Origin of the sequence: Aquimarina litoralis (assembly GCF_019295435.1) — a bacterium.
GTDB classification, from domain to species: domain Bacteria; phylum Bacteroidota; class Bacteroidia; order Flavobacteriales; family Flavobacteriaceae; genus Aquimarina; species Aquimarina litoralis_A.
The window spans coordinates 1-100,078 of the sequence record NZ_WEKL01000017.1; the positions used below are offsets into that span (position 1 = coordinate 1).

75 protein-coding genes, 1 tRNA gene and 1 pseudogene are annotated in these 100,078 nt (G+C 33.8%); 36 read left to right on the forward strand and 41 right to left on the reverse strand.

Annotation, left to right across the window (positions count from 1 at the left end; genetic code table 11):
• From GBO31_RS10790 to GBO31_RS10850, 13 genes and pseudogenes are all read left to right on the forward strand, one after another.
• Positions 1-1,186 (forward strand): annotated as a pseudogene (locus tag GBO31_RS10790) (hypothetical protein); the annotation flags it as partial.
• A 39-nt stretch (positions 1,187-1,225) separates the two neighbouring features.
• A complete protein-coding gene (locus GBO31_RS10795; RefSeq protein ID WP_219008353.1) occupies positions 1,226-3,337 on the forward strand; it encodes a peptidylprolyl isomerase in 2,112 nt (703 codons plus the stop codon).
• A gap of 35 nt (positions 3,338-3,372) precedes the next feature.
• The gene (locus GBO31_RS10800; RefSeq protein WP_219008354.1) at positions 3,373-3,744 is read left to right on the forward strand and encodes a BlaI/MecI/CopY family transcriptional regulator; all 372 of its coding nucleotides are present in this window, start codon (positions 3,373-3,375) and stop codon (positions 3,742-3,744) included.
• A complete protein-coding gene (locus GBO31_RS10805; RefSeq protein WP_219008355.1) occupies positions 3,731-4,915 on the forward strand; it encodes a tetratricopeptide repeat protein in 1,185 nt (394 codons plus the stop codon). The genes GBO31_RS10800 and GBO31_RS10805 overlap by 14 nt, the downstream gene beginning before the upstream one ends.
• A 126-nt stretch (positions 4,916-5,041) precedes the next feature.
• Positions 5,042-5,518 (forward strand): hypothetical protein, encoded by a 477-nt coding sequence (locus tag GBO31_RS10810; RefSeq protein ID WP_219008356.1) that lies wholly within the window; start codon positions 5,042-5,044, stop codon positions 5,516-5,518.
• Between the two features lie 36 nt (positions 5,519-5,554).
• Complete coding sequence (ruvC, locus tag GBO31_RS10815) at positions 5,555-6,112, forward strand: crossover junction endodeoxyribonuclease RuvC (RefSeq protein ID WP_219008357.1); 558 nt, start codon at positions 5,555-5,557, stop codon at positions 6,110-6,112.
• A gap of 231 nt (positions 6,113-6,343) precedes the next feature.
• Positions 6,344-7,480, forward strand: a complete 1,137-nt coding sequence (gene hemW, locus GBO31_RS10820) for a radical SAM family heme chaperone HemW (RefSeq protein WP_219008358.1) — start codon at positions 6,344-6,346, stop codon at positions 7,478-7,480.
• 26 nt (positions 7,481-7,506) lie between these two features.
• A complete protein-coding gene (locus GBO31_RS10825; RefSeq protein WP_219008359.1) occupies positions 7,507-8,256 on the forward strand; it encodes a cyclase family protein in 750 nt (249 codons plus the stop codon).
• On the forward strand, positions 8,253-8,609 hold the full coding sequence (locus tag GBO31_RS10830) for a DUF4260 domain-containing protein (protein WP_219008360.1): 357 nt from the start codon (positions 8,253-8,255) through the stop codon (positions 8,607-8,609). Before GBO31_RS10825 ends, GBO31_RS10830 begins: the two co-directional genes overlap by 4 nt.
• Before the next feature lies 1 nt (position 8,610).
• Entirely contained in the window at positions 8,611-9,225 is a 615-nt protein-coding gene (locus tag GBO31_RS10835; RefSeq protein WP_219008361.1) for a DUF4230 domain-containing protein, read from the forward strand.
• Between the two features lie 6 nt (positions 9,226-9,231).
• Positions 9,232-9,633, forward strand: coding sequence for a GNAT family N-acetyltransferase (locus GBO31_RS10840; protein WP_219008362.1), 402 nt, complete (start codon positions 9,232-9,234; stop codon positions 9,631-9,633).
• Entirely contained in the window at positions 9,624-9,980 is a 357-nt protein-coding gene (locus tag GBO31_RS10845; protein WP_219008363.1) for an MmcQ/YjbR family DNA-binding protein, read from the forward strand. The genes GBO31_RS10840 and GBO31_RS10845 overlap by 10 nt, the downstream gene beginning before the upstream one ends.
• A 53-nt stretch (positions 9,981-10,033) precedes the next feature.
• Positions 10,034-11,812, forward strand: coding sequence for a MutS-related protein (locus GBO31_RS10850; protein WP_343211308.1), 1,779 nt, complete (start codon positions 10,034-10,036; stop codon positions 11,810-11,812).
• On the opposite strand, the gene GBO31_RS10855 is transcribed toward GBO31_RS10850, so the two are convergent.
• Positions 11,789-12,649: an AraC family transcriptional regulator gene (locus tag GBO31_RS10855; protein ID WP_219008364.1), complete on the reverse strand. Its 861-nt coding sequence runs from the start codon at positions 12,647-12,649 to the stop codon at positions 11,789-11,791. The genes GBO31_RS10850 and GBO31_RS10855 overlap by 24 nt on opposite strands.
• Positions 12,650-12,787: 138 nt before the next feature.
• Here GBO31_RS10855 and GBO31_RS10860 point away from each other — a divergent pair, with 138 nt between their 5' ends.
• The 6 genes from GBO31_RS10860 to GBO31_RS10885 are packed head-to-tail and all read left to right on the forward strand — an operon-like array spanning position 12,788 to position 19,265.
• Entirely contained in the window at positions 12,788-13,711 is a 924-nt protein-coding gene (locus GBO31_RS10860; RefSeq protein WP_219008365.1) for a dihydrodipicolinate synthase family protein, read from the forward strand.
• 60 nt (positions 13,712-13,771) lie between these two features.
• Positions 13,772-15,355 (forward strand): aldehyde dehydrogenase (NADP(+)), encoded by a 1,584-nt coding sequence (locus GBO31_RS10865; protein ID WP_219008366.1) that lies wholly within the window; start codon positions 13,772-13,774, stop codon positions 15,353-15,355.
• A gap of 2 nt (positions 15,356-15,357) precedes the next feature.
• A complete protein-coding gene (locus GBO31_RS10870) occupies positions 15,358-16,368 on the forward strand; it encodes a 4-hydroxyproline epimerase (RefSeq protein WP_219008367.1) in 1,011 nt (336 codons plus the stop codon).
• Positions 16,369-16,380: 12 nt separating this feature from the next.
• Positions 16,381-17,625 carry an NAD(P)/FAD-dependent oxidoreductase gene (locus GBO31_RS10875; RefSeq protein ID WP_219008368.1) on the forward strand — a complete coding sequence of 415 codons (1,245 nt, stop codon included), beginning with the start codon at positions 16,381-16,383 and terminating at the stop codon, positions 17,623-17,625.
• Positions 17,626-17,661: 36 nt separating this feature from the next.
• Positions 17,662-18,828: an extracellular catalytic domain type 1 short-chain-length polyhydroxyalkanoate depolymerase gene (locus tag GBO31_RS10880; protein ID WP_219008369.1), complete on the forward strand. Its 1,167-nt coding sequence runs from the start codon at positions 17,662-17,664 to the stop codon at positions 18,826-18,828.
• A gap of 38 nt (positions 18,829-18,866) precedes the next feature.
• On the forward strand, positions 18,867-19,265 hold the full coding sequence (locus GBO31_RS10885; protein ID WP_219008370.1) for a hypothetical protein: 399 nt from the start codon (positions 18,867-18,869) through the stop codon (positions 19,263-19,265).
• A 76-nt stretch (positions 19,266-19,341) separates the two neighbouring features.
• On the opposite strand, the gene GBO31_RS10890 is transcribed toward GBO31_RS10885, so the two are convergent.
• The 5 genes from GBO31_RS10890 to GBO31_RS10910 all read right to left on the reverse strand — a co-directional run bounded on the left by GBO31_RS10890 (position 19,342) and on the right by GBO31_RS10910 (position 25,365).
• Complete coding sequence (locus GBO31_RS10890) at positions 19,342-20,442, reverse strand: DUF4407 domain-containing protein (protein ID WP_219008371.1); 1,101 nt, start codon at positions 20,440-20,442, stop codon at positions 19,342-19,344.
• A 126-nt stretch (positions 20,443-20,568) separates the two neighbouring features.
• Complete coding sequence (locus GBO31_RS10895; RefSeq protein ID WP_219008372.1) at positions 20,569-22,812, reverse strand: M56 family metallopeptidase; 2,244 nt, start codon at positions 22,810-22,812, stop codon at positions 20,569-20,571.
• Positions 22,809-23,180, reverse strand: coding sequence for a BlaI/MecI/CopY family transcriptional regulator (locus tag GBO31_RS10900; protein WP_219008373.1), 372 nt, complete (start codon positions 23,178-23,180; stop codon positions 22,809-22,811). The genes GBO31_RS10895 and GBO31_RS10900 overlap by 4 nt, the downstream gene beginning before the upstream one ends.
• A 134-nt stretch (positions 23,181-23,314) precedes the next feature.
• Positions 23,315-23,926 (reverse strand): hypothetical protein, encoded by a 612-nt coding sequence (locus tag GBO31_RS10905; RefSeq protein WP_219008374.1) that lies wholly within the window; start codon positions 23,924-23,926, stop codon positions 23,315-23,317.
• Positions 23,927-23,976: 50 nt separating this feature from the next.
• Positions 23,977-25,365, reverse strand: a complete 1,389-nt coding sequence (locus GBO31_RS10910) for a dipeptidase (protein WP_219008375.1) — start codon at positions 25,363-25,365, stop codon at positions 23,977-23,979.
• Between the two features lie 152 nt (positions 25,366-25,517).
• Between GBO31_RS10910 and GBO31_RS10915 the strand changes: the two genes are divergently transcribed.
• A tRNA-Leu gene (locus tag GBO31_RS10915) sits at positions 25,518-25,599 on the forward strand.
• Between the two features lie 70 nt (positions 25,600-25,669).
• On the opposite strand, the gene GBO31_RS10920 is transcribed toward GBO31_RS10915, so the two are convergent.
• The 13 genes from GBO31_RS10920 to GBO31_RS10975 form a co-directional block, all read right to left on the reverse strand.
• Positions 25,670-27,499 (reverse strand): cytochrome-c peroxidase, encoded by a 1,830-nt coding sequence (locus tag GBO31_RS10920; RefSeq protein ID WP_219008376.1) that lies wholly within the window; start codon positions 27,497-27,499, stop codon positions 25,670-25,672.
• Positions 27,500-27,579: 80 nt separating this feature from the next.
• Positions 27,580-29,202 carry a PhoX family protein gene (locus GBO31_RS10925; protein WP_219008377.1) on the reverse strand — a complete coding sequence of 541 codons (1,623 nt, stop codon included), beginning with the start codon at positions 29,200-29,202 and terminating at the stop codon, positions 27,580-27,582.
• 805 nt (positions 29,203-30,007) lie between these two features.
• Positions 30,008-30,214 carry a hypothetical protein gene (locus tag GBO31_RS10930; RefSeq protein ID WP_219008378.1) on the reverse strand — a complete coding sequence of 69 codons (207 nt, stop codon included), beginning with the start codon at positions 30,212-30,214 and terminating at the stop codon, positions 30,008-30,010.
• A gap of 702 nt (positions 30,215-30,916) precedes the next feature.
• Positions 30,917-31,624, reverse strand: a complete 708-nt coding sequence (locus tag GBO31_RS10935; RefSeq protein ID WP_219008379.1) for a hypothetical protein — start codon at positions 31,622-31,624, stop codon at positions 30,917-30,919.
• A 164-nt stretch (positions 31,625-31,788) separates the two neighbouring features.
• The gene (locus tag GBO31_RS10940) at positions 31,789-33,531 is read right to left on the reverse strand and encodes an AraC family transcriptional regulator (RefSeq protein ID WP_219008380.1); all 1,743 of its coding nucleotides are present in this window, start codon (positions 33,529-33,531) and stop codon (positions 31,789-31,791) included.
• Between the two features lie 374 nt (positions 33,532-33,905).
• Positions 33,906-34,202: a hypothetical protein gene (locus tag GBO31_RS10945; protein ID WP_219008381.1), complete on the reverse strand. Its 297-nt coding sequence runs from the start codon at positions 34,200-34,202 to the stop codon at positions 33,906-33,908.
• Positions 34,203-34,213: 11 nt separating this feature from the next.
• A complete protein-coding gene (locus GBO31_RS27195; RefSeq protein ID WP_281422464.1) occupies positions 34,214-34,339 on the reverse strand; it encodes a hypothetical protein in 126 nt (41 codons plus the stop codon).
• Positions 34,340-34,532: 193 nt separating this feature from the next.
• The gene (locus tag GBO31_RS10950) at positions 34,533-35,624 is read right to left on the reverse strand and encodes a hypothetical protein (protein WP_219008382.1); all 1,092 of its coding nucleotides are present in this window, start codon (positions 35,622-35,624) and stop codon (positions 34,533-34,535) included.
• A gap of 636 nt (positions 35,625-36,260) precedes the next feature.
• Positions 36,261-36,647: an HU family DNA-binding protein gene (locus GBO31_RS10955; RefSeq protein ID WP_219008383.1), complete on the reverse strand. Its 387-nt coding sequence runs from the start codon at positions 36,645-36,647 to the stop codon at positions 36,261-36,263.
• A gap of 463 nt (positions 36,648-37,110) precedes the next feature.
• Positions 37,111-37,977: a hypothetical protein gene (locus GBO31_RS10960; RefSeq protein ID WP_219008384.1), complete on the reverse strand. Its 867-nt coding sequence runs from the start codon at positions 37,975-37,977 to the stop codon at positions 37,111-37,113.
• A gap of 10 nt (positions 37,978-37,987) precedes the next feature.
• Positions 37,988-39,838 carry a hypothetical protein gene (locus tag GBO31_RS10965; protein ID WP_219008385.1) on the reverse strand — a complete coding sequence of 617 codons (1,851 nt, stop codon included), beginning with the start codon at positions 39,836-39,838 and terminating at the stop codon, positions 37,988-37,990.
• 274 nt (positions 39,839-40,112) lie between these two features.
• A complete protein-coding gene (locus tag GBO31_RS10970) occupies positions 40,113-41,777 on the reverse strand; it encodes a 7TM diverse intracellular signaling domain-containing protein (protein ID WP_219008386.1) in 1,665 nt (554 codons plus the stop codon).
• Between the two features lie 46 nt (positions 41,778-41,823).
• Positions 41,824-43,482, reverse strand: coding sequence for a tetratricopeptide repeat protein (locus tag GBO31_RS10975; RefSeq protein ID WP_219008387.1), 1,659 nt, complete (start codon positions 43,480-43,482; stop codon positions 41,824-41,826).
• A gap of 542 nt (positions 43,483-44,024) precedes the next feature.
• Between GBO31_RS10975 and GBO31_RS10980 the strand changes: the two genes are divergently transcribed.
• The 16 genes from GBO31_RS10980 to GBO31_RS11055 all read left to right on the forward strand — a co-directional run bounded on the left by GBO31_RS10980 (position 44,025) and on the right by GBO31_RS11055 (position 71,576).
• Positions 44,025-51,902 (forward strand): hypothetical protein, encoded by a 7,878-nt coding sequence (locus GBO31_RS10980; protein ID WP_219008388.1) that lies wholly within the window; start codon positions 44,025-44,027, stop codon positions 51,900-51,902.
• A 197-nt stretch (positions 51,903-52,099) separates the two neighbouring features.
• Complete coding sequence (locus GBO31_RS10985) at positions 52,100-52,987, forward strand: T9SS type A sorting domain-containing protein (protein ID WP_219008389.1); 888 nt, start codon at positions 52,100-52,102, stop codon at positions 52,985-52,987.
• A 149-nt stretch (positions 52,988-53,136) separates the two neighbouring features.
• Positions 53,137-56,850, forward strand: coding sequence for an immunoglobulin-like domain-containing protein (locus GBO31_RS10990; RefSeq protein WP_219008390.1), 3,714 nt, complete (start codon positions 53,137-53,139; stop codon positions 56,848-56,850).
• 669 nt (positions 56,851-57,519) lie between these two features.
• On the forward strand, positions 57,520-58,743 hold the full coding sequence (locus tag GBO31_RS10995; protein ID WP_219008391.1) for an efflux RND transporter periplasmic adaptor subunit: 1,224 nt from the start codon (positions 57,520-57,522) through the stop codon (positions 58,741-58,743).
• A gap of 106 nt (positions 58,744-58,849) precedes the next feature.
• The gene (locus tag GBO31_RS11000) at positions 58,850-62,038 is read left to right on the forward strand and encodes an efflux RND transporter permease subunit (protein ID WP_219008392.1); all 3,189 of its coding nucleotides are present in this window, start codon (positions 58,850-58,852) and stop codon (positions 62,036-62,038) included.
• Positions 62,039-62,134: 96 nt separating this feature from the next.
• Positions 62,135-62,776, forward strand: coding sequence for an NADPH-dependent F420 reductase (locus GBO31_RS11005; protein ID WP_219008393.1), 642 nt, complete (start codon positions 62,135-62,137; stop codon positions 62,774-62,776).
• An 87-nt stretch (positions 62,777-62,863) separates the two neighbouring features.
• Positions 62,864-64,333 (forward strand): efflux transporter outer membrane subunit, encoded by a 1,470-nt coding sequence (locus tag GBO31_RS11010; protein ID WP_219008394.1) that lies wholly within the window; start codon positions 62,864-62,866, stop codon positions 64,331-64,333.
• 92 nt (positions 64,334-64,425) lie between these two features.
• Positions 64,426-65,331 (forward strand): helix-turn-helix domain-containing protein, encoded by a 906-nt coding sequence (locus GBO31_RS11015; RefSeq protein ID WP_219008395.1) that lies wholly within the window; start codon positions 64,426-64,428, stop codon positions 65,329-65,331.
• Between the two features lie 99 nt (positions 65,332-65,430).
• Positions 65,431-65,871 (forward strand): ester cyclase, encoded by a 441-nt coding sequence (locus tag GBO31_RS11020; RefSeq protein ID WP_219008396.1) that lies wholly within the window; start codon positions 65,431-65,433, stop codon positions 65,869-65,871.
• Between the two features lie 4 nt (positions 65,872-65,875).
• Positions 65,876-66,715: an aldo/keto reductase gene (locus GBO31_RS11025; RefSeq protein ID WP_219008397.1), complete on the forward strand. Its 840-nt coding sequence runs from the start codon at positions 65,876-65,878 to the stop codon at positions 66,713-66,715.
• Between the two features lie 161 nt (positions 66,716-66,876).
• Positions 66,877-67,464, forward strand: coding sequence for a Crp/Fnr family transcriptional regulator (locus tag GBO31_RS11030; protein ID WP_219008398.1), 588 nt, complete (start codon positions 66,877-66,879; stop codon positions 67,462-67,464).
• Between the two features lie 105 nt (positions 67,465-67,569).
• On the forward strand, positions 67,570-68,367 hold the full coding sequence (locus GBO31_RS11035; RefSeq protein WP_219008399.1) for a TauD/TfdA dioxygenase family protein: 798 nt from the start codon (positions 67,570-67,572) through the stop codon (positions 68,365-68,367).
• 102 nt (positions 68,368-68,469) lie between these two features.
• Entirely contained in the window at positions 68,470-68,658 is a 189-nt protein-coding gene (locus GBO31_RS11040) for a hypothetical protein (protein ID WP_219008400.1), read from the forward strand.
• Between the two features lie 186 nt (positions 68,659-68,844).
• Positions 68,845-69,102, forward strand: a complete 258-nt coding sequence (locus tag GBO31_RS11045; protein WP_219008401.1) for a hypothetical protein — start codon at positions 68,845-68,847, stop codon at positions 69,100-69,102.
• Between the two features lie 46 nt (positions 69,103-69,148).
• Positions 69,149-70,039 carry a helix-turn-helix domain-containing protein gene (locus GBO31_RS11050; protein ID WP_219008402.1) on the forward strand — a complete coding sequence of 297 codons (891 nt, stop codon included), beginning with the start codon at positions 69,149-69,151 and terminating at the stop codon, positions 70,037-70,039.
• A gap of 157 nt (positions 70,040-70,196) precedes the next feature.
• A complete protein-coding gene (locus GBO31_RS11055; protein WP_219008403.1) occupies positions 70,197-71,576 on the forward strand; it encodes a DUF4157 domain-containing protein in 1,380 nt (459 codons plus the stop codon).
• Between the two features lie 108 nt (positions 71,577-71,684).
• On the opposite strand, the gene GBO31_RS11060 is transcribed toward GBO31_RS11055, so the two are convergent.
• The 22 genes from GBO31_RS11060 to GBO31_RS11165 all read right to left on the reverse strand — a co-directional run.
• Positions 71,685-71,936 (reverse strand): hypothetical protein, encoded by a 252-nt coding sequence (locus tag GBO31_RS11060; protein WP_219008404.1) that lies wholly within the window; start codon positions 71,934-71,936, stop codon positions 71,685-71,687.
• On the reverse strand, positions 71,933-72,322 hold the full coding sequence (locus GBO31_RS11065; protein ID WP_219008405.1) for a DUF4280 domain-containing protein: 390 nt from the start codon (positions 72,320-72,322) through the stop codon (positions 71,933-71,935). The genes GBO31_RS11060 and GBO31_RS11065 overlap by 4 nt, the downstream gene beginning before the upstream one ends.
• A gap of 10 nt (positions 72,323-72,332) precedes the next feature.
• Positions 72,333-73,685: an ATP-binding protein gene (locus GBO31_RS11070; protein WP_219008406.1), complete on the reverse strand. Its 1,353-nt coding sequence runs from the start codon at positions 73,683-73,685 to the stop codon at positions 72,333-72,335.
• On the reverse strand, positions 73,670-77,467 hold the full coding sequence (locus tag GBO31_RS11075) for a contractile injection system tape measure protein (RefSeq protein ID WP_219008407.1): 3,798 nt from the start codon (positions 77,465-77,467) through the stop codon (positions 73,670-73,672). The genes GBO31_RS11070 and GBO31_RS11075 overlap by 16 nt, the downstream gene beginning before the upstream one ends.
• Complete coding sequence (locus GBO31_RS11080; RefSeq protein WP_219008408.1) at positions 77,464-80,337, reverse strand: hypothetical protein; 2,874 nt, start codon at positions 80,335-80,337, stop codon at positions 77,464-77,466. Before GBO31_RS11080 ends, GBO31_RS11075 begins: the two co-directional genes overlap by 4 nt.
• 19 nt (positions 80,338-80,356) lie before the next feature.
• A complete protein-coding gene (locus GBO31_RS11085) occupies positions 80,357-81,109 on the reverse strand; it encodes a hypothetical protein (protein WP_219008409.1) in 753 nt (250 codons plus the stop codon).
• Positions 81,110-81,250: 141 nt separating this feature from the next.
• Positions 81,251-84,907 (reverse strand): hypothetical protein, encoded by a 3,657-nt coding sequence (locus GBO31_RS11090; protein ID WP_219008410.1) that lies wholly within the window; start codon positions 84,905-84,907, stop codon positions 81,251-81,253.
• 33 nt (positions 84,908-84,940) lie between these two features.
• Entirely contained in the window at positions 84,941-85,420 is a 480-nt protein-coding gene (locus GBO31_RS11095; RefSeq protein WP_343211309.1) for a GPW/gp25 family protein, read from the reverse strand.
• A gap of 153 nt (positions 85,421-85,573) precedes the next feature.
• Positions 85,574-87,355: a type VI secretion system tip protein VgrG gene (gene vgrG, locus GBO31_RS11100; RefSeq protein WP_219008411.1), complete on the reverse strand. Its 1,782-nt coding sequence runs from the start codon at positions 87,353-87,355 to the stop codon at positions 85,574-85,576.
• Between the two features lie 8 nt (positions 87,356-87,363).
• Positions 87,364-88,035 carry a CIS tube protein gene (locus GBO31_RS11105; RefSeq protein ID WP_219008412.1) on the reverse strand — a complete coding sequence of 224 codons (672 nt, stop codon included), beginning with the start codon at positions 88,033-88,035 and terminating at the stop codon, positions 87,364-87,366.
• On the reverse strand, positions 88,036-88,194 hold the full coding sequence (locus tag GBO31_RS11110) for a DUF5908 family protein (protein WP_219008413.1): 159 nt from the start codon (positions 88,192-88,194) through the stop codon (positions 88,036-88,038). It lies immediately after the preceding gene.
• A 1-nt stretch (position 88,195) separates the two neighbouring features.
• Positions 88,196-88,642 carry a phage tail protein gene (locus GBO31_RS11115; protein WP_219008414.1) on the reverse strand — a complete coding sequence of 149 codons (447 nt, stop codon included), beginning with the start codon at positions 88,640-88,642 and terminating at the stop codon, positions 88,196-88,198.
• 2 nt (positions 88,643-88,644) lie between these two features.
• Positions 88,645-89,106: a phage tail protein gene (locus GBO31_RS11120; RefSeq protein ID WP_219008415.1), complete on the reverse strand. Its 462-nt coding sequence runs from the start codon at positions 89,104-89,106 to the stop codon at positions 88,645-88,647.
• A gap of 73 nt (positions 89,107-89,179) precedes the next feature.
• Complete coding sequence (locus GBO31_RS11125; RefSeq protein WP_219008416.1) at positions 89,180-90,853, reverse strand: phage tail sheath family protein; 1,674 nt, start codon at positions 90,851-90,853, stop codon at positions 89,180-89,182.
• Between the two features lie 18 nt (positions 90,854-90,871).
• Positions 90,872-91,900, reverse strand: a complete 1,029-nt coding sequence (locus GBO31_RS11130) for a hypothetical protein (RefSeq protein ID WP_219008417.1) — start codon at positions 91,898-91,900, stop codon at positions 90,872-90,874.
• Positions 91,901-91,909: 9 nt separating this feature from the next.
• Positions 91,910-92,488, reverse strand: coding sequence for a DUF4255 domain-containing protein (locus GBO31_RS11135; protein ID WP_219008418.1), 579 nt, complete (start codon positions 92,486-92,488; stop codon positions 91,910-91,912).
• Complete coding sequence (locus tag GBO31_RS11140; RefSeq protein WP_219008419.1) at positions 92,489-92,818, reverse strand: hypothetical protein; 330 nt, start codon at positions 92,816-92,818, stop codon at positions 92,489-92,491.
• Positions 92,815-94,473 carry a glycosyl hydrolase family 18 protein gene (locus tag GBO31_RS11145; RefSeq protein ID WP_219008420.1) on the reverse strand — a complete coding sequence of 553 codons (1,659 nt, stop codon included), beginning with the start codon at positions 94,471-94,473 and terminating at the stop codon, positions 92,815-92,817. The genes GBO31_RS11140 and GBO31_RS11145 overlap by 4 nt, the downstream gene beginning before the upstream one ends.
• 428 nt (positions 94,474-94,901) lie before the next feature.
• Positions 94,902-95,573, reverse strand: a complete 672-nt coding sequence (locus tag GBO31_RS11150) for an ion channel (RefSeq protein ID WP_219008421.1) — start codon at positions 95,571-95,573, stop codon at positions 94,902-94,904.
• A gap of 33 nt (positions 95,574-95,606) precedes the next feature.
• Complete coding sequence (locus tag GBO31_RS11155; RefSeq protein WP_219008422.1) at positions 95,607-98,720, reverse strand: efflux RND transporter permease subunit; 3,114 nt, start codon at positions 98,718-98,720, stop codon at positions 95,607-95,609.
• A 17-nt stretch (positions 98,721-98,737) separates the two neighbouring features.
• Positions 98,738-99,823 carry an efflux RND transporter periplasmic adaptor subunit gene (locus tag GBO31_RS11160; RefSeq protein ID WP_219008423.1) on the reverse strand — a complete coding sequence of 362 codons (1,086 nt, stop codon included), beginning with the start codon at positions 99,821-99,823 and terminating at the stop codon, positions 98,738-98,740.
• 23 nt (positions 99,824-99,846) lie between these two features.
• A partial coding sequence (locus GBO31_RS11165; RefSeq protein ID WP_219008424.1) for a TolC family protein occupies positions 99,847-100,078 on the reverse strand: 232 nt, incomplete at its 5' end.

Here is a 100,078-nt window from a genome sequence, read left to right on the forward strand (position 1 = left end):
ATTAAATGCTGCTTTTCAAACAGAGAAAATAACCTTTATCAATCAATTTTTTAATAAATCCCWCATCAAAAAACGAATACTTATGTTACAAAAGTCCCAATCAAAATCAATTGCAAAATTTAAGTACTTACTTTTAATTCCTGTACTTGCTGGAATACTAACCTATACTTCCTGCAAAGATGGATCCTCTGCTTCTTCAGAAGAATCTAATACTACCTTTACAGAAGAGAAATCTTCAAATACTAAAATAGTAGCTAGTAATCAACCCGCTTGTCTTAATAAAGGTTCTAAATATGATTACAAACTAGATAATTACTTGAAAATTGAAAATGGAAAAAATGCAGATATCATTGCAAAACTTATATTATTAGAAACGAATAAAGTAACCCGAACTGCTATAATCTTCAAAAATCAGACACATTATTTAAGAAACATTCCAGAAGGTATATATAGAGTAGATGTTACCTATGGAGAAGGTTATGAAGAGAAAGAAATCGATGGAGTTTGTAAAGGCGGTCTTGAAAAGGAAGAACTTTTTGAAACTGGAGAAGATATTTTAGATTTCACAACATTTAATTCACCAGATGGTAAAAGTGTGCCTTCTTATTCTTTAGCTTTGGACTTACTTCCTGAAGAATTAAGAAACAATCCTAATCATCCCGATGAAGTGGCCAATGCTGAAAAAGAAGCGGCGAGAAAAAAAGCAATGGAAATGGCACAAAAACTAGCTGCAGAAAAAGCTAGAAAAATGAGAAATGCTGCTAATTTAGGTACTGCCAATGAAATTTCTAAAGAAAAAGCAGAACCTAACTGCGCCAATAACGATGCGTCTAGATACCAGATGAAATTAGATAATTATCTTAAAATCATTAATGGAGAGAACTCAGAAGTAATTGTTAATGTTGTAAATCTCGAAACATCAGAAAGTGTAAGAACAGTGCACTTACCTAAAAACGGTAAACATTTCGTTAGAAACGTTCCAGAAGGTATTTATAACTTAGAAATTGTTTATGGAATGGATCTTAAAAAGAACGATAATAATGGAAACTGTGAACTTTCATTCAATAATAAACTTGCCGAGGAAAGTGGAGAGGATGAATTAGATTTTAATATCATTAAAACTTCACATGGTATTAATGTCCCATCCTATTCTATAACTTTAGATGTGTTAGATCAGATAAAATAAATATCTTAGAATAACTAGAAAGAATTAAATTTAAAAGATATGCTACAATATATTATTCAAACCATATTATTTCAACTCATATTTTTAGTTGCTTATGATTTGTTTCATAAAAAAGACACCTTTTTTACTGTTAATCGAGTATATCTTTTAGTTACTTCGATACTTTCACTGGCACTTCCTTTTATCAAGGTAAAGAGCATTCAGGAAACAATTCCTAATGATTATGTAGTAGATTTACCGACTGTTTTTATTGGTAATAAACCGATTGCTGAGAATACAGTAGTTGAAGTTGCAAATACAGTTACTGCAGAATCATTACCTATTAATTGGTGGCTAATTATATACGCCATCGGATTAGCTATTACCTTATTTTTATTTAGTAGAAGAGTTTTCATTATTTATTCATTAAAAAGGAAATCAACTAAAGGAACTATCAATTCTTTCCCAGTAAGAATACTCCCTAACAGTAAAGATGCTTTTACTTTTTGGAATACCATATTCGTAGGTAGTGAATTATCTAAAAACGAAAGGGATCAGATTTTGATTCATGAAATAGTACATCTAAAACAAAAACATACTTTAGACCTTCTTTGGTTTGAAATGATTAAAATAGTGTTCTGGTTTAATCCTTTACTGTATATCTATCATTCTCGGATTATTGCCTTGCACGAGTATATTTCAGATGCTTCAGCAATCAAACTATTAGGAAAACGACAATATTATGAGCAATTGCTCAATGCAAATTTTGATACTAAGAACATAAAATTTGCTAATAATTTCTTCAATCATAAATTACTTAAAAAAAGAATCATCATGCTTCAAAAAACGAAATCAAAAGCTAACGCCAAACTAAAATATTTGGCAATAGTACCTCTATTATTAGTCATGCTAACCTTTACTGCTTTTTCTCAGAAAGCTATTTCCTTGGCAAACATTTCTTCTGAAAAAATCACCGATGAAATTCAGGAAATCACGGATTCATTTTCTGATGTAGAACTTACCAATGAAGTTCCAGTAAAAGAAATTATAGTTCCTGTAGAAACTAAAGAGCCTCAAGTAGAAGAAGAAACAAGTACACTTCCGGTAATTGAAGAGGAAGAATCAAAAAACCAAGAAACTAAGGTTCCTACGATTACAAAAGATTCTTTATCAAAATTAGATCGAAAGATTGTAAATAGACTTTTAGAAATTAAAGAAGATATTACAGTGCACAACAAAAGTTTTGCCAGTAGAGCTGTACTATATTCTGAGGATCCTGGATCAAAAGGTAATGGTGGATTCTACTTTGTACAGAAAGACACTCCATTTCATGAAACCTTTAAACAAGTCGCGTTTAGCTTAAAAGAAGGTGAGATTTCTGAACCGTTTAGAACATCTTTTGGATGGCATCTGCTTACAGTAGAAAAAATCAAAACCGATGGTGTAGATGTAAGACACATTCTAATCATTAGAGAGCAAAATATTCCTTTTGCTGTAGTAGAGAGAGTGCCTGCTACGCAAAACTGTAAAGACTTAACCAGCAATGAAGAAATCAAAAAATGTGTTTCTGACGAAATCAAAAGATATGTAAACAAAAACTTTAATATGGATGTGGCACAGTCTCTTGGTTTAACAGGTGTAAATCACGTTTATGTTAGATTTAAAATAGATACTTCAGGAAACGTAAAAGAAGTGCAATCCAGAGGTCCTGCTATCGAGATTGAAGAAGAAGCTAACCGAGTAATCAGTTCGCTACCAAAAATGATTCCTGGAGAACACAAAGGTGAAAAAGTAAATGTATTATACTCCTTACCTATTGTATTTCAAATTGGAAATGATGTTGATCAAGAAGATAAAAAAAAGGCAATAATTAGAGACAATATCAACGAAGACACTGTCCTAACCGAAAAACTTTCTGATGACGAAAAAAATGAAGTAGAGCAAGGGTATTATTTAGTAACTGGTATTTTTAAGCGCAAACCTTATTTCGAAAAAGGTATGGCTAAATTAAAAAAGCAAGGGTTAACTCCAAAATGGTTTAAAAATCCTAAGGACACTTATCTATATGTATATTTGGACAGGTATGATACACTAGATGAAGCTAAAGCAATGTTATCTTCCGATTTCGATGGAAAGTACGAAGGTGATTTATATATCCTAAAAATCCAATAATTAAAAAGAACAAAAACACAACCCTATAAAAACAGATGAAACAATTAACAAAAGCAGAGGAAGAAGTAATGCAGCTTTTATGGCAACTTGGAGAAGGAAATGTAGCCGCTATTATAGAACGTATGCCAGAACCAAAGCCAGCCTATAATACGATTTCAACTATTATTAGAATTCTAGAAAACAAAGAATTTGTATTTCATCGAAAAGAAGGAAAAGGATATATCTATTTCCCATTGGTTAAAAAAGAAGAATACAGTAATCAATCATTGAATAAATTGATGAACAACTATTTCAATGGTTCTTTTAGAAATATGGTATCCTTCTTTGTTAAAAAGAACGATATGAATATTAAAGATCTAGAAACCATATTGAAGGAAATTAATAAAGAAGATCATGAAGCTTCCTAAAGATATTAAGTATTACATCTTTATTTTAGCATTATCAATTTTTACGATTGCTAGATCGCAAAAAGCTTCATTAAAAGTAGCAGATAGCCTTTATACAATTGGTAATTATACAAAGGCTATAAAAGTATATGAGAATATTGATCCAAAAGATGATTACATATTCTTAAAAATTGCTAAAGCTCATAAGGCAAAAGGAACATATACAGATGCTTTAGCTTATTATGAAAAAGTACTTCAATTAGATGCCGAATTACTATCTGCTAAACTTGAATACGCTAAATTATTAACGACTACTCGTACATATAAAAAAGCGGATAGCGTATATGCTAGTTTAGTTTCACAATATCCTGACAACCCAAATTTTTATTATCAATTAGGATCTGTAAAGAAAAAGCAAAAAGATAGTACCGCAATTGTTTATTTCAAAGAAGCTTTTAAACTGGATAGCACACATCAAAAAAGCTGTTTTGAAGTAGCAAAACACTATTTAAAAAAAAGAAATTATAACCGAGTGGAAGATGTTGCTAACAAAGGGTTATCGTCTTATTCCGAAAATCCAGAACTGATAAATATTTTAGGACAAAATTATCTTCTACGAAAATACTACTATGAAGCAATACCTTATTTTGAAAAACTAATTACTTTAAATCACGGCAATGAATACGTGCATGCTTCACTTGCCTTATGTTACCATAAAAATTATGATTACAAGTTAGCCATAACGCAATATCAGGAAGCACTAAAGTATAACGATCAAGTTCCTCTAAGGTATACTAGAATGGCTGAGGCATTCACTAGATTAGATATGCATAATGAAGCACTAGCGAATCATACAAAAGCATTACTTTTAAAAAATCTTCCTGTAGAACAAGAATTTTTAAACGTTGCAATGAGTCATCGCCATCTTGAAAATTGGGAAGAAGCAATTAAATATGCTAAACTAGCGCTTAAAGAGAATCCTGAATTCATTAGAGCGCAATATCAATTAGCAGTCTTTGCAGATGCTTATTACAAAGACCCGAAAGTAAAATTGGAATACTATAATTTATTTATGAAAAAATTTGGTAATAGTAAGGATACCAAAAACTTCTATGGATTTATGGTTAACAAAAGAATTACTCAGCTCGAAAAAGAAATCCAAACTTCTGAAAAGGCTGTTGTGGAAAACTAATGATCCTTATCAAGGATTCATTTTTGAACAGTCCTCAGGATTTACAAATTATCATTTAATAAAAAACTTTAATTTTAGCGGCGTTATAAACACATCTTGTATTTTTACGTCTCATAAAATTAATGAATGATCAAAAAGATATATTACATATATATTTTCAGCTTCTTACTATGCTCTTGTGATAAATTATTGGTTAAAAAAGAAAATCAAGAGGAAATTCTAAAAGAAAAATGGAGCGAAATTGATACAAATCAGGTTGATAAACCTCCTATGTTTACAACCTGTATGAATGAACCTGAAGAAATAGATGATTGTTTTCATCAAACTATTATTGATCATATCAAGGCAGAAATAACAGAAACAAAAATTTCCGTAACAGAATCCATAAATGATACTATATGGATCCCATTATTAGTAGACAAAAGAGGCAATATCACTTTGGAAGATTTTAAAGTACCAGAAATCATTAATACCCAGATTCCTGATTTTGAAAAAATCCTCAATAAAAGTATTTCAACATTACCGAAAGCTAATCCTGCCATTGTAAGAAGTACTCCTGTCACTTCTAGATACAAATTACCGGTTGTTATTCATATGAATTAGTAAGCTATTCCTTAGTTTTGTAGAAACGAGAATTTTTTGGAAAACGAAAAAATAATATTAGGCATTGATCCTGGAACGACGATCATGGGTTTTGGGTTGATAAAAATTATCAATAAAAAGATGTCTTTTTTACAACTGAATGAGTTACAACTTGGTAAATACGATGACCATTATATAAAATTAAAGCTCATTTTTGAAAGAACTGTTGAACTTATAGACACCTATCATCCAGATGAAATAGCAATTGAAGCTCCTTTTTTTGGAAAAAATGTGCAATCGATGCTAAAGTTAGGACGTGCACAAGGTGTTGCTATGGCAGCAGGATTAAGCAGAGAAGTACCGATTACAGAATACTCACCAAAAAAAATAAAAATGGCAATTACTGGAAATGGTAATGCCAGTAAAGAACAAGTAGCAAAAATGTTACAAAGTCTTTTGAAATTAAAAACACTTCCAAAAAACCTAGACTCTACCGATGGATTAGCAGCGGCAGTTTGTCATTTTTATAATATGGGAAGAGCGGATATTGTAGGTAAAAGTTATAGTGGTTGGGCTGCTTTTGTTAAACAGAATGAAAAGCGGGTAAAAAAATGATCCAATTAGATGTACGGACAACGATTTGGTTTTTAAGGCTAATTTTCGCGTACTTCTTTTTTAAAGAAATCTATTACACAACTTTTACATCAAAAAATGCAAAAGTGATCTGGTTTCTGATTGTTCTCTTATTTCCTGCTATTGGTTATTCTATATTTCTTGCATATAAACGTAGATTTGTAATAAAACGAACATTTAATCCTGATTTTTCAAAACTAAATAATAACTGATTTGTCCGGTATCTATATCCATATTCCTTTTTGCAAACAGGCTTGCCATTACTGTGATTTTCATTTTTCAACTTCTACTAAAAAGAAGGATCAAATGGTTTTTGCATTATGTAATGAAATTAAATTGCGACGACCAGAAATTGATGATCACCAAGTGATCGAAACAATATACTTTGGTGGTGGAACCCCTAGTGTGCTTTCGGTTCCTGCCTTGAAATTTATCATTGACACCATCTATGAAAATTATCTGGTTGCCGATGATGTAGAAATCACAGTAGAAGCAAATCCAGATGATTTAACTGAATCTTACATAAAAACTTTAGCACAAACAGAAGTAAATCGTCTTAGCATTGGTATTCAATCCTTTTTTGATGAAGACCTAAAGCTTATGAATAGAGCGCATAATGCAGAAGAAGCTACTAAATGTTTATCGGTTGCATCAAAATATTTCGATAATATATCAATTGATTTGATCTATGGCATTCCAGGAATGTCCTCAGAACGATGGAAAGAAAACCTACAAATAGCTTTAGATACAAAAGTCCCTCATATTTCCAGCTATGCGCTTACGGTAGAGCCAAAAACTGCCTTAGCATCATTTATTGACAAAGGAATTATTCCTCCAGTAGCCGATGAATTAGCGCAGCAACATTTTACCATCTTAGTAGATACCATGGAAGAAGCAAGTTTTGAATACTATGAGTTTTCAAATTTTGGAAAATCCGGATATTTCAGTAAAAATAATACCGCATATTGGCAAGGAAAACAATATATAGGTATTGGTCCTTCTGCACATTCCTATAACGGAAATGAACGAAGTTGGAATATTAATAACAATACCAAATACATCAAAGCTTTACAGGAAAATGAACTTCCTAGAGAAATTGAAACGCTCACCAATACAGATAAGTACAATGAATATGTAATGACAGGATTACGAACTATTTGGGGCGTGTCTATTCAAAAAGTGGAAGATACTTTTGGAATTACTTATAAAGAATACTTATTAAAACAAGCACAAAAACATTTAGATGAACATCTTTTATTTTTAGATGGTGATATATTGTCTGTTACTAAAAAAGGAAAGTTTTTAAGCGATGGTATTGCAAGTGATCTTTTCTTATTAAATTTAAGCTAATTCCAGAGATAGAGGAACACATTTTCATGATTACAACCATTCAACACCATAAAACTTCTTATCAGATTGATTTATCAGAACCATTAGATATATCAATTCCTTTAAGAGCCACTAAAGAAAATGTAAATGCTTGGTATATTCCTGCTCCCAAAATAGAACCTGTGACTGATGGTGATTGGATTGGAAAAGTCTCCGAGGGAGCTTCTACAAACTTTAATAACATCTACTTTAATCCTCACGGACACGGAACTCATACAGAATGTGTTGGACATATTACTCCAGAATTTTATAGTATCAATCAAACCTTGAAAAAATTTGTTTTCCCAGCAGAACTCATAACGATTGATCCTGAAAAAAAAGGACATGATTTTGTGATCACAAAAGAGCTCATACAAAAAGTATTGCTTTCTAAACCCGAAGCATTAATAATCAGAACAACCCCTAATCATCCAGAAAAATGCGATAAACAGTATTCTCATACCAACTGGCCTTATATATCAGAAGCAGCAGCATTATTTATTAGAGAACAAGGAATTAAACATCTTTTAATTGATTTACCATCTGTAGATAAAGAAAAAGATGATGGGAAATTGCTGGCTCATAAAGCTTTTTGGAATTACCCTCAAGATACTAGATTCGATGCAACTATTACAGAAATGATTTTTGTAAAAGATCAGATAGAGGACGGTTCCTATATACTCAACCTTCAGATTGCATCTTTTGAAAACGATGCCTCACCAAGTAAACCCGTATTATATAAAATTATTACATCATGAAAACCACCTTGCAATTAGAAGAATTAGCTATGCTGGTGTTAGGCATATATCATTTTAGTGTATTATCATTTTCTTGGTGGTTATTTTTGGCTTTGTTTTTGGTACCCGATATTGGAATGCTTGGATATCTTATAAATACCAAAGTTGGTGCTTTCTGCTATAATATCTTTCATCATAGAGGATTAGCTATTTTGATCTATCTTATTGGTGTACACTTCTCCAATGACTATCTACTTCTATGTGGAATTATACTATTTTCGCATATCGCTTTTGATAGAATTCTGGGATATGGTCTCAAATATGAAAAAGGATTTAAATTTACCCATCTTGGTGAGATAGGGAAAAAGAATTAATATGGAATTATTATTTATTGGTTTATTAATCGGTGCTGTGGTAGCATATTTTATTTTTGCCAGATTTAGTGCTGTTAAAAAAAGGGCCAGTGTACAGACACAATCTACAGTCCTTATGGAAAAGATCAGAAGTGTTTGCAAACTGGTTACTGTAGAAGGTGATTTCGCGGAAATATATCACTATGAAAGTGTGAAAGAAAAATTTTTCAACATTATTAGAGGAAAGAAAAAAGCCTTGATTCTAATAGATGCCAAAGCTCATGTGGGATTCGATCTTTCCAAAATTAAACTAGAAAGTGATACCAAGAACAAGAAAATCATTTTAACGCAGTTTCCTCAAGCCAAGCTACTTACCATAGAAACGGACTTTAAATATTATGATAAGAAAGAAGGTTGGTTAAATCCTATGACCTCTAATGATCTTACAGATATCAATCAGGAAGCAAAACAATTTATTATTGATAAAATTCCTCAAAGTGGATTGATCGAAGCTGCAGGAAAAGAATTACTAACTGTAATTTCACTTATGGAAACCGTAGCAGAGTCTATTGGTTGGACCTTGGATTATTCTGCTTTAGAACTCAATAATGACCTCGATCATAAGCTTCTTAACTAAAAAACAATGAGCATTATAATCTCTACCGATAACTCGAAGTTAAATATTGATTTTATCCATCAATTTTTAACCAACACATATTGGGCAAAAGGAAGAACTAAACAAGAAGTACAAACCAGTATAGAACATTGTCTTAATTTTGGCGTTTATCTAAATGGTGAGCAAATTGGTTTTGCAAGGCTATTAACAGATTACACAGTTTTTGCCTATCTCATGGATGTTTTTATTATTGAAAAATATCAAGGTAACGGATATGCAAAAGAATTAATCAAAGCCATTGTAGCGCATGCTGAACTTCAAAAAGTTCATCGATGGATGTTGGCTACCAAAGATGCTCACGGATTATATAAACAATTTGGGTTTGAAGAATTACCAAATCCTAATATGATGATGACAAAATGGACATAGAAGCTTTTAGAGAATATTGCCTTTCAAAAAAAGGAGTTACTGAAGAATTCCCTTTTGATGAAACCACCTTGGTTTTCAAGGTAATGGGTAAAATGTTTGCACTAACGGGGTTAGAAAGACTTCCTTTTAGTGTAAATCTAAAATGTGATCCTGATAAATCTTTAGAACTTCGCGAATACCATCCAGAAATAACGCCTGGCTATCATATGAGTAAAAAACATTGGAATACTGTTAACTTTTCGGGCAGTTTAGCTACTCATATGTTATGCGAATTAATTGATCACTCTTATGACTTAGTTGTAAATGGGCTGACCAAGAAAGCAAAAAAAGAATTAGAAAACCTTTAAATCAAAAAGAAAAACCAAAAAAGCTGTAATAGCTGAATCCGTCTTTTCTTTTTATGAATACAATGAATACACCACAGGAATTTTATGACTCTCAAATAAAAAGTCATAGTAACTCTTTAAACAAGATAAAAAAACAATTAGCTACCTCTAGTATCATAAGACTTTTTGTTTTTCTAGGAATTATAGCCGGGATTTATTTTGGATATCCTAATACTCAAATTATTCTTGGAAGCATCATTACAGGTATTATAATTTTCATTTTTATGGTAAATCGTCATACGGATTTATCATACACAAAAAACAAATTACAAAAGTTAATAGATCTTAATCAATTAGAATTAGACGTTCTCAATAATGATTTTAGTAAACTACCAACAGGAAAAGAATTTATAGATTCCGCACATGAGTATAGTCATGATATTGATTTATTTGGAGATAGATCTTTCTTTCAATATACCAACAGAACGGCTACAAATGCGGGGAAACAAGAATTTGCACAGCTCTTAAGAAGCAATCATATAGAAGCAATAAAAGACAAACAAGATGCAATAATCAACTTATCTAAATTAGCTATTTGGAGGCAAGAATTTACCGCCATCGCTTCATTAGTAGACGTATCAATTCCTATATCCAAAATACAGACGTGGCTGCAAAAGTACACTCCTTTTGTTCCGAAAATAATGAGAATTCTTCCTACTATTGTTTCTGTAATCTCCGTAACACTACTTGTATTACTTTTTCTAGAAGTTATTACATTTCAAATGTTTCTGATTTGGTTTTTCATAGGTTTAGGGATTACCGGATCTCAATTAAAAAAAATAAACAATTTGTATAGCGATGCGAATAAAGTAAAAGATACTTTTGAGCAGTATTATAAACTTGTTGATCTTATCGAAAAAGGTGATTTCGAATCTGAACTATTACAGAAAAAACAACAAGAAGTCATCAATAAAAAAGAAAAAGCATCTTTAATTCTAAAACAGTTTGCTAGCATTCTGAATGCATTTGATCAACGTAACAATATGATGTTTGGCATTTTTGCTAATGGTTTATTTCTTTGGGACATTATACAATGCTACCGTATCGAAAAATGGATAGCTGCTCATCATCATAAAGTAGACCAATGGTTTGAAGTAATTGCTTTTTTTGATGCATACAATTCTTTAGGAAATTTTGCTTTTAATAATCCTACCTATGTGTATCCAGAGTTGGTCAAAGAAGGAATGATTATTCAAGCTCAAGAACTTGGACATCCAATGCTAAAAACCACCAAACGCGTTGATAATGATATCACAATAGACAAAGAAGAGTTTTTTATCATTACCGGAGCTAATATGGCTGGTAAAAGTACTTTTTTAAGAACGGTTGCACTCCAGATTGTCATGGCGAATATTGGGCTTCCAGTATGTGCAAAATCCTGCACTTACAGACCTATTAAACTCATTACGAGTATGCGAACTTCTGATTCATTAAGTGATGATGCTTCCTATTTCTTTTCTGAATTAACACAGCTTAAAAGAATTGTAGATGCATTACATAAAGATGAATACTTCATTATCTTGGACGAAATATTAAAAGGAACTAATAGCAAGGATAAAGCTGCTGGATCAAGAAAATTTGTGGAGAAACTAGTAAAAGCAAAAGCTACCGGAATTATTGCCACTCATGATTTAAGTCTATGTGAAATAGCATCCGAATTAAGTAATGTAAAAAATAGATTTTTTGATGCACAGATTATCAATGATGAACTCTATTTTGATTATAAATTCAAAGACGGAGTTTGTCAGAATATGAATGCTTCTTTTCTTTTAAATAAAATGGGGATCGTATAATCTTTTCTTGTACACAGAAGGTGTAATTCCTTTTATTTCTTTAAACTTTCTATTAAAATTAGATAAGTTTTTGAAACCACTATTATAGGAAGCTTCAGAGATCGTAATTTCTGCTTCCTTAGATAGTAATCGGCAAACATTTTCTATTCTTACTTCAATTAAGAATTGAAAAAATGTTTTGTTAGTTCTCATTTTAAAATATCTACAAAATGCATTGGGTGTCATATTAGCAAGATCTGCAACTTCTTTTAAAGAAAAATCTCGATTAAATTCATTCATAACCGCCTTAAAAACCTTTGCCATTCGCTTTCCTTCATTGTCCGTATACGCTCTTTTAGATATAAAAGAAGATATGGTTTCCGCCTTTGCCGTTTTTAATAATTGTAGGGTTTTTAAAAAAACCATAAAACGATCAAAACGATTTGTTTTTTCTACAATCTTCAAAAATTGCTTCTTAAGTTTTTGTTTCTTAGAAAGCACTTTCAAGCCATAGGCCGAACTTCTGAAAAAGGCCGATAAATCTTCAAAYTCTGGGAGTTCAAAAAACGATTGCCCAAAGGACTCTTTTGTAAAGAAAAGAGAAATCATATAGGATTCCTTATCTGATATAGCGCTTTGCAAAACATGAGGAACATTACTACCAAAAACCAATATATCATTCGGTTTATAATCAGTAATGGTATCTCCTACAATCAAACTTCCTTCTCCAGATATGATCATAGATATTTGTATTTCTTCATGCTGATGAAATTTATCGTATAGCACAATCTCCTTATCTTCTTGAACAATTAAAGTATCTGTAGAAGACTTCGGTATTTTAAACGGTAAGGCTTTCATTCATAGCAATATCTATTTCAATATTAATCATATTTACGTAATTTATTGCAATATGAGGTAATATAGTATCGGTTTAGGATAATTTCACAATATCCTTACATCAAATTTGACAATATATTTGAACCAAAATTAGAACCAATGAGTATAGAATGGAAAGGTGTTATGCCAGCAGTAACTACAAAATTTACTGATCAAGACACATTAGATTTACAAATGTTTACTACCAATATTGAAGCTCAGTTGGAGGCTGGTGTTCATGGAATCATATTAGGAGGAACTTTGGGAGAAGCCAGTACCTTAAACACTTCAGAAAAAAGTACTTTGGTAAAGACCACTGTAAACATTGTAAACGGTAAAGTTCCTGTAATTATTAATATCGCAGAGCAAAGTACAAAAGGCGCCATAGAAGCGGCTATCAAAGCGCAAGAAGATGGTGCAACAGGACTGATGATGTTGCCTCCTATGCGATACAAAGCAGGAGATCGGGAAACTGTTGTGTATTTCAAAGAAGTAGCTAAAAACACTGATTTACCAATCATGATCTACAATAATCCTGTGGATTATAAAATTGAAGTTACCTTAGAAATGTTCGAACAACTTTTGGAAATGGATAACATTCAGGCGGTAAAAGAATCGACTAGAGACATTTCTAATATTACCAGAATTAAAAATAGATTCGGAGATCGACTCAAAATTTTATCTGGTGTAGATACCTTAGCTTTAGAAAGTTTATTGATGGGCGCTGAAGGTTGGGTAGCAGGATTGGTATGCGCTTTTCCAAAGGAAACCGTTGCTATTTATGAACTACAAAAAGCAGGAAGAATCAAAGAGGCCTTAGAGATATATCGCTGGTTTCTACCGTTGTTAGAATTAGATATAAACCCTAAATTAGTACAGAATATCAAACTAGCAGAAGTTGCTACTGGTATTGGAACCGAAAACGTACGCGCTCCAAGACTTCCCCTAATAGGAGAAGAACGAAAAAATGTGTTACAGATTATAGAAAATGGGTTAAAAACAAGACCTGTTTTACCCGAATACAAATCCTTAGTTAATAGCTAGTTTTGAAAACTATTCAAAACGGAAACATATTTATTAGAAAAACTCATTAATGTATCATTTATGATAACTGGCAAAAATTATATCGGACATCAACTTTCTGCAAAAGGATCTAAAACATATACCACTTTTAATCCAAAATTAAACATTGAAAACACCTCTGTTTTCTATGAAGCCTCGTCTAAAGAAATAGAAGAAGCAGTTTCTTTAGCTTCAGAAGCCTTTGAAACCTTTAAAAAAGTTTCTGGAACTAAAAAAGCGGAATTTTTGAATGCTATTGCAGATGAAATTTTAGCATTAGACCAAATGCTGATTGAAACCTATATGTCGGAAACCGGTCTGCCCGAAGGAAGAGCCAAAGGTGAGCGTGGCAGAACTATTGGGCAATTACGAATGTTTGCGGATTTAGTTACTAACGGTTCTTGGGTGGAAGCCACTATTGATACCGCAGATCCCGATAGAGCACCGATTCCAAAACAAGATATCCGCAAAATGCTAGTTCCATTAGGACCTGTTGTCGTATTTGGCGCTAGTAATTTTCCACTAGCCTATTCTACTGCTGGCGGAGATACTGCAGCAGCCTTAGCTGCTGGATGTCCAGTGATTGTTAAATCGCATCCTATGCATGCAGGTACTGGAGAACTAGTAGCTTCAGCAATTATTAAAGCCGCTGAAAAAACAGGAATGCCTAATGGAGTGTTTTCCAATCTTAATAGTTCTGGAATTGAAGTTGGCACACAATTAGTAGAACATCCCAAAGTAAAAGCTGTAGGTTTTACAGGAAGTATCAAAGGAGGAAGAGCGCTATTTGATCTTGCATCACAAAGACCAGAACCGATCCCTGTATTTGCAGAAATGGGAAGTATTAATCCAGTGGTTTTATTACCGAAAGTAACCGCATCCAAAGGGAAAGAACTTGCTAAAACTTATGCCCAATCCATTACCTTAGGAACCGGTCAATTTTGTACAAATCCAGGCTTGATCTTAGGCGTTAAAGGATCTTCATTAGACAAATTCATTGCATCATTATCTGATGAAATCTTAACCATTGATCCGTCATGTATGCTACATCCACATATCATTAGTAATTATGAAAGAAATAAATCTCTTGCCTTACAACAAAATGGATTGATCACGACTGCGGATTATAATGATGATGTCGCTGTTAATCATGCAAGACAAGCCATAACTACTGTAGACGGTAAGACCTTTTTAGAAAACACAACCTTACATCAAGAAGTTTTTGGTCCGTTTTCTATGGTGGTACAATGCGAAGACTTGGAAGAATTGACCATAGTAATCTCTAATTTAGAAGGACAGTTAACTGGAACTATCTTAGCAGAAGAAGGTGAATTAAATTCATATCCTTCTGTTGTTAATGCCTTACAAAACCGAGTTGGTAGAATCATTTATAATGGTGTTCCAACAGGTGTAGAAGTTTGTCCTTCTATGCTTCATGGCGGCCCTTATCCCGCTTCTACAGATAGTAGGTTTACAGCAGTAGGAATTCATTCAATAAAACGATGGGTACGACCGCTTAGTTACCAAAGCTGGCCTGATAGTCTTTTGCCAGATGAATTAAAAAATGAAAATCCATTAGGTCTATCTAGACTTGTAAATGGTTTGTCAACTAGTGATCCTATCTAGTCATGTCCAGAGCAGTTTTTAAATGTATCGATGCACATACCTGCGGAAATCCGGTGAGAGTAGTTACTACAGGACATCCAAATCTGAAAGGGAATTCCATGAGCGAAAAACGACAACATTTTCTGAAAGAGTATGATTGGATCAGAAAAGGGTTAATGTTTGAACCTCGCGGTCATGATATGATGAGTGGTAGTTTTCTATTTGAACCACATAACCCAGAAAATGACTTTGCTATCTTATTTATAGAAACCTCGGGTTGTTTGCCGATGTGTGGTCATGGAACTATTGGCACAATTACTATTGCTATTGAAGAAGGGCTCATACAACCAAAAAATCCAGGAATTATAAAAATGGAAGCTCCTGCTGGTTTAGTGGAAATAGCCTATCAACAAACTGCCAATAAGGTAGAATGGGTACAACTAAAAAATGTAAAATCATATCTTGCTAGTGAAAGTCTTACCATCGAATGTCCTGAATTAGGAGAAATCACTTTTGATGTAGCCTATGGAGGTAATTATTATGCGATCATTGACCCACAAGAAAACTTTAGTGGTATACAAGATTTTACAGCTTCTAAATTGATCCAGTTTTCGCAAATAATAAGAGATCGTATCAATGCTAAATATCCTGATCAATTTATACACCCAGAGAATCCGACTATTCGAGATGTCAGCCATATATTATGGACTGGAGATCCCTTAGATCCTCAATCTTCGGGCAGAAATGCTGTTTTTTATGGTTATAAAGCGATTGATCGCTCTCCTTGTGGAACAGGAACCTCAGCAAGAATGGCACAGTTATATGCTAAAGGAAAACTAAAAAAAGGAGACGAATTTATTCACGAAAGTTATATAGGTTCTAAGTTTATAGGAAGAATTGAAGAAGAAACAATACTAAATGGTGAAAAAGCCATTATACCAAGCATACAAGGATGGGCTAAAATATATGGTTACAATACGATCATTATTGATGATCAAGATGATCCATATGCCCATGGATTTCAGGTAATTTAATAAAGTGTATTAATGAAAAATTGCATCATCATAGGAGGAGGAATTATCGGGTTATCATCCGCATATTACTTACATAAAGCTGGACATCAGGTAACTATCATTGATCAATCCTCTATGGACTTTGGAGCTTCTTATGTAAACGCTGGATACTTAAGCCCCAGTCACATAATTCCATTAGCAGCTCCTGGAGTGATGAAAAAAGGACTAAAATGGATGTTTAATCCAGGAAGTCCCTTGTTTATAAAACCAAGGCTGAAATCAGATTTCTTGCAATGGGCTTGGGCATTTAATAAATCTTGTTCCCTAGAAAATGTAAATAGCAGTATGTTAGCTATTAAGGATATTACACTGCTAGGACAACAATTATATACCGAAATTAAACAAGAAGAAAAATTTAAGTTCCAACTCGAAAAAAAGGGGCTTTTAATGATTTGCCAAACCGAAAAGATGCTGGAAGAGGAATTGAAGGTTGTAGATGTAGCAAAAAAAGAAGGACTAGCAGCAAGAGAATTATCCATAAAAGAATTGCAACAAATAGAACCAAATGTCAAAATTGAGGCTAAAGGTGCTGTTATATATGACTGTGATGCACACACTACGCCCAGCACTTTTATGGAAGAAATGAAAGCATATCTACAAAAAGTTGGCGTTACTATTCTTAAAAATGAAAAGATACATAACATACAAACTGACGGTACAAAAATCGTTTCGGTTACTAGTACATCTACTACCCATAAGGCTGATGAATTTGTACTCGCAGCAGGTTCCTGGTCTAAAGCGTTATGTAAAAAATTAGGAATCAAATTACTGCTAGAAGCTGGCAAAGGCTACCGAATAAATTCTGGTAGAGATTTAGGAATTTCTATGCCCGCTATATTAGCAGAAGCAAAAGTTGCCGTGACTCCTATGGATGGTTTTACTCGATTTGCAGGTACGATGGAAATTGCTGGTATCAATCATAAGATTAATAAAATTAGAGTAGATGCGATTGCCAAAGCCGCTCACAATTATTATCCCGATATTGTACTATCAGATTCAGAAAAAAATGATGCTGCCTGTGGATTAAGACCGGTAACTCCAGATGGAATGCCTTATATTGGAAAATCTCAAAAATGCAACAATCTAACGATAGCTACAGGACATGCCATGCTAGGTTGGAGTATGGGAACATCTACCGGAAAATTAGTTTCAGAAATTATTTCAGATAAAAAAACATCATTAGATGTAGCAATATATCATCCAGATCGAAGGTTTTAAGTATCTTTAGGATCACTTAACACAAATCCAAATCTCATGAATGTATTTAATTACGATAAGGCTTCGTATTTTCTAAAAACAACTTTAATTGCCTTTTTGTTCATTTCATTTTTATCGCACGCACAACAAACTTTAACCAATACCCTGATGCACGATGGTATACAAAGAGAATATATTTTATATGTTCCGGCCAGCTATACAGGTAGTACTGAGGTTCCTTTAGTTTTTAATTTTCATGGATATGGTTCAAATCACACTCAACAAATGAACTATGGTGATTTTAGACCCATCGCAGATCGAGAAGGTTTTTTAATAGTACATCCTTTAGGAACAGTAGATAATAATGGAAGTACACATTTTAATGTAGGATGGGGAACCAGTAGTGTCGATGATGTTGGATTTACCTCAGCATTAATTGACGAAATATCATCCAATTATACCATTAATCCAAAACGTATCTATAGTACTGGTATGTCTAATGGTGGATTTATGAGTTACAGATTAGCTTGCGAACTTAGTGATAAAATTGCCGCTGTTGCTTCTGTTACAGGAACGATGACCGTAGGTCAACAAAATAATTGCACAACATCTCATACGATGCCAATTATGGAAATACACGGAACTAACGACACCACAGTTCCTTACAATGGAAATGCTGGTTTTGAATCTGTTCAAAATGTTCTTGACTTTTGGATAAACGCTGCCAATACAGTGACTACAATTACTACATATCTTGATGATATCAATACCACCGATAACTCTACAGTAGAACATTATGCATATGCTGATGGTGATAATGGAGTGAGTATAGAACATTTTAAAATAATCAATGGCGGACATACTTGGCCTGGTAGTGCTTTTGAGATTGGTCCAGTTACTAATAAAGATATTAATGCTTCTGAAGAGATATGGAAATTCTTTTCTAGATATACTATTGATGGTGCACAACAATTATCTGTAGATGATTTTAGTGGTAACGATCCAACGGTTAAAGTCTATCCAAATCCAACAAGTTCATATCTTACCATTAACTCCAATTTTTCTGAAGCTTTATCGTATACGATGTACTCCGTATCAGGAAATGTAGTCTCTACCGGAGAAATAGATACTGTTGATCAAAAAATTGACATGACGAGCCTATCGTCTGGTGTCTATTTTTTAACCATAAAAAATAGCTCATATAAAATACTGAAAACAGAGTAATTAGGTGCATTCTTTTGTTGTCGTTAATGATAAAATTAATGAATAATTTCTACGAAATAGATGAAATAGGAAAAATGGAGCTTTTAAGCAATTTGAATTGTTATAGTAGCTTAAAGGAATTTAAGGTTGAAGAGTATTCAATAACTATAGGAATTAATTCCACTGATGAAAATCAAGCCAAAAATCTCCACAAATATATCCATCTAATTTTGAACCAAATTTCAAATTTTGATATTAAAGCAAAGGAAAAACTAAAAGAGCTATATAATCCAACTAAAAGAGAGCTTGAAGAAATAAAAGTCAATCATATAGATTTTTATATCAATAAAGATTTTGATTTACTTTATAACCTTCCCGAAGATTCTCCAATGGAATATTTAAGTATCAAATTTTCTGAACATGGGATAATTATTGATTCTGGAGGAGGAAATTATTAAAAAATTAACCACAACAATATATAACCACAATTAAAAAATTGGCGGTTATACAAAWTGCTAAACATACAATACTCCTTTACAGAATATCTGTTTGTCTTTTATAAAATGCATCTTGCTGTTTTTGCATCAGTTCTCTGGCAATTTTCTTTTTATATTKATACAACTCATCTTCCTCAGAGATATCTTTATACACTCTATCATTTACCGTATGATCCGTTTCTAACAATACTTTTCGCTGATCTGCTTTCTGAGCTGTCCAGGTTTTAACTTCACCTTCCAGGTCTTCAATTTTGAAATCATACTCTCCTTTTGGAGATAATAATTTTGCAAAAATCGGAGAGGTTTCGATCGCTAAAAACAACAAAAAGATAAAGAAAGAAGGTAACCAAGGTAATTCGCCCAACGCATTTACTCTTGCCATTAATCCATCAAAATTATCAATAATTGGTTGAGAGTCTTCTACCTGTTTCTCATATTCCAAGGCAAGTTCGCTTTTTTGGGTTTCTAGATTTGCAACTTTTTCAGCATTTGTTTTCTTAAGCTCTACTAATTCTGCTAATTGCGCATCGTGTTTTTGTCGTTTTTCTTTGTATACAGGGCCTTTACCCACGATCTCTGTTCCTTTTCGTCCTTCAGCCTCAGCAATGTAAGTTTCGTACAATTCGTTGACTTCAGCTTCTTTAGTAGAAACCTCTTTTTTTAAGGCATCAATTTCGGAATCAATCCCTTCTACAATAGGTGTATACTGAGTAGCGATTTGTTCTTGATTTGCTAAAGTAAGATCATTCTTTTGCTCAAGAAGCACCTGATCTATTTCCTTTTCAAAAATCTTTAATTCTAAAGGTTTAGAAATAACTACGGCTATAATGACAGCCAGAATAATTCTGGGTGATGCCTGCAAAAGTTCATCTAAAAAATTATCCTTTTTCTTAATAGTAGAAACTATAAATCGATCCAGATTAAAAATTAATAATCCCCATACAATACCAAAAAATATGGCTGTAAAGTAATTATCAAAAACGGTGTATAAGGCATAACTAGCTGCTAAAAAAGCCATTAATGCTGTAAAAAATACCGTTGCGCCAATACCAGCATACTTATTTTGTTCTCCGTTGGAGCAATTTGCCAAAATATCGGCATCTGTGCCAGAGCACAGAATAAAAAATCGTTTTAACATAATCTAAGGGTAATTTTGATTGACAATAGACTTATAACGCTGATTACTAATTAAATGTTGCACAAAAACCCCACCAAAGTGAGGTTTTAATGCGTTTTTATGTTTTGATGAATGAGATCTAAATAATTAATCTTTAATAATCACTTTAGATTTACCGTTCTTGGTAGAAGCATCAATGGATAGGGGATTACCCGAATCCTCTATTAATTTGAGTGCTTTCTTTGCAGAAATTTTCTTTCCGTTATAATAGAAGTCAGCGTCCTTTTTTGCCATGTTTTTAATAAACTCTTTAGTTGATGGAGGGTCAGATATCATCATTCTTTTTTGCTCTGCTTTTCTGGCCTCCATTTCTGCAGCTATTGCTTTTCGTCTTGCTTCCATTTCCACTTTACGAGCTTTTGATTCTGCCTTACGAGCTTGCATTTCCGCTTTACGCATTACTTTTCTTGCATCCAATTCTGCTTTATAAGCATCTACTTCGGCTTTAACCCTTGCTTTTTGGGCTTTCCTTTCTGCTTCAAGTGCTTTTCTTCTAGCTTTCATTTCCTCTTTTCGTACTTCTCTTTCCGCTTTTCGAGCCTGTAATTCAGCATTTCTCATTGCTTTTTCCGAGTGTTCTCTAGATTGCTGAGCCTGTTCTCTGGCTATTGCTCTTGCTTCTTGAGCATTTTTAAAAGCTTGATCTCTAGCTCTTTCTGCCGCCTCTCTTGCTTCCTGAATTTGTTCCATCGCCGTTACTCTTTGTACTTCGGCTTCTGTAATTCCCGCTATAGCATCTCTTCGATTTTCCTGTTCTACTATTTCTGCTTCTGCAATTAATTGTTGAGATTCTGCCAACACTTCCATTTCTTCTGCTCGTATCTCCTCTAACATTCTTTCTTCCTCTTCTCTTGCTTCAGCTAACTGAGCTTCTATTCTTTCGATATATTCTTCTTTTTCTTCTTCAGTTAATTCAGAATCTTCTGCAAACTTTACCTCTACATAACTTCCATTACCTTTTGAAGGAGCTTCAGGTGCTTCTGGAGCTGGTGGTGGCGGCGGAGGAATATCACTTTCCTCACCTTTTTGTACTCTTGGTGCTTCAGGAGCTGGTGGTGGTGGCGGAATATCAGGAAACTGCTCAGACCTTTCACGCTGTTCAGCAGTCATATTTCTATAGATATATATCATACGATAAATATTACTCTGCGTGATATTAATGGGCTTATTCCCTTCAATCTTAGTATTTAAATCTTTTGCCCAGATATTATACTCTTTTACCATTTCTTCCGTTACTCCATCCTGAAGGTTTTTCTTTTCAGAACTCTTATCGACCGTTGTAATCTTTTTATTAGAAGTATTAGGAGATTTTTTTGCTATTGTTTTCGATATCTTGTCTTTTTCTAGGTTTCTAACTTTAACAATCGTATTTTCATTATTTCCAAGCTTAATATCTTTGTTAGCATCTATCATCAAATCAACTGAATCCATTGGATCCGCTGGTGTTTCTTTGACAATTTCTTTAGCAACAATCTCATTGTTAAAAGACAATAAGCCTATAGCTAACAATGGTAATACCGCTAAGAGTTTTAGTGTTGCCCGTTTCCGGGAAAAATTTTTAGTCATCATCTGTAATCGTTTTTTTGTTAATGAATAATTAATAGCGCTCGATAATTCAGCTTGATTAGTGCTGTTTTTGTAATTAAGGAGCAAGTCAAAATAATCTTGTATTGCGAACTTTTGTTTTAATACATTTTGATCTGCTAAGAACTCATGATTTAATCGTATTGCTCTTTTCATAAAAATAAACATCGGATTAAACCATACGATCACTTGTAGCAGTTCTACAAACAATATGTCTAGCGTATGCTTCTGAAGCACATGTGTTTTTTCGTGAAGGAGAATTTCTTGTGGTATCTTTTTCTCCTGAAATTCCTTTTTGGGGACAAAAATATAGTCAAGAAATGTATGAGGAACAATGGAGTTGCCTAGCAAAACATTTACATGCGATATTTCCTTTAAACGTTCATTTTTTCTCACTTTTTTTCGGATATCCATAAGATTTCTAATGAATCTAATACCAAAAATCAATACCCCAATTCCATACAAACTCCATAAACTAATGGATAAATAATCGACAGGTTCTTGTACTTCACTGATCTCTGTGGCATTCATCATCAACGGAACCGCAGTATCTAAAATTATTTCTGGTTGTGGATCAACTTCTACCTCATAGGTAAGTGTGATTAATGGTACTGTAAAAGCAAACACCAAGCTAAAAAGGAGGTAAAATCTCTTTAAAAAATGAATATTTTCCTTTTCTAAAAACAACTTATAGAAACCCCATAAGAGCATCAAACACAAGGAAGATTTAAGGATGTAGGCTATCATTTTTGTTTCTTTAAAAGTTCTTGATCTACTATTTTTTTAAGCTCTTCTAACTCAGAAGTAGATAGATTTGTTTCTGAAGTAAAAAACGAAGCAAACTGCGAAGCTGAATCATTGAAGAAATTCTTGATCAGACCATTTACATGTTTCGAGAAATACTCTGTCTTTTTTACTAAAGGATAATACTCTCTTGATTTACCATACAATGTATAGTCTATAAAACCTTTATCCGTCATTCTTTTCAATAAAGTAGCTACAGTGGTCGTAGCAGGTTTTGGTTCTGGAAAAGCATCTAGTAAATCTTTCATGAACGCTTTTTCAAGTTTCCAGAGATATTTCATCAGTTGTTCTTCTGCTTTGGATAATTGCATGTCTCTACATTGTTAGAATTAACTCTACAAATGTAGAATAAAAAATTATATTTCCAAATAAGAACCTATAAAAAAACAAAAAAACCGCTCTAAACGAGCGGTTTTCGTATGTAATAACTTATCGTGTGCAGCTTCTAATTAGCCGTTAACTCCATCAATTCTCCAGAAAATGTTCCTCTTACACAATCACTTGAACCAAAGGTCAGAAAATCGAAACAAACCTGATCTTCTCCTCCATCATTTGAAACAACCACAATAGCATCTCCTTGTCCGATTCGGGAATCGCATGTTAATCCATTCATTCCAGAAGTGCAATCATAGGTAAGATCTCCGGCAAGTGATATAAAAGAACTTGTGCTGGCATCTACAAATGCCCAAGGACGAAAGGTACCTGGATTAAACTGCTCTGTTCCCAGAGAGTATAGAAAAAACTCCACATATGCTGTCGCATTATCGGATTTTATATCGCCAAACTCATCTAGCGTAAGATCTCCATCAGAAAAAATTATTTTTCTCAAAAAATGCGTTACACCATCCGTATTTATAAAATCACTAGGTCCTACTTCAATAAAAAAACCTTTAGTCAATTCTATATTCTGAAATTCACTATAGTCACATGGTTGACCTGTTAGTAACATCAGTTCACAAGATGCTGCAGTATTCGTATCATCTCCATCATCAGAACCACAGGATACAGTTAATAATATTGCTCCAAGCAAGGAAATTCTCAGTAATTGTTCGATCATATTTTTTGTCATTAATTTATTTGGGAACAAAAATATCTGATCTATAACTATTACTTGCTTAGTTCTGTAAAATATTTATAAAATAATGGAATGGTTTCTATTCCTTTTAAATAATTCCAAACTCCGAAATGTTCATTAGGAGAATGAATAGCATCACTATCCAACCCAAATCCCATCAAAATGGTTTTACTTTTGAGTTCTTTTTCAAATAAAGAAACGATAGGAATACTTCCTCCACTACGTTGTGGAATTGGTGTTTTGCCAAACGTATCTTCATAGGCTTTACTTGCCGCTTGATATCCTATATTATCTATAGGCGTCACATATCCTTGTCCACCGTGGTGCGGTGTTACCTTTACAGTTACTGCTTCTGGAGCAATGCTTTCGAAATGCTTTGCAAACAATTCTGTGATTTCTTCCCAATCTTGGTTAGGCACTAATCGCATAGAAATCTTAGCGTAGGCTTTGCTAGCAATTACCGTTTTAGCACCTTCTCCTGTATAACCTCCCCAAATTCCGTTTACATCTAAAGTTGGTCGAATGGAATTACGTTCATTGGTGGTATAGCCTTCTTCTCCATAAACAGCTTTGATATCCAATGATTTTTGGTAAGCATCAAGAGAAAACGGAGCTTTGGCCATTTCTGCACGTTCTTCTTTAGAAAGTTCTTCTACTTTATCATAAAATCCAGGAATCGTAATATGATTGTTTTCATCATGTAATGAAGCAATCATTTTGGTCAAAATATTTATGGGATTCGCTACTGCACCACCGTACAAACCACTATGTAAATCTCTATTCGGTCCAGTTACTTCTACTTCCACATAACTCAATCCACGTAAACCTGTAGTAATAGAAGGAACATCTTTGGCAATCATTCCTGTATCACTGATCAGGATGACATCATTGGCTAATTTCTCTTGATTATGCTCTACAAACCAGCTCAGGCTACTACTTCCTACTTCTTCTTCTCCTTCAATCATAAATTTTACATTACAAGGAAGCTGATCTGTTTGTGTCATTAACTCCATTGCTTTTACATGCATGTACATCTGTCCTTTATCATCACAAGCACCTCTTGCAAAGATAGCTCCTTCAGGATGTAAGTCTGTCTCTTTGATAACCGGTTCAAATGGTGGACTATCCCATAGGTCTATTGGATCTGGCGGTTGCACATCATAATGGCCATATACTAATACTGTTGGTAAATTGGGATCGATAATTTTTTCTCCATACACAATCGGATATCCGGGTGTGAGGCAAATTTCAACCATATCACAACCAGCTCTTTCCAGACTTTTTTTGATCTCATCCGCTGTTTTGATGATGTCATTTTTATAGGCAGAATCTGCACTGATCGATGGTATTTTGAGTAATTCTAAAAGTTCATTTATAAAACGATCTTTATGTTCCTGAACGTACGCTTTGATATTTTGCATTAGTTTGAGTTAATTTTCGTTAAATGTAGTAAAAGTTTATATTTTTTAAGAAGGTTGTTTTTATTTTAAAAGTATTGTTTATATTTGCACCCGCTTACTAGTAATAGCGAGCGATTTTATACTGAGTCCTAAGTGGTATAAAATAGTAAAATGCGGGCGTGGTGGAATTGGTAGACACGCTAGACTTAGGATCTAGTGCTTCACGGCGTGGGAGTTCGAGTCTCCCCGCCCGCACAGTAAAAGAAAAGCTGAATCTAACGATTCAGCTTTTTTGTTTTATAAATTCCTTGTGTATTACAAAATTCTAATTTTCTTTTTCAAACTGTTTATCATTCAATGTTTTTATAAATGCAATTATTGCTTTAGATTCATTATCCGTTAAGTTCAACGAATCAGCCGGTAGCGTTTGATAGGGTACATTCAACCCCATTCCTTGTCCACCACCTACATTGTAAAATTTAATAACTTCTTCCAAGCTATTGTAAACTCCATTGTGCATATAAGGTGCCGTTAGTTCGGCATTTCGAACAGTTGATGTCTTAAAGAAGCTTCGTTTTTCCTCTACCTCATACGGATAATATTGACCTGGATCGTCATCTAATATTGGATGTTCAAAACTTGCATTTTTAGGAACTCCAAGATTTTCAAATTCGGTTTCCAAGTATTTAGGAGGAACTGTGCCATTAAATGCCGGTGGAAAATGACAAGTCGCGCATGCCGCTTTCCCCATAAATAAATTGAAACCTAAAACTTCTTCATCAGTCAGCGTATTTTCATGGCCTTGCATGTTTCTGTCAAACTTAGAATCAAAAGGGGATAAACTTCTAATATAAGTGGCTATAGCGTGGCGGGCATTACGATTTGAAATATTTCCATCATAAAGAGCATCGAATTGCTGTACATAATCAGGGTTCGACTGAATACGTTGTTCTATGGTATTTAGATCTAAATGAAACTCATTTTGATTATTGACCACTTTTACGATTTGGTCTTCCAAACTGGCAGCTCGACCATCATAAAAGAACGTACGCTGAAAAACAGCATAGGATAAAGTTGGTGTATTTCGTTGTAATTCGATATTATTGATACCCTTGGCTTTTTTAAGTCCATCAGTAAAGGCTTTGTCTTTATGGTGACATGTGGCGCAACTAATGTTACCCGTATTTGAGAGCGATTCATCATTGAAAAGCATCTTTCCTAAAGCAACTCGCTCATCGGTAATTTCAGGTGAGCGTGGGGTTGAAAATTGGGCTATATTGAAAAAATCCTTGTCAAAAAAATTGGTCGATAATGGATTAAGTGAACGGGAAGTATTCAACGTTATATTCCAATCCTTTGAAGTTGAATTGATCAATTCTAATTGTTTATTAGTGCGGTTTTTGATAAATGTATATCGATCAAACGTATCAAAGTTACCTGATTTTAATTCTGATATCGTAGTATCTATTTCTTTTACCCAAGACTGATATAATTCTTTTGAGGCAAAAGCTTCTTTATAAATAGCTAGAATCTCCCTAATGGTTTCATAATTATAAATGGCTTCATTTAATGAGTTTGCCAGCATTGGTGAGTCAAAACCTGTAATGCCTTTTGCAGCGATATTCACAATCGCATCTCGCAACATCTTCAAATGGTGTCTATCTCTTTGTTTTATAATAATATGATTCTTTCTAATATAGGGAATACGAACTTGCAGATATTGCACAACTTTGAATAGTTCCTTCTTATCAAGAACTTCTTCAGCATACAGTAATTCCTCGAGGACCTGGTAACTTTTGGGTTTTGATTTTTTGATATCTTGATAATCCTCCATTTCGATTTTAAGCAAATTTGGAGCATTCATGGATAAGTAGTTCTCATAGTCATATGCCATGAGCATAGGCTCAGTACGCTTATACCATTTTCTGCTTTCTAGAAAATTGGCTTTATTTTCTTCTAGTGATGTAAGGGTATCTATCTTTTTAATATAAAAAGCAGCACTATCCAAAGTTTTAAAATAGTGATTTCTAATGGCGTTATTAAACATAGATTCAGCACTCGAAGAAGTTGTCAATGCCAATAACTTTTCTTCTTTCTTACAAGAAACAGCGATCAATAAGATAGATGCGATAAAAAAACAATATATACTTTTCATAGCAAAACAAATAATTTTTAAATACACAAAAAGCTCCCTACTACATAGGGAACTTTTTGTTTAAGTTTTTTGTTTAATTTTTATCTAGGTAATCCAGTAATCTTAAACAAGAATGAACCTTCAAGTCGAGCAGAAGACTCGTCAATTGCAGTAGGATCATAAAATTTAGCACCATCAGCACGAACAGCGGATTCAGGCTGACTACTGTAATTCCATCCATGTACTTGTGCCCCGCCAATGAAAGTGGACTCTGTAGCACCTATAATATCAGTAACATCAATCAAACCAGTTATTTCCCAATAGCTATCTGTATTTCCAATACCCATTGCGCTTGCTGCAACTTGGTTACATTCCAGTACTTCGGTTACTACTCCAGTATTCAAATCCAACTGCCATAATTTGGCGAAACCTGTAATATCAGCATTCAAATCTGCATAACCGTTAGGATCTTCTTGGATATAAGCATAGTTTTCGGTTACTAATATGTTATCAGGAGAATGCATACCATCAGCTTTACCTCCCTCAAGGTCTCCATCCATAACTACTTCTATAGTAGCAGGTCCAGTAGGATTGTCTGGATTAAGTACTAATTTATATACACGTCCAAAAGTTGTACCTCTGTTTGCTAAATCAGGATTGTCACTTCTGTATCTTCCTGTAGCGTTAAAATATACCTCTCTGTTAGCATCTGCAGAACCTCTTCTCCAGTCGATATCCTCAATTCTCTGAAAACCTATAGCTAAAGAGTCTATCCCTTCTTGGTTCAATTCGTTTAGAGATCTTTCAGTTACCTCTACCCACTCAACATCGTATACACTACCTTCGGCCATACCCATTTCAAAAAGTTGACCACCAGCACCAGGAGCAGTTTCAACAGGATTTGTTCCTCTTAATACATATAAGTTTCCTCCATTTAAATCTCCTCTGCCACCTACATACATAGCAAAATGCGCTTCTGGATAATCATTACTACTATCATCATCACCCATAAAAACTACGGTTTGCGATGGATATGCATCTTTACCAATGACAACTGCATTTTCAGTTGACCATTCACCAAGTGCAGGTAATCTATCAGCATCTACTCTATCATCTGTAGAACGGAAAGGATTCACACGGTAAACACCTTTAGCGTTTCCACCCCACTCACCACCTGAAAGGTAAAGCGGTCCAAAACCGTGCTCTTCAGTAGTAATAGAAGAACCTGAACATTGCGCAGTAAAAGCTGTAGCAGTAGCATTTACAATGTAATCACCTTGTAAAGGTTGTAAATCTGAATTCATCATAATTCTAGCGATAGAAAAGTCAGATTCTAAGTTATTGATAAATGCGTACATGTCATTCCCAGCAGGATAAAGAGCAGCTCCATCCATAAAAGAACCATAAACAAAGGTGGAGTCAGAAGGAAGTATATCTGCTGATGTTAATATCATTTCCAAATCAGCAGAAGAAGCAAAACTACCTTTAAGCTCAAAAACATCGTTGGAAACAACAGAACTTTCTAAAGGTTCAGACTCTTCAAGTGTTAAATCCATGCCATCTACACCATCAATACCGTCTTGACCATCTTGGCCATCAGTTCCGTCTTGACCATCAACCCCGTCAATTCCGTCGATTCCGTCACGACCATCCTCACAACTGTAAAATCCGATGTTCACCACCGAAATCATTAAAATCCCTAATATTAACTTTCTAAGTTTCATAATTTGTGTTAGTTTAAGTTTACGTTTATTCTAATTACCAGTATCCTTATTACTAGTATTCTTATTAGGGGTAAAACTAACTCTTGATTTTCTTGAACCCGTTAACTGAACGTGTTCTATACTTGAAGAAAAATTAAAAAAAAAGTTAACTTCTTTAAGACAATGTTATTATTAAGATTTGATCTAGATAACTAGCATTTCTGTTTAATCAATAATCCTAATATCATAACAATTCATAAGGCAAGAATCACTTATAAACACCTGTAAAGCAAATATTTACGCACAGTTAAACAAAAACAACCTCTTAAACAATGCCTAATGCTGAATTTTAGCATCCATTAAATTCAAACTGGGTTTCAAAATCAAGAAAGACCTTATTTCTTTACATCGCAATCGATTTGTAAATGGTCTTAACTATGATCATAAAAGCGCTTACATTAGGTTTATCAAAAAAATAGATTTATAAGCACTAAAAAACCTGTAGACTACAATAGCCTACAGGTTTTTTGATAACTACCAATAGTTTCTGTGCGAACAGAATTTATTCAAGTTTTAATACCACATACAAAAACTTGATCCCCCAGCGGTTATACATTGACCTAACTCGCATTCACCATTCTGGCAACATATGCGCCCTTTTTGTGAACAATGAGAAGGTAACCTTGCCGCCCCTAAAACGTTACTTTGTTCTTTCTTTGATAGTGTTTTAATTCCTTTTACATTTAGAATGCTGTTCATTTTAATAAAAATTAAGTTAATAAATATTTGGATGATTAGTGTCTTTTAGATTCGTGTCTGGCAGTCGTTAGTACACACAAGTTTCCCCTCCAACAAAAAATTCTTGTCCATTAATAATAATTGTTCTGCCACAAGTACCTCCGCATGGACAATCACTATCTGTATTACAAAGTAGTACTCGATCAGTACAGCCATAACTAGAGCCTCCTCCAATTGCTTGTTGTTCTTTTTTTGATAAAGTCGACACTCCTGATAATTTTTTGATTTGATTCATAATTTAAAATTGATTTTAATGTATTAAGGTTTTTAAAAATTCCTAGGATAAAACTAAATCTAAATCACTGATTATTAAACCGAAGTATTGTCAAATTAATGAATTTGACAGTGTCAAAACGATCTCGTTATTTGAAAATAAGTTATACAATAGATTGCTTTATAGTTATGTAACATCATGTGCTACTTTCCTATTTTTTTTGGTCATAATATTACTGATGACCATGATAATTTATTATTTGCACCATTATCAAAATCAACTGCATGCATTAACCAAAGTCTATTTGGAGCGTTCCTAAGAAAACAAAGAAGATTTATGCCTTTAGCCTGCTTATTTTACCATATATATATTTACACTAAAGAAATTTCTTAAAGACCATTCTCACAATAATAAAACAATACGACACATCCAGTTCGTACTAAAACCGTAGTGTTTTTTTTTGGATTTAAAAAAATATCAATTATGATAAGTGGATTGTATTCAATACATTTTTGAGACGATTGTATCTGTATTGATTTAAATAGAACCTAGTTCCATTAGGATCTGAGATAGATATATAAATAGTATGTTGTAAGTACTAGAAGAAATGCCTAGTATTACCGGTTATAGGACATCTTATACATTGATTAAAAATTAATTAGTTCCGTAGGATTGGAAGAAACCAAACTCATATCAATTTCCGCAAAATTAATTTCTCAAAAATTATTGTTTAACAATTAGATTCCCTTTATATATATTGTTTCCAATGGATAACACATATCCAATAGGATTACCGATTCCGCGATCGATATCATATGAAATCGTATGTCTTCCTTTTCTATATATACTATTACGAATAATAACATGATTTCCCGAAAGGGTAATTATTTCTAAAGATACAGGTTCATGTGTCTTAGTTATTGCGAAATCAAAATTCAGGGTCGAATCAAAAGGAACCGGGTATGCTTTGACATGTCGTGTGGTCAAAATCTCCAAAGGTTGAGTAGCTCTAAAAACGATGACATCATTACCCCTCACTACAATAACTCTTAAACTAAACATTGAACTAACAGGAAGCTCTGAAGTAGTCATTGTAACATTCTCATATAATACAAATCCATTATCTGGATCAGTTGGTTTTACCAGAATTGGATTAGTTCCTCCTATGCCTGAGAGAGGATCTAAAGGTATTAGATCAATCACAACTTCGTCAACTTTTTTCGTATTGTCATTTATAGATTTTGCAGTGATTAACAAGTTCAAATCATCTCCTCGATTTATTGTCTGCGGAAAATTGGACGGTAGTATCATATGGGGATCAGACCTTAACTCTTTTTCCAATTGTATATGCAATACTTCATCTCCATATAGCTCACCACTTTCTAAAGATGGTATTGTACTATCAAATTGAGCGTATAGGGAAGAACTCATTGAAATTAATAAGCAATACAAAAAGAAAAGATGTTGTGATTTGAATGTCATATGTATTTTAGATTTATTAAGAATATCCCCAAATATATATCTAACTACCCTATTTATTAATCATTAGAATTGTCAAATTAATAAATTTGACAATTCTATGTAAGGATGTTATCCTACATGTTTTTCCTAATTTGTTTCAAATAGTATGATGGCGTTAGACCTGTTTGATTTTTAAAAGCCTTCACAAAAGTATTTATACTTTTGTATCCTAGTTCTTCACCAATTCCTTTAATTGTGTATGACATAAATCTGGAATCTGTTTTTAAAACTTCTAAAAAATAATTTATCCTTAATCCATTTAAATATTCAATGAAAGATTTTCCTTTATGCTGGTTAAGAACTTTTGACAAATACACTGTATTTGTATTTAGTAATTTTGCCGTATTATACAGATTACAATCCATTTGAATATAAAAAAGCTTGTTTTCTAACTCAGAGAGCTTATTTAATAAGATGTGCGCTTTTTCATCTGTCAAAACCGTAGAACTCTTGGTATTACTCTTTTTGGTTTTAAAATCATTATCATTGATTTTTTCTTGAAGTTCATTGAAAAGAATTTTACTTGTTTTTAATTTTTTCCGATAAGTAATAATTTTATACAGCGTTAAAATCATAATCGGCACTAAAAACGTGATTAAAAAGATTAAATTCTTTTTATTTTTTGAATTCTTCAAAGACAAAACCTGATTCTTATTCCTAAGTTTCTCTATATTTTCTTTATAAATTTCCCTTCGGGTATCAGTATCATCTTGATACAAAACTTTTTGAATTGCTCTATAAGCATTACTATATTCCAGTTGTTTGGTATGATCTCCTAATTTTTCCGCACATAAATATGCTAAATCATACATCTCAAGAATATTTTTGATTTCATTTTTCTCTTTCTCCTTGATTAACTCAAAGTTTTCTAACAGTATATCATGTGATTTGCTATACTCATTTTTTACATATAATGCTTTGGCTATATAATAATTGGCTAATAAAAAGTTGACATTTGAATTTTTGCTATCCAGAATTTCCCTAGACATATATAATTTTTCTAATGCTACATCTGGTTCCTCTTTTTTAATCAAAACTTCTCCAATATTCATTAGAAAAATACCTTCATTTTCTTTCAGATTATGGTTTCTTGATAGTTCGAGCCCTATATCATTGTATTTGATCGCGTTTGCTATATCACCTGTCTCATAGTATGAAAGTGCCAGGTGTAATATCACAGATGCATAGTCCTCGATTACAAAACTTTCACTCCCTTTTTGAGTTTCCATTAGTTCATAAAGCTCTTTAAAGGTAATTAGTGCCTCCTGAAATTCTTTAATTTCAATTCTGATAATCCCAATGTTGTTAAGAAAGCTTATTCGATATTGTATCAGTTTGTCATCTGGGTTTATTAATTTTTCTCCAGTCGTAAATGCATCTAAGGCCTTTTTGTATTGCCTATTATCGGTATAAGCACTGCCTTTAAGCAAATAACTACTAAGCATTCTTGTTTTTTTCGATGCTCCTTCTGGAACCACTACTAAAGAAGAATCCACATAATTAATTGCTTTTAGATATTCTGAATTTTGATAATATGCAACTCCAATATCATAATATGCTAAATATTGCATATTGTAATCATTCTTTTTGGCTTTATTAAGAAAAGCATGTGCATAATCTATTGCCAAAAGTGCATCCTCACCCATTTCTTCATATATCAAATTCCTTATACTATCGGTAGATTTAGTAGTATATATCCAACGAATCAATGCAGTGTCAGACTTTTTAGCATGTACAGGTGTTTTCTGCAACGAAAATGCTTCGCTAGTATACAAAAAGAAGAATAAACATATTGTCACTTTTATTCTTAGCGCCATAGAATATTTCAAGAATCAGTTTATTAGAATACAATACTACTTAAAGCTTGCAATAATATAAAATCTCTGTTGGCATCAATGTCTATTTAGAAGATTTCTTAGATGCCAGGTATAAAAATAAGTCTTCTCCTTATCGAGAAGCTTTTTTATTCCTAAACATATTAGTAACGGGAAATAACAAAAATAGTTGTAGTACAAAAGAAAGTGTAGTCTAAATTCTTTAAAGACAATTGTTAATAGTTTGATGAGTACATATTATGCTTTTTAATGTGGTGATGTTAGATACTTTTTAAAGAGATAAAGGTGAGTGGATGTGGAGTTCTATTTAAACAATACAATATTTATTACCCAAAAATATCGTTTTATTGTACTTTTCAATTTACCAAAGCCATTATTGCTATGATTGCTGATATGACTGCTATTAGAAATTGAATAGTATCTCTTCCAACTCTAAACCAACCACCTTTACTATTATAAAGTCTTTCTATTGCCCATATCATCAAAAGAATTCCGTTGACTATCAAAAAAACTTTTAACAGAATATCTTTATCTATTGGAATAGGGGTATTTGAAATTGAGTAATAAGCACCAGTAAATAAAAGTACTATTCCAAAGATTAAGACAAGAATGCCTGACCCTTTTGGGCGATTATCATTCGTATTATTTCGCATAGTTGAAACATTTAAACATTGATATATCCCTTCCCATTGCAACTATAACATCTCATTGCACCTGGATCATTTGGACTTGCCGGAATAGTTTTACCTGTAAAGTGCCTTTTTAGATATCCGCTCCCATTACAGCGCATACATGTTTGTTTATTTAATCCCATAATCTATCGTTTATCTTGATTTAACCTTTAAAAATAACTTGTAGAAAAGATGTTCCTTTTAGAATCTCTTATCTATATTGTATATTAGAGTATTATATTATTAGTTTATAAACTAAAGTTCCCTGAGCTTCACTATAATAGAAATTTGATGTAGATTTCATCCATTAAATCATCTAGTAATAGAGATTTCTCCAGAAAAACTACCAGAGTTATTCCCTGAATCATTATCATTAATAAGTAATTCTAAGTATCCTTTCTTTTGTGAAACAAACTCAACTTCATTCCCCACTAAAATCCAATCATTTCTATTCGTACCCACTCGACAAATCAATGCTCCATGATTACCTCCTCTTACTATATTATAGTTCTGATATAAACCATTAGTAAAACCTTTTGGGCCAGCAGGACCAGCAAAAAAACCAAAATTCACTCTACCCTTAGCTGTTATTTTAATATTATCTCCAATGGATATAGGGAAACTTCTTAAAACGGTTTTTCCTGAAGTACCATACATTTTAAATGAAAAAGAAGTAGTCTTTTTTTCGTTATTAACAACTGAATTCGAGCGTACATTTTTTCCAGTTTTCTTATTTGCGTTCTGCGTATTCTTTCCCTTTTTTTCTTTACTCTTCAAAATACGATTTACTAAATCTACATCGGTAGTACCTACTAATGTTTTATTCTTCGTAAAATCATTCTGAACACTCAGTCCTTTGAGAAAAGTTATGATTTCTTCTTTATAATATCTACAGGCTGTTTCAGTAAAAATTAAATCTGGATAAGAACTTTTTTTACCGTCATCATCTGTATCATCATAAGTGATATACTTTTGCACTTTTTTTAGGGAATAACTTGCCTTTGCCTTTTCATAAATCGAACTCATAGATGGTTCATACAAAACATACTCATCCTTTGTATTAACAACAAAATAGGTTACGCTATACCTATCCCCAATTTTAATTTGAACAATATACGTTCCTTGTTTGTCAGTTGGAATAAACATAAATTCATATGCCGATCCATTATTTTGTTTTGCAGACCAAACACCTTTAGATTTAGGAGCTACTATAAATACATCACTGGGGTAATCTTTTCCATTCTCGTAACTAAGCCAATATTTATATGGAATATTTGCTTTTGAAGATTCAGAAGGTGATATAATAGGAGATTCAACATAAATATCACTACAAGAACTGTTTAGTAAAATTAAACCTATCATTAATAAGCCATAATCAAAAAACTTATTTTTCAGAATCCCCATATTTCCTTATTTATTTTTAAAATTATATGCAATTAGTATGCTCTAGAGCCCTTTTCTATGGTATTGTAGCCTAATAGAACTTAATTTCTTTAGGTTTATATTTGTGTTTTTAACTAAACATCAAACGGTTTTTAATATCCCTAACAGTTATACCGATTACTCTTTCACTATAAAAAACAAAACACCCCATACCTGAAGAGATCTTCAGACATGGGGTAACTATTTCATTTTAAGCTGCTTCTAATTTAGTAAAACAAAATTAAAAAGACTATTTTTTCCCTATTATTTTTATGTGATTACTGTAAATAACATTTTCTATATGAAGATTTTATGATAAAGAAAATCAAATAATCAGAACGCAAATTATCGCTATAAATACGATGAAAAAGAGTCTGTTTTTCTTTGATATTTTGATCATTTTTACCTGCTTTTTTTTGATAAAAAAACACATTCTAGAGCAGTAATTTTAGTCGTCTAGACGACTAAAAATGGTCTTCTTAGATGAAAAAAATCGGCATCTAAGGTCAAAAAAATTCTGTTCTTAGGTGAGTTTGGCCCTTTTTTGGGCAAAAAAATACTCCCTGGCGCCATAAGCGCCAAGGAGTACTTCGATTTTCATAGCCTTCAACTACATGCTTATTCACTTTTTTTCGTAAAACGAAGTGTCTTAAGCATGTTGTTCAATTCTATACTTGGGCGATAACGAATTTTAGTTCGTTTGATTAAAGATGGAGTTACCTCCTCTGGAGTATCAGCACCTTCACTGTTTACTCCAAGGCTAAAACTACCCAACTTACCCAAACGTACCGTACGTCCTTGGCTAAGTTCGCCCTGAATAGTTTTCACCAATCTAATAATTACAGCATATACATCTGCTTGTGTTACCGTAGAACCGTCACTGACCAATGTTGATAATTGATCGATGTCTGTGATTCCACTACTTACGACCAAAGCATAGTGCTTTGGGATAGCCGTCGAATCCCTTGGATCCCTTCTGGCTATCGGTTTAAAATTTACTGACATAAGAAGTATAATTTAAAAGTTTCTTATGGCCATATGAGGTCAAGCTTTGTTCCAAAACAGGGAAATATGAGTGCAAATGTGGGATAATTACCATTAAAAAACTGGTAGTCAACATCATAACACCAGTGTCAAAATGACAAACAAACCTGTGTTTTTGATGACAAAATGTCAATTTTTTAACTATTTTATTGAATATTATTTAGTTTTAATTCATTCTTAGTAAGAATAGTCTTTCCAACTTTTTATCAACCTTTTATAACTATACATTGGAAAAGCCAAGAAAGATTCCTAATTGAGGTATTTAGAAACCTTGACTTGGCTTAATAGGGTAACAATTAATTTCTTCTCTAACCTAAATGCACTGTTACCTTCAGTTGCAAAAAACAACTGAGCAAAAAAAATACGTTTTATATCATTATAGTTCTTAGAAATTGTGTCCTATACAGTTACTAATTTTGGAAAGTTAAAATTGGACTCCTTTACCAATATTTGTATTTAGAATACTATTGATATCTGAGTTCTGTACTTGACCATTCATATCGATATCGGCATTACTATAGCCAGAAATACCAAGTAATTGTATTACCGCATTCGTATCTGTATTTTGAATTTGTCCATTTTCATCAAAGTCTCCAGCAATCATCGCAAAAATTCCATTTCCCATATCTACTACCGAATTTGAGCCTCCAAATACAGAAGCTGTAGCATCACTAAGATCTATGGTAGTTGTTGTTGATGTGTTTAGAGCAACGGTATTCGCACTCATTACTGCTATATGATTTCTATGGTTTACTGCTATGTAATAACTATCTGAAGGCGACTCAAATGCTAAAGCTGATGTTCCATCAATACCCACTATATCTCCATCCGCTTGTACGAATGCAGATTGACTGGCAAGTACTATTGTTGGATCATTTTTATTACGTAAGCTTATCCAAACCCAATCGACAATTGCATTGTTTCCTGTGATATCAAAAACCGTTGCCTCACAGGTTACACTATCCGCATATGGACTAGTAGTGGAAAGTAAACCGTTACTTCGTAAACTATCATCCATGATAACAGTTCCTGAAGTTACCAAAGGTCCTTGCAGAAAAACAACAGGAGAAAGTTTCAATTGCAATATGATGACTTCTTGATGGAATCCTTGATTCAATGTTGTGGTTCCATTAGACACTGTTGTCACCATCAATTCTCCAATTGTAAAATCTAAGCTTGCATTGGCATTACTAAATGTTGTACCACTGGATCCAATTACAGTTCGCTCTATGGTTTGAGAACACAAAGAAATAGAAACAAGTAATGCTAAAATGAATATGTTTTTTTTCATAATTTTAGTATTATCGTCTTCCAACAATGTTCACTATCGTCATAGCGTCAGTTTCAGAATTATTATTTTCACTTTTAACCTTATATGTTACTTTTCCTTGACCAAGAGTAATGATTTGACCTATTCTAGTTCTTGACGTAGTTGAAAGACAAGTAATGGTTACGGCTGGTATGTCTGAAAAATGATTATTGTAGTTGATTGTATATGTTTCATCACTTAGAGAGGTTGTGATACCACTTGAACCTGTAACATTGCCATTAATAGAACCATCTGCAGCTATAATCAACGATATCATTTCTACATTATTTGATGCTCCAGCTGCCCTAAGATCATCACCGTCTTGGTCAATAATTACATTTCCATCTGTAGCGATGTTTTCGTCAACTTTCAATTCTCCATTTACCTCTAGATAATCATTGTCAAATTCTCCGTAAATAAGATTTCTAATATGTAATTGATTAGAAAATGATCCTCCCGCTCCTGCAGCAGTTCCAATTAGTACATTAGAATCCCCATTCAAATTATAACCAGCAAAGTAACCTAGTACAACATTACCGTCTCCTGATTGAGCACCCTCAGCAGCTTGATGTCCAATAACTACGTTTCTTCTTGTAAGATTTGAAAGGTTACTAGTATCATCATAAGACCCGAAAATTTGGTTTTCGGTTGGCGAAGTAAGTAGTCCTCCAAATTCTATATTTCCTGTTGAAGTTAAATTTCCAGAAGTGGTAATATTTCCTGTATTATCAATTTGTAATCCCTCGTCACCTCCATCATTAGATAACCAATTGTTATTTAACTTAATATTTCCACCTACTGCTAATTCTCCAGAAGAGGTTACATTTCCCGCATCATCAATTGCAATGCCTTCATCTCCTCCATCATTAGAAAACCATTTATTATTTAATCTTAAGTTTCCTCCAAAAACTACAACTCCATCATCTGCAATACGTATCCCTTCATCTCCTCCATCATTGGATAACCAGTTATTATTCAACAATAAATTATCTCCTAAAGTTATATTACCCGATGAAGTAACATTTCCGTCAGTATCAAATTGTAACCCTTCTTCTCCTCCATCATTGTTAATCCAATTGTCAGCTAATTTTATGTTACCTGTAAGCTCTATGGTGCCGTTATCTAATATTTTTATACCTTCATTGTCTCCATCGTTAGATATCCAATTATCATTTAATTGCAGGTTTCCTCCTATTGAAACTTTTCCGGATGCCGTTACATTTCCATTGGTATCAAATTGAATTCCCTTATTATCGGTACCATCTCCATTGATCCAATGGGTAGCTAGATTGATGTTACTTCCCAGAAATAGTTTGTTAGAAGTAGTTACTCTTCCTGCATCTCCTATTAACAAACCTTCATCATCGCCGTCATTAGAAATCCAGTTACCTCCAATTTTTAAATTCTCTGTTAAGGTATGATTTCCTAAATCATCACCATTCTCTACATATTTAGCTTGCAATGCATATGGAACACTTAAAAGTTGCGTGGTTCCCATACTTTTATAGCTAGATCCTCCTGCAGTATCTACACTAACTTCTAAAAAATAAGAACCTGAAGACCAATTAATAGTAGAAAAATCATCAGTAGTAGTTCCTTGTCCAACGATTAAGTCAAAAACTCCATAGGCATTGGTAGTAGGTGTATGGGTTTCTGTATACACCACAGTACCATCTGCGGTGGTTTGGTGTAATTTGAATTCCACTCCTATGGTAGTGCTCGCTACTATATTTCCAGCAGCATCTCTCACTACCGATTGGTAATTAAACCCTTGTGGTGTTTGTGAATATCCTAATATACTTATCAAAAGGATCCATAGTGTGCATCGTAATTGTATTCTCATTCTCAATTATTTTTTAATTTCTCACATTATTTTAGGCTTGCCGTCTTATCTTTTATTCATTTTCTTTTATTGAAGCAATTACCTTATTATAATAAATCCCTCTATGAGGGTTTCACGCCGCTAAATAACAATCGAAACTTTAGAAATTAAAAAAATTGGAGGGTGCAAATGAGGGTGCAACATCGGAAAACCCTTATTTTACAATGCTTTTCAGATGTTTTCAAGAAACTGTTCGCAGGGTTGCAATATGAAAAAAATGTGCTAAAATATACGTTTATAGGGATCGAATATACTCGTCTAAGGAATCGTTTTGAGATAGATTTAGCTTCTTTTTGAGTCTAAATCTACTCGATTTAACAGCATCCAAACTTGTATTTCTTAAGTTGGAAATTTCCTTTCTGGAAAGACCTATTTTTATAAAAGAACAAATTTCGATATCTGTTTTTGTAAGATTAGGAAATTGAGAGGTCAGTTTATTTATAAACTCCGTATGGTATTCAGCTAATTCCTTCTTCAGTAATAGTGCTCTTTCATCTTCTAATTTCGTACTACGTGCGTCAGCGAGTATATTTTTTAATGTCACGCCTCCTTCTTCTTTGTCTAATTTTTTAAGATTATCAGCAATCTCTATTTTAGAGCGTAACTGTTGCACGGTTTCCATCTGCAATTTTATGATCTCTTTTGACTTCACAGAAATATCCTGTTCTTTAGAAATTATTTCGGTTGCCAACTTCAATTTTTCACTCTGTAAAGTTCGGTAACGGTCTGCAACCGCTAACGACAATAAAATAGCTTCTAAAACTGAACCAATTACGTAGGCATTCACTGTTACTCCATTGATAGGAATAATCACCAAAAGTGTACAAACATACATCACGATGGTAATACAATAACTTGTCCAGGCTGCCACTAAATACTTTGCAAACTGATTTCCCGCCATATATACTCTAATACCAGAAAACAATGCAAGAAAACCAAAAATCATCAATCCCACAGCAACCAATTTGTTCGTAGTATAATACCCAAATATCTCAAATCGTATGATCTCATAAAAAAAGGCAATTACCTGAAACCAAATAATACCTTTCAATAATCTATGAGACAATTTATCGTATGTAGCAGTTTCTAAAAATTTAATACAGAATTGGGCAGTTACCACAGTACCAAAGGCAATAAAAAATGGAGCGCACCACTCTTGTATAAATAGGTTCTCATCCACTAAAAACTGCTTAAAAAAACCTCTTACTGAGATTTGAGTTAAAAGGCCTCCAATAACAGTACCTCCATACAGAAAATAAATAGAATCCTTCAATCCCCATCCTAAAATCAAGTTGTAAAAAACAATAGTTAGTAATATCCCTATTAAAAGACATACCAAAATAAGTTCATTACGCTCCATTCTTCTAAAATCTTCTTCCTCTAAAAGTTTCATGGAATAGGACCGACCATATTTACTTTTGGTTCTCAAATAAAAGGTCTGTTCTGAATTAGGTTCAAATTTCAAAGAAAAATATAAGGAGGCTCCATTAAAATCTTTGTCTTTGGTATACACCATATAGCCGGTATTTGAAACCACCCAACGATCATTCTTTTTATAATAAAGCTGTATAGAATCCTGCAGAGGCTTTTCGATTCGTAACATACGTTCTACAGGGGTATCGGAAGCATTATTGATCTTGAATCGGTGCCAAACAGATGCATTGCTAAAACCCAGATTCAAAATATCTTTAGTAGACAATTGATATGTTAATTTTTGTGCTTGCTCTATATTGTATTCAGGTGGTACATCTTCACTGTAATATAAATAGGTACCTAATAAATCATCCGAATCAATCGTTGTTACTTCTACGATGCGTTCAGGATTTTGATTTTCCTGACAGAAAACCGGGAAAATAACACCTATTATAAAAAGAGTATTTAGTAGAATTTTAGCAATCAAAGGGACTTTTCTTTTAAAAATACAAAATACTTCTATTAAAAAACAGCTATAAGGATTTTATGTAGTCATCAAGGGACTGATCTGCAGATAACTGAAGCTTCTTTTTAAGTCTAAAACGAGTAGATTTGATGGCATCCAAACTTGTATTTCTTAAGCTAGAAATTTCTTTTCGAGAAAGGCCAATCTTTATAAAAGAACAAACCTCAATATCAGTTTTGGTCAAATTGGGATGCAAACTTTTTAAACTTTTTAAGAATTCATAATTCAATGTTTCAATATTCTTTTTGAGCATCAATACTTTCGAATCTTCTAATTTGTCCGCTTTTAAATCTGCAATAATACCTTTGAGCGTAACATCTCCTTCTTCTTGCGAGAGTTTTGCTAAATTTTCGGCAAGCTTTTCCTTGGTATTTAGATGAATTACAGTTTCTGTAAGGAGTTGATTCACCTCTTCTTTCTTAGTCGTAACTTCAGAGTTTAGATCTACAATCTTTTGAGATAATTTCTCTTCTTTAATTTTATTTTTCTTCTTGATTCGTAGATACAGTTGATACCCCAAATATAGGATGAGGATACTGATCATCACCATGATGATAAAGCTCGCAAAATATAACTGCTTTTCTACTTTTTGTTTTTCTACTTGCAAGCTTATTTTTCTTTTCTCTTCTGCATATACAATGCTATCTTTAATTCTTTCTTTTTCAAAAGAATTTGCCATTTCAATCTCTTTAAACTTTTTAGCATTGTTTACAATGTCAACTTCTTTTTGAATCTTGTCATAGATTTGTAAATCATTAACCGCTAATTCATATTTACCCATGGCTTTGTAAATATTCCCTCTAGTTTTATACACCTCTGCAACACGCTTTTCTATATTCGTTTTCGTTGCATGATCAATAGCTTCATCCGCATGAAATAATGCTTTCTTATAGTTTTTTAATCCCAAATAAGATTTCGCAATATTTTCATTTGCCATTAAAACAGAAAGGTATTTGTTGATATTTTTGCTATGTTCTAAGTATTGTAGCTGTAAAGGAAGTGCTTCTTCATATCTTTTTTGGTCTAATAATAAAAGTGATTTATGCCAATTGACCAATTGCACAATATTTTCATCCCTAGAAATTTCAGCGTTGTAAATCCCCTTGTCAAAAGCGTAAAATGCCGAGTCCACCTGATTGATATCTGCATAACATTGTGCAATATTACCATAGTTAATACCTAATAATCGATAATTTTTATTTAAGGTATTTCTTTCAATTGCTTGTTTAAAACTTACAATCGCTTTTTCACACTCATCTTTATACTTGTACAACATCCCTATATTACCAAAGTTTACACCTAAGTATATCGTATCATTAGTTGCTAGAATAACTTTTTGGGCCGCTAAATAGTCTTTTAATGCACCCGAATAATCGAATGTTCTTCGTTTATATACACCAGATTGAATCAGTAGTGTCTTAAGATGTTTGGAATTATCGTAATTCTTTCGTTCAAAAATTTCTCTAACCTGTTGATGATATATGGGCAGTTGATCTAAGTTTCTAGCCTTTTGGTAGGTTCCCAAACTTAAAAGGTATTTTACTTTTAGAGAATCATTCGGTGCATTTTTAATTTTCTTCTCATAATCAACAACAACAGAATCTTTATCCTGAGGGAAAGCACCTAAAGAAAAAAATATCAAAAATGAACAAATGAGCTTTTCCATTTGCTAGAATAAATAGTTAAATACGTTCAAAAATAACCGAAATATCTAAACTAAAAAACCCCTACCTTAAGGTATTAAAATCTATTTCTAAATTTCCTCTCTAAACCGAATGAAATTCTTCATTAAAAAGGCAAATACTTCATGAAATACAAGTATTGACTCCATCATACTTAGCTATTTTTGACTAAAATTTGAATCATAATTCGCTTCCTAGGTTCTATTGAGAAACCTTTTTAATTAATTGAAATTCAATATTTTATGAGAATGCACCCTGATTTGCACCCTATCATTTTTTGGAATAGATATGGTTTCTCTCATAATTTTGGTAACAGAAATAAGAGCGCTTGCCTTATTTGTTTTTAATACGGGATAAACAAAAAAAATCTAAAACTAACGATATACTTTTTTCATCAAGAGTACTTGATGATGGTGTGCTACTAGTAAAAAATTGGCAACATTTTCAGAAGTGTATATAGTTGTTGTAAAAACAAATAAACCGCTTTGTAAAAAAACAAAAATAATAACCCCAAAATCTATATGGTATGAAGTTAAAATTATTCCTACTATTACTTTTTCTTACTACACTATGTACGAATGCACAAACAGATTGTTCATTAGACGAAACTAAACTTACAGGAATATTTACCACAGCAGAAGTTGGAGGAACAAAAATTAAGGCTAGTGATGCCACTTCCAATTACCGTTTTGGAGAACGTGTAGCTATTGATGGCAACATTGCGGCTGTAGCTTCGCGTAGTAATGCTGAAGCTGCAGGGAAAGTCTATATTTTCACCAATGATGGATCTGGAAATTGGACACAGCAAACCATAATAACTGCAAGTGATAGTTTTTCTGGAGATAATTTTGGTAGTGAGGTAGCATTAGAAGGAAACTATTTAGTAGTAGGAGCACGATCCCAATTAGATAAAAATGATGTAGATACAGGAGCAGCCTATTTATTCGAATATAATGGCGTAAGTACTTGGACTGAGGTAGCCCGCTTTGAGCCTAGTGATGGTGGTACAGACAATCGTTTTGGAACTTCAGTTGATATTGAAGGAGATTTGATCCTTGTCGGAGCTCGAAAGGGGTGTACAGGAGGATGTGCCTATTTATATGAAAATGATGGTACCGGAACATTTACRTACACAGAAACAAAACTAGAACCACAAGTACAGTCAGGATATGATGGCGCTCGATTTGGGGAAACAGTTGTGTTAAAAGACGGGCGTGCTTATGTTGGAGGGCCTTACGACTATTCTTCTGTAGGAAGATTTTCAGCGGGTTCTGTGCAAATTTGGGATCAGGCAAATGATGGTACTTGGTCCCGTACACATCGATTAAGAGGAACAGAAAGTTCAGAATCATTCGGTTGGGAAATGGATGTAGAAGGTGATTATTTAGCGATTGGTGCCATGAATTTTGAAGTGTCAAGTACGCCGGAAGCCGATCAAGGTAGGGTATACGTATATAAAGCGGATAGTAATGGTGATTATTTAGAAGCTAATCGGGTAATGATTCAAAATGATGATAAGGATAGTTTTACAGATCAGCGGTTTGGTAGTGCGGTAGCTTTAGAGGATGGGTTTCTATATGTGGGAACTTGGGGTTCAGGAAATGCGAATGGAGATTCGGTTTATATATTTAAAGATGATGGTACGAACAATTGGACGCAAATAACGAAGTTAACTACAGGTTCTGGTTGGGATGAATTTTCGAATAGAGCCGTGGCAGTTTCTTATCCTAACCTATTAATTGGACAAAATGAAGATGATAGCCCTTCTAATTCTGGAGCTGTACATTTTGTTCCGCTTGCTAGTACGGAGACTCCAGTAGCATCAGTTACTGATGTTTCAGAAGTGTTCATTGGCCAGAGCAACGGTTCCATAACTGTAAGTTTTGATGATGAAGCAACACGAACTCAGATTGCCTTTAGTGTGGATGGAGGCGTGACGTATCCGTATGTATTTAATGACGATGCGGGTACGGGTGTTATTACAAATCTTTCTCAAGGTTCTTTTTCACTTAAAGCGAAATTTGAAGGCGGTTCTTGCATTTTAGATTTGGGGACAGTTGATGTAAATCAAGCGCCTTATACATCAATTCCAGATGCCAATTTTGAGGCAAGATTAGAGGCTTTAGGATACGATGATATATCTGGTGATGGTCAAGTGCCCACTCCTTTAATTGAGGGAGTTACTGATTTACAATTGGCTGGTCAAGGTATTACAGATTTAACAGGTATCCAAGATTTTACGGTCTTAGAAGAGTTGAAAGCAAATGGAAATAATCTAACTGACGTAGATCTTTCTAGCAATATTGCTTTACGGCTATTTTGGGCAACGAGTGGTTCTAGTATAATTTCTATTGACGTAACGAACAACCCTTTATTAGAAGATTTAAGGCTACAACAACACTCAGGAACATCGATAGATATTTCTAATCTACCAGCACTGGACCGTTTTCAATGTACGGACTGTAGTCTAACAAGTTTAGATACCAGCGGAAATCCTTCCCTTAGTTGGTTAGATCTGGAAAACACTTCTGTTGCTTCACTTTACTTAGGTTTAAATACAAACCTGGAAATATTAGAAATAGACAATACCAGCTTGACGTCACTAGATTTATCAGATAACATTGGATTAACTCATCTGTACGCAGAAAATATAACAAACCTTATAGGTTTAAACATTCAAAATGGCGCAAATACTAATATTGTAAGATTTGAAACGGTTGGAACACCAGTATCCTGTGTTAAAGTAGATGATGCAGCCTACAGTACAACCAACTGGACAGGTGTAGAGCCTGTAACGACCTTTCAAGATTCAGGTTATTGTTTATATACACAAATACCTGATGCAAATTTTGAAGCTGAACTAGAGGCTTTAGGATATGATGACATCTCTAGTGATGGACAAGTACCCACTTCTCTAATAGAAATCGTTACTAGTTTAGATGTTAGTAACAAAAGTATTGCAGATTTAACTGGAATAGAAGATTTTAAAGCATTACAGATTTTGAAATGCCAATCTAATAATCTTACAGTCTTGAACATTTCTAACAATACAACATTAATTGAATTAACAGCTAACGCAAACAATATTAACAGTATTGATCTATCACAAAACATTGTATTAGAAACTTTAATTATTGGAGCGAATGACTTAACGTCAATTGACATTTCCAATAACAACTTACTCAAGCGATTAGATATTTTATACAATGATATTACTGTACTAGACACTAGTAATAATCCGGATTTAGTAACACTAAAAGCATACAATACAGATGTTGTGAGTTATGATTTTAGCAATAATCCACTTTTACAAAATGTACAGCTATACAATAATAGTTCACTTACTTCATTAGATGTTTCAAACTTAACACAGTTAGATCAATTACGATTAGACAATACAGGAATTACAGATTTAGATCTAAGTAATAATCCGAACTTAAGAATTATTAGAGTAAATCAATCCAATATAAACAAGTTAGATTTATCTAATCAAAGCAGTCTAATACATGTTTATGTGGATAATTCACCTATTAATTTTCTAAATGTCCAGAATGGAAATAATACAAACTTCACGCAGTTTCACGCTGATAATACACCTAATCTATACTGTGTAGTGGTAGATGATGCAGCTTATAGTACCACTAACTGGACGAATATCGACGGTACAATGAGTTTTAGTGACACTTATTGTAATTATACAGCCATTCCAGATGCCAATTTTGAAGCCGCATTATATACTTTAGGCTATGATGATATTGCTAATGACGGACAAGTACCAACTGCTTTAGTTGAACCAGTAACCACATTAGACGTTAGTAATCAAAATATTGCAGATCTAACGGGAATTGAAGACTTCGAAGCGCTTACAGATTTAAATCTGGATACCAATGTATTAACCAGCTTAGATCTTAGTAACAATACAAACCTTCAAACGCTGAATTTTGATAATAATAGTATTGCTAATTTAAACTTAGGTACAATTTCAAATTTGACGTCTATCGAAGGGCGTTACAACCAATTAACGACAATTGATGTAAGTCAAAATTCTGATCTAACATTTATAAATCTTAGAGACAATTTATTTACCACAGTAGATGTATCAAATAATCCATTGTTGGAAACCATCAACCTAAGAGGTTGTACTAACTTAACAAGTATAGATATCAGTGGTAACCCTAATGTTAAGTTTTTATATTTTCAAGATACAGCCTTGACTGGTTTAGATGTTTCGCAAAATCTATTATTAGAAGTTATCGTTATTGAACGCGTAAATTTCAACACTATTGATGTATCTAACCTATCTAATTTGAGGCAGTTAAGAATTGCTGATAATAGTTTTACACATCTTGACGTATCTAATAATCCAGCTTTAGTACGCTTAGAATGTGAAAATAATGATCTTACCTATTTAAATCTTAAAAATGGTAATAATATTAATATGCCAAATACAGATTTTATAGCCACAGGAAATCCTTCATTATCATGTATTATCGTTGACGATGCTACATGGAGTTCTGCTAACTGGACGAATATCGATGGTACTGCAAGTTTTAACAATACATTTTGTCGTTACACTGCTATTCCAGATGCTAATTTTGAAGCTGAGTTAGAAGCTTTAGGGTATGATGACATTTCGGGTGACAGGCAAGTTCCTACGCCTTTAATTGAAGTATTATCAAGCCTGGATGTAGATGGTAAGAATATTAATGATTTAACAGGTATTGAGGATTTTGTCGCTTTGACCTACCTAAACTGTAATGGGAATAATCTAACTACAATTGATATTACCAAAAATATACAACTAACATATTTCAATGCGGCTCAGAATAATATATCAACAGTAGATCTATCCAATAATACCTTACTAGAAACCCTATATCTGTTTTCTAATGATTTAAGTGCTATTGACCTATCAAATAATACTGCATTAAAACAGTTGTATATCCAAAGAAACACGAATCTACCAAACTTTGATATTAGCAATAATATCCTTTTGGAAGAAATCGATTGTTCTGAAACCAACATTACGACATTAAATACCAAAAACAATACGCTGTTAAGAAATCTGGAAGCTAATGACTCGCCGTTATCATCTTTAGATTTATCCACGAATACAGCGCTAGAATTGTTACGCCTGTTCACCACTAATATTACCGTATTGGACCTAACAAATAATATAAATCTTACGGAACTTCGTATAAATGATACAGGTATACAAAGCTTAGACTTAAGGAATCAAGTGGGGTTAACTACAATGAATGCCAAGGATGCAAACTTAAGTTACCTAAATATGCAGAATGGCAATAATACCAATGTTGCTTCATATCTATTTAATGTAACCAATAATCCTAATCTAAGCTGTGTTTTGGTTGACGATGCTGCTTGGAGTACCACGAACTGGACACTTATAGATGCTACAACAAGCTTTAGTGATACGTATTGCGATTACACATCAATTCCTGATTCAATTTTTGAAACTAGATTAGAAGCTTTAGGTTATGATGATATTTCCGGTGATGGGCAGGTGCCTACAGCTTTGATAGAGGTAGTAACAAGTTTAACTTTAAATGACCTAGGAATTAATGATGCTACTGGAATAGAAGACTTTGCTGCTCTGGTAACTTTAAATGCTAGAGGAAATAACTTTACTACTTTAGATGTGAGTCAAAACACCCTACTAGAGCATTTATATATTAATAGTAATAGTCTGTCTTCAATCGATGTATCTAAAAATGTTCTTTTAAGAAATTTAAATATTGGTTCTAATGCAATTACTTCTCTAGATCTTTCTAATAATCCAGACCTTAGAGATCTTTGGGTACAAGGAAATAAAGGATTAACTTCTTTAGATCTTAGTAAAAACCTTGAATTAAGAGAATTGTACACATACAGTTCTGGTGTATCCACTTTAAATTTGAGTATTCATACAGAACTTAGAATACTTTCTGCTTATAGAACTTCAATTGCTACAATTGACCTTTCTAATAATACTGAATTAAGATCACTACGCGTTGATGAAACGAATCTTTTATCATTAGATGTAACTAATAATACGAAACTTGAATCGCTACGTGTGAATGACACCGGTATTACTAGTTTAGATTTAAGTAATAACCCTGTATTCCAAGGTTTACATGCTCATGATGCTAGTTTAACATATTTAAATGTAAAAAATGGTAACAATATCAATATAGGAAATTTTAGAATAGAAAATAATCCAAATTTAAGCTGTGTTTTAGTAGATGATGTAGATTACAGTACTAACAATTGGACGGATGTAGATGATACAACTGATTTCAGTAGTACCTACTGTAGATATACTGCTATCCCAGATGCGAATTTCGAAGCTGAATTAGATGCTTTAGGTTTAGATGATATTTCTGGTGATGGACAAGTACCTACTAGATTGATTGAAGTTGCTGAGAACTTAACCATCATATCGAAATCTATCGCAGATATTACAGGGATTGAAGACTTCAAAGCTTTAAAGACATTAAACTGTGCGGGGAATACTTTTACCAGTCTTGATCTTTCAAACAATACAGAACTAACCTCTGTTATCACAAAATTCACTCCTATTACATCACTAAGCATTAGTAACTGTCCAAACTTAGATACTTTAGTCTGTTCATTTAATGATTTAACGACTTTAGATATTTCAAATAATATAACACTCTCCTATTTAGAATGCAATAATAACAACATAGCAAATTTAGATGTTACAACGAATATAGCATTACTTGATCTACGCTGTGGGGACAACAGTTTAACGACTTTAGATGTTTCAAATAACACTTTATTAACCTCCATCTGGTGTCAAAATAATAACATTACTGAATTAGATTTTACCAATCAAACAGGATTGGTTTCTATTACAGTAAACAATAATAGTTTGACCTCTTTGAACGTACAAAATGGAAATAATACCAATGTAACCAATTTTATTGCAACAGGAAATACTAACTTAACATGTATCTATGTTGATGATGCTACTTATAGCTCCACTAATTGGTTAGGTATCGATAACACCGCTCGCTTTACGGATAGTTACTGTCGTTATACTGCTATTCCAGATGCTAATTTTGAAGCCGCTTTAGAAGGTTTTGGTTATGATGATATATCTAATGATGGTCAAGTACCAACAACATTAATTGAAAATATTACAACTTTAAATGTAACTAATTTATCTATTGCAGATTTTACAGGAATTGAAGATTTTGTAGGACTTACTTCTTTAGATGCAGGAAATAATAGTGCTACGAGCATAGATGTTACTAACTTGACCTTACTTGAGTATTTAAGATTAGATGCTATGTCGTTAACGTCAATAGATCTTTCTAAAAATATAGCATTAGTTGATCTACGCCTTTCGTATAATGCAGGAATATCGACTCTTGATTTATCAAATAATACATTACTTGAAACAGCACATATCGGTAATAATAGTCTTACTGCTATCGACCTTAGCAAGAACGTTTTATTATATGAGTTAAGAATGGCAGGGAATGACCTAACTACTCTTGATTTATCTAGTAATACAGCATTAAAAGAGTTGAATTTATCAGGCAATAAACTCACCTCTTTAAATCTTAAGAGTGGTAACAACACTACTATTGAAAATATTCACCTTAGAGGTAATTCATTAAGTTGTGTACTGGTTGATGATGCTTCATATAGTACTATTTGGTGGTTTGATAGGGACAACGAAACTAGTTTTAGTGATACTCACTGTGGAGATATACAAGTAGCAATAAAGGTATACTTACAAGGTGCATCTATAAACCCTAATACAGGAGAGGAAAGCATGATGCGTGATGATTTACGTATTAGTACAATGCTTCCTGCAACAAGCCCATACGGTGATAATGCCACCATTTCAGACGCTGTAAAATTAGATGATGCTGGATCAGACGCTATGGTGGATTGGGTTTGGATAGAATTAAGAGATGCTAATGATGTAAGTATCATTGTTGCTCAACAGTCAGGGATTCTACAACGTGATGGTGATATTGTAGCAACAACCGATGATCGAAGTACTCCACTATCTTTTGGTGTTAGTCCTGGTAATTACTACATAGTGGTGAAACATAGAAATCATTTAAGTATTATGTCCTCCTCTGTTATCAATTTATCAAGTACTCCAGCAACTGTCGATTTCACTTCGAGTACTGCTATCGCAGGAGGAGCAAACGCTGTTGTTGATATGAGTAATGGGATTGTTGCTATGATTTCTGGAGATTTTGACGAAAATGGCCAGATCCAGAATTCTGATATCAATTCGGTGATTCAATTATTGGGAGGTTCTGGCTACCACAATGCTGATATAGATATGAACGGTCAGATCCAAAATATTGATATTAATAACTTAATGAATCCTAATGTTGGAAAAGGTGAACAGTTTTAACCATACACTAAATGCACAACTTTTATAGTACACATATTGACAAAACAACCTGTAAAACAAGGAAATATAACCTTGCACCCCAATATGCACCCCTTGTTTTATTGGTTTGTCAAACCATCATATGTACTATTGCATTGAAGTTTATATGAACATAAAAAGCATATACATACTTTATAAACCCCTTAATAGATAAACCTATGAAATTAACGAATAACACATATACAAAACAGATCACATTCATACTATCTGTTTTCACCATCTTTATCGTTGGTGCTCAAGATATTCACTTTACTTTTGACAATGCTCAAAACACAATTGATAATGGTGAATATTATTATGAAGCTGATATCATGATCGAAAGCTCTGAAGCTTTCAAATTAGGATCTGGACAAATTTATCTAACCTACAATTCTGAAGCTTTTGGGACTAATATTTCTAAAAATAATCGAATCGCATATACATACGAACCTGGTTATATCCTAGGTGAAAATTATGTACTTCCAGCATATAGAGGTTTTGTTCAAAACGATAACACAGATAATCGTATATCGTTTACCTTTCAACAAGGAGTTAGTGCTGAATCCATTACCAAAGAAAATGTCACCACTACTGCTAAACCTCTATTACATGTAAAGTTAAAATATATAGACGTTACCAAAGATCCAATGGTTGCTTATGAACCAGGATTAGTATATCAGGATCAGTTCTTTACTGCTTGCGGAAGTATGCTTAAGACAGGTGCCAAGGCAGGATTTCCTGATTGTGCTAACCTACCTGGTGTCCAATTGGTAAATGATACGTATGATTCTAGTGGTGCTTCCTTGCAAACCTTAAGTATAGAAGAGCAAGATATTGCAGTAGTTAGTTTGTATCCTAATCCAGCTCAACAATATTTCTTAATACAGGGACTGGGCAATATTGAAACTGATATTCATATTACAGATATCAATGGCAAATTGGTACAAATACTACCTAGTCATTCACTAGAGAACACCATTAATATTTCACAACTACAAACTGGTGTATACTTTGTAAAAATAGACACTCAAAACTCCCAGAAAAGTTACAAGTTGATCAAAGAATAACTAAGAGATAACGCAGGCAATATAGTATCCTTTTATTAGCTGTAGTACTCCGCTTTACCATTTCCCCATAGCGCAGCTAATAGGGATCTGTTTGCCCAAATTTTAAGCAATTTTCAAAATAGCTAGAACACATTAAACCCAAAAAAACGATGAAAAAAATTACCTTTTTGATTATATGTTCCCTCCTTACTGCCGTGGTTGGTGCGCAGGACATAACGTTTACGTTTCAAAATGCCAGGAACACCAATGATGGAACAGATGATTTTTATGAAGCTGATGTTTATATTGAATCTTCTACTGATTTTAAGCTAGGATCTGGACAAATTTATTTCACCTATAACACCACTGCTTTTGGTGAAAACATAGATGGTAGTGGAAATTTTGAATACTTGCAACCGGATGGCGCTATCTTAGCAGAAACCTATAGTGGTTTCCCTGCTTACTCGTCTTTTATCGCTAATGACAATACAAATTCTAGAGTGTCTACTTCCTTTCAACAAGGACTAAGTAGTGGTACCATTACTGCAAACAATGTTACCAGTACTGCTAAACATTTATTCAGCATAAAAATTAAGTATGAAGATATCAATGAAGAGCCAACAGTTGCCTTCGAAACTGGTGCTGTATTTTTAGATCAGTTCTTTACCGCTTGTGGGCCTGCAACTTTTGGTTTACCTGATTGCACGAACAATCCAGGTGTACAAATTACCAATGACACCTTCGATTCTTCTGGATCTACTCCTGATACTACCGCACCGGTAATTTCTTTAACTGGAGATGCGGCAGTGACTGTTGAAGCAGCAACTACCTATTCTGATGCAGGTGCTACTGCATTAGATGATAGAGATGGAGATATTACAGCAGCTATTATTACGGTAAACCCGGTAGACACTTCTATTCCTGGAGTATACACTGTTAGCTATAATATAAATGATGATGCTGGTAATGCTGCAGCAGAAGTTACTAGAGAAGTTACTGTTTCAGATACAACTGTTCCTGTAATTAGTTTAACAGGAGATGCGGCAGTGACTGTTGAAGCTGGAAGCACCTATACTGATGCTGGAGCTACAGCAAGCGATTCTTTGGATGGAGACATCACTGCAGACATTGTAACGATAAATCCAGTGAATACTGCTGTATCAGGAATATACACAGTAACCTATAATGTAAGCGATGCAGCTGGAAATGATGCAATACAAATAACCAGAGAAGTAACCGTTTCTGATACTACAATACCTGTTATTACATTAACTGGAGATGCAGCTGTGACTGTAGAAGCTGGAACTACCTATTCCGATGCAGGAGCAACAGCAAGTGATTCTTTTGATGGAAATATCACTGCAGACATTGTAACGATAAATCCAGTGAATACTGCTATGCCAGGAGTGTATACAGTAACTTATAACGTAAGCGATGCAGCTGGAAATGATGCTGTAGAAGTAACCAGAGAAGTAACCGTTTCCGATACAACGATACCAGTGATTAGTTTAACTGGAGATGCAGCTGTGACTGTAGAAGCTGGAACTACCTATTCCGATGCTGGTGCAACTGCTTCTGATTCTTTTGATGGGAATATCACGGCAGATATTGTTACCGTAAATCCAGTGAATACTGCTGTACCAGGAGTGTATACTGTAACCTATAACGTAAGCGATGCAGCTGGAAATAATGCAGTACAAGTAACCAGAGAAGTAACAGTTTCCGATACAACGATACCGGTGATTAGTTTAACAGGAGATGCAGCTATGACTGTGGAAGCTGGAACTACCTATTCCGATGCTGGTGCAACTGCTTCTGATTCTTTTGATGGTGATATCACGGCAGACATTGTAACTGTAAATCCAGTGAATACAAATGTTCCAGGAGTGTATACTGTAACCTATAACGTAAGTGACGCAGCTGGAAATGATGCAGTTGAAGTTACTAGAGAAGTTACTGTTTCAGATACAACGATACCAGTAATCAGTTTAACTGGAGATGCAGCTGTGACTGTAGAAGCTGGAACTACGTATAGCGATGCTGGAGCTACAGCAAGTGATTCTTTAGATGGTGATATCACAGCAGCTATTGTTACTGTAAATCCAGTGAATACAGCTGTAGCAGGAGTGTATACTATTACCTATAATGTAAGTGATGTAGCAGGAAATAATGCTGTACAGGTAACAAGAGAAGTTACAGTTGTAGATACAACCATACCAGTTATTACTCGATTAGGATCAGCAACCGTAACCGTGGAGATAGGAACAACTTACACTGACGCAGGAGCAACAGCATTTGACTCTTTAGATGGAGATATTACAGGAGATATTGTTACTGTAAACCCAGTAAACACTTCCGTATTAGGAGTGTATACAGTTACCTATAATGTAAGTGATGGGGCAGGTAATGATGCAGTGCAAGTAACCAGAGAAGTAACCGTAGTAAATACGTCTGTACCTGTAATAACACTATCAGGTGATGCTACAGTAACTGTAGAAGCTGGAACTACGTATACAGATGCAGGAGCGACAGCATCCGACTCTGTAGATGGAGATATTACTGCAGCTGTCGTTACAGTAAACCCAGTAAATACTGCTATTCCAGGAATATATACTGTGACCTACAATGTAACGAATTCTGCTGGAAATGCAGCCACAGAAGTAACTAGAGAAGTAACCGTTTCAGATACAACTATCCCAGTGATTAGTTTAACAGGAGATGCGGCTATGACTGTAGAAGCTGGAACTACCTATAGCGATGCTGGAGCAATGGCAAGTGACTCATTAGATGGTGATATTACTGCTGATATTGTAATTGTAAATCCTGTAAATACTAGCATACCAGGAGTGTATACAATTACCTACAATGTTAGTGATGCCGCAGGGAATGCAGCTATAGAAGTAACTAGAGAAGTTACTGTAGCAGATACTACCATACCTCTAATTAGTTTAATTGGCAGTACAACAGTTACCATAGAAGCTGGAAGAACTTACAACGATGCCGGAGCCACGGCAAGTGACTCTTTTGACGGAGATATTACAGCAGATATTATTACTGTAAATCCAGTCGATACTTCCGTACCAGGAGTGTATACAGTAAGCTACAATGTAAGTGATGCTGCTGGAAATGCTGCGGTAGAAGTAACTAGAGAAGTAACCGTGATAAATGCAACATTACCTGTAATTACATTAGTAGGAGATGCTACAGTAACTGTAGAAGCAGGAACTACGTATACGGATGCGGGAGCAACAGCCAATGACGCCACAGATGGAGACATCACAGCGGCTATTGTTACTGTAAATCCAGTAGACACTACTATTCCTGGGGTTTATACCATTACGTATAATGTGACAAATTCTGCAGGAAATGCTGCAACYGAAATCATTAGACAAGTTACTGTTGCAGATACTACCCTACCTATAATTACCTTGATCGGAGATAATCCAATAGAAATAGCACAAGGAGAAGTTTATATAGATGCAGGTGCAACAGCCTTCGATTCTTTAGATGGCGATATTACAGCTGATATTGTTGTAGTAAACCCTGTAGACACTTCTATAGAAGGAACCTATACGATAACCTATAATGTGATGGATGCAGCAGGAAATGCAGCGGCAGAAGTAACCAGAACCGTAAATGTATCCGCTCTTCTTAATGTTGAAGAGAATGAAATTGAAAGCTTAGAAATATATCCAAATCCAACCTCAGATAAGTTGTTCATTTCTAGAGAAGTTGAAAAAGTAATTATCTATGCTATAACAGGGCAAAAAATACTAGAGACTAATAACAATAGTATTGATATGTCTTCCTATAGATCAGGAGTTTACTTGGTACATATTTTTACAAGTAAGGGAAATACGGTAAAACGAGTTATGAAAAGGTAATCCAAAGCACAATCGCTTGTAGCTATTACCTATGAAAAAGAGATGTAGTAATCACTCAATAAGTATGGAAAACCAAAAAAATAAAAATTCTCAGCAGATAAAAGCTGGTTTAACGATATAAAGATGAACATAAAAAAGATCATAACTGATAGGCTAACTATAACCCTACTGGTATTTTACGGATTGATGTTGTACATCATACTACGATTATCTTTTGCTTGATTTGATAATCAAAAAAATTGCTAATTCTTATATAGAGAATTAAGGGGCTTTATATAAATTCAAATTGGCAATTCATGACGATAACTGCCTGAAATTAATTTCAGGCAGTTTTTTTATATACAACTGGTACGAACCATTGATTAGCATTGAATCTTCCAGTAAAAACTTATAGAACATAATTGCAAATCCAGACCGATCACAGGTGAAAATCCTTTTGCAATCCCCATATAGAAGAAATCACATCTTTCAGACTGATTCTTTATTTTATATGGGTATGAAATGCTCTATATTTTATTATTCAACTTCCATCACAATCCTTTATTTATGTCAAAAAACACTTAAATATTAAATTTTGGTCATTTACCCTTTGTTTTTGGTTAACAGATAGGCCCATACCATAAATACATTTGTACTATCAAATTTTAATAACACGAAAACAAGAATAAAATGAAAACAATAAATCTAAAAACAAAAAGAAGTATCAAACAAATGAGCATATTCGCCGGATTGGTACTTATGGTATTGACTGTTGTAGCTTTTACCAGCAAAAAGAACTCAAATGAAGATCCTATTGCTACCATACAGGCAATGCCTGTAGAAGTAGCAGTACCGGTATTTGAAAAAATTACAGAATGGGACGAATATACGGGCCGTTTTGAAGCGAGTAATCGTGTAGAAGTAAGAGCACGAGTAAGTGGTTATATTCAGAACGTAAGTTTTAAAGACGGACAATCAGTTAACAAAGGAGATGTTTTATTTACTATAGATCAAAGACCTTTTAAAATTGCCTTAAGTCAAGCCAGAGCAAGTTATGGTCAGGCAAAAGCAAGATTAACTATTGCAAAAGACAACTTTGATCGTGTACAATCACTAAGAGAATCAGGAGCTGTATCTCTAGAAGAATATGATAGTAGAAAACAAGCATTAGCCGGAGCAAAAGCATCCTTACAATTAGCACAAGCTTCTGTTGATAACGCTACATTAAATCTAGAATTTACGAAAGTAAAAGCTCCAATTTCTGGACGTGTTAGTAGAGATATGGTAAATCAAGGAAACTTAATTGATGGTGGTTCTTCAAACTCAACATTATTGACAACTATAGTAGCTACAAGCCCTATACACTTTTATTTTAAAGGAAGTGAATCAGACTATTTAAAATACTCTCGATTAGCACAAAATGGTCAAAGAGCATCTTCACGTTCAACTGCAAATCCAGTATTTCTAAAACTGCAGGATGAAGATACATACTCCCATAAAGCGGTTATGGACTTTGTGGATAACGAAATCGATAGAAGCACAGGTACTATCGAAGGGAGAGCAACTTTAGAAAACAAAGATGGACTTATTGAACCAGGAATGTTTGGTAAAGCCCGATTATTAGGAAGTGCAGCACACGAAGCAATTATGATTCCAGAAGAGATTATAGGCACTAACCAATCTGTAAGATTTGTATATATCCTTGGCCAAGATAACACAGTTACTACTAAAAATGTAGAACTTGGTCCATTACACACCAATGGTCTACGAATCATTAGAAAAGGGTTAACACCAGAAGATAAACTTATTACTAATAATATTCAAAAGATCAGACCTGGCGTTGCTGTAACTCCTATCGAAACTTCATTAATTACCAACAATAAAGACATGTTCGCTTTTACAGAAGAAGAATAAACACAACCACATATCGAATCCGTTATATCACTGTTTTATAATACTTTACAAAAAATTATCAGGCAGTGACAGGGATTCTTTTTTCCAACACTAAAAAATAGAAATCATGAAATTTAGTCACATATTTATAAAAAGACCCATATTCGCAGCGGTGTTGAGCATCCTGATATTGATCATAGGAGGATTAGCGTACGTATCCTTACCCGTATCACAGTTCCCTGATGTTGCTCCTCCAACAATTGAAGTAGTCGCGATTTATCCAGGAGCCAATGCACAAACACTTTCTGAAACTGTTGCTACACCACTAGAAAAAGAAATCAACGGTGTTGAAAATATGATTTATATGACCTCACAATCTGCAGCTGACGGTCGTGTAACATTACAAGTTGCTTTTGAGCTAGGAACGGACTTAGATAAAGCACAGGTACAAGTACAAAATCGAGTTGCTATTGCAGAACCCAGATTACCAGAATCTGTAAGAAGATTAGGAATCACTACAAAGAAAATATCACCAGACATCTTACTAGTTGTCAATATGTATTCTCCAAACAAAACATATGACCAGACCTATATCGGAAACTATGCGACATTACAATTAAAAGATGAATTGGCTCGTATTAAAGGAATTGGAGACATACAACTTTTTGGGGCAGCAGAATACGCTATGCGTATTTGGTTGGATCCTGATAGAATTGCCAATTTGGATATGACAGCTGGAGAAGTTTTAATGGCTCTTAGAGGTCAAAACGTACAAATCGCTAGTGGAACATTAAACACATTACCTTCAGGAAGTCAATCCGCATTTGAAATTAACATCCAAACACAAGGAAAATTAGTTACTACTGAAGAATTTGAAAATATCATTATCAAATCGGGAGAAAATGGTCGAATTGTCCAATTAAAAGATGTAGGACGCGTAGAGCTTGGTGCTCAAAATTATGCAACCAAAGGTTATTTAGGTAAAGATCCCGCAATCGCAATGCCTATATTTCAGCAACCAGGAGGAAACGCACTAGAAACTGCTGCAGAAATTCAAGCTAAAATGGTGGAACTTTCCAAAAACTTTCCTGAGGATTTAGAGTATAAAATAGCGTACAACCCAACAGAGTTTGTACAAAAATCTGTTGATGAAGTGTATCATACTATTTTTGAGGCAGTACTCTTAGTTGTATTTGTAATTCTATTATTCCTACAATCCTGGAGAGCCGCAATTATACCAATTTTAGCAATCCCAGTTTCTCTTATCGGAACGTTTGCTGTGATGCAAGCCATCGGATTTTCATTAAACAATTTAACCTTATTCGGATTGGTACTTGCCATCGGAATTGTAGTAGATGATGCCATTGTTGTGGTCGAAAACATGGAACGCTATTTAGCACAAGGATTATCTCCAAAAGATGCAGCTCGTAAAACCATGGACGAAGTTGGAGGAGCATTAGTAGCTATTGGATTAGTATTAATTGCTGTATTTATTCCTACTGCATTTCTGGAAGGTATTTCGGGGCAATTCTACAAACAATTCGGATTAACAATAGCAGTAGCAACGGCAATTTCGGTTTTCGTTTCCCTAACATTAAGTCCAGCAATGGCTGCTTTATTAATGAAACATGAAGTACATAATCCTACAAAGAAAACACCGCTATTATTAAAACCACTGAAATTTATAGGTGATAGCTTTAATCGATTCATGGATAACCTATCCAATAGATATGGAAACAGCGTTCGTAAATTAGTTAGAACTAGTGCAATGGTTATGGTAATCTATGGAGGACTTATTGTATTTACTGGATTTGAGTTTAATCGTGTAGCTACCGGATTTGTACCCGCAATGGATCAACAGTATTTTATAACTGCGATCCAGTTACCACCAGGATCTTCTTTAAGTAGAACTGATAAAGTAGTAAATGATGCATTAGATGTATTGCTAGAAGTGGACGGAGTGGAAACTGCGGTATCATTTACCGGATTTGATGGGGCATCTTTTACCAACGCATCCAACGCAGCTGCAATTTTCGTAACCCTTGAAGATTTTGATGTACGAAACGAAAAAGGAATCGGTTATAATGATTTACTTGCTACACTTCGTGGTAAAATGGCACAAATTGACGATGCATTTGTTGTTGTGATACCGCCTCCATCTGTACGTGGTATTGGTAACGCAGGTGGTTTTAGAATGATGGTGCAGGATAGAGCAAATCTAGGTACAGACGAATTAATCAATGCAACCTATGCCCTAGCTGCTGCCGCTAACCAAGACCCAGCCTTAAATAGTGTATTTACTTTCTTTAATAATCAAACACCACAATTATATTTAGATATCGATCGCGTAAAAGCAGAACAACTAGGAATTGATGTTGCCGATGTCTTTCAGTCTTTAGAGGTATATTTGGGCTCTGCTTTTGTAAACGAGTTCAACTATTTGGGAAGAACCTATCAGGTAACAGCTCAAGCCGATGCTCCTAATAGATTAACACCCGATGACATCTCTAGAATTAAGGTAAGAAATAATAAAGGTGAAATGGTTCCTCTAGGAACAATTAGTACTCAAAAAGATATTGCTGGCCCCAATAGAATTCCAAGATTTAATTTATATCCATCCGCATCATTAGTTGGTGATATTGCACCAGGCTACAGCACTGGTCAAGCATTAGACCGTATGGAGAACTTAGCTGAAGAGGTATTACCTCAAGGAATTTCTTTTGAATGGACAGAAATGGCCTATCAACAAAAACAAACAGGAAATACAGCAGTAATTGCTTTTTTATTAGCAGTAGTGTTTGTATTCTTATTATTAGCAGCTCAATTCGAAAGCTTAGTATTACCACTAGCAGTTATATTTATTGTTCCTATGGTATTACTTTCTGCAATGATTGGTGTAGACTTAGCTGGATTAGACAATAACATTATGGTTCAAATTGGATTGGTTGTTCTTGTCGGACTGGCAAGTAAAAATGCTATTCTCATTGTTGAATTTGCCAAACAACTGGAAGATCAGGGCAAGGATCTAAAAACAGCAGTCATTGAAGCCTCCAAACTACGATTACGCCCTATTTTGATGACCGCAATGGCATTTATTCTCGGTGTGGTTCCTCTCGCAATTGCAACCGGAGCGGGTTCAGAGTTAAGAGTATCCTTAGGGATCGCAGTATTCAGCGGAATGCTTGGAGTTACGATTTTCGGAATCTTCTTGACTCCAGTGTTCTATTATTTGGGAAGACGATTCACAACAAAAAAATCAAATACCAAAAAAATTGAATCAGCTGAGATCATATCACAACAAATTCAAACGGTGTAAGACATTAGATTTTGGTCAATATACAGGTGTTATTGGTTAACCGATAACACCTTTTGAAACCGAAATTTGTAACAAGAAATTTAAATAATATAAACAATGGAAACTACATCATACAATATCGGGATCATAGGTTCAGGTGCTATAGGTGGTATCTTAGGAACCTACTGGGCACAAGCTGGTCATAAAGTAATGTTCAGTTCAAGAAATCCAGAAAAGCTAGCTAAGCTAGTAGAGAAAGCCGGAGATAATTCTCAATTCGGTTCTGTAGAAGAAGCAACTGCATTTGGAGATATTATCTTACTAGCAGTAAACTACAGTTCGATACATCAAGCCATTGAAAAAATCAAAGGATTCGTTACCGATAAAATTATTATTGATGCCACCAATCCTTTGATAAAGACAGATAATGGCTATAAAAATATGATTCCAGAAAACACCACTGCTGGCGAAGCAATGCAGCGATTGCTTCCGGATGCTAAAATCATGAAATCATATACTACACTTTGGTCCAAATATCTAGAAACCCAATCCAATAAAAAAGATGGCTTACTCGTGATGCCTCTAAGTGGAGGTTACAAAGAGGATAAGCAAAAAGTTACTCAACTTATTATAGACTCAGGATTTCATCCTTATGATCTAGGAGGGCTATCAAAATCAAAACTTCAAGATCCTGGAAGTGCTATTTGGAACAAGCCATTAGTTCTACAACAATTCAATGAGGCTATTCAAACATCTTAGATTTTAGTCATTTAAAGGGTGTTATTGGTTGTCAACGAATACCCTTTGAATCCGAAATTTGTAATAAGAATTAAAAACATAGAAATCATGAAAAATCTAACACTAATAACAATACTATCTCTGCTGTTGGTTTCCTGTGGGATTACCAAAAGAGATATAGAAATAAAACCTGCTGTTACAGTAAGTGAAAATTATTTAGAAACAGCTTCACAACATTCGGTTTTCACAAAAACAAATACGCAAACAGTAGTCAACTGGTGGAGTGAATTTAACGATCCTATTTTGGATACTCTTATCCAAAAAGCTAGAAAACATAATTTAGACATTACTACTGCTGTAGCCAATTTTCATGCTTCCAGAGCTTTGGTAAAAGATGTCAAACTAGATAGATTACCTACGGTTACAGCTAACGGAAATGTTACCAGAACACGACTAGGAGAAAACATTTTTGTCTCTGGTACTAATCCGACTTTTACAACTTACAACGGCAGTTTTGATGCCTTTTGGGAAACAGATTTGTTCGGACGTGTATCCAATAGAATTAAAGGCGCTGCTGCAAACCAGCAATTGGCACTCAATAATTTACAAGACGTTTATGTAAGCATTTTTGCTGAAGTATCTAGAAACTATATAGAACTAAGAGGCGCACAATACCAATTGGATATTGCAAATCGTAATCTTGATGGACAACAAGAAACATATCATCTTACTGTTCGCCTATTAGAAGCTGGAACCAGTAATCAATTAGATGTATCCAGAGCACAGGCACAATTAGAAAATACAAGAGCTACTATTCCGCCATTGAAAGCGAGAATCGAAGCATTGAAAAACAGCATCAGTGTATTAATCGGAGAAGTACCTGGAAGTTTAGGTACTGATATTATTACCAAACAACCATTACCTAGTCTTCCAGAAACTGTATCTATTGGTAATGTAACGGATCTATTACGAAGACGCCCAGATGTAAAAAGGGTTGAAGCAGAATTACAGGTTCAGATTGCGCAATACAATCTATCGGTTGCTGAATTATATCCCAAAATTCAGTTTGGTGGATCCATAGGATTCTCTGCCGTTGACTTTTCGAACTTCGCTAGTAAAGAATCATTTACATGGAGTGTTTTTCCTAGTATTAGTTGGGCAGCATTTAATTTAGGTAGTGTAAAACAACAAATTCGTAAAGAAGATGCTTTGACGCTTGCAACATTGCAACAATACGAAAAAACAGTACTCAAGGCTTTAGAAGAAATCAGAACAGCCATGACCAATTATACCAACGAATTGGAACGTAGAGAAATATTAAGGAAATCATCTTTAGCTAGTGCTGAAGCTGCTGAAATTGCCAGAAAACGTTTCAATGCAGGGCTAGATAGTTTTATCGATTACTTAAGTGCAGATAACACTTTATTGCTAGCTGAAAACAGATTAGCTACTAGTGAAATAGCTTCTGCAACATCATTAATAGCCATTTACAAAGCGCTTGGTGGAGGATGGGAAATAATTTCCGGAGCAGAATTAGATGAACAGTTCGAGGCTATAAAATTGGCAGAATCGAGATAATAACACACAACAAAATTTTAGTGTTGGATAAAACGGTGATATTTCAGAAATGAGTGTCGCCGTTTTTATCTTAAATGTACTATCTTTTAAACATGAAAATAGATGGCATATATACTTTATCTACTATCAAAGAGTATTTTGATTTTATCAACTTCGAATGCCCTGTTTTTAATGGATTTGCTATCGGCAGATTAGAGGATTCTGCTAAAGTAATTCCTCAAAAAATGCCCCCATATCGTAAACGATTCTATAAGATTATGTTTATCCTAAGCGGAGAAATTGAAATGCATAATAATGAGAACGAAGGTCATCTTAGTGACAACACTTTGTTTTTTTCTGGAGAAGGACATATTCAATCTTGGGAAAGTATTGCTCCAATGAGTGGCTATATTATCTATTTTACCTCAGACTTTTACTCTGTTGTCCATAAAAAGAATAAATTACATTCTGATTTTCCTTTTTTTACACAAAATGCATCAATGAGTATAGCTATTACTCAAAAAGAAAGTGAGCATTTGCAGCGGACTTGTGAAAATATCATCTCATTATCTAATCAAGATCTATCCAACAAAGAAGATATTTTCAGATCCTATCTCAATATACTACTCTTAGAATCCAAAAACCTTTATGAAGAAAAATTGGGTACTACAGCGGTAGTTCAAGACTCTGATAAACGAATATTGAATGACTTTAATCAGCTCATAGAACAACAGTATGATTCGAATCAGGAAAATGTACTTAAGTCTGTAAAAGAATTCGCCAATCACATAGCTATTCATCCTACTCACCTTAATTATGTGGTAAAAAGTTTAACCGGCAATACCGCTTTACAACTTATTCATAACAGAAAACTTCAAGAAGCAAAATCTCTATTGTTTCAAACCTCTAAAACGGTTAGTGAAATTGCCTACAATTTACACTTTGATAATCCCACACATTTCGTAAGGTTTGTAAAGAAAAAAACCGGCAAAACTCCGCTTGAGTTACGCAATACTTAAAATTGGTCATCTCTTGTTGTTTTTTGGTTTAACCAATGGTCATTAAGTCCGATAAATTTGTAGTGTAATTAAATAATTAATCACTAAAAATTAAACATAATGGAAACTAAAAAATCATTGAACAACGAGCAAAATAATGCAAACAAACAAATACTAAAAAAACTAATTGAAGAAGCTTTTAATAATAGAAATTTAGATATTCTTGAAGACGTACTTCATCCAGATTTTATAAATCATCAAGAAGTTTTTCCTTTGAAAGCTAAAAAAGGTCCTGAAGTGTTTAGAGAATTATACTCAGTATTTTTTCACATTTTCTCAGACGTAAAAGCAGATTACACACATATCATTTCAGAAGGAGAATATGTCATGGCAAGAGATTTCATTACAGGAACGAATGATGGAGAAATCAATGGGAACCCAGCAACAGGAAATAAAGTAAAGTTTGAGGTATTTCATCTTTATCGAATTAAAAATGGCAAACTAATAGAACGATGGGGCTTAACAGATGATCTAAGTCTAATGAACCAGTTAAAATCTTAAAAAAATGAAAACAATAACACAAAATAAAACCTATACAATTGGTGGAGATATAACCGTAAACCGTCTTGGATACGGTGCTTTGAAAACTACTGGTTCTGGCGGATATGGCCATCCTGATAATAAAGAAAAAGTGATCCAGTTACTACAAAAAACCATTGATTTAGGGATCAACTTCATCGATACAGCAGATAGCTATGGACCTTATATTTCGGAAGAACTCATTGCTGAAGCATTACATCCGTATAAAAAAGATACTATAATAGCTACAAAAGTTGGATATGAACGTCCTAATGGAAACTGGATTATCAATAATGATCCAAAACGAATGCGTAAAGCATTAGAAGGAAGCTTAAAACGACTAAAAGTAGAGCAAATAGATCTTTATCAATTGCACCGAATAGATCCTTCAATTCCTCTATCAGAGCAGATCGGTTTTTTAGCAGATATACAACAAGAAGGATTGATCAGACATATCGGATTATCTGAAGTGAATTTACAACAATTACAGGAAGCTATGACATATGCGCCTATAGCCAGCGTACAGAATCAGTACAGTTATGGGAATAGAAAATGGGAAGATGTTCTGGAGTTTACAGCTCAACATAATATTGCATTTTTACCATGGTATCCTTTAGATGCAGGCAATATTTATGGAAAACAAAAACTAGAAACCATCGCCAAAAAATATGGGTTTAGTTCGCATCAAATAGCACTTGCTTGGTTACTACACCACTCAGACAACATCATTGTGATTCCTGGAACCTCAAATCCAATGCATTTGGAAGAAAATGTTGTGGCCGGACAGATACCTTTATCATCTGAAGATTTAGCATATTTAGAATAATAAAGTAAAACTCAAAACCCTTGCAGATAAACTCATTAGTGTAGCCTATTATAACAGTGAACATTTTTTTGACAATTCCTAAACATATTCCAGAGATGCAAGCAAAAAATTATGCTTACCTTAATCATTGAATTCATATACTACCTTTAAAACGACATCTTGTGTTAGAAGAGCACACTTTATTTAAGAAACATATCACCAAACGGATCGATTTGGAGGATAGCGAATTTGAGCAATTTTTGAATTTTTTTTCAACAAAAATCGTTACGAAACGCCAGTTTATCACTCAGCCTGATTTTGTTCCATCTCATAGAAGTTTTGTTTGTACCGGTGCTATGAGAGCTTATATCCTAGATGATTCGGGAAATGAACATACCATACAGTTTGCAATTGAAAATTGGTGGATAACAGACTATAATGCATACATTTACCAAAGACCTGCAACTATGTTTGTAATGGCTCAGGAAAATAGTACTCTGTTACAAATTAGCCACGAAAAAGAATTAGAACTTAAGGCTTTAAACCCGAAGTTCGAAACTTTTTTTAGAATAATGGCAGAACGTTCAACGGCTTATATGCAGCGAAGAGTGATTGAGCGACTTACGCTTAGCGCAGAAGAACGCTACCAACACTTCTTAGATAAATATTCTTTAATGGTTAACCGATTTCCTCAATACACAATAGCTTCCTACATTGGTGTGACAACCGAATTTCTGTCCAGAATGCGAAAAAATCGACTTCTTAAATAATATTGATCTACATCAATAATTTTTATGAAACTAGGTCATTTTTATTGATACGGGTTTTAAAGAACTTTGAACAAATAATCAAGTTCAACTTTAAAATCAGAAAAAATGAAAACTTTAAATCCAATTAAAACAACACCTTTATATCCACATTTTGGAGCAACTATAGAAGGTATAGGTATTAATCATCTAAATAAAGAAGAAATCATTTTCATAAAAAACAGCTTGTCTCAACATCGATTACTTATTGTTAAGGGACATACATTAAGTCCCGAAGAACAAGTTCAGTTTTCAAGCATTTTCGGTGAGTTGGAAACTTTTCCATACAACGTAAATCAATTTGAAGAACATCCAGAAATTTTCAGATTATCTACAGATAAGGAAAAAGGATATCAAAATGTAGGGTTCTATTGGCATCAGGATGGATCATTTAATCAGAATCCAACACCAATATCAATTTTTCATCTCACAGAAATTCCAGTTAACGGAGGAGAAACTCTTTTTGCCGATGCACAAAAAGTATACACAATGCTTCCTAAAGGTTTAAAGGATATTGCACAAAGATTAAAAACTAATGTTAGCGGAACCGCTATTCATGACTTAGTGGTAACCCATCCTATCACCCAAAAAAAAGCTATCTATCTAAATTATGGTTTAACCAAGAACATCTTTTCAGAGGATAAAAGTATCACCGAAATAGAGATTAAAGCAACACTAGATAAAATCACACAGTATTTAGAATTACCTGATGTAAAATACAAACATAAATGGGAAGACGGTGATATTGTAATTGCAGACAATTTTGCCGTATTTCATAAAGCCACTCCTACTTTAAATGATAGTACTCGAACCTTGCACAGAACAACGATAAAGGGAAACTATACTCTTAACACATTGACTACATAGTGTTGGTTTTGGTCATATTCTCTGTAATTATGGTTCCATTCATTCTTATGGTAGGATGTACTTTTGTAAGGTAAATAAAGAATTATTCAAAACTACAAGATCATGAAAAAGATAAAATCAACATTTATTGTTTGGATAGCTATATATCCTGCAATTACCTTAATATCCATACTATTTGGCGAATATCTAAATCAGTTACCCATTCCGGTTAGAACTTTCGTACTAACGATAATACTAGTTCCCTTAATGGTATATTTTCTTATTCCATTTTGGACCAAAATCTTCAAATAAGGTTGTAATTAAAAAAGAAGCCCTGCTCAATTTTACCTAAAGAAACAAAATACATTCATAAAAGACCTGTAACCTTTCGTTGCAGGTCTTTAATATTAAAAAATGGTCATTTTATATCGCATTCTGGTTAACACTAAGGAGTATTGCGAGCGTAACTTTGTAATGAACTTAAAAATCTTAGAAATCATGAAAAACGAATATCATCAATTTGAAACCCCATCTGTATTGTACATCATCATATCAGAGTTGATTTTTTTAAAAGAAATAAGAAAAACATACGATTATCTAATAAAATCGTTTGCATTCTTTTTCAGTAGATTAAAGGTAGGCTACAAAAAAATCATATCGAATGAATGGACTCAGATGTACCTAATTGTATCAGGTTACATGACAACCTCAACAGTACTATTGTTGATAGCATATAAATTAGTGATGATTTTTTAAACATTAGATTTTGATCAGTACTTTAAATTTTATGTAACTTTGATTTATGGATAAAAAGGAAATTCCCATATTTAAAAATATTAATGATCTACATGAAGCAACAGGTTATGACCATCGAAGTCACATTCCAGGATTTGATATTTTTACCTTAGAATCCTTAGATCCTTCTACAAGGAAGTGTATGCCTCCTTACCGTCAAGGTTTTTATCAAATTGGTATTTTAAGTAATACCGGAAATAGTAAGATCAATATTAATACGAATGCGGTAAAATTGGAACAACTTCCGCTTTGGTTTGTAGTGCCGGGTCAAGTATTTTCTTGGGTACGAGGTGAAACTACTGCTGGTTATCATATTCAATTTAAAAAAGAATTTGTTTCTAAAACGATTTCTGATCTGCCTTCTGAATTTCCTTTTTTAAAATTAGCCGAAAACAGTGTTTTCTTAATGACTGTAGAGGAACAAGAATCATTAGAATACGATATGCAACGTATGCATTCGATATTCCAAAATCCTCACCCATATCAGGAAAAGATGTTGGAAGGAATGTTAATTTCAGTATTGTATAACTGCAAATCGATATACGAACGTTTTAAAACTACCGAAAGTCATTTATCTCGAGGGCAAGTGCTTGCACAACAGTTTCAACAATTGGTAGATAAATTATATGTTGATTCCAAAAATGTAAGCGATTATGCAGAACAACTAAATGTAACGCCAAATTACTTAACCACTGCAGTAAAACAAATCACTGGTAAAACAGCCAAAGAAATTATACAGCGCCGAGTTTTTTTAGAAAGTAAGACCATGCTTTCGTTTACAGGTTTAGATGTGTCTGAAGTAGCGTATCAACTCAACTTTCAGGAACCAACACATTTCACACGCTTCTTCAAAAAATATAGTGGTACAACACCTAATAAATTTCGTCAAAATCTATAGCATGGATATTGAAGAATATTCGTTTTTAGCACAAAACTCTTAGTAGAAAGAACAACTTAATTCATATAAGTTGTTCGCTTACAAAAACAGGTATTTTTCCCCGATTTTGTAATAGCTTTTTTATGTATCTTTAATATTATCATAAGCCAGCTTAATCATGTACGCAAGAGATAAGAAACAAGACAACGCATCTTCGGTAAAGAATTCAAAGTCTAAAGCAACTGCTATACAATTTAAGGACCTTAGACCTGAAGGGGAACATCAAAATACTATAAGTTCCTCTGTGGAGCAAAGTCCTAGAGTGACAGCACAAAAAAAGAAAATGGATTCCTTGCAAAAACCTGTACAAAAAAAGGAAAATAAAACTGGATTGCCGGATCAATTAAAATCTGGAATTGAAAGTCTTTCTGGCATGGACATGAGTGATACCAGAGTACATTATAATTCTTCTAAACCTGCACAATTGCATGCACATGCTTATGCACAAGACAACCAGATTCATGTAGCACCAGGACAAGAAAAACATGTACCTCATGAAGCTTGGCATGTAGTACAACAAAAACAAGGTAGAGTACGCCCTACCATGCAGATGAAAGGAAAGGTGAATATTAATGATGATGCCGGATTAGAAAGAGAAGCAGATGTGATGGGTGCCAAGGCGCTTACGCTAGGTAATTCCTCTATGGCCTCATCAATAAAACAAAGGAAAGTTAATTCCAATAGCATTATTCAAGGGCAGTTTGCTATGAATAATGCTGCTGGAACCGTTCCTCCTCTCAATTTGGCTAATACTAGAGCATGGATTTTAGCTAACTGTTCTCCTAAAGTCAAGGACTTGATCAATAAAGCACAAACTCTACTAACAGTACGTTGGGATAATGGTATTGTACCTCATGCCTCAACAACCATGAATATGGATTATACAGATGCAACAGGTGCTCATAACATAAACCTATTTGGTGGAGGTGCAGCCGCAGCAATAACTGCACTTAATTTTCCTTTAGTTAATTACAGAGTGAATGTCAATGTAAGTATCAAAACGGGAGGACTTGCGCATGGTGGCGCTCCGGTTGCAGCTAATGCACAATCAACTTGGCAAGCAACTCTTGTACATGAGCTTGAAGCACATACTAAACTAGCAGAAAAAGTATATAAATCTATCGATCAAATTCATAGAAAACCAACTCATGAAGCAGCTAAAAAAAGAGTCATAAGTAACTCTATCAATACTAGATCAGGTAATGCCGAACATAAAGCTGTAGCTACTGGTGGTAGTTCTATAAAAAACTCTCAAGAAAAGGCTGTATTAAGTGGAACTACTCAAAATGAAAAAGTAAATATTTTGATAGATAGTGCTTGGGATAGAATCGATCATATGGGATTTGTAGCTAATAACAATGAGAAAAAACTCGCTTTACGCGATATTAAAAGATGGTTAAATAGCATGGCTAGAAGAATTAATGCCGCACCTGCAGACTTAGTCCGTATTCGAGCAATCATAGCCGATATTGATGCTCGTATAGGAGCTTTGCCGTAAACAGACTATAGGCAAAATAACTCACTAAAAACCGTAATTCTTAATTAGGTAATCTTTTATCTATTACTAATATTCAAAAAAACTAAAGTCGATCTTAGAAACTTAATTCTAAGCCTTTTTCTTTTTACCTACGCTATGTTGATAGGCTTTGGTACTTCCTTTTAGGATTTTAAATACGGACTGAAGAAGCATTAAGATTCCATAGAGACTCATCCCATGTTTCCAATGCAATACTAAATTGGTGGTGTCCTGTTTGTATAATTGTTCAAGGCCAATGATAATTAATCCAACAGCTATGATCATATTCACATAAGAATTTTCAACAATTCTCGTGACTATCTGCATTATTTTATGAATCATGATACTGTTGTTTGCGCTTGTCCGGCAAAGGTAATAGAAATAGAACCTCCCCACATACAATTGCACGTACTGCCATCATCTAAAGCTGTTAACTTACCGATACACACATCTGAAATTCCAGGAGACCAAGGCGATACTGTAGCTGGCACACATGGCATTGGTGTTAATACACCCATCGCAGCACTGGTAGCAGCTGCTACAGTAGGATTGGAAGTAGATGAACAAGTGCCAAATGACATAATATTTACTAAAGGAGTATAATCCATGATGGTAGCTGCAGGCATATTACTGGTATTTACCATACTGGTAGGAAGCACGGTAAGTGTGGATGGTGCAGATCCAAATGAGCATGAAATAATAGCTCCGCTACATACTTGATTTGCCATAATTTTAGTTTTAGTTAAAGGTTTTGTTACTTTTTAAATATTCTCTTTTAATCCCAGTCATGATGTTACTTAACTGTATTCTTTTTTCCTTGTTTTCTGCTGCTTTTACTGCACAATATCGAACCACATTGATCATTTCTCCACCAGATAATTCATAGTCTTTTGCAATTTTATCGAGTACCTCTGCTCCTTCTTCTATTTCAAAATGCTTGCCTATCATCTGTTCCCACAATTGTTTACGTTCTTTATACTTAGGCTTCGGAAAATCGATGGAAGTTTGAAAACGTCTTAAAAATGCTTCGTCTATATTGCTTTGCAAATTCGTGGCTAATACGACCAGCCCATCAAAATCTTCTATTCGCTGTAATAAATAAGCAACTTCCTGATTGGCATGTCGATCATTAGATGTATTGGTTTGTGTACGTTTACTAAATAAGGCGTCCGCTTCATCAAAAAACAAAATCCAATCTTTGGAGGATGCCTCATCAAACAAATTGCCTAGATTCTTTTCGGTTTCGCCGATATACTTGGATACAATCATAGAAAAGTCTATTCTATAAACTGATTTATTCGTAGTTTTTCCCAGCAAAGTAGCAGCTAAGGTTTTACCGGTTCCAGGAGCTCCATAAAATAATGCCCGATAACCAGGTTTCAACAATGTATTCAATTTCCATTCTTCTAAAATCAATTCGCTATGACGTAACCATTGTTGTATTTCTAACAATTGATTCATGATTCTCGGTTCTACGATCAAATCTTCCCAATTCAATTTACTGGTAATTAATTGTGCCGGAAACTTAGAGCTATAGGTAGGCATATATTTTTTACCTGAAATAATTGAGAATAGTATTTCATCGGAGAACTGCAATTTCGCTTGTAATCTTATGGGATAACTATCTGCATGTAAAATACGATCACGATAGAAGAAATGATCTTTATTGATTTTTTTCATAAAATTCAATCGAACTTCCATATCATCAGCTCCTCCAACTATAAAACAAGCGGTTTCTAATGTAGGAATAAATCCGTGTCGTTTCTCGTCTTTTATCCCCCCAAACTCCGAAAATTCTGCATCGATATTTTTATTCTTAATTAAGAAAACATCTAATGCTTGTGGTTTGATATAGGGCAACAAACTTAGTATGAGCACTACTCTTTCCTCAAAATCCATCCCATACTTGTGAATTAATTTGAAGTATTCAGCATCTTCACTATAGTTATCCGGTGGTGATATCTCTCTTACTGAAGTGTAGTCACTTTCATTCTTAAAATACAATGTCAATGCAGTATCTATAATAGCTTCAAGCCATTGGATTTCTTGCTCTAATTTTTTAGCGATGGTCTCTTTTATGATGGTCTCCATAATACTTCTAACATTTTTTTCATCCAGGTTAATTTCAGCTTGGTGATACTCCATGGAATCTGATCCAACAGCATATCAAATGGTTTTTGCTCTACGGTAAGCACATAACTATCTTCTTCAATAGCCAACCTACCGCCTCTACATAAAAAAGTTTCCCGCAGTCCTTCTACCGTTGTATTTTTCAAAACACTCCAACTACTAATAATCGCTTTTAACAAACTATTTACGAGTTCTTTTTCTTCTTGTAGAAGGGCTACTTCTTTTGCTACAGGGGTATGAATATCCACACCACAAACAATTTTATTTAATATCAATAACTGTTCTTCTTCATATTCCTTTCCAGTTATGGCGTATTGTAAAATATGTATTCCTTTTTGCGCTGCATCGTCACTTTTAAATTTTTGATTTTCAACAAGTCCCAGTCGTTCAAAGAGCAATGAGATATAGGGCCCTAAAATGATGATTCCAGAATTTTCTACATAAATAGCTTCACCCACTTGCTCTTCTTCTATTTCTGGTACATCAGTTGATGTTTTTTCTTCTTCTGGAATTATTTCATTTTCGTTTTTTTCAATTTCCTTGCGTTTCTTGTTTATCGATTGCTGAAGGTTCTCATCTAAATCTTTACTCCATTTAGGGATTACATTGGATATAAACTCTTTTTTTTCTTCATAAACCGACTGTATCCATAAGTTACTCCAATCCTCTAAGGACCAATCTTTAGCCTGAAGTACTGCTATATAAAGCAGTATTTTGTCCATGAAACTTGCCCAAATCTTCTGATATTGAGATGTGGTTATATGTTTCTTAATTTTTTCCAGTTCTAGAACCATTCTACTCCAAGAATCCTGTAATTTATCTTTTGTTAGTTCCTTAATTAAAGTGATTTGTTCTCTTTGATTTAACGAATGTAATAGGCGTTTTCTAAACCGAGTACGCTTTATATTGAATCGAATTTCATCTGGTGATTTTTTGTAGATCTCAATCAATTCGGGTATCATATCTTTCTTAGGTCCTAAGCTTATTGCTGTATCCCAATCTTTTACTTCATTTAGAGAGGCTATAATTTTGTTTGTATCACTTTGAGAGGTATCTATTTTTTTTATTTCTTTCTCTAAAAAGTCAAAAGCTAATGGTTCTTTTAAGGTATGATCTTCCTTCATTTGTTCCCATATCCAAATCTTTGTATTTTCTGCTGGTACAGAGAAAAGATCTTGGATCTTTTGCAACATATATTTCATAAAATCAACTACGTCTATAGACTGGTTTTGTACAATATATGCTAAGACAGAACCTCGCAGCTCAGTTCTAATTTCTTGAGTAACAAAACTAAGTGAAGAGATTTCATGATCTAGTATCTTATGGGTGATTTCAATAATCTTGAGATACTGATTTGTTGCATTTGAATTCACATATGATAGTAAATTCATGTACGTTGGTTCTTCCATTATTTGCAAAATGTGTAATGGATTTTTTGCTTTCTTCAACCAACTTACAAATTGAGCTGGCAGCTGTTCTACCATCTCCCTTACATATTGTTTTATTTGTACCAAAGGGATGTCTTTACTCCACCACGGTATCCTTCCTGTTGTTAGGTAGTGTTGTATCAGATCTCTTCGATATGTAAGACTCTCTTCAATATCTTTTCCTTCTACACTATATTCTCCCCAACTATCTTCTTCTACTATTTTTTTTATAAATTTTACGTCAGTACGCTTTGCAAGATGCTTTTTTAGTCCTTCTTTCAAATCAAGAATAGTAACCTTATGCATTTTGGAAAACTCTTCAAACAATCTCCTGTGTGCTTCCGTGATATCTTTTCTTTCTGCGCTATAAAAAAGTGTATTCAATTGCTTAATCATCTTCTTATACACCGTTTCTGGGATACTGTATTTTGGAGTCTCTTCATGATCAATTTTAACAACCGACTTCTTTTTTAGATTATTTAGTTTTTTCTGAGCTGCTGCTACACCATGATATATATTATTTTGAATCCCTAACCATTCTATAATTTCGAGTGTTTGAGTTAGAATTTCTTTTATGTTTTGTTGTTTTTTATATAATGCTGTGAGTCTATCAACAGTCCATTTTGTTATTTCCTTTACAGTATAAGCATTACTTTTTTCACACAACTCAAGTATATTTGCTGTTAACTTGATAGCATCTTCCTGATGAATTTCCTTTCTAAGAAATAAGAAATACTGTTGTAAGTTGTTTTCTTTATTTTTATTAAATTTTAGATATATCTTTTCTGCAATATCTTTCTCCTTGCCTTTTAGGTCGCTAATTATTTCTTGTGCGTCCACTACCGATATACCTGGTAATACTATTTCTGTCATCCAGCGATTAATTCCTTCTTTTGCTACCTGATTCACATCGTTTTGCACATATTCTAAAACCGTAATGAATTCATTATCGATCGCTACTAATTTTGTAGTCTGAAAGAGAAATTCTTCCCATAAAATCCCTGGGGTACTTTGTAAATTGATGTATGTTTTTAAAATAACATTTCCTTTATTTTTTTTGAGCGTATTCAACACTATGGAAGTATTCGAAATAGTTTTGGCTGTTTTAAGAATACGTTCATTGATTCTAATAAGTTTACTAATGTTATCATTTTTTGATTGTTGCATCATAGTATACAATACCTCATCAGAGAATCGTTGTATTAGCAAATTTGTATTGGATTCATTTTGAATGAACGTGTCGAAAAAGATCTGAAATTCTGACGAATGTTGAGCTACATATTTTGTCAGCACTTCTTGAAAGTGTTTTACAGAATCTATAGCTACCTCAGCAGGTAATGAATTGTGCGTAATATAATATTGAAGCAATTCTGTAAAATTCTTGTATTCACTTTTTAAGAATCGTTCTTCTACATTTTTATGTATAGCAGGTTCTTTTTGTTTTTTTTCTTTTTGAAGTACAATCAGTAATTTTTCGAATTCGGGAACCCAAGAATGTTGCTTTTGTTGATTTTGAACTCCTTGCATCAAAGTATGCAACAATTTTTGATAGGTTACTCTATACTTTTGAGCAATTTTATAAATAAGAAGCTTCAAAAAGTTTTTACGGTTATAAAAACCACTGGATTCCACAAAAAGATATGCCAATGTAATCTCCCAGGTTGCACTTCTAAAGTTTACAGGATCTGTTTCTACAAATTGTTCTTGCTTTTGTTTTTTCACAAGGTTTTGTCGATATGTATTGATATATTCTCCTTCATGCCCAGTAACACCAATGACAATTTCTTCGAGGAATGTATCTTCCATCTGAGTAATCAAACGCTTACGAATGGCTTCTTTTTTCCCTACTGTTTTTAATAACTGTATGGTTTGATCTCTATGATTACTCAAGAGTTCTTTTATAAGTTCTACTGGCTTTTGGGAAGGGCTTACATTCCAATTAACATATCCATTTTTTAAAAAGAATTCCAGTTGCTCCATCTTTTTATCATATAAMTGAATACGTTTTCCTGTTTTTAATGTTCCATTCTCAAAAACATTATTTTTAAGGAAAGTCGATAGCGCTTCTTCAATTTTGTAAACAATTTCTTTTTCAAAGTTGTTTGGAGAAATCGTTCCTAAATCCAATAAGATTTGATCAAATTGATCTAAATATTCTTCTTTACTATAGCGATCCATTACCTTCTGCAATACGAAGTTGACTTGATACCCTTGCACATAACTGATCTTATTCTGATATGCGTATGCATTGGATTCATTATCCAATGTAATCTCATAAGATTGACGTTTGATAATATGTGATTGTACCTTTTTCAAAATTCATTTCGTTGCTGTTCCAGCTCCTGCAACATGGTAATTAATTGATATGCTTGGTATATTGTATCTTCATTTTCAGAAGGATCGTTTAACGTCTCTAACCATTTAAAGTAGTACACTTCAAAGAGGTCTATCGTTTCATAATCTAACCAGTGTACTTCAGTTCCTAAATGAATTGGAGTTTGTTCATAAACTGTATTTTCGAACATCATCCTAAAACTTTCGTTTTGAAATCGTACAGGCCAATTGGGCAGTATGATGCTCTGCTTAAAAGAAAAGAAATCTTCTGACACTGGATTTTCTCCATAATACACATAACAAGCTATAGTATCTGATAGTTGTTCTTTAAGTATATTGATGCTTTTATTTTTTAAACTCTCGATAACTTTTTGACATTGATCAGTAGTATCAAATAGGTCTTGAGAGATTGCTATGGCTTCACCATCATCGCTAAGAACTTTCAGTCGATAACAACCTTCAAATTCTTCCGTCTTATAAGATAACTTCCCAGAAGTCATACCATCCACTAGTTTGGTAATTGTTTGGTTTCGATGATAACAAGAAGTTAGTTTTATATGTTGAATTCTTAACGAAATTCCCTCTATTAATGAAGTCAGATCTGCCATAAAACCAAAGTGATCTTCATGATATGGCGGTAACAGTAATAGATGTTCTACAGCAAAAAAACCTTCACTTTTAGTGTTTATTGCTACTAAATATTCTATAGTTTTTTTTATTGCGTTCTCTGCATCACTTTTGGAATCGGAAATATGAGCTATGTTAGATTTTTCTGTAGTTCTATGATAAAAAACATAGTACTTATTTTCATACTTCTTATCTTTTTTTATTGAATAATTCTGATGCAAAACTCCCTTCTTTAAAACTTCAAGAAGAATACTTCGTTCACTTCCTACAAAATGCATCACTTTATGCAAGTCTTCATGAACTTCTTTAATTTCAACATCTTCAACAATTTCGATAGTAATATCTTCGAAAGGTGTATGAATATCGATTTCTTTTAGAATAACGGTTATTTCTATTTCTTTAGGATGAATCCCAATTTCAAAATCCTTAATCACTTTGGTTAAAGAACGAATTTGGTACTTACCAATTCCGGTAAGCATGGCAATTTTTCGAAACAGTCCAGGAATAAATTGCTCTTTAGTTGGATCAAATTTGTTTTCTGATAGCTCTAAGTAATTGAATGATCTGGCTCTGGTATATCCTATTTGATCATAAGAAGCGATGAAGTTTCTTTTTAAAGCAAGTGCTTTTTTCTCGAAATTTGCTGAAGTCAATGCTTCTCCATAGCTATTACTATTAATTTTCCGTAAAGAATATGTTTTAAATTCTTCGCTATATCTAGCTAGCAAAGCATCTGCAATTTGATCATACCTATCAATAGCATTCATATCAAAATTTGTAGTTATTTTTTCCAGAAAGGATCTCCAATATGACTTTGCATCCATATTTTCATCGGTCGAATTTTGAGGGCTGATCAAATCCCAAAGCTCCACTACATCTGGTAATTCTTTAGTGAAATAAGATGCTCCCGCTTCACTATGCACATCATAGAGTGTAGCTATATTCCTTAATTGACTCAAAAAATTCATCATCAATTGATCCAAAGGCATCAAATAGGATTGCAATTGTTTTACCTGAGCTTTTCGCAATGGTGTTGCCCCATTACTAATCCCCATATCTCCGATTCCATATAGTAATGGGAATTGTTTTCTGATGGGATAATACTCATCTATTTTTTGATACGCTCCCTTGGGAATTGGAAGATCATTTAATGAATTAGAGGCTGCTTTAAAACTCCCAAAATCTAACGCTTCTATAAATGAAAGTTGTTTTTTTGTCTCATCCAGATCCGGTTTAAAATATACTCCAGCGTTTTCAAAAGTTAGTTTGTCATTCTCTTTAGGAAACAAAACTACAGGAGCTGTATTTGCAGGTACCTTAAATCGATTTTTTATTGGGATTTTCTTATTCTTATTTTTATCCTCATACACCAATTTAAAATCTTGGATTCCCTGAATTCCTTCAATTTTTGAGATAATTTTAATAATGTCAGATATCAAGATCTCATCCAACGGATCTTTCAAATCCTCATCCAATATGAATCCATTCGCCAATCTTGGGCCATTAAATATTTCATTTACATCCATTCCCTTTTCCTGAAGCTGCCATAAAGGATAGTAGTTAACTTCTGGAGTAAGGTAATCATTGACCTCATTTAGTATCGTAGCTAATATTTCTTCTCCGTCTATATCTTCTGTGAGCGATACTTGCAACTCCATTTGCAAAAACAGCGGTTCATATACCTCAACCTTATAAAGACTTTCACAAAGATTACGATGTTGGTGATACAATGCTGTTACTTCTTTGATGATCCTCTGATTTTCCTCTAGCTCTTCTAATGAGTCCTGTTGATATGTGTATTTTTCAACATATACATAAAGCAGACCTTTTAATGAATTACCTCCTGAAAGTTCATCATTCACGGGATGTATCCATATATTTTTTACGTTCTCAATTTGATCTATCCATAATTTTCGGTAATCATTAAACGTAATAGGATCTGTGGTTAAAATATCCGATGCTACAAATAATCCATTATCACCAGATTGTAGTTCCTGATCCTCTTTTTGAAGTAAAAGATCTTGTATAGGAAACTCTGTTTTATGCAATAATTCCGTCAGTGCATAGGATACATTTTCTAAGATAGTAACACCAGGATCATGTTCATTATAATCTGTCCATATAGATCCGCTGAGTTTTTGAAGAATTTCTAATCCTTCGAGATGTAAATCTTCATATACACCTGTTCCCTTTTTCTTTTTATCTATATATCCTTTCTTATTCACTATTTAGAAATCTAATTTCTTAATCAAAAAGCTCTAACATTGATGTATCCCATAATTTGGAAACATGGAACTTAATTTTGTTTCCAGTTCCGTAATTGGATCTTGTTTTGAGTTGGAGTTTATAGTTATACGTGCTTCCTGTAAAACGAATGGCAATTTTATTCCAGAACCAACCATAATGTGCTTGCGTCTTTCGAATTTTATGCTTCGATCTGCCAAAAGTACTCATCGCTATAGCATGTAGCAGAGCATATTTCCCTGCCTTTTCTTTACCCACTTGGGCAACAATTTCAAAAGCTACACAACCGTCTAGGCCTTTAATAATATYATGCCATTCTCCATCTGCAGGAACGCTATCGATAATATGAGTTCCTATTCGGGATTTCATACCTAAAGTTCCATTTACTTCAAAAGTGGTTCTTGGTTCTGTAGTTTGTACACCAATTGCTCCTGTTTTCTTAAAATGGAGCGCGTTTGTAGCTTCTTTTTCTGTTACTGGAGTCACAAATGACAATCCTTTGTCTCCTTCCTGATTTAATTCTATACTCCATTGCGCTAACTCGTCTTCAACATTTTCATAAAAACTAATAACACTGTCAGATTCTTTTCCTTGGGGAGCTAATATGAGTCCATCATCAACACTTTTAGAAATCCCATCATCAATCTTATTGATCATAGAATCAATAAGACTGGCGAAATTACTTTCTTTAGGTCTAGCGCCAGCACTAAATAGTGCCTTCAGGCTTTTTCTGTTTAATAATTTTATTTTCATGTGTTTATACTATTCTTTTAGAGGTCACATGGAATTCACCATTAATCATTTTGCTGTGTATCAAAATTTTTGTTATGGTTTGTTTCACTTCAATCTTATTTTAACTTCTTTAAATCTTTTTCAGTACTATTTCGATAGTATTCATATCTTAAATGTCAATACCGTATCTATATCTTTCTCAAGAGGTTTTTTGTCCGTATTGTCTTTAGGCACTTCTATCTTTTCCGCTGGTTTGTCTTTCTGTGAAATTTCCTTCTTTTCAGAATCATCTCCTTCGATGATATAATCAATTCCGACCTGTAAGTTTAATTGTTCTCTATCTGATGGTTCTGGATCACTTTCTTCGATATCCACATTAGAATTGATATGATGTTTCGCTACAGGAGCTAAAATTGAAGAAGGTTTTGTAGGGCGAATAATTTCTCCTGGCTCATATACTTTTAAGGTAAAATCATTCATATCTTTTTTGATAATATGCTCTATATTTAGATATTCAACCTCTTGTATATATGGTAAGTTTTCAATGTAACTTACTAACATTCTTGGCTCCACAGCATCTCCGATTCCCTCGATATTACTGTTTTGAGTTGGCAATGGACAGAGATAATCACTAATCGTTTCATTGAGCTGATGAATATAATATCCTCCGTTATCATCCTCATAAAATGAGACACTACAATTAACTAGTAACCATTCTACTTCAGGATTTTGTACAGTAATTTTTATAAAAGAATTGGACTTTCTTTGTAATGATTGTGCTATTTGAAATAATTCATTCCCATTAAAATAATGATGATTTTCTTTTTGCCACTTAGAGCTTAGCACAATCAATCTTACACAACCTGCTTTTGGTCTAAAGTTGTCATCTAAATTAGTGCACTTTACTGCAATTACCTCATGGAAATATTGGAGCGTTAATCGTTCGTAATCCCAAAGTGTCACTGCTCTATCTTTATGCCGTATTCTTTCGCTTACTTCAGAATATAACATATCTTCTGTTCCAGGCAGCTTTCCTCCAAAAGATGGTGCTGGCTGAAGAATTTGCTTTAGACCTGTTATTTTAGTAGTGGTTTTTCCTATTGAAAAGGCTGGGATTTGCTTTCCAGCAATGTCCAAACTTTCGGTCATGCAAGTTGCAGTTACTGCATTGATATATATTCCATTTAATTTAGGATATCTATACGCATTACTTCTAGCTACACAACGGATCGTGAACATACTATCTTTATGAATATCCAAATGTCCAGGCATTCTCAATTCAATGATTCCTGATTTTGTCAATTGATTTGTACTATCCGATATAATATACTTTTTAGCAAGTGTTACCCAGTTTCCAGTTTCTTCAAATTGAAATAAAATGTTATTGTGTTCAGAAATGGAAGCTGAAGTTTGGTTTTGTAAATCAAAAAACATGGAAAAACTTTCTCCTCTACTCAATCCTGTTAATCCAATATAGAAGTACCCTTCATTCTTATAATCGACAAATAACGTATTCTTATATACTTTGCTATCACTCACTACTTTTTGGACACCAAAAGGAGTAATATGCAAAAAGTCTCCTGCTACTGCTTCAGCATTATCATTATCAGAAAATGAATTATTAAAATAGATAATATCCTTTGCCTTATAATCTAAGGATATTCCTTTTACCTTAGGTACAAATGGTTTGTTTGGCAAAGGAAGCATTGTTTGATTAATGGCATTATATGATGCAATTCTGGTATAGTTTTTCTGATACAATTCTTGCCCAAAAGCATAATTCGGTGATGATAAGGTTAGTTTAATAAACCCACTTTGAGAGTGTACCGTATATTTCAAAGGACTCTGAAGACGATAATCTCTTGAAAACTCAAAAGGTCCGAGGTTTTCTAAGGAGAAGGTTCTAGAAGAAGCTAACATCGTGCTTGCATATCCTTCGGGAGTTCTACAATCTTCGGTTTTAAATAGTTTTTCTTTTTGCGCTACTTCTCCTTCTCTAGGAAACCAATAGCCATTGGATAATGCTTGTATTGTTACTTCGAAAGAATCATCGGCAAACGCTTCCTCATATTCTTTATAATAGGTCTCAAAACCGCCATAATCTTGAGGCACATTTTCCCAATCTATATGAATATCTAATTGGGAGAGTTCTTTTTTAAAAAGTTCACTTTTTCCAATCATTACATATCCTCCTTGAGCAGGAAGTGGACCGAAGATATCAAATGATTTGGTCAAAGGCATCTTACCTATATTATTGTAAATCGAAAGATTTTTAATCTCACTAACCTCAACTTCAATCCGGACATCTTCTAATACTACACTTTTAAAAAATGAATATGCATATACGGGAGCATACTCATCTAACTCAATCTTTAGCATTGGCCAAATGGAGTATTCTTTTTCTGATGGTAATACGGTGATTGGAGGAGCAGTATTCCGTAATGTAAAATGTAAATGAAAAGAATTTGTAGCTCTTTCATATGAAGCGTCGTATAAAGAAACTTGTTCCCAACCTTTTACAGAAGTATACGAAATGGTAAATGCTGCTTCAAAAATTCTATTAAAAATGATATCTATTGGCAAACCTTCATGCATTACCATTTGATCTAACAACTTCCAGAAAATGGTTTCCGCAGAATTTTTTTCCATGGTACAAGTGAGCGTAATTTCTCTATGTCCTTCTTCTAAAAACAGTACAGGAGAGCCAATCATAAATCCTATATCCGTTATTGTTTTGGATGCTATTTCTGAATTGATCAAGGTATCTTGATCACCTCCAAATAAAGCCCAACTATCTGCTGCGATATTCTTTTTGCCTTGGTTAATCAATTGGTTTTTGATCACTCCTGATATCATTGGCGCATTTGTGCCTGATTTTATAAATGAACTTTTGTTGAAGAAAAGTGTTTCTAAAGAGCGTATTTTGATTGGATCCAACAACAATGTTTTATCGGTTTCAAAAAGTACTTCTTTTTTACTTCCGAATAATTTACCTGCAGATAACTTTGTTCCTTCTGGGATTAAAATTGTGTTTGTCTGTGGAGCAATCTCAAAACAAACGATAGTCTTCGTAGGAATTGCTTTGCTAACTGTTTGCCGAAGGATCTCTTTATAGTAAAAATCAAGGTGTCGTTTAGAAAGTCCATTTAGACCACTTTGTAACTTTCTATATAAGATAACAAACGTGATATACATTGCATTATTCGGCAAGTGATTATCTCGTTTGAAAATCGATTTGCGTAAATATTTCTTAGTGAAATTTTGAATATGAAAAACAGTTTTTTTGAATGTTTCCACAATTTCAGCAAGGTCAATATGTTTTTTTTTAGGTGGTGGTGGCTTTGAATACAAAGCAACGGCTTCTGAAAAAGACTCCGGTTCCGGATGTTCTTCTTCTATATTTTTTTGATATTCAGATGCATCTCTTTTTTGATAATCCAATACATCTGTTAGTATATTCCCTATTTTATTGGCCAACCTTTCCTCATTGAAATCAATCAGGTCACTTTTCCATTGTTCGATCTTAGCATACCATTTAAAGATAAGTTGTATTGTTTTGGTATCGTTCTCCTGAACCCTCAGGTTATTTACAGGTTCTTGAATCATCGTTACCATGTAAATGACAGGGTCTGTTTCTACCAATGCTTTCCAATTACCATCTATTTGATTCTCTACATCATAATAATTTATATGTTCTAAATAGGACGTAAGATACCCTAACAGGTCTTCGAATGACCGGTCATCTATCTTAAAATTCTGATGAATCAGTTGTTCATTTTTTCTCTGATGTTGTAGAGTTCCCTTTCGTCTTTCGATCATTAATTTTTAATACTTATTAAATGGTTCTACGAATTAGTAATGGTCATCAATTGATTTTGCTAAATCTTCTGGATTTGGCGACTTCTTTTTATACAATGCAGGTATATCCGTCCCTTCGATTTTATAATAGGGGAACACCATGTTAAATCGGGTATTGGTCAATGGAATCATATAATCCAAGTTTATTTTTATAATTCCATCTAAATAATCAGACTCATCAAGATTGATCTTGATAAGTTTGATTCTAGGTTCAAATTTGATAATTGCAGTTCTTAGCATTTCTTTGATTAAATGAACTCTAGAATTAGAAATTGATTCAAACAAATAACTATAAATATCGGTTCCGTATTTAGGAAGCATTATTCTTTCGCCAATAGTTGTATTCAATAAAATGTGTAGCGATTGTTCAATATCTTTTTCATAAGACACCATATCCACGCCTAACTCTTTTTCTTTATGAAATGTAGGCGGGAAACTCCATCCTGTTCCTAAAAATGATGTTTTGTATTTCACACGTTTAAATTTTAGTAATTGTTTAATAAATTAATTATAAAATTGAGAACGTGTGTTACCACTTCGTTCTCTCATTAAGAAATTTAAACAACTCTTTTTTGAAGTAATTTTTAAATTTCTTAATGTTCGTTTCATCTTTTTAACGATTAGTAATTAATTAAGATTCACCATAGAACCACTAATATTCGTTTCTGCACTACTACTGATATCACATCCACTATTACCACTCATAGAAACTGATTGATCCGCTGAAATAGAAATAGACCCTCCACTAACGGAAACATCATTATCCGCACTTATGGTTATAGATGATCCTTGTATGGTAAGATCGTCCGCAGCTTTTATGGTCATACTTGATTGGCTTTCTATAGTGATTCCATCTCCATTCATCTGGATCTGATTGCTATTTTGATCTGTAATGGTAATTCCCTCATCTTTATCACTGATTACTATGGTATTATTATTTGGGGTGACCATAGTCATGACAATATTTTCATCATCAAATTGTATTTGAAGTTGGCTCTTTGTCATCAACATTTTGATATAATTATTGGCATCTGCGATATCTACAGGAGGAGGTAGCGCAGTGCTATATACACTTCCTAGAATGATTGGAAATCGAGGATCATCATTCATAAAACCGAGAATTACTTCATCTCCAACTTCTGGATAAAAGAAAGCCCCGATTCCATTACTTGCATAAAATGTAGACATTCTTGCCCAAGCTGTAGCTGTTTCATCATCCAATAATGGGATTTGAACTTCGACTCTATATTCTCCTCCTTCATCCTCGTAAATTTGTTTTACAACACCTGTTTGCAATCCTCTAACTCCTTGCAATAGACCCGACGCTTCAGGAGCTGTTGTTCTATTTTTTTGAGTAAACCAATCCACCGATAATCCTATTTTAACTTCGGTATGCCATTGCCCATCTTCTACAGTATGTGTTACTCCAGAGATATAGGCATTTCCATTAAAACGATCTCCAAGACCTTGTAATTGAATAAGGCTATTCACTTTTGCCAAGGCAGAACCTTGAAATACAATCGTACCGCTAAATCTCGATAATCTGGATTTCAATAAAGCTGCATCTGCCCAAGCTTGCACTGAATCTGAGGTAATTGGTACTGATGTATTCAAAACATTCGTTGCGGATAAAACATCTCCTAAAGTTGATCCAGAAAGATTTCCTTGTTCATTAACTGTAGGCTCACTTGCAGTAACATTTGTCAATGCTTGATTGTCCATATCCCACGAATTTCCTTCAACCGAGGAATATTGACTTGTAGCATCAATCTGAGCGTCTAATTCTATAATATCATATCCAAATTGTAGACTTAATTCGGGATCACTACTCACTTCAGGAGTATCTACGGTTAGCGTTCCACTATCCGTGTATACAATCATTCCGTTTACTTCAGCTCTGCTAACTATAAAATCCCAATCAGTTGCATAAAACTGTACTACTTCTTCATGCGTTGCAGTAGATGCTGTTATAGCGTTGCTAAAACTATAATTTCCTGCAATTTGTTCTATAATATCGCTATCAGCACTATCTAAAAACACTGCATTTTTTCGACCTACAGTGGATGCAATTGCCGCATCTTTACAGGTAACCAACAATTGTGAACCTGCACTATCGACTTTTATACTTTGTTTTGTTACAATTCCTTTAAAAACACTGGTGTTTGTAGATTCATAACCTAGACTAATTTCAATTTCGGCACCTGGAGCAAAAGTATCTGCACTGGTTATTTCAAAATCTTGGGTAGCAGTGTTTCCATCCAGAATTGTGATCTCAGCTTCCGCAATTTTATTAACTTCTTGGGTTGTTTTAATATCTAATACTTGATATGTATCAGGGATATCCGATCCTCCTGAAGTAATGGTAAAGGTTACCAAATGATTTCCTTCTACTATTGGTGAACTAGCCATAGGGGTATTTATTTAATTGGTGGTAAGTATATTTTTGTTCCTGGCCTAATATCTCGAAAATTAAGAATGTTATTATACCTTGCTACATCAAGATAATAGCTACTATCACCGTATATTCTAAAACAAATAAGCGGTAATGTATCTCCATCTTTTACCTCTATCAAGTGTGTTAAATCGGGGGATTGATTACCGGCTTCTTTTGAAATAAGTTCGGCATCTACAGCTTCTTCAAAAGACACGCTTAGTTTTGCTCTAAGTGGCGTGCCATCACTCTGGAAAAAGGTATACGATATACTTAAAGAAGTAAGCTTGCACTTAAAAACCAAAGTACCCCAAGAAACAATTAGATAGTTAGGCTCGTGAATATCCCCATTATATGTAAAACAAACATCTTTAAAAGTCTGAATTTGATCATCAACAGGTACCTGAGAGTCCAATATATTTTCGGTACTTACTGCACCAGTAGCATCAAAATAAATATCAAATGATATCTTTTCGGGAGCTGTTCCTTTAAATTTTAGAGTGGTGCCTGGCGCTCCTTGTGATACTGTATTGTTGTATGAAATACTATGCTCATGAGTATAGGACGCAGGATTTATCTGGACTGTACAAGTAGAAATTCCTGATCCAGAATATTCGTTATCAGAATACGCAATTATTTCCATTAAATCCTTTGACATCTATCGCTCCTTATTTTTTTCTAATTGCTTTTTAATTTCTTTTTTACAAATCGAGGTAATCGATTTACGGATCTCGTTCATATCTAAGTTATCAGAAGGTTTTTTAGTGCTTTCTTCAACTTTGACTTTAATGACTAATTCTCTAATTTCTATTGGCATATTATATAACTAAAGAATAATCGTATGTAAGTTCCAGTGTTTCAATTACAATCTCATTATTCATAGAGTTTAATGGCGAAAATTCCCATTTTACGGGCCATGCATTTACAAAACTCCAATTCTTAACGGGTATTGAATTTTCATTCATAAGACTTACGATTACTGTTTGTTTGATAATAGTAGTAGACAAACCACCAGCTAGTATTGCTTCACACCATAATGATAATGCTGAAACGCTGGTGGTTAATCCACGTTTAAGTACCAGGTTTTGATATTTTGCTCCAGTGGGAACCCTATGTTTAAAACGGTTTTCTCCACCTTCAGCAATTTCTTCGACTCCCATTTCCATACTCATACCAGACACTTCTTTAAAAGAGGTGTCTAATACTCCAAATTCTAGGGGAAATGTGAGTCTGAAATAAAAACCAGTAATTGGATAATCACTCATAATTATCCATTAGCAATCGTTAATCCTTCATGTGCTAATTCCAGAGTTTCTACAGCTACTTCGCTAGCATCAGACTTAAGATCTGTTGCTGTAATTTTTGTAGGCCAAGCATTTGTGAGTGTCCATGTCATTGTTGGCGCACCTGTTTGGTCTAATAACTGAATTACAACAGTTTCTCTTTTGATAGTGTTYATTTTTATAGCATCATACCATTTCCAGAAATTGTTGTCTTTCACAAAAACTCCCTTTTTTAAGGTAACATTACCTGCTTTGGCGATACCTGGCATTTTGATCGTACTGAATGTTTTACTATCTCCGTGTCTGTATTCTACGACTTGTGTTTCTGTTTCTAATCCTGAAACTTCCTGAAAAGAGGCCGTACTGTCTTGTGAACCTAAATTTACTGTGAAATAAAATTTAGTTAACGGCCAAATTGCACCTTGTGCTGATCCATCATCTGCCATAATTGTATATTTTAAGAGTTAATTTTATTAATTAAATTCCCCGATCATCGGGATGTACTTGTTTCGAGATTATTTATCCTTTTTGCATTTCCTGTTGGAAGGTAATCTCGATGAATTCTGCAGGATGTGAAACTGCTACTTTTACAGCTACAATCATTCTTCCATTAAGAATATCATCTCCAGTCATGGTACTTCCTAATCCAACAGATACAGAAAATGCGTCTGCAGGTTTCGGTCCTACTAAACCTCCTTGATTCCATAATCCTGTCAAGAAATTGCTAATCATACTTTTTACTGCCACCCATGTTACTGCATCATTGGGAGCAAATACATAAGCACTTGCTGCTTCTTTTACGGATTGCTCTATATAAATTAACGTTCTTCTTACGTTGATATAGCGCCAATCATTAGAATTACCATCTAAGGTTCTTGCTCCCCAAACCAACACTCCTTTACCAGGAAAAGCTCGAATTGCACAAACGGATTTACCATCTAATGGCATATTCAGATCTTCTTGAGCTTGATGATCTACTTTTACTGCTGGAGCGATTACACCTTGAACACCAACATTTGCAGGAGCAATCCACACACCTTCATTATTATCAACAGTCGTATATATCCCCGCGATCGCTGCACTTGGCGGCATTAAGTTTAATTTCTCTAGCATGTGCTTTAACAACAACTTATAAGAAGCACTTAAGTTTTTTAATACTCCATCTGCTTTATCCTGAGTAATACCATCTGCAGCGGGTTTTGCTGCAAACAAAGCATTAATATATTTGTTAATAGGATTAGGTGTTGATGCTTTTGTTTTCGGGTCAGTAATAGCAGGAAACTCCGCCTGTAGCATTGTTTTTACTACATTATAACTAGCTGCTGCTATATTTTTATAAGATATATCCGTTAATTGATTTACTGTAGTATGTAACCAAGGATAATAAGCCGCTGCATAACTGTTGAATTTTGCTATGGTAGGTTCTACGGCATTTCTAAAACCTTCGACACTGGTAGTTCCTACTAAAGGTTCGCTATATCCACCTGGAATATCTAATATCGCTACTCGACTCGCTAATTCACCACAGTGATTGATCAGTTCTCCTTGTAATGTATAGCACAATGCATATTTTTTTGCAAGATCTGTTTCTGTAGTATCTTTTAATTCTACCGCATCTGGAATAACGATCATTGTTGGCTCTGTTTCCTTAGATAATACCTGTAATGCATCTTCAAAAGGTTTGGTAGAAGCTAATCCGGTAAGTGAATAATCATATCCCCCAGTAGAAACAATATAACATGTTCCTCCTCCATTTTCATAGAAAAAACGTACGGCACTATATAATCTATAGTTTACTGTAGTTGTGTTTAATGCATATCCATTGCTTCCCATAAGGAAATCAGGTGTGGATGCAGGTGCTGCTGCAGGCGCTGCAGTTCCAGTATCTGCTGATTTCTTTTTTGGATCTGCTTTTGGGTCTGCTTTAGCATCAGCAGCGGGTTTTGATGGAGTCTCAGCAATTGCTGAAACACTGAATTGAATTTGTGGAGGTTTACTTCCAAAAACCGCATTAAACTCTGCTAATGAAGTTATTTTAACCGCCTTATTGACTAAATCTTTACCATTATAATTGGTTTGTGCCGTAAATCCGATAAAAGCTGGAATCGCTGTGGGTACGGGAACAACCGCATTTCCAAAGGCATCCAATTCCTGGATATAAACCCCTGGTGTTTTCATTGCTGTTACTGCCATTCTTATTGACTTTAAGAGTTATACATAAATTATTGTGGGAGAATAGTAGATATTCTCATTGTTTTCTTTTGTTGAAACAATCTTTGATACATTTGGTAAAGGCATTTTCATATCTAATTCCAAAATTGTATCGGAAAAACTGTTACTATACTTCATTTTCAGAAGAGGGTGATCCCTTATCTTTTGTTGTAGTTTAATGGTTTTAGGAGAAGTGAATACTTTTGATTTTTCGCCACCTACAATCTCCTTTTCTTCTGGTCCCATATAAGAAGTTTGATCGACCCCTTCTATGGCTAGTTCTCGAATCATTATTTTTCTGTCCTTTGGTATTACTACCAAGTATTGCCAAAAAGTTTCTCTAGATCTGAAATTCACCTGCATCGCAGGAATGGTATTTTCTTTTAGGGATTCAAGAATGGTTTTCATTCGTATATGAAATATACCATAGCAGTTATCATCAATTCTTTCTGAGATCCCTAAAAAAGTACTCAACAATTGGTTCTCTACCCAAATTTGATACATTCCGCTTCCAAAAACTTCTATATCTATGTATACATTAGATTGACCAATTATGGAATTTTTTGAATATATTTTATTCCCTTTACTATCCTTAATATCCACAGTAACCTGTCGATCAACAGAAACGGAAACATTAAATCTCAATGGTTGTACGGGAAGATATTTTTCTGGATTTATAGATTCTTCAGCATGTAATCGATTAGCAACCTCAAAATTGGAGATATACAGCAATGTATCTTCCTTTAAAGTAGATGATGTATTTGTATAGTTATTAAAATTAGTATCTATACAAATCATCTGAAAATATAGGTCCTCATCTGCACTTAATTCTTCCCATATTTTGTTCGTATTCTTAACACCTACATATCCAGTATAGGTATTCTCTATTTGCCGAAGATGTATTCCATAATTCTTCATCAACTGTTTAGTTCTGAAAAAAGGAACGAGTGCAAAAACAGTACATTTCTGCTCATGAAAATACTCATGCATAATTTCCAAACTAAACCATTGTTGAAGTTGTACACTCATATTAAATGATTAATTTTTTTTAATGTTTGCATCCAAACCACTTACTCCAGAAACTTCTTCTTTCACTCTTTCTTTCTGGAATGCTATCATTCTTACTTTATAAATCATGGAGGGGACATATTTAGCACCTATACCACTCCATATATGGCTCAATTCCTGAATTGGGGTATTAAAGATTTCAAAAGACAATCTCCCTAATGATACATCCAAATCTGGATGTGTTTCTCTTGTAAAAATGATGGGGGATTGAAAAATTCCAATCACGGCTGAAAGCATCTTTAAGGACTCTATATAATTTTCAGAATTGTAATTTGCAGATACCAATAAAAACACGTTGATGTATACAGGAGGATCGACTTTACTAAAAGAACCTCGCGAATCGGGAATATATCCTCCCATATTTTTGACAGTCTTTTCGTGCTCTAAATTGATAATAGAAAGAATTACTTTATTTTCAATATTCTTAGTAACACTACCATCTAAATTTACGAGACTGGATAATACCACAACATCTTCGTTTAGACCAAAAGTCAACTTAAGGTTTTGATTCAGATAATCTGTTATAAATAATAAAGCTTTATCTAACATCTACTCTTTTTTAATATTCTTTAATTGAACCTTAATAGCATTTGCCACTATTCTCGAAAAATAAATTCCAACGGCACACATTATATATATGACCATAAATGTTGGTTCATCTCCAGCTAATGTTTCAAATATATCTAGCATCTCTTCTGATCCATATCGATACATTACATACGAAATTATCAACGCAATGGGAATTGAGGTTAGCGTGATAAAAAGTAACCACAATAGTTCTTTAGAAAACATTTTCTTGATCATTGAAAACACCTTCTTCAGTTTCCCTTCTTCGGCTTTTAGCTTCTTTTCATCTGCTGCAATTACACTACTGCTCATGGTAATTCTTTTTTCTTACGTTCTACAATTCCATTGGCGATGTAAAATGCCAAAACCCCTAAAAGAAAACCTATGATCAACATGACAATAAAATCATCAATAGCATCGAGTATCCTAAAAATGACAACTGCTAACAACAACATCAATCCGATGTAATATCCTTTTAGTGAAGTGTTATTAAAAAAACCGGCTCTTGTATTTGGAGAGAACATAGCCCAAAGAAACCCTACACAGGCAAAAAACAACACAAATGACATGGTGTATAACAATACGTTCTTGTAATCTGTTATGGATACAAGTTTCTCTTCTACCGTATTGATTTTACTCTTAGGATCTTTTAATCCTAATGTATTTACAATTTTCGAAAAAATAGAACCTGCATTACTCACTGAATCTTTTTCTTCTTCTTCACTAGATTTTTCAGGTTCTATTGCCATTTCAGAACTGATTACATTCCATATGTCATCATATCCTTTATCATATCCAAGAGCCCATATCCCAAGACCTGCTAGTTTTTTATCTTTAATCAGTTTTGTTTTGTACACAAAACTGGAGTCATTTTCGAACCAACATTGTCTAAACTGGTTTTTATCTCCTTTAATACTAAAGGAACTATAAGCACTTTTACTTATAGGTTCTATATAAATTTGTTCATTACCCTCAATATTCTTCTTGATATAACTAAAAGTTCTACTACCTATATAATCTTTAACTTTAGATTGTAAACTTTGGGTTTTGGTTTCCCACAGGCTTCCATAAGTGGGTAATGCCAATAAAAGTTTCGTGTTTGGTATCTTATTCTCTAAATAATAATCTACAGAAGTAGTTAAGTTATAAGGTTCCCAAGTTTTTTCACTGTTTAGAGGAGATACAGGACCTGCTACTGAGCTTGTTTTTCCATAATAGTCATATCCCATAATCACAAACTTGTCTACAGTTTGATTGATAGAATTAAAATCTAATGCTTCACTCCAATTAACACTTGGCAAAGTGATATACACTAAATAATCTTTATTGGCTTTCTTAAGCTTGTTTGATAAGGTGAGTAAAAAACTAGTATATTCTTCTTTCTGCTTTTTCGCTACGCCTTCAAAATCAATGCAAACACCATTGCCTTTTCTCTTTTCTAAAAGCTGAATTAAATTTTCTATTAATTGATTTACCGCTTTGGTATTTTTCAGGAATCTTCTATTATTCTTTTCTCCAAAATTACTAACCGTCAGTAATATTTTCTTATCGGGATATGCTTTTATAGAATCTACTATTGGCGTTGTATCCCAATCATGTGTGGTAATAGCGTTTCCTGTTTTTGGATCTACTTCGTAAGAAAAATAGGCTATGGTAGATAGTAAATTGTAATTAAGATATTTATAATAATCTTTCTCCCAATAGGGATACCAACCAAAAACTTCGTATCCTAATTTGAAGTTCTTCTTGGTTTTAAAAACAATATCCTTAAGTTTTACGGTATCCGTATCTGTTACAAACGTAGGAGATTGTTTCTCCTTTAATTCTTTATGATGCTGATGAATAAATTTTCTGGCTAATTTGGCGGAATCACTGTGATGAAAAAGCTTTTTAATAAAGCTTAATTTTCCCTCCACTTTTTTCAGAACTTTGGTAGTATCTTGATAAAGGGAATATTCCTTAGTCAAAGAAACACTTTTTGCATGAGAGTAACTTTGAAAAAAGAGAAAAAAAAATACTAATATAAAAGCCTTTTTTATATTCATTTATGATTTGTGTGATCATCTAGGGTTGCCAAACATTTTAAAAAAAAATGCTCTCAGTCCACTGTAAATCAAAGCTAGCTATATAATCTCGGCTTATAAATAAGTAAAACTACCTGTTTATTAAGAATGCAAAAGGTGTATTAGTGTAAATTGTAATTTTATAGTATAGGCCTTTGAGTATATAAATAGAATGAAAACGCTTTTACAAATTGAGTGAAAATTTCCGATATTTTATTGCGTAAAAACCGCAGTATTTATGGCGCAAAAACATAAAAAATAAAAAGAAGCAACCTTAGCCTTTTTTCAACGTTAAATTTGGTGTGATTTTCTAAAAACAACACAATTTCATATTAATGACTTGAAGAATGTTTTATATATTTTTCAACGACTACAGCAGTTATAATAACCATATAAAATTGACCAACTAATCCCACTAATATTGCTGCTTTCTGCGCAATAGGAATTGCAGGAACTATTTCGCCATAACCTATAGTTAATAATGTAATATATGCGTAATACAATAAACCATCAGCACGAAGTGCCATATTTTCAGTTTCTAATAATACTCCTGTAAATGCTCCAGGATTGGTGATTTCTATTGTCATAAACAAGAAAAAAGCAAGAAAACCCAAAGATATATAGCCACTCATTAACCCAATGATTACATTCTTGTTTACACGCTTGGCTTTCCAAACCTGTAGTATAATATTCCAAGTGACTATAATATGAAAAACAAAATATATAGAAAGTCGTATTAGAAGATTTTCTGTGTTTTGAGACCGTGATATCATATCAAAACCAAATACAATTGCTGCAACAACAAATAGTCCTATAAAGAACCACATCACTTTTCTTTTTTTTGATATCAGTAAAACACCTGAAATAATGCTAGCTAAGTATAATAATGGTAATAAACGATACTCAAAGAATTCTGCTGGAAAGAACAAGGAACCAAACAAAATAGCAAGCTGGGTAGTTAGAAAAATTTCAAACCGATGTTTGTATAAATTTTTAGGAATCATAGATTCTATACTAAATATTGATCCATTGGTTAGTTAAGCATCCAATAAGGCATCATCAAACTCATATTCCTTATAATTCACCTTAAATAATGCACTATAAAGCGAGGGAATAAAAAGTAGTGTAATAACAGTTCCAAATAATAAACCTACCATAATACCAATAGCCATTCCTTCCCACATTTCGCCTCCAGAAATGTATAAAGGTATTAAACCTAATACGGTAGTGAAGGTAGCAAGTAAAATGGGTCTAAAACGTTGTAAGCAAGCTGCAATAACTGCATCTTGTTCTGTTCTTCCTAAATCTTTTTGCTCAATTTCCATTCGATCTATTAATACTATTGCATTATTAATGATGATTCCTGCAAGCGATATTAACCCTAAGAAAGGCATGAAACCAAAAGCTTCTCCAAAAACCAATAAACCAATAACTACTCCTATTACTCCTAAAGGAATTGTAAGTACTACCATGGTCATTTTTCTAAAAGAATTAAACTGAATCACTAATAATAGTACTATAATAAAGCCTGAGACTGGCAAATAACCTATTACAGAACCCATACTTTCAGCTGTTTGTTTCGCATCGCCACCAAATTCGTATTTGTAACCTTGTGGCCATTTTTTTTCCTGTTCATCTAACCAAGGAGTGATTTCTGAAGTAATAAAAGAAGCATTACCATCTTCTCTTAATTCTGATGTGATATTGATAGTTCTTCTTAAATCCAGTCGCTTAATTTTGGCATATTGCCATTGCGGTATTATGGATGCTAACTGAAGTAATGGGACACTTTTACCTGTTCCCTGAGAATATACATTAAGCGTCTCTAAGGAAGCTAGTGATAACTGCTGATTTTGATCACTTCGCATTAAAATCGGAATAGATTTATCATCTTCGCGATACTCACCTGTTTGAAATCCATCTAAAACAGTTCTTAAAGAAGTGGCAATATCCTGACTAGTAACACCTGCAGATTGTGCTCTGTTCTGGTCTATTTTAACAAGTAATTTTTTACTCTTTGGACCCCAATCATCTTTTACATTTTTGGTACCTGCAATATTTGACAATTTTATTTTTAAAGTTGAAGCTATTTGTGATAGTTTATCTGGATCATCTCCGGAGATTTTTATTTCGATGGGTGTTCCACCTCCTCCTGCACCAAGAGTACTTACTTTAATATCAGCATTAGGAAAGTTATTAAATGCATAGTTGTCTAACTTGGCTACCACATTGTTATTCTCAGTAAAAGATGATGTATTTACCAAAATATGAGCATAGTTAGAATTGGCTTCATCTGGCGAATATCCCAAATCATAGGATTCAGGTCCTTCTCCTATATACGATGACCAGTCTAAAACACCTACTGTTCTAGAATCATTTACCTGCAAGGAATCCATCATGTATTGCTCAATTTCTTTTACCAGTTTTGTTGTACCCTCAATTTTATTTCCTTGAGGAAGATTTATATCAATTGTAATTAAATTACGATCACTATCTGGAAAGAAAATAAAGGGAATCTTTGTAAAACCATAGAGAGAGACAAAGAAAGTAACAAATATACCAATGATGACTTTCCACTTATTTGTAAGCGCTATTAAAATCAAATCTTTATAATACACTTTAAGTTTATTAATAACTCTATCTATAAGACTTGGTTTTTTCTCTTCTTTGGTTTTTACTTTTAGAAATAAATAGCAAAACATAGTAATGACGGTAAGGGCTATAATCCAGGATGATAATAATGCAATAGAAATTACTACAAAAATTGGCCCTACAATATCTCCCATAGTAGTTGGAGATAGATAAAATGCCAGAAAAGCTGCCGATGTAGTTAAGGTTGAAATTAGTAAAGGCATCCATAATTCTGAAAATGCATCTACCGCTGCCTTTTTACGTTCAATACCTTGCTCCATTTTCACCATAATAGTTTCTGCTACCACGATAGCATTATCTACAAGCATTCCCAAAGCCATAATTAATGCAGCAAGCGTAACCTGGTTTAATCCCATATCGATTAATCCCATAACCATAAGTGTTGCAATCATTACAATGGGAATAAGGCTTGCAATCACTACTCCCGTGCGAACACCTAGAAAAATTAGCATCACCACAAGTACAATCACTATGGATTCTATTAGGTTAACAAGAAAATCATTTACCTTGACATCTATATAGGTATCCATGGAAGATATCCTGCTCAATTCCAAACCAACGGGTAACTGTTTTTGCCATTTTTTAAGAATGGTATTGACCTCTTGTCCTAAAGCAATGATGTTTGAATTTTCTTTTAGATTAACGTGGATAGAAATGGCATCTTTACCGTTGATTCTTACTTTTTGATTTGGTGGATCAATATATCCTTTGGATACCTTGGTGATATCTCCCAATTTTACTAGTTGAGAACCGTTTCCTACCTGAATCAACATCTCACGGATATCATTTACAGAATTAAAATTACCTGTAGGTTCTAGTATAATACGTTCTTCTCCTAAATTAATTTGACCTCCTGAATTGGTAATATTAGTGGCAGCAATGCTTTGTTGGAGTTTTGAAGCTGATAGATTATATTCTTTTAAGGTTGTATTATCAAACTCTACAAAAACACGCTCTTCCTGTTCTCCTCCCAAAACCACCTTAGCAGCAGTTGGAAGTTTTATTAAATCATCCTTGATATCGTCGGCATATGTTTTCAATTCAGCATAACTGTAACCATCAGAGGCCAAACCAACAACAATACCATATACATCACCAATACCGTCATCATTCAAGATTGGGCTCACACCATCCGGTAGCCCCTGAAGTGCATTTAATTTTTTACGCAAACGATCCCAAACCTCTTGCATATTCTCTTCTTTCACTTCATCTTTTAGCGTAACACTTACTACAGACAATCCAGTTCGTGATGTACTGTTCACCTCTTTAAGCTCTGGTAGTTCCTGAGCTATTTTTTCAACTTTATCCGTAACTAGAAGCTCTACACGCTCTGGACTTGCTCCGGGAAATTGAGATACAACCGTAGCAACTCTAACCGCATATGGTGGCATACTATCTCTAGATAACCCAAAATACATTACTATACCTAGCAGTATAATGGTAGCAAGAACCATAAAAGTAATACGATTTTTATCTATAGAAAATTGTGCTAAATTCATTTGGTTGGTATTTGTGGTTATTGAAGTTTTACTTCTTGTCCGTCTAAAAGCGTCTGTAAACCAGCAGTAACTATTTTTTGACCAGCTGATAATCCGGATTTAATCTCGAAACCATTGGCTGTTAAATCACCAATAACTACTTTTTGTTTTTTAACCTTAGCACTTTGCGCTTCTCCTTCAATCAAGAAAACAAAGCGTCCATTACTATCTTCTCCAACTGCATTGGCTGGCACAACTAATACTTGGCTATTGGACTTATTCTCTCCAAAGTCGAAGGTAACATTAGCAGCCATACCACTTTTTATATCATTAGTAGGGTTTGTAATCATTATAATAACAGGGTATGTGGCAGTGTTAGCATTCACTGCTGGAGAAACTTCTGAAACTTTACCATTAAACACTTGTCCTGAGAGGGCTGCAAATGATACTTTAACTTCATTTCCACTTTTCACTCCATTAATAACACTTTCTGGAATTCCTAATGAAATTTCCATATCACTACCTGCATTCAAAGTTGCAATATTCTGACCAGCACTTACATTTTCATCGATCTCTGCATTCACGGCTGCAATTACCCCATCTTCAGGAGCAAATAAATACCCATACTGTATTTGTTCTTGCTGAATAGCAACACTACGTTTTGAAGATTCAAAACTCTCTTGGGCAGTCTTGAATGAATTTTTGGCTGCTTCAAAATCACTTAAAGCAGCACTTCCTTTTTCAAATAATGAACGTGTTCGATTTAAACTTAGTTTCGCAGTGTTCATTTGGGACTCTGCACTATTTTTTGAAGCTACTGCATTTTCATAATTTAAACGTGCCTGAACGTTATCTAATTTAGCTAATAGTTGTCCTTTTGCCACTTTTTGACCAAGTTTAATATCAAAAGCAGTAATAATACCATTGCTTCTGAAACTTAGTCCAATTATTTTATCCGTTTGCGCGGTACCACTAAATGTTCGGATTTTTTCTCCTCCTACGAAATCAACTTTTTCATATTTTACAGGTCTGACAAATTTTTTAGCTTCTTTATTTTCTTCTGAACAAGAAAAAAGCAATCCTGAGATGAGTACTACGTAAAAAAGTTTGGTGAGTATTTTCATAATGATTTGTTTCAGTAGTTAGCTTAATTTCTATTATTTAAAAACTCTAAAAAGCGTTGTGTAAATGCAAGGTTATCTTCCTTGGAATTCATTAAAAAATAATATCCTAAAAAACGCTCTAATTGTAAACTATTGATTAAAAAGTTATAGGCCGCATTCGTACTTGCTAATTGCGCATTCAAATAATTGTTTTGCGCATCAATTAACTGAATAACACTGACGGCACCGCTGGTATAAGATACCTGCGTAAGTTCC

Coding starts and splice junctions, on each gene's coding strand:
- GBO31_RS27195 (WP_281422464.1), bottom strand. CDS start 34,339: ATGCGCTGTAATGGGAGCGGATATCTAAAAAGGCACTTTACAGGTAAA.
- GBO31_RS10885 (WP_219008370.1), top strand. CDS start 18,867: ATGAATAATTTCTACGAAATAGATGAAATAGGAAAAATGGAGCTTTTA.
- GBO31_RS10960 (WP_219008384.1), bottom strand. CDS start 37,977: ATGAAAAAAAACATATTCATTTTAGCATTACTTGTTTCTATTTCTTTG.
- GBO31_RS11010 (WP_219008394.1), top strand. CDS start 62,864: ATGAAAAATCTAACACTAATAACAATACTATCTCTGCTGTTGGTTTCC.
- GBO31_RS10945 (WP_219008381.1), bottom strand. CDS start 34,202: ATGCGAAATAATACGAATGATAATCGCCCAAAAGGGTCAGGCATTCTT.
- GBO31_RS11015 (WP_219008395.1), top strand. CDS start 64,426: ATGAAAATAGATGGCATATATACTTTATCTACTATCAAAGAGTATTTT.
- GBO31_RS11070 (WP_219008406.1), bottom strand. CDS start 73,685: ATGGAGACCATCATAAAAGAGACCATCGCTAAAAAATTAGAGCAAGAA.
- GBO31_RS10810 (WP_219008356.1), top strand. CDS start 5,042: ATGATCAAAAAGATATATTACATATATATTTTCAGCTTCTTACTATGC.
- GBO31_RS11150 (WP_219008421.1), bottom strand. CDS start 95,573: ATGATTCCTAAAAATTTATACAAACATCGGTTTGAAATTTTTCTAACT.
- GBO31_RS10955 (WP_219008383.1), bottom strand. CDS start 36,647: ATGTCAGTAAATTTTAAACCGATAGCCAGAAGGGATCCAAGGGATTCG.
- GBO31_RS10950 (WP_219008382.1), bottom strand. CDS start 35,624: ATGGGGATTCTGAAAAATAAGTTTTTTGATTATGGCTTATTAATGATA.
- GBO31_RS11045 (WP_219008401.1), top strand. CDS start 68,845: ATGAAAAACGAATATCATCAATTTGAAACCCCATCTGTATTGTACATC.
- GBO31_RS11155 (WP_219008422.1), bottom strand. CDS start 98,720: ATGAATTTAGCACAATTTTCTATAGATAAAAATCGTATTACTTTTATG.
- GBO31_RS11115 (WP_219008414.1), bottom strand. CDS start 88,642: ATGAGTGATTATCCAATTACTGGTTTTTATTTCAGACTCACATTTCCC.
- GBO31_RS10845 (WP_219008363.1), top strand. CDS start 9,624: ATGGACATAGAAGCTTTTAGAGAATATTGCCTTTCAAAAAAAGGAGTT.
- GBO31_RS10895 (WP_219008372.1), bottom strand. CDS start 22,812: ATGATAGCCTACATCCTTAAATCTTCCTTGTGTTTGATGCTCTTATGG.
- GBO31_RS11160 (WP_219008423.1), bottom strand. CDS start 99,823: ATGAAAATACTCACCAAACTTTTTTACGTAGTACTCATCTCAGGATTG.
- GBO31_RS10930 (WP_219008378.1), bottom strand. CDS start 30,214: ATGAATCAAATCAAAAAATTATCAGGAGTGTCGACTTTATCAAAAAAA.
- GBO31_RS11055 (WP_219008403.1), top strand. CDS start 70,197: ATGTACGCAAGAGATAAGAAACAAGACAACGCATCTTCGGTAAAGAAT.
- GBO31_RS10825 (WP_219008359.1), top strand. CDS start 7,507: ATGATTACAACCATTCAACACCATAAAACTTCTTATCAGATTGATTTA.
- GBO31_RS10860 (WP_219008365.1), top strand. CDS start 12,788: ATGAGTATAGAATGGAAAGGTGTTATGCCAGCAGTAACTACAAAATTT.
- GBO31_RS11105 (WP_219008412.1), bottom strand. CDS start 88,035: ATGTCAAAGGATTTAATGGAAATAATTGCGTATTCTGATAACGAATAT.
- GBO31_RS10920 (WP_219008376.1), bottom strand. CDS start 27,499: ATGAAAAGTATATATTGTTTTTTTATCGCATCTATCTTATTGATCGCT.
- GBO31_RS10840 (WP_219008362.1), top strand. CDS start 9,232: ATGAGCATTATAATCTCTACCGATAACTCGAAGTTAAATATTGATTTT.
- GBO31_RS10800 (WP_219008354.1), top strand. CDS start 3,373: ATGAAACAATTAACAAAAGCAGAGGAAGAAGTAATGCAGCTTTTATGG.
- GBO31_RS10985 (WP_219008389.1), top strand. CDS start 52,100: ATGAAATTAACGAATAACACATATACAAAACAGATCACATTCATACTA.
- GBO31_RS11000 (WP_219008392.1), top strand. CDS start 58,850: ATGAAATTTAGTCACATATTTATAAAAAGACCCATATTCGCAGCGGTG.
- GBO31_RS11035 (WP_219008399.1), top strand. CDS start 67,570: ATGAAAACTTTAAATCCAATTAAAACAACACCTTTATATCCACATTTT.
- GBO31_RS10995 (WP_219008391.1), top strand. CDS start 57,520: ATGAAAACAATAAATCTAAAAACAAAAAGAAGTATCAAACAAATGAGC.
- GBO31_RS10935 (WP_219008379.1), bottom strand. CDS start 31,624: ATGAGTTCTTCCCTATACGCTCAATTTGATAGTACAATACCATCTTTA.
- GBO31_RS11040 (WP_219008400.1), top strand. CDS start 68,470: ATGAAAAAGATAAAATCAACATTTATTGTTTGGATAGCTATATATCCT.
- GBO31_RS11130 (WP_219008417.1), bottom strand. CDS start 91,900: ATGAGTGTACAACTTCAACAATGGTTTAGTTTGGAAATTATGCATGAG.
- GBO31_RS10865 (WP_219008366.1), top strand. CDS start 13,772: ATGATAACTGGCAAAAATTATATCGGACATCAACTTTCTGCAAAAGGA.
- GBO31_RS11005 (WP_219008393.1), top strand. CDS start 62,135: ATGGAAACTACATCATACAATATCGGGATCATAGGTTCAGGTGCTATA.
- GBO31_RS10870 (WP_219008367.1), top strand. CDS start 15,358: ATGTCCAGAGCAGTTTTTAAATGTATCGATGCACATACCTGCGGAAAT.
- GBO31_RS11135 (WP_219008418.1), bottom strand. CDS start 92,488: ATGTTAGATAAAGCTTTATTATTTATAACAGATTATCTGAATCAAAAC.
- GBO31_RS10940 (WP_219008380.1), bottom strand. CDS start 33,531: ATGGCGCTAAGAATAAAAGTGACAATATGTTTATTCTTCTTTTTGTAT.
- vgrG (WP_219008411.1), bottom strand. CDS start 87,355: ATGGCTAGTTCACCAATAGTAGAAGGAAATCATTTGGTAACCTTTACC.
- GBO31_RS11140 (WP_219008419.1), bottom strand. CDS start 92,818: ATGAGCAGTAGTGTAATTGCAGCAGATGAAAAGAAGCTAAAAGCCGAA.
- GBO31_RS10965 (WP_219008385.1), bottom strand. CDS start 39,838: ATGAGAATACAATTACGATGCACACTATGGATCCTTTTGATAAGTATA.
- GBO31_RS11110 (WP_219008413.1), bottom strand. CDS start 88,194: ATGCCAATAGAAATTAGAGAATTAGTCATTAAAGTCAAAGTTGAAGAA.
- GBO31_RS10975 (WP_219008387.1), bottom strand. CDS start 43,482: ATGGAAAAGCTCATTTGTTCATTTTTGATATTTTTTTCTTTAGGTGCT.
- GBO31_RS11065 (WP_219008405.1), bottom strand. CDS start 72,322: ATGGCAAATCAAGTATGTAGCGGAGCTATTATTTCATGCTCATTTGGA.
- GBO31_RS10905 (WP_219008374.1), bottom strand. CDS start 23,926: ATGATCGAACAATTACTGAGAATTTCCTTGCTTGGAGCAATATTATTA.
- GBO31_RS10830 (WP_219008360.1), top strand. CDS start 8,253: ATGAAAACCACCTTGCAATTAGAAGAATTAGCTATGCTGGTGTTAGGC.
- GBO31_RS11125 (WP_219008416.1), bottom strand. CDS start 90,853: ATGGCAGTAACAGCAATGAAAACACCAGGGGTTTATATCCAGGAATTG.
- GBO31_RS10910 (WP_219008375.1), bottom strand. CDS start 25,365: ATGCAAAATATCAAAGCGTACGTTCAGGAACATAAAGATCGTTTTATA.
- GBO31_RS11060 (WP_219008404.1), bottom strand. CDS start 71,936: ATGATTCATAAAATAATGCAGATAGTCACGAGAATTGTTGAAAATTCT.
- GBO31_RS10835 (WP_219008361.1), top strand. CDS start 8,611: ATGGAATTATTATTTATTGGTTTATTAATCGGTGCTGTGGTAGCATAT.
- GBO31_RS11025 (WP_219008397.1), top strand. CDS start 65,876: ATGAAAACAATAACACAAAATAAAACCTATACAATTGGTGGAGATATA.
- GBO31_RS11020 (WP_219008396.1), top strand. CDS start 65,431: ATGGAAACTAAAAAATCATTGAACAACGAGCAAAATAATGCAAACAAA.
- GBO31_RS11050 (WP_219008402.1), top strand. CDS start 69,149: ATGGATAAAAAGGAAATTCCCATATTTAAAAATATTAATGATCTACAT.
- GBO31_RS10875 (WP_219008368.1), top strand. CDS start 16,381: ATGAAAAATTGCATCATCATAGGAGGAGGAATTATCGGGTTATCATCC.
- GBO31_RS10880 (WP_219008369.1), top strand. CDS start 17,662: ATGAATGTATTTAATTACGATAAGGCTTCGTATTTTCTAAAAACAACT.
- GBO31_RS11090 (WP_219008410.1), bottom strand. CDS start 84,907: ATGATCGAAAGACGAAAGGGAACTCTACAACATCAGAGAAAAAATGAA.
- GBO31_RS10805 (WP_219008355.1), top strand. CDS start 3,731: ATGAAGCTTCCTAAAGATATTAAGTATTACATCTTTATTTTAGCATTA.
- GBO31_RS10900 (WP_219008373.1), bottom strand. CDS start 23,180: ATGCAATTATCCAAAGCAGAAGAACAACTGATGAAATATCTCTGGAAA.
- GBO31_RS10795 (WP_219008353.1), top strand. CDS start 1,226: ATGCTACAATATATTATTCAAACCATATTATTTCAACTCATATTTTTA.
- GBO31_RS10925 (WP_219008377.1), bottom strand. CDS start 29,202: ATGAAACTTAGAAAGTTAATATTAGGGATTTTAATGATTTCGGTGGTG.
- GBO31_RS10850 (WP_343211308.1), top strand. CDS start 10,034: ATGAATACAATGAATACACCACAGGAATTTTATGACTCTCAAATAAAA.